The following is a 115,343-nucleotide window of genomic DNA, read 5'->3' on the forward strand; positions in this document are numbered from 1 at the left end:
CAAAGCAATGCATTCGAACATAACTGGTGATTATAATTTGGCAAAAGAACATTATGAAAAAGCCGAAATTAAATTAAAACAAATCCCAGATCAACTTGAACAAGCAGAATTTTATTTTAAACTTTCTACCTTCAGTTGCCATAACCAACAATATGTTTTAGCACTTAAACAGGTTTCTAAGGCAAAAGAAATTTTTTCTAAATACAATGGTTATGAATTAAACATTGGTTACTGTAATAATCTTTATGGATTAGCATGTATACATTTGAAAGAATATGAATTAGCAGAAGAATGTCTTATCTCTGCATTGGATATATTCCAAAAACAAAACGAAGAACAAGCAACCTTATACGTTCGACATAACTTAGGTTTTATGTATGCAAATCAAAACCTTTCAGAATTAGCAATTCGCTATTTATCCGAAGTAACTGAAAAAATGCCAGCAAACTATAGAGCGATTTTAATTGAAGCATGCGAACATGCAAAAATTAATAATAAAGAAAAAGCATTAGAACTTTTAAAAACAGGTTTAGAAATCAGTTTAAAATTAAAAAATGAGGAATACCAACATCGCTTTAATATCTTACTAACGATAAACAATGAGGTTTCTGGAGAACAATTAGAATCAATAATACTAGCAGGAATGCTCTATTTTGAAAAAGAAAACCTATACGAGTACATTAATGAATATAATGAAAAATTAGCAGTGAAATTTTATCATGAAGGCAATCATTTAAAGGCAAGTAAATACTTCTATCTAAGTTCAAATGCAAGAGAAAAAATTCATGATAAGGGGGCGTTAAAATGAAAAAAGTAATAATTAGTTTAACGGGAATTATGACTGCACTAACATTAACATTTGGTGTACTGGATTCTAAAGATACACATGAAACAATTTATACTGTAAAACAAATGTCGGATGGTCATACTGGTGGTTAATAGGTTGAATTAAAAGGGTGGTTGTAAAATAGATAACCACCCTTTTTTATTTTCATACTTCTTTAAAATCTTTAATTAAATAATTTATTTCGCTTAAAATATCTTTTAAAGTTCATTTAAAACATTTTTATTATGTAAAAGAAGGGCAAAGCCCCACCGAACGAAGTGAGGTAATGAGCCGAAGGCGAATCAAAGAGCGTTAGTGAGGTAATGAGCCGAAGGCGAATCAAAGAGCGTTAGTGACCTTCCTTTTATACTATCTATTCTTTTTACTATCTATTTTCTATACCTATCACTTTTTGTCCATTTTTGAGACACTTTTTGTCCGAAAATGTCACCTTATTTCTCATTTTCGGACAAAAAGTGATATCCCATCGCATTTTAAACAAGTAATTTAATATTCCAAAATGTCCAAGAGGGTATCCTTAATTGCAATTTGGTACTTTTGAGACATGATAAATCTCATTGTTATCAAGGGGTTTGAGGATTCTCTAATTTGCCAACTTTATATATATTAAAACGAATTACGAAAACGAAAATCAAAAAGATTCACGACTCAAAAAAACGCCCTCCTAAATTTTGAAGTGAACCCGAATAGTGGTACATGAAAAAGGATGGATATTCCAATCGGACCATTATGGAGCAGTTTGGAATTAAAAATGTTTCCCAAATTAAGACGTGGATGAAGTGGTATCGTACCGGTCAAACGTACCGTTTTCAACAACCTGTAGGAAAACAATATTCTTATGGAAAAGGGCCAAAAGAGTTAAATGAATTGGAACAGCTACGGTTAGAAAATAAACAGTTAAAAACAAAATTACTGATATGGGGAAAGTATCTGGAAATCGAAAGGAATTAAACCCGGAAACTGTAGTTACTTTATGGACCGATTTCAAAACAAAACTAACGGTAAAAGAATTATGTAATGTATTAGAATTACCCTGGTCTACATTTTATCGTTGGTTACAACGAACAGTGGACCTAAGAGATGAGATAGAAGAGAAAATAAAGGATGTTTGTCTTCGGCATAAATTACGATATGGGTACCGAAGAGTGACCGCAACTCTTCGGAAAATGGGGCTGTGTGTATGGAATAGTAGCAACGGTTCTTTTCTTCCCATAAGTCATAATTGTCCTATTTCTCATGTCAATATCAGGCCACTTTAAATTAACTAATTCTTCTCTCCTAAGCCCTGTAGAAATCAATAGGACTATTACCATTTGATGTCTCATTAAAACATAATTTGTCCCTTTATAATGCCCTCTATCAAAGTGTTCAAGAACACTCTTTACTTACTCATCTGTTAAAACATCTGTTATGGTATCTTCTTTACTAAATTTTATTTTTTTGAATGGGTTTTCTTCGACTATCCCTTCTTCTAGGTACTTAAAATACACCTTTAATGTTCGATTCTTTTCATTTATTGTAGATATACTATTTTTCAACTCATGCTTACAATAAATGAAAAACTCTTTTGCAACTTTTGACGTAACTTTATCAGTGTCAAATATCCCTTTATTTACACAAAAGGACTCAAATCTTTTCAAAATTTCTTTATAAGATTTCAAAGTATGTTTACTTAAATTACGTAATTCCCTATCATCTAAAAATTCTTGCATTACAATTTTATACAACAAAAAACCTCACCCTTTCTTCCTTTTGGAAAAAAGAATGAGGTTTATTTATTGGGCTAATATTTAATAACTTGTTCTAAGCGAACCAATTATGTTTTAGCCCTTCAAATGCCTTTATACTATGAATTACGCGGTGGACGTTTTCCGAAGTATTGGTAGTAATCTGTACGGATAAATCCGTTAAACAGTTTACGCTTCTTCGACGCATCTTTTCCATAACACTTCTCAAATGCTTCGTAGCTTGTTAATACATACGCTGACCATGTATCTAACGGGCGGAATACTTGTCCCATTTCTTTATACAGTTGTTCAACGAGTGCTTTTTCACTTAAACGTTCTCCGTATGGAGGATTCGTTACAACGTAGCCATAATCCTCTTTTGTTGTGAAATCTTTTACTTGCATTTGTTTAAATGTAATTAAATCGCCTAAGCCCACTTCTTCTGCGTTATCTTGAGCAACTCGAATCATACGATGATCAATATCTGATCCAATGATTTGTAATCGTTGATCATAATTCGCTAAATCTTCAGCTTCTTGACGAGCTTCACGCCAGTTTTGTTTACCTACCCAGCCCCACTCGTCAGATGCGAAACCACGGTTAAATCCTGGTGCAATGTTTTGTCCAATTAATGCTGCTTCAATCGGAATTGTACCTGATCCACAGAATGGATCAACAAATGGACGATCTGGCTTCCAGTTTGTTAATTTAATTAAAGACGCAGCTAATGTTTCTTTTAACGGAGCTTCCCCTTGATCCATACGGTATCCACGTTTATGAAGCCCAACACCGCTCGCATCAATTGTTAATGTTGCAATATCCTTGAGCATTGCAATCTCGATACGGAATAACGGACCATCTTCTTCAAACCAAGTTGTACGTTTATATGTTGTTTTTAATTTTTCAACGACAGCTTTTTTAACGATACGTTGGCAATCCGAAACACTGAATAATTCAGATTTTAAAGATTTACCGATAACAGGGAATTCACCATTCTCTGGAATATAATCTCCCCAGTTTAATGCTTTTGTTTTTTCAAATAGCTCATCAAATGTCGTTGCTTTAAATTCGCCAACTTTAATTTTTACACGGTCCGCAGTACGTAACCATAAGTTCGTACGACAAATCGCCTTTTCATCTGCTTCAAATGTTACTTTGCTGTTTTCTACTTGACATTCATAACCAAGATCGCGAACTTCTCGGGCAACTAACGCTTCAATACCCATTGCCGCTGTTGCAATTAAAGTAACTTTTCCCATTTGCATTCACCTCTTATGTATATTCAAACAATAATTAATAGCAATTGGTCCTATTAATTATTACATTTTACGAAAAATTTTCTCATTAACCATTTTAACTCATACTTTATAACTTCATACAAATAAAAAGCCCTCCTCTAACAAAGGAGAGCTGAGTTATTTCATAGTTGGTTCATAACGTTCTGTAAGCCATGTTCTGTTCCTTTGTACTACAAACGGCCCACGCCTCGTACTCCGGTGGCAATCATCTATCTACAGGTTATAAAACCTGTCCTTTCCCGTCGTTCATTTCCTTGGAAAAGATTCCCCTACCATTATTTGGGTTTCTCGCTCGTGGGGTTTACCTCGTTCCACTCCTATCATTTCTTCAAGGACTTCGTCACTGTGGCACTTTAAAGGTAGTCAAACCATATCCGAAAGGACTTAGGTTTTTTCCCTGCCGTTAAACCAGCCTTACAGCCAGAATACCCTAGCTTATGAATTGGCTAGGCACGAACACTACAGCCATCTCAGGCCGTGCGAGCATGGACTTTCCTCTACAACGTTGGCGTTGCAGCGATTACCCAAACGTTATGACATCCATTAGTATAGTGGAAACAAAAAGATTTTGCAACGTTTTTTTCTATGTAAAATGCTTAAACCTTTTCCCACCTTACATCATTCGTATAACTTACTTCCAAATACAGCTTTTTCTAAGTTAGATAAGCGTTTTAAAATATCCGTATTCGTGTTGTTATAAACCGGTTGTGCAACTGGTGTTTGTACAGGTTGTTGTGGAACTTGCGTTACTGCTAGTTTTTGTTCCTCTAATTCACGCTTTAAACGAGCATTTTGTTGCTTTAATTGCTCAAACTCTTTGTGGAAAGCTTCATAGTCTTTAATGATCATATCAAGAAACTTGTCTACTTCTTCTTGCTGATAACCTCTCATACCTGTTTTAAATTCTTTTTCTAAAATATCTTTCGCTGTTAATTTAATTTTATCCGAAATCATTTTCTTCACCTCAAATTTTTACCAAAACTTTCATTAACTAAATTTTTTCAGAAACAATGCTTTTTGTCAATCATATATACGAGTACTATATTACATATTACTCTGCATTATTCCACTGTTCCTCTTCTATTATATCTTGTAAATCAGAAAAAAGAATGAAATAACTGTGATAATTTTCTATTTCTCCTTTTTTCTTTGCTGATTCTACAATATATTTGGGACTTCCTGGTTTTTCTTCATCGTATACCGCTAAAAGCGCATCACTTTTTTCAATAAAAAATTGATTTTTTAATTTAAATTGCTCTGGGCTTTCATACTTCCGTTTCGTGATACTATCAACATGGTCTGCTTGAGAAAGAATAAATTCGTAATATTCACGATTATCTTCTTTCCAATTTTCTTCTTGTTCTAAAAACGGAGTGAATACCGCTAATTTTAAATCAGGATATTCTACTTGCATTTCAAAAACAACTTCAGCAGCCCATAATTCTACACCTAATTGGCCGCTTATTATAACCCATTCTAAACCATCTTCTACAAAAGTGATTAATTTACGGTGTAATGCTTTCTTTATACACTCCACTCCTGGATGATCATTTTTAAATATTCCAAGTTCAAATGGCTTATATCCTGTTACTGCAATAACTTTCATATCAACACTCCAATTACAAAAAAAGAACTAGCATTCCGCTAGTTCTAACATATCATTTACTTTTTAAATATTCCACCAACGTTTGGTCCGATATTTGGACCTACTGGTGATACATTGTTTGGTAAAAACGGTGATACATTTGGTCCTGGTCCAAACGGTGATACATTCGGTCCTGGCCCAAATGGAGATATTTGATGACCGTGGTGATGATGATGATGATGATGACCATGGCCACACGGTCCACATCCGCCACCGAATCCTGGGTCGATTGGGTCCACAACATTTACATTTGAATTTGTTTGCGGGAAGAAGTTTTGGTTTTTAATTTGTTGATGATGTACATGTGTTGTATGTGTTGGGAAAATGTGTGGCACCACCGTTGTTGAAAAAGAGTGTGTTACGCATTGTTTCGTCGGATGAATGACAGGAGCAGTCGTACAAATAGGTCCTGTAGGCTTATGCCCTCCAAAGCAAGGATGACAATGATGCATAGTTTTTTCTCTCCTCTCTCGTTAAAAAAATCTGATTACACTTTACAGTATGAGAAAAGAGAGAAAGCCGTTTGTTATATATACCCATTTATTACAAGGAAATTTGTCTAGTCCTTTATTTCATTTACATTGTTTTTATAGACAATCCTTCAACATCACTTACCAAAAAAGCCTCCAACTTGCTTTACAATACCTGTCACTTGATTCATCGCATTCATCATTTGTCCAGCTGTATTCATCATTTTATTTACATCATAGTTACCATCTGATGTTTTAAATTGAGAAACAAAACTAGAAAACTGACTTGGCTGTTGTTGCTTTTGCTTACCCTGCGTCGGGTACGGTTGTTTTGGTGGATAAAACATCGCTTGTTGATTAGCATACGGAGATGGTGGTGGCATATAATATTGCGAATTCATATAAGGCTGCTGCTGTGGTTGATTCATGTATGGTTGCTGAGCTTGTGATTGTTGAGCTTGATTCACATAAGGTTGCTGCTGTTGTGGTTGTTGAGCTTGATTCACATAAGGTTGCTGCTGCTGTTGTGGTTGTTGAGCTTGATTCACATAAGGTTGCTGCTGCTGTTGTGGTTGTTGAGCTTGATTCATAAAGGACACTTCAAACGGTTGATAATAATTTTGATTTCCATAATAAGGCTCGAAAGGATACATATTATACCGTAAATATGTATCCGTATTATATTGGTACATATTTTGCTGTGCATATGGATTCGTTTGCTGATATAAGTTAGGTTGTTGAAACATGCATTCTCTCCTCCTTCACATAAGTTTCTACATATATAATATGTACCTATAAAATAATATGTGTGATGGAGTATCTGTCTATTTTTGTCGGAAGTTTAAATTTTTAAAAAATTAAAAAAGAAAACCCTTCCATGCTATGATAATGAAGAAGAAGATTCTCATGGGGGAGGAATCAACATGGTATTAGGGGATTTAAAACAAGCGTTTTCTCAAAAAAAGGGGTATTGCACAGAGAATGCAAATGAATTATTAGACTTTGCGAGACATTGGTATCTCGAAGGAAAAATATGCATATCAGATTATCGAACATTAATAAAAGAATTAGAAATAAACGGCGCAACAAAACCTACAACAATGACAGAAGCATAAAAATAACAAGAGGGCTCTCCCTCTTGTTATTTACATTGCTCAACTATATTTTGCAAAGTATACGAAATGGCTTGGTGTGTTTCAAAGAATCGTTTACCTTTACCTTTATTTACAAAGCATTGCAACACATTCGTTTGTAAATTATCATATACTTGATCAATTTGCTGTACATGTATATATTTTGGCTTTTCTTCTTTAATCCACTTATAAGCTAATTCTTTCCACTTCTTTAATTCCTCATCTACCATATCTACAAACGGTTTCATATCCTTATAAAAGTCGTATTCGGTTAGTTCTCTCTTTTTTACATTCGCTTCATTATTATACTGCATGAGTTTTTCTGAAGACTGTATTAATGCTTCATTCTTCATTTCTTTCCCACCTTATTATGCACTCACTACGACGTTTTGAAATGTCTTTACCCAATTCCCTTTCTCTTCGTGATGCACTAATTTATTTTCCATATGTTCAATATGCATTTCTGTTATTTCTATCTTATTGCATATTTTTTCACTCGCATCCTTTAATGCATGATTCATTCTAATCCCTATATTCATTTCCAGCAAATCGAGAGAACTTAACATTTGATCCATTTTTTTCATTACATCTTCCTTCTGAACCATCGCCATATACAAAACGCCTCCTTCTTTGCTTTTCCTTTGTCATGTAATTTCGCCGAATGATTCACCACTCCTGCCCACATGACAAAACTAGTTGTTATTCGTCAAAGAAATCATTTCGTATGTCATTTATAGAAATGGTAACAATACAAAAAGGAGGTGTATTACAATGGCAAAGAACAAAAATGAAAAAAAGAAAAACCAAAACAAACAACAAAATAAACCCGAGACTGGCAATCCAAAGCTAGATGGTCCAAACTTCCCTGCTACATAAAGCGAGACTTTATTACGAACAGTTAAATTTCAAGTCACCCTTAATCTCCTACTAGCATTACGTTTTGAGATTAAAGTTGTAGCACACATAGCAGGATTGTTTCAAATTAAGAAGTCCCGTCTTCAAAATGGAAGACGGGACTTCTTTTTTATTATATCATGAACTCATCCATCCTTTTAGCAAAACGATTTGCGATAGATAGCCTATAGATTTGTTCTCTCTTTCTTCTATACCATTCTGTTATATTAACTTCCCCTTTAGGTTCTTCAGGTACAAATAGCACATTCATTTTCATATTTGCACAAAACCAATCTCTCATTTTTATTTCTTCATGTAAAATAACAGGATAAATTTCTCTAAGTGTTGGCGTATAAGACTTTCGAGTTTCCTTTGCGTAAACTTCATAATCTTCTCTAGACCCAGTATGTGTAGTTTGCAATGCAAACTTATAAAACGAACCATTATAAATTGGATGAAACAATAACCATGCTAATTTTTTTCCTAGTTCTATGCGCTGTTGTAACGTTTCAAATTGATAAACCGAAAATCCATACATTCTCCCTTCAATTGTTGGGAAGATAACTGCACTAATATGAAGTCTTTCTTGTACTTTAAAAAGTGCAGTATGGAATACATGTTTTTTAAAATATGTGTTCTCAATGACTGGTTTTTGAATTTTATTTTGTTCATTTATAATAAGCGCTGTCATAAGCCTATTCATATCTCTTCTTTCCCAGAAAAGTAACCATTCTTTTTCCATAAAAATTGATACGTTGAAATATTGCAACAAATGAAAGAGAGGTGCACGTCTCTTCTTACTTTCCTCATACAATAATAGCTGAGGAAATGCATCTAAAAAAATAATCCAATTAGCCTGTTCGTACAGAATAAATAAATGTTTTTTTACCGTTCTAGGTAAAACAGTAGCATAATATCTCCCTTCTAAATCAGTCATATTCCAGCCCGCATTTCTCGAAACCATACTCGCTAAAAAGGCCCACCTGATTTCACTATTTCTTAAATAATATTCTTGATAAGATTGTGTCCGAGAAATATTGTCCACATTAGCTATTTCTGTTTTCTTTTTAATATTGTGAATGATTGCTTTTTCTTCCTCTGTACAAAAATTTTTTTCTCGATTTTGTTTCATTTTCATATAATCATTCCATGTAAACATAAATAAGTCATCATACCTTTCATCAAAAAGGTCACATCTTTTTTCATTTTTTGATATAATCACCTTTGTAAGTAATTCTTAGCAAGTTGGGGGTGGACACACTATGACCATTCGTTACCCAAATGGAAAAAGGTATAATCAAGCTTCACAACCTCAAAAAACACCTATAAAAACACATACTTATAGTAATAGAGGTATGTCCCTTGAAGAGGAATTGAATGAAACAAATCAATATTACTTAACCCATAATATTGCATGTGTACATAAAAAGCCTACACCTCTTCAAATTGTAAAAGTAGATTACCCCGCTCGAAGTGCTGCAGTGGTAAAAGAAGCGTATTTTAAACAACCTTCTACAACAGATTACAACGGTGTATACAAAGGGAAATACATCGATTTTGAAGCAAAGGAAACAAAAAATAAAACTAGTTTCCCACTTCAAAACTTCCACCTTCATCAAATTGAACATATGAAGCAAGTGGTTGCTCATAATGGAATTGCATTTGTTATTATTAAATTTACACTTTTTGATGAATTTTATTTACTAGATGCAAAACATATTATTGCATTTTGGAATCGTCAAAATACTGGTGGACGCAAGTCGATTACGAAAGAAGAAATAGAAGAGCATGGATCCTTATTATCATGCGGTTATCACCCTCGGATTGACTATATCCGTGTACTAGACATGGTTTATTTTTCGTGATAGAGTCATCACTAAGGCTCTTTTTTCGACTTTTGGGGGAGAGAATGAAAGGTAGGAGAAAGTATAATGTCAGATAATTATCGTTCTCGTACAGAACGAAATCATGTGAAAAATCAAGAGAAAAAAACACATAAAGAAGAAAAACCAAAGAAAAAAGGCTCCTTTTTCAAGAAATTTCTTATAGGTTGTCTACTTCTTGGTATCGTTGGTCTTGTAGCCGGCGTTTCCGCTTTCTTTGTTATGGTAAAGGATGCTCCAAAATTAGACAAAGCCAAACTTGTTAATCCTTTATCAACAAAGTTTCTTGATAAAAACGGGAATTTCTTCTATGAATACGGTGCTGAAAAACGAACACACGTTACTTATGATCAAATTCCAAAAGTAGTTGAAAATGCATTCCTTGCAACTGAGGATTCGCGTTTCTATGATCATAATGGAATTGATTTTAAACGAACTACAAAAGCAGTTATGGAAAATGTCACTGGTGGTTTCGGTTCCCAAGGTGGTAGTACGATTACACAGCAAGTCGTTAAAAACTACTTTCTAACGATGGACAAAACTGCTAAAAGAAAAGTACAAGAATGGTACTTATCTTACAAATTAGAGCAACAATACTCTAAACATGAGATTTTAGAAATGTACTTAAATAAGATTAATTTAGGTAACCGTTCATACGGTATTGCGACAGCAGCGCAAAAATATTATGGTAAAGATTTAAAAGACTTGCAATTACATGAAGCTGCTATGCTCGCTGGTTTACCCCAAGGTCCAAACATTTATGATCCAACAAAAAAGGAAAATGTTGAACGAGCAACAAATCGTCGTAATGTCGTATTATCATTAATGAATCGACATGGTTATATAACAAAAGAAGAAATGAATAACGCCGTTAAGATCCCAGTAACTGAGGGCCTTCAACCGTCTTCAGAAGTAACTGAGATGAAGTATCAAGCATTTTTAGATGCGGTTGTAAAAGAAGTTGAAAAAGAATATCCTGATGTAAATATCGGTTCAGATGGTTTAACGATTCATACAACACTTGATCAAGATGCTCAAGATTACGCTGAAAAAATTATGGATGGTAATCTTATTAAGTATCCAAACGATCAATTCCAAGGATCATTCGTATTTATGGATACACAATCTGGAGAAGTTCGAGCAATTGGTGCTGGACGTAAAGAAAATAAGTCCACTTTCAAAGGTCATAATATGGCAACTGATTTAAAACGCCAAGTTGGTTCAACAATGAAACCAATTTTCGACTACGGTCCAGCGATTGAGAATCTTCAATGGTCTACTTACCATCAATTAAATGACTCTGAATATACTTATTCGGATGGCACAAAGATTAAAAATGCTACAGGGAGTTTTAAAGGTGACGTTTCACTTCGTGAAGCATTGAAGAAGTCATTAAATATCCCGGCTTTAAAGACAGCTCAAACAGTTGGACTTAATAAATCAAAAGAGTTTGCTGAAGGTTTAGGCATGACATTTGAAAATGGAGTACATGAATCTACTGCAATTGGTAGTAACGATAGTTCTCCATTAGCAGTAGCAGGTGCATATGCAACCTTCGGTAATAGTGGTAACTATAATAAACCACACTTCGTAAAAGAAGTAACCTTCCCGGACGGGAAAAAGAAAAGCTTTAAACCGAAAGAACAACGCGCTATGCAAGACTATACAGCTTACATGGTAACTGACGTTCTTCGTGACGTAGTAAAACCTGGTTCTGGTGGTACAGGACCAACAGCATATGTTTCAGGTGTTGACGTAGCGGGTAAAACTGGAACGCAAAACTTTGATGCAAAAGATTTAAAGAAATACGGCATTCCAGCTGATGCAAACAGGGATAGCTGGTTCGCTGGATATACACCACAATATACGATGGCTGTATGGACTGGTTACGTAAAGAATGGTCCAGAAAACTACATTAGTGATCGTTATACTAAAATTGCACAGCAAATGTTCCAAGTAATGATGAGCAAATTCGCTACAGATAAATCACGCTTTGAACGTCCTTCTTCTGTACAAGAAATAAACGGAGAGTTATACGTAAAAGGTGCGAAAAAAGATGCAATTAAACAAATTAAAGTAGATGCCCCTAGTGGTCTGAATGTCACTTTTGATGGCGCTAGCACAGTTACACTAAACTGGTCTGGACCAGCAGAAGTTGATGCATATGCAGCCAGCTATAAAGCAACTGACGGTTCAAGTGGTAGCCTATCAATAAGTGGTACGACAGCTACTCTTGGTGGTATTAAACCAGGTGTTACTTACAGCTTCTCTGTAGTAGCGAAAAAAGGTACTGGCACAAGCCCAACAGTTGGTGCATCCTTCACTGCGCCTGGCGGAACTCCAGATGCAAAAAAAGCTGAAGAAGAGGCTAAGAAAAAGGCCGATGAAGAAGCTAAGAAAAAAGCTGATGAGGAAGCCCAGAAAAAGGCTAATGAAGATAAAGTAAAACAAGACGAAGCTAAGAAAAAGGCTGAAGAAGAGGCTAAGAAACAACAAGAACAACAGCAAGAACAACAACGTAAACAGCAAGAAGAAGCTCAAAAGAAAGCTGATGAGGAAGCTAGAAGGAAAGCTGAAGAAGAAGCTAAGAAAAAAGCTGAAGAAGAAGCTAAGAAGAAAGCTGAAGAAGAGGCCAAGAAAAAAGCTGAAGAAGAGGCTAAGAAACAACAAGAACAGCAACACCAAAATACCGGAGGAGATACACCTCACGCAGACGGTGCTGTTGTTACAACAGAGTCCTAATATACAAAAAAAGAAGTCCGTTTCTCTTAACGAGAAGCGGACTTCTTTTTTGTTATCATTTTCTTTACATACAGCTTTTCTATTTCGATATACAACTGCGCTAATTGAATATAAGAATGATAATTACTCGGTTTCTTTATAATGAATGAATATCTTTCCATAAAATTAACAGGTTGCACTTTTAATTTATTCGTATTTATTTGCATTTCATTCAAACTATGAACAGGTTGTTCATTTAGCCAATAGACAACCGATAACAAGTGAGCTGCAAAAAGAATCATTGGTCCCTCAGCCTCTTGCTTATTTCTATTTCGAAACAGTATAGCAATGTCTTCATGCTTATTTTTCCATACATTCAACATCGCTGGAATGCTGTTTTCAATTTCCTTCCACGGCTCATACTGTCTTTCAATATCAAATATAAAGTAAGTATTTTGTATTATCTCTTCAAAAGAATTGTCTGTATGATACTTAATTAAATTTACACTTTCTTTAAAAAATGGTAAACAGTGAAATTCTTTCGGTATTTCTATAACTCGCTCCATCCTTTATTTCACCTTCATTCGCTTCTTTCCTTCACGACATACTTCTAACAGTCTGCACTCCTCACATTGCGGTCGTTGTGCTTTACAGTGATAACGTCCAAAGAAAATCATACGATGATGTGTAACTCCCCACTCATCCATCGGTACTTTCTTCATTAATGTTTTTTCTACTTCTAACACCGAATCTTTCCATCTACAAATCGCTAACCGTTTACTCACTCTTTCTACATGCGTATCAACAGCAATTGCCGGGATGCCATACGCTACCGAAACAACTACATTTGCTGTTTTTCTCCCTACTCCTGGTAATTTCGTCAACTCGTCACGGTCTTCTGGAACTTTTCCATTGTAATCATCCAGCAACATCTGACACAATTTTTGAATGTTTTTTGCTTTATTTCTATACAACCCAATAGAACGTATATCTTGTTGTAACTCTTCCAAAGATACACTTAAATAATCTTCTGGTGTTTTATATTTTTGAAATAAATTTTTCGTCACTTTATTTACAAGTGCATCTGTACATTGTGCAGATAGTGCCACCGCGATTACTAATTCAAAAGGATTCTCATGAATTAATTCACAATGTGCTTCTGGATACATATCCGCCATTGTGTCTAAACAATAGCGAATTTGCGTTTTATTTAACATATACTTCCTCCTATATTACTGCTCCAACCAATTATAAAAAGGCACTTTTCCAGTAAATTTCGTCTCTTGTTTTGTCATTTGTTGTGCTCTTTGTTGATTCGCTCTAAATTTTTGACCTTGATTTTGAGCCTGATCTACCGTTTTAATTCCATTCTTTTTCCACTCAAATAAAATACGATCAATATATCGGAAATTTAGTTTTCCACTCATTACAGCTTCTCTAAGAGCCGCTTGAATTAAATTTGGATGATGTTGATCTTGGTCCTCCCACATTCCTAACGTTTCACATTCGAACGGCGAAAGTGGTCTTCCAAATTCTTTTTCAAATACTGTATATAAATTTACTTGCAGCTGTTTTTTTTCTTTTTGCTCTTCCTCTATTGATTCATCCATTAAGAAATGTAATATTTTTTCCCATAACGGTTGTAAAGAATAACTTTCGCACATCATCGCTTCTGATCTTTGTCCACCTTCTAGTGATAAAAACCCTTTTTGAATCAACGTCTGAATTACTTCCATACATTTCATTTCCGTTATCGTCATCCGTTCAGAAATCTCTGATGGAGTCGGAAACGAATTACCTGATTCTAAAAATGTGTGTACATGAAGTACGACCATAAATTCCGTCTCATTTAAACCTAATTTTTTATAATGCATCATAAGTAATTTTGGAATTGCAATGCTTCCCTGCTCAAACCACTGTAACATCATTTTCTTTTTCATCACCAAACACCTCGCTCTCTAGTATAACACACCTTTAGCTATTTCTTTTTGCCACAATTCGTCAAAAAAACCTCCCTATTAATGGGGAGGTTTTTTATATTACATGAATGAAATATAAAATTAAGCTTGCACTTTACTTTTCATAAATGTATGGATGCGCTCTAATGCTTTCTCTACTTGTTCAAGAGATGTCGCATATGATAAACGAACATTATTTGGAGCACCAAATCCTGTACCTGGTACAAGAGCCACTTTTTCCTCTTCTAATAGAGCTTTTGCCCAATCATCAACTGTTGCATATCCTGATAAAGCTACAGCTTCTTTTACGTTAGGGAATAAGTAAAATGCCCCTTGCGGTTTAATACAAGTAAAGCCAGGGATTTGAATTAATTTATCATAAATGATGTTTAATCTCTCTTCAAAGGCTTGACGCATTGTTTCCACAGGTTCTTGTGAGCCTGCATATGCCGCAATTGCGCCGTATTGAGCGATTGAAGTAGGGTTTGACGTACTATGACTCGCTAAATTCGTCATTGCTTTAATAAGCTGCTTATTTCCTGCAGCATATCCAATACGCCATCCTGTCATAGAATGAGATTTAGATACACCATTAATAATAAGTGTTTGTTCTTTTAATGCATTAGAAAGCTGGGCAATTGAAGTATATTCTACGCCACCATAAATTAATTTTTCATAAATTTCATCAGAAACAATTAAAATATCATGTTCTAAACATACTTCTCCAAGCTGTTGTAATTCTTCTTTGCTATAAATCATTCCTGTTGGATTGCTCGGTGAATTAATAATAACTGCTTTCGTTTTCTCTGTAATTGCCTCACGCAGCTGCTTTGCTGTAATTTTGTACTCATTGTCTTCTAAACCTTCTACATAAACCGGCTTACCGCCAGCAAGCTTTACTTGCTCTGGATAGCTTACCCAGTAAGGAGTTGGGATGATAACTTCATCTCCCTCATCAAGTAATACTTGGAATAATGTATACAATGCATGCTTTGCACCATTACATACAATAATTTCAGATGGATCATACGCAATACCTTGATCGCGAGTAAATTTCTTCACAATTTCTTGTTTTAACGATTGTAATCCACCTGTTGGTGTATACTTCGTATGCCCTTCTAACATCGCTTTATGTGCAGCATCCATAATATGCTCTGGTGTATTAAAGTCAGGTTCCCCTGCCCCTAATGCAATTACATCATGACCCTCTGCTTTTAATGCTTGTGCCTTTGCTGTAATTTCTAAAGTTGAAGACGGTGTTAAAGCAGCTACTCGCTTTGCTAATTTCATTTGTAGTTCCCCCTACATCTATTTTTCAATGCTATATCGTCTTAAAAATTTTCCATCTTTAAATTCAAGATAGTAATAACTATAACGATTGTCATCATCAATATATGTAACTTCCCATAGTGGTACATCATTTTCAAAGCCTAATTTCACTTTCATAATCTCTTTCGGCTTACTTTTTGATTCCTTACTTTCATTGCCGACTTGCTCTATTGTTCTTTGTATAGCCTCTTTTTCAGAAATACCTTCGCTCTTTTTCCTTACTACAGTATCCCCTTTTTTCTCAGGCACCCAAACGATAAGTTGTTCTCCCTTTTCATCTGTACCTTGCACGACTATATATGCAGATTTTCCGTTGTAATAATCAACAGATTTCACCTTTGTAAGCTTTGCTTTTTCTTTAGCAATTTCTACAAATTTCGACTCTTTTGGAATTTTCTTTCCCATCGCTTTATTATAAACATACGCCCCATATATTCCGCTAGCAACGATAACAATAATGATTGCAAAGATCCACTTTTTCATTGTATCACTACGTTCTGTAAATCGTAAATACAGCTGTTTCTTTATCTTTTTCGTCTAATGCTAGTCCGAACATGAGGTCCTGCTCTTTTAACGTACGATTTAAACTATCAACAATTTTATACAAATCCGACGAATATTTAATACGCGTCGTTGATAGTACTTCGATTTTCTTCTCCATGAAAAAACTCCTCCGTTACACAAAAATTTCTAATTATAGAAGAACGCAATGCGGTTACAATAAGAGTACATTCTTTACAACCCCTGCTTCATCACCCATCTATTATAGCAGGACATGTACAGCAAAAAAAGGTTTCAAGTCGAAAACCAACACATTTTGTATACAAGAAGTAAGAAAAATAAAATTCCTCCTACCCACATTTTTTACGCCTGAAGTTTATAAGTACTTCAGGCGTATTTTTCTTCCATTTTTATTCATTTGGTGGTTCTTCTAATTGTACTAACAATTCTTCTAATGGCCCTTCATAAAGAGGTACGTTAGGAATCGATTGTAGAAATCGTTTTCCATAGGAAGAACTCGTCAAACGACGATCTAACACTACTACCGTTCCTGTATCTGTATTCGTTCGAATTAAGCGGCCGAATCCTTGTTTGAAACGTAATATTGCTTGTGGAAGCGCTAATTTAGCAAATACATCTTCACCTTGATTTTTTAGCCACTCACCTTTCGCTTCCATCATCGGCTGATGAGGAGGTGTAAATGGTAGACGGACTATAACAAGACAACTTAAGGCATCTCCTGGAATATCTATTCCTTCCCAGAAACTGCTCGTCCCTAATAAAATTGATTTGTCGAATTCTTGAAACTTTCGAATTAAGCGGCTTCGACTTCTATTATTCACACTTTGGGTCAGTAATAAATACCCCTCTAATTCATCATTATTTTTTAAATTCGCATACGCTTCTTTTAACATTTCATACGAAGTGAATAAAACGAGCATTCTGCCTTTTGTGGCTTTCGCTATCTTTGCAATATGTTCCGATACAGATTCAATATATCGCTCATTACTTACTTGCTTAATAAAAGGTACATCCGTTGACACCATTAATTTCATCTGTTCATCATAACGAAATGGCGACGGAACCTTTAAAGTATTTGGAGCGAAATCATGTAAACCAAGTTCCTCTTTTATATAATCAAACGTATCGTTAACTGTTAGTGTTGCGGATGTAAAAATAACACTCTTTTTTTCTGTTAAAAATTCATCAGCAAATCTTTCACCAATATGAACAGGCTGTGCATATAGAACTGTTGAATGAATCGTCCCTTTCGTTTCAGTCTCCATCCAAGTTACATACGAATTCTTTTCTAATACGAGTAACTGTAATGATTCTGCCATCTTTCTCAGCAACTCAATTAAATGCATAAATTCACCTGTTACAACATGCATCTCCCATTCTAACTTACTTTGCAATATATCCACTTGCTTCTCAAGAGCAGTTACTACCCTTCTTAATTCATATATAAAACGATTTGTTAATTCGACGATACTATCCCACAACTTACCTTTTTCTAGTTCTGCGTTATACCTATAGATGAGCGGCATATTATTCGTTCCTTGCTCTTGCTTTGTTTGTTTAAATATAAAAGTACGTAACATTTGGAAGAGTTCATCCGCATCAAACTTAAGTTCCTTCAAACTATAACTTATCATACGGAAAGTTGAACGAGATGCTTGCTCTGATTTTTTCATCATTTTATATACTTTGGAGAGTACATCTTCTGTTTCTAGTGTCCCAAGACGAGATATAACCAATTGAAAATACATACAAGAGAACTGTTCACCCAATGTTCTACTCGCGGCTTCTTCAATATGGTGAGCTTCATCAAAAATAATATGTTCGCATGAAGCAAACAACGGTTCTTCACTTGAAAAATCTTGAAATAATAACGCATGATTTGTAATAACGATATCTGCAAATAAAGCTTTATTCTTCGCTCGCTGGTAAAAACAACGACTAAACCAATTACTTTGCATACCGCCTGGACTATACGCATCGCTACAAATACGATTCCAAAGTAACTTTCCGCCCTCAGGAATATTTAATTCGTCTCGATCACCTGTTTCAGTTTGCAATAGCCAAACTAAAATCTTCGCCTTTGTAAGTGCCATATCATAATTTTTTTCTTCCTCTTGCAAAGCATACTCAAATTTATGTAAGCATAAATAATGCTTTCTTCCTTTTAGAAGAGCTGCCTCAAATGAAAATGGCATTATTTTTTGTAATAACGGAATTTCTTTTTCTAATATTTGTTGTTGGAGTTGTACCGTTTGTGTACTTATAATGACAGGTTCTTCTTTTCTCTTTGCAAAATAAAGACTAGGAAGCAAATAAGCGAGAGTCTTTCCTGTTCCTGTACCGGCTTCAATTAGTGAAAAACGAGAATCTCTTAACGCCGTATATATCTCTTTCATCATCAGTTGTTGACTTTCTCTTCTTTCAAACTTTGGCATATGTGATTCCAATTTATCCATCGTTTTATTCAAGAAAGCATCAAACTTTGATGAACACGTTTCTCCAAGGTTTAAGGAATAGTTCCGCTTTTTCAGCGCAATATTTCGATGTATTTCATACTCCGCTATATCTTCTTTACCGTGCATTACTTTCTTTAAAATATTTTCAGAAAGCACATCAGCTATATCGCTTTGGAACACATCACTTAATTCATAAAGCGATTGCAACGTGACAAGTGGTAACTTTTCAATTTCATTTAAAAATTGTAAAAATAATTCCGCTGTTGCAAGAGCATCACTATCCGCACGATGTGGTTGATCGTGCTCTAGTTCATGCTTTTTAGCTAAATCACGTAATTTATAACTATCGGCTGTCGGCAAAAGAATTTGAGCCAATTCAACCGTGTCGATTTTCGGACAATGTATTTCTGTATATCCAGCTTGCCTTAATTCTTCATTTAAAAAATTCCAATCAAAGTGAACATTATGCGCAACGAAAGCCGCACCTTGTAATAGCTCAACAATCATCGGGGCTACATCTTGAAATAACGGGGCTTGTTTTACAAGACTTTCATCAATCCCTGTTAATTCTGTAATAAATGGTGGGATCTCTCTCTTTGGATTAACAAAAGACGAAAAAATCTCCAATATCTCTCCATCTTCTACTACAACAGCTGCAATTTGGGTAATTTTATCCTTCCCATCTTTCCAGGAGTTCCCTGTCGTCTCTAAATCAACAACGACATAACGCTTACTCATATATGTAACACCTCAATTTCTTACCTTTCAAACAACAATAATTTATATAATGTTACTATACCACGTTTTATCTCATCTTAATGAAAAGATGCACAAAAAAGCTATCTCCGCAATGGAGATAGCCTTTCTACTTATAATATCGTACCCGCTTTTTCAGCACCTAACATTTCAATAATTTGATTATTATCGTCTAGTACTGCAATTTTTGGTTCTTGTGTATGAATCTCTTCTTCCGTAACTAGCCCATAACAAATAATAATTACTTTGTCCCCTGGTTGTACAAGTCTTGCCGCCGCACCGTTTAAACAAACAACACCACTACCGCGTTCCCCTTTAATAACGTATGTCTCTAAGCGAGCACCATTATTATTATTTACAATTTGGACTTTTTCGTTTTCTACAATATTTACTGCATCCATTAAGTCTTCATCAATTGTAATACTACCTACATAATTTAAATTTGCCTCCGTTACAGTTGCACGATGTAACTTTGCTCTCATCATTGTGCGAAACATAGATGCTCCCCCTTATTTAACCGTTAATGTTATATTGTCAATTAATCTTACATTTTCAAACTTAACTGCAATAGCTAAAATGATTCTTCCTTCGACTTTCTCTACCATTGTTAATGACGGATATGCATATAAATCCGCATAATCTACAGTGCCTTTCGTATGCGTCTCAATATAATCTTTCACAAGATTTGTAATGATTTCCGGATTACGTTCACCTGCCTCAATTCTTTCTTTCGCTATACATAGGCTGCGGTATAAATGAAGAGCTTCTTCACGTTCATCTTGTGATAGGTACACGTTACGAGAACTTTTCGCTAAACCATCTTCTTCCCTTACAATATCAACTGGTACGATTGTAACTGGAATATTGAAATCAGTTACAAATCCTTCAATTACTGCAACTTGTTGAGCATCTTTCATACCGAAATAAGCACGCGTTGGCACCGTAATATTAAATAGTTTCATCAGTACAGTTGCAACACCAGCGAAATGACCAGGTCTTTGTTGACCGCATAATACGTCCGTGCGCTTCACAACTTCTACTGTTGTTGTTTGTTCTGCTGGATACATTTCTTCTACACTCGGATAAAATAAATAATCTACACCGTTTTCTTTTGCTACATTTTCATCTCTATCAATATCACGAGGATATCGATCTAAATCTTCATTTGGGCCGAATTGTAGCGGGTTTACAAATACACTTAAAACTACAATTTCATTTTCTTCTCTTGCCTTACGTAATAAAGTAGCATGGCCTTCATGTAAATAACCCATTGTTGGAACAAAACCAATACTCTTTCCACTTGCACGAAGTTCGCTTGTAATTTGCTGCATCTCTTGCACTGTAGTTACGATTTTCATTATTGTTTTCCTCCGTATAACGCTAAGCATTCTTCCTCTTTCATTGTGAACGAATGTTTTTCTTCAGGAAATTGCCTTGTCTTTACTTCAGTAACATATTGTGAAATCCCACGCACAATCTCCTCTTGAACAGACGTATATTGCTTCACAAATTTCGGAACACGATTTACGCCGTATGAGATAAGATCATGATAAACAAGCACTTGCCCATCTACTTTTTGTCCTGCACCAATCCCAATTGTTGGTATTGTTAGTTGCTCTGAAATAAGTTCTGCTAACTGCATTGGTACACATTCTAACACAAGCGCTATTGCACCAGCTTCTTCACATTTCTTTGCATCTTCTATTAATTTTTTTGCACTCTCCGCATCTTTTCCTTGCACTTTATATCCACCCAACACTCCTACCGATTGAGGGGTTAAACCTAAATGCGCTACAACAGGAATTCCTGCGTTCGTCAAATATTGAATCGTCGATATAACTTCTCCAGCACCTTCTACCTTCAGTGCGTGTGCCCCGCTCTCTTGAACGATGCGACGTGCATTCACCATCGTTTCTTGTAATGATACGTGATACGACATAAATGGCATATCAGTTACAATAAACGTCTCTTTCGCTCCACGGCGTACAGCTTTCGTATGATGAATCATATCCTCTACTGTTACAGGTACTGTTGAATCGTATCCGAGTACAACCATTCCAAGAGAATCTCCAACTAGAATCATATCAACTTCAGCTTCTTCTGCTAATTTAGCAGATGGATAATCATACGCCGTTAGCATTGTAATCGGCTCACCTTGCTCTTTCATCTTCAAAAAATCTGTTTTTGTTTTCAAAAACTACTCCTCCTTTATGCAGGAGAGAGGAGATGGCCGAAATCATATAAAAAACCCCTCTGACCATAAAAGGGCAGAAGGGTTGTGTGTTAGTCGGCATTATTCATCCCTCTGTCCCAGTCCGTTATTGGATCAAGGCAGAATCCAAGTTATTATTTTTCGTATGACTTCGAATCATGGTGCAGTTCGCTCTGATACTGCCCACATTCGAACTAATTATAGCAAACTACAAAAAGGAATTACTACATTTTTTTGAAAAAATAATTTTTTATTCTTATTACGGTATATGAAATTTAACACGAGAGTATATATGCTATACAGTTTTTATGGAGAATTCTATCCTGAAAAGATACATGTTTTTTCAACGCATGCTAAAAAAGTCCAAGTTAATTTTTTCTGTAATCCATTTAACTGTATAGTATAACTCTTAAACTAATGATGCAGGTTAATTGAGGAAAGTACTTAACAAAGGAGAATTGCAGATGTCTATGAACAGGTGGTTATTTCGATTCAGCAGTTTGCTTGTAATGATTGTATGGTGGATGTCTTTAGGATCCTCCCATGTATTTGCCTCAGTTACTGTCGTAACACCCCCCACCGATTTAACGAAAGTGATTGAGGTTGAACTAAATGATGATTACTTTAATCCAAATGTTATCACGATTCCGCTTGCAGGATCAACAACATTACTATTGAAAAATAAAGGTAAAAACGAGCACACCTTTACAGTGAAAAAACTCGGCATTGACGTCGTAATCGAGTCAGGAAAAGAAAAGAATATTACCGTGAAACCTAAAAATACTGGTACATATGAATTAATATGTCGATACCATCTTCTTAAAGGAATGGCAGGCAAAGTAATCGTCAAATAACATGCCCTGCCAATTAGGCGGAAGATATTTTGAAATGAACTTTAAATATGAAAAAAATTTATTATCATGTTACAAATTCAACTCAAAACTATTGAAATAAAAAGAAGTTCCAAAAGAGGAACTTCTTTTACTTAATTTCAATATCTGCAGAATGAATATGATGTACTTTCCCCTCATGATCCTCCAGAAGTAATACACCATCCTCTGTGATTCCTTTTGCTAACCCCGTAATTGTCTCTCTCATCGTTCGAGCGGTAATTTCTTTCCCGATGCTCACAGCGTAACTTTCCCAAAGAATTTTAATGACAGAGAAACCATTTTGTAAATACTCTTCATATAATTTTTCTAGTTGTAAATAGATTTGTTGCATAAGTTCTGCACGAACAATCGGCTTACCTGATTCAATCGCTAATGAAGTAGCAATGTGCTGAATTTCTTCATCAAAATGTTCTTGCTTTTGATTCGCATTAATACCGATGCCCATAATGACAGCATTAATTTTATCAGGATCCGCTTGCATTTCTGTTAATATACCTACAGCCTTTTTACCTTGAATTAAAATATCATTTGGCCATTTTATTCCTACGTTTACACCCGTGCATTTTTCAATTGCCTGTGCAACACTAACGGCCGCTAACAAAGTAAGTTGCGGTGCATGATGAACTGGGATTGATGGGCGTAAAATAATACTCATCCAAATCCCTGTTCCTTTTGGTGAATGCCATTTTCTGCTTAAACGACCTCTTCCCGCTGTTTGTTCTTCTGCTACAACGACTGTTCCTTCTTCTGCACCTTCATAAGCAAGTTTTGCTGCAATGTGCTGCGTTGATTCAACAGTTTCTTCAAAATACACTGTTCTACCAATCCGCTTCGTTTGTAGCCCTAACTGAATTTCATTAGCGGTCACTTTGTCTGGCTTACTTGCAATTCGGTAACCTAATCGACGCACAGCTTCAAGTTCATATCCCTCACTCCGCAGATCCTCCATATGTTTCCACACAGCAGTTCTTGAACAACCAAGTTTATCACTAATTGTTTGGCCGGATACAAACTCGCCATCCGCTTCAGAAAAAACTTGCAATAACTGCTTTCTTATAGTAGATTGCATCCTTGTAGCCACTCCCTTATACGCTCTTTCTCATTAACTACGTTTCCTTGTACGATTGCTTCTTCGATTTTCTGAAGCATCTCAGCAACCCACGGACCAGGCTTTTTGTTTGCCCAGTTTAATAAATCATTACCAGTCACATTCATTTCTTGACGCTCCTGGATTGGCAATGCATGAAACATTGATTGTACTCGTTCAACAGATGTAGGGTCATAGCGTTCAATCATCGCTTCATATACTCTCTCTGCCATTTCAGCGATATGAATTCCCGTTTTATAAAGAAGGACTGTATCCCAATCCTTCTCCTTTCTAGTACGGATTGTCAATAAAACTGCAACAATATCTTTTATTTTTTTATTCGAAAACTTCCATTGACGTAAAAAGACAGATGGATGTTCTTCTCCGATACAATATAAGAAAAATACCCACGCCTCAATATCCGTTTCGAAAGAATCCCATTTATACTGCGTAGCTTTTAACAGTCTCTCTTCTGACATTTGTAAATATGGCAAATGAGAAAATAGCTTCGTCTCTACTAATTCTTTGAGACCTTTCACACAATATGTACCAGTTAACAGTTTCTCAAACTCTACTGTAATACGCTCAATTGCTATATGTTCTAGCAAATGCCCATACGTTTCAATCGCTTGCTTCGTTTTCATTTCTAATGAAAAACCTAACGTGCTTACAAACCGAATACCACGCATCATTCGCAGGGCATCTTCTTGAAAACGATCCGCAGCATTTCCAACTGTCACAATTTCTCTCTGTTGAATGGCTTCCTGTCCAGCAAATAAATCGACCATTTTGCCTTCTTCTGTCATAGCAATTGCATTCATCGTGAAATCACGACGTTTTAAATCCTCTTCTAATGAACGAACAAATTGAACACTACTAGGTCTTCGAAAATCTTCATATTCGCTTTCTGTTCGAAAAGTAGTTACCTCATAGGGCTCACCATTTTCTACAACAATTACAGTTCCATGCTCAAGACCAACAGGAACATTTCTTGGGAATATAGCCATCACTTCTTCTGGTAGAGCAGATGTCGCAATATCAATATCTCCAATCGGCCTATCGATAATAAGATCTCGTACGCTCCCACCAACAAAGTAAGCCTCATGTCCTTGTTGCTTTAATGTCTCAATAATAGAACTAGCTTTTTTAAATCTTTCCATTTTTGTCATCCCTTAGTACGTCATAGTAAATCGTTTCATATTGTGAAACAATTTTTTCTGAGCGAAATTGCTCATAAACACTTTCTCTTGCTCGTTCTCCCATATTACGGTGAAGTTCCTCGTCCTTTAATAGCTGAATAGCTTGATTTGCCACTCCTGTTGTATCGCCAACTTCACATAAATATCCTGTTTCCCCGTGTTGAATAACCTCTGGAATACCTCCAACCCGTGTTCCGATACAAGGTACACCACACGCCATTGCTTCTAATAAAACAAGACCAAAACTTTCCTTCTCTGATAGAAGCAACATTAAATCACTCATCGCAAGTAGTTCTGCAACATTATCTTGCTTCCCTAGGAATAAAACGCGATCTTCAATATGTAAATTCTTCACTATCTGTAAAATCGTACAGAATTCTGGTCCGTCTCCAACAAGAAGCAACTTCGCATCTACTTCTTTAACAATTTTAGCAAATGCCTGAACAACATCCTGCACACGTTTCACTTTACGGAAATTCGAAATATGAATAAGTACTTTTTCACTCTCACTTATACCATATTCTTTCTTTAATTGAGACATATTACGCTTGAAATATACACGTTCGTCTATAAAGTTATATACCGTTTGAATTTCTTTACTTGGTTTTACAAGCTCATGTGTTTCGTTAATTAATGAATGCGAGACAGCAGTAACAACATCCGATTGCTCAATACCAAAACGAATTAAATTATTTAACGAAGGGTCGGAACCTAACACAGTAATATCTGTTCCATGTAAGGTTGTAACAATTTTAATACGCTCTCCGATCATTTGTTTTGCTAAATATGCACAAATTGCATGTGGTATTGCGTAATGCACATGTAAAATGTCTAAGTTTTCTCTTTGTGCAACCTCGGCCATTTTACTTGCTAACGCTAAATCGTATGGTGGATATTGAAATACAGAGTATTGATTTACCGTCACTTCATGAAAATAAATGTTTGGATATACTTTATTTAACCGGAATGGTAAACCCGATGTAATAAAGTGAATTTCATGCCCACGTTCCGCCAATTGCTTTCCTAATTCTGTTCCAACAACTCCAGAACCACCTACAGAAGGATAACATGTAATACCTATTTTTAATTTCATTTACATCCCCCTAATAAATCAGCATGTAATAAAACCGGTTTCTTACTCATAAATCCCTCGGCATACAAGACTCCAACTTCTTTTCCAAACATCTTCTCACGAGCAATCACAGTTTCAACGTAACCTTCTGTTAACGGTGTCTTAACACCATCACTCCCTGTTGAAAACTGACTTTCATACGCTTCTAATGCTTCCACCTTTATAGAGAGGTACTCACTTATATCTATACAAAAATTCGGTTTATGAAAACCATTAATCATATAATTATAAAAAGACTCCACACGATGTGGTGAAAGTTCCGGCATATATTTACGGATTCCTGCTGAAAAAATAGCCTCTTCCACAAGCTTTGCACAATTTGCATGATCTGGATGGCGATCTTCATAGTACGGCGCAAAAACTAGTTTTGGTTTATATGTACGGATCACCTTGACAATTTCACGTATATACTCTTCTTTCATATACAAACCACGGTCTGGCATCGCTAAATTCAGCCTCGTTTTTACTCCCATTATACGAGCTGCGACCTTCGCTTCTTCTTTTCTCAACTCTATCGTTCCATTTGAAGAAAGATCAGCTTCTGTTAAATCACAAATACCTACTTCATACCCTTGCTTTGTATATTTAGCGATGGTACCAGCCATGCCGATTTCAACATCATCGGCATGAGCACCAAACGCTAATATATGTAATCCACTCATAATTGTTCCCCTCATTTTCTTAACTTACGATAATCTAAATCTCCTCGCTCTAATGCGTGCATTAACATTTCAGCACTTGCCATATTCGTTGCAAGTGGAATCGCATATACATCACATAAACGAAGTAATGCATTCACATCCGGTTCATGCGGCTGTGCTGTTAATGGATCGCGGAAGAAAATCACCATATCTAAATCGTTCTTTGCAATCATTGCACCAATTTCTTGATCTCCACCAAGAGGGCCAGATTGATATCTTGTTACAACTAATCCAGTCGCTTCCATAATGCGAAGCCCTGTCGTTCCTGTTGCAAATAATTCATGTTGTTCAAAAATTGGTTTATATGCGTATGCAAACGAAACCATATCATTTTTCTTTTTGTCATGTGCGATTAAGGCAATTTTCATCCGTTGTCTCCCCTTTAGTCGATAATATTTTCTAAACCGTACACAAGATGATCAAGGTTCATTACTGTCTCAATTGATAGTTTTACACCTGACATAAATGATGCACGATTGAATGAATCATGACGAACTGTTAACATTTGTCCATCTCCACCAAACATTACTTCTTGGTGTGCAATAAGCCCTGGCAAACGTACACTATGAATGTGAATACCGTCTACATTTGCACCTCGTGCACCTGCTAGTTGCTCTACTTCATTTGGATGACCTTGCTGCTTTGATTCACGATTTTGGCGAATTAACTCTACCGTTTTTACAGCTGTACCAGATGGTGCGTCTAATTTTTGATCATGATGTAATTCAATTACCTCAACATCTTGGAAATATTTCGCTGCCATTTGTGAGAATTTCATCATAAGAACTGCACCAATTGCAAAGTTTGGAGCAATAATTGTTCCTACTGCTTTTTCTTTTGCATTCTCTGTTAAACGTGTCAATTCTTCTTCTGTAAATCCAGTTGTACCAATAACCGAACGAAGTCCACGCTCAACTGCAAGTGTAACGTGTTGTTTCCCCACTTCTGGTGTTGTTAAATCTAACAACACATCTGCTTCTACTTCATCTAAACAAGTATGTAAATCAGCGTAAATCGGCGCATGTAATGCTGGCATGCCAGGTAAATCAGAAATCTTCTCACCACCATGCTTATAATCCACTGCTGCTACTAAATTAAAATGTTCCGTTCTTTCCATAAGAAGGACTGCTTCATGTCCCATACGTCCTCTTGGTCCGGCGATAATTACTTTAATTTCTTTCATTATTCTTTCTCTCCCTCATCAATACGTGTCCAGCGATCTTTATCACGTGTATTAAATTTATTCATTACAATGTTATGTGCTGTCTCTAAATCAATATTTAAACTATTTGCCATACAAATCATAACAAATAATACATCTCCAAGCTCTTCTTCAATACTTCTTTCTTTTTCAGTTGTTTTCTTCGGTTTCTCACCATAATAATGATTTACCTCTCTTGCAAGCTCTCCCATTTCTTCCGTTAAACGAGCCATCATTGCAAGCGGACTGAAATAACCTTCTTTAAACTGACCAATATATGCATCTACTTCTTTCTGCATATCTTTCATCGTTTTTGCTTCCATACTATTCACCTCTAATCCTTCCTCTTTCATGTTAGCCAATTCATCGCGATTTGACAAATATTATTCCCCGCCAAACACCTATTTGCGACCCATTTTTGGATAGACTATAATAAAGTGAAACTTCTTTTGTGATTTTTTTGCAAAAGATTAGTTGAACTAATCGGGTTCCTACGGCTGGTTTGCCTTTCTTCAGAGGTTTATCTCCTACCAGCCGTTGGTACGGGGTAAAGTGAAACTTCTTTTGCGATTTTTGCAAAAGATCAGCCCACACCAATCGGGTTCCTACGGCTGGTTTGCCCCTCTTCTTTGCTTCATCTCCTATCAGCCTTTAGAGCGGGATAAAGTGAAACTTTCTTTTGCACTTTTCACAAAAAATCAGCCCACATCAATCAGGTTCTTACTATTTTCACTAGCAACTAGAAATTACTTATTATTATGTTTTACCGTTTCAGCGGAGCAATGCAATCATTACATAATTAGGGGGATTTCTATATGACATCAAAATTGAAGATGCGAAATATTATTTTTATTTTAATTGGTTCCGCTATATTTTCTTTCGGTATTGTCAATATCAATATTGAAAACCACCTTGCAGAGGGTGGGTTTACTGGTATTACACTATTATTGTATTTTTTATTTAAGTTTGATCCTTCCTACTCAAACTTAATTTTAAATATCCCTATATTTTTTATTGGCTGGAGGTTACTTGGCAGAACGACATTTTTATATACATTAATTGGAACCTTTAGCGTATCTTTATTTCTATGGATTTTCCAGCGTTACGAAGTACTCAACTTACATTTAAACTTGCAAAATGATATGACACTCGCAGCTTTATTCGCCGGGGCATTTATCGGTATCGGCCTTGGAATAATATTTAAATATGGCGGGACTACTGGCGGTGTAGATATTATCGCACGACTAGCGCACAAATATGTTGGCTGGAGTATGGGGAAAACAATGTTTATGTTTGATGCTGTCGTTATCGTCGTCTCTATTCTTACCTATTTATCATACCGTGAGGGCATGTATACGCTAGTTGCTGTTTTTATCGGTGCTAAAGTCATTGATTTTATGCAAGAAGGAGCTTATGCTGCCAAAGGAGCGACTATTATCTCAGAGAAAAACGATGAAATTGCTGCCAAAATTTTATCTGAAATGGAGCGCGGAGCAACCTTTTTAAAAGCTGTTGGATCGTATACAAAAGTGGAACGTAATGTATTGTATTGCGTTGTTGCTAAAAATGAAATCGTGAAATTAAAGAATATCATTACTTCTGTAGATCCTCATGCTTTTGTCGCTGTAAGTGATGTACATGATGTAGTTGGTGAAGGGTTTACGTTAGATGAAAATAAAAACCCTTTACATAATTAAATATAACTAGAAAAGCGCCTTAGCTTTTCTAGTTTTTTATTACAAGTCTTTTAAGCTTCTCAAAATCCTCATGAATAAGCTCCAATAAACTCCGATTATAAAAAATGGAAGCTGGATGAAAAGTCGGAAAAACATGATATTCTTTCTCTGACCATGTAAACTCTGCACTTTGCATATCCTTTAATTTTTGAATGGGCTGTTTTAATAATTGCCCGTGTACATCTGTGATTTTTTTATTTTTTCCTGTTAAACGTTGAAGACCGATATTTCCAAGCGTGACGATAAGCTTCGGATGTATTTTCTCTAATTCATAATCTAACAAAGGCGCATGGGCAACTATTTCTCCCTGATTTGGCGTTCTATTATACTTTTTTTGTATGATTTCACCATTTCGTTCTTTTTTCTCTCGCCATTTATAAGGTCTACTCCGAACAGCGCTCGTAATATATACTTCTTCCCTTGTAACGTGGATACGCTCTAAAAAAACCATTAATTGTTTTCCCGCCCTCCCGCTAAACGGAATCCCATTATGAATTTCTGTTTCACCAGGTGCTTCTCCTAACAACATAAATTTGGGATTTTCAGGACCTTGTCCACTTAAAAAACCTTCTAGTTGATAAGGAGCACTACGCTCTTGTACTTGTTTTACTAAATGGTCTGGATATTTCATTTCCCCCACCACCTTTCCGCATTACTTCTATTATTTCTATTTGCAATACATTATATAATTCAATCCACACAACAAAAAAAGACTATCAAAATTGATAGTCTTTAGTCGTCGCTACGCTGCATACCAGTATACATTAATACGAGACGTAATAATTCAAATACCGCTACAGCTGCAGCTGCTACATATGTTAATGCTGCCGCATTTAATACTTTACGAGCTTGCCCATATTCATCTGTTGATACAATACCTAACGCTTCAATTTGTTGCATTGCGCGCTTTGACGCATCAAACTCAACTGGCAATGTAACGAGCTGGAACACAACACCTGCTGCCATTAAAATGATACCTAATAACAATAGTTTTGACATTGTCGCAAATATACCAATCATAATAAATACCCATGATATATTCGATCCAAAATTAGCCACAGGAACTAACGAATGACGAATACGCATAAAGTTATAATCTTGTGCATCTTGAATTGCGTGTCCTACTTCGTGTGCTGCAACTGCTGTACCAGCAACTGAATGTCCATAATAGTTATCTGTTGATAATCGAACCGTCTTAGCGGTTGGATCATAATGGTCTGATAAATGACCTGGTGTTTCTTCTACAGCTACGTTGTATAATCCATTTTCATCTAAAATTTTTCGAGCCACTTCCGCTCCTGTCATACCTGATGTTGAATAAACTTGTGAATACTTGCTATAGGCACTACGTACTCTTGACTGTGCATACAACGGTATGATCATTATGATCGCGAAGTAAATTAAATAAAACATCATGAACCTCCATTGAAGTTTTAATTATAGTACTTCTCATTCTATTTTCTTCTGCCACTATTGTCAATGAATAAACCTTACAATCCATATCTTTATTTATTGCATTATCTATTTTTAGAATGTACATTACTTTTTCTTTTTTCTCTCTCTCCTTTATACTTTCTCCATCCAACATAAGTTAATGTGAATAAAATAAGTCCCCCAGTAATTGTCATAAACCAAATGAGAGAGGGTGCAATTTCATCTTTTTTTACTGTGTGAAATATCTTTTGCAAATCCCCTTTAATAATCCCTAATTGCATTTGGCCGCCTTTCGTTTTTAACATAACGTTACGAAATTCATCTAAATAAGATAAATGAACATTTACACGCTGGACCTCGTTTTCTGGCAAAGCAATCATTAAGCTTGGATAAATAATATTGAATTCATTTAAAAACGTATTTAACGTTTGTTGAAACTGCCCAGCATCTTCTTTTTCCATCGCTTTTTCCATTTGAGAAAAGGCATCCATTACTTTCCTTTCTCTTTCCATCCAAAGTGGTTGATATTTCGATACTTGTGCATCAACAGCAAGTTGTAATGCCAGCACATTATCAATTTTAGCTTGCTTACCTAAACCTTCTTCAGAGAGCGATTGTTGCGCCTTATCGTAAGCTAAAGAAATAACTCTAACTTGATCTGGTGTTACTTCCTGCTTCTTTTCATTCCCCTTTATTAAAAACTGCTCCGAGAAATGTTGTAATACTTGTACCGCTTTTTCATCTTCATTACGCTTCACTAACTGTAACGAGTCGTCTAACAACCCTGTTAGCTCATTCCACTCTTCAGCATATATACGTAACGGAAACATTATAATTAGAAATGCTATCAATCCAATTAATGTTCTCTTCATCCCGGTCCCCCCTTAACTACTAGTACAAAATATGTTAATTTGGACAAGAATAGAACAGAACTAGACCGAAAAATATATTATCGTTTTACAAAGAAAAAAATTCTCTTTAAGCAGAGAATTTTTTCTGTGACATCCTTTTCTTTTTTACGAGATATCTATATAAGCTGTAACAAAGTATACTCCCACCTAAAATGAATAATAAAATAGCACACGCAGCATGCATAAAGAACTCTTCTGGTAACATTAATATAATTGGATCCTTTTCAGGATCAAAAACCCAATAATCATTACTAAATAAAAGTTTATGGAATAATACAAAACTCTTTTCAAAATTAATAGCAATTGGTAACATAAGCGCTATCGGAAAAATGATTGTTAAAATCGATCCGTGCAGTAAAAACTTTTCATTTTTCTTTTTTAATAAATAAATTCCGCCTATCACTGCAATCATAATTGTCGCATACATCACATATTGAATCTTTACTAAAATATTTTTAACATCTACAAAATGAATACGGCCATTTGTGGACATATCTAATGTGGGCAAATGTAATGCTCCGTCATAAAACGGGGATAAATATGTAATAAGCACATCGTAATTTCTTTTAATTTCATCCTTCGTCATATCCGCTAAATCAGGAATATTTAAAAAATCAATTTCAAAATAATACAACCATTTTCCATATACAACTGCCGTTGTTGCGAGTGCAAAAATAGAAAATGCTATGCTATATGAAACAACTAAAGTAATCAATCGATCCAATATTTTTGTACCACTCTTATTTTTCTCCATGTTCTCCCCCTAAATGTTCTAACCATCATAAAGAAAATTGTTTTCTTTGCTCACGTAAGCAACAATAATATGTAATACATAGTACAGCAATACTTAACCAAAACGTAAAATAACCAATTTCCTCTACAAACAAATGCATAATTCCATATCGCGGCATTTGCCAAAATAAATAATCAATTGCATCGTTATGCAACGTCCACACAGCTGCTACTATAAAATGCCATTTTTTTATACGATAGAATGGAGCATATAAAAATCCTTGTATTGCCATCGCGAAGTGCGAAAGCATTAACATGTAGCCCATAAGGCCTATAGGCCCTTTTACGTAAATCATAATCGCGTTTACAACAACAGCCCAAATACCATATTTTATTAAAGTTACAATCGCTAACGCTTCTATTAATCCCCAGTTTCTCTTTGCCAAAAAAGCAATTAAAACAAAGACAAAAAAGAGAGTCGCCATAGGACTATCTGGTACAAACGGCCAAAATATAGGTGACGTTTCTTTCAATTGATTTCCGTACCATATAAATCCATAAATTGTACCTAATAAGTTAACAATTAATAAAAATAATAATACCGAGCGTTGTCTTAACATTGCATACAAGTACACCAATCCGTATGTCCAACACCTTTCAAGCAAAGTAATTCATTCACTAAATCCTACTCTATTATAACAAACTTCATCCAACTAAATAAAAAAGCTGACTACAAATTTTGTAGTCAGCTTTTTTATTATTTTTTATTATACTTTGCAACGAATTCCGAAAGCTTCTTCAGTTCCTCATCCGTACCTTTAAATACACCTTTAGGCATTGAACCTTTTCCCTCTTTCGCAATTTTAGCAATTTCTTCTGGCTTTAAAGTTAAGTTTTGCAGTGCCGGTGCTGCTGCCCCGCCTTGTAAATTGTCACCATGACATGTTAAACAAGTATTTTTTTGCATTAATTTATAGCCATCATCATTTTTATCAACTGGCGCTGTTTTTACAATTGCTCCTTGTTTTTTTGCAGCTTCCCAGTCGTGGTGTGCTACAGATTCCCAAGTTAAAAAGATAATCGATGCAATTGCTAAAAGCATAAATCCAGTTGCCACAGGACGCTTCAATGGACGTCTTTCTGGACCTCGATCAAGAAATGGAGCTAACAGTAATGCTCCAAACGCAATCCCTGGCATAATAAATGCTCCAATTACAGTAAATGAACCGGAAGCATACGAATACTTTAATAACTGATACAAGAATAAGAAATACCAATCTGGAAGTGGTATATATCCAGCATCTGTTGGGTCCGCCATTCTCTCAAGCGGCGACGGATGCGCCACTGTTAAACATAAATAACCGATTAAAAAAACTGCACCAACCATCCATTCTTTTAACAAGAAGTTCGGCCAAAATGCTTCTGTTTTCCCTGGGTATTCAGAATAGTCTTTTGGAATATTTGGTTTCCGAGCTACTGGTACCCGAGAATCTCCTACAAACTTCATCCCTTTGCCGCGATGCATAATCTCCCTCCTTTAGTTCTTTCCCCTTTAATTTAGCAATCTCTTATAGTGGACCGGAAATACCTTGTTTGCGAATCATGATGAAGTGGAAGGCCATTAAACCTAGAAGTGCTGCTGGTAAGAAGAAGACGTGAATAGCAAAGAAGCGAGTTAATGTTTGAGCGCCAACAATTTCGGAATGACCAGCGAGTAATGTTTTAATATAAGGACCAATGAGCGGTGTTTGCTCTGCAATTTGAATCCCTACTTTTGTAGCAAATAAAGCTTTCATATCCCACGGTAATAAATATCCGGTAAAACCAAGACCTAACATAACAAAGAAAATAAGAACACCAACAATCCAGTTTAACTCACGGGGCTTTTTATACGCACCTTGGAAGAAAACTCTGAGTGTATGTAAAAACATCATTACAATTACGAGACTAGCACCCCAGTGGTGCATACCACGAACAATTTGCCCATAAGCAACTTCATTTTGTAAATAGTAAACTGATTCCCAAGCATTTTTAATATCAGGCACATAATACATCGTCAAAAACATTCCAGATAAAATTTGAATTACAGTAACGAAAAAGGTAAGTCCTCCAAAGCAATAGACGAATGCAGAAAAGTGATGTGCCGGGTTTACATGTTCAGGTACTTCATGATCAGCGATATCACGCCATATTGGTGTAATATCTAATCTTTCATCCACCCAATCATAAATTTTATTTAACATCTACTTTGCACCCCCTCTTGGCTTCGCTTTTCCTAGATACAGCGTTCCATCTTTCACTTTAGACTCGTACACATCAAGCGGAGCAAGGGGTGGCGTACCTTTAATGTTAATCCCATCTTTTGTATAACGACCCCCGTGACATGGGCAAAAGAATTGATTCGGATGTGCTTTGTCCGAATTCCAGTTAACTGTACATCCTAAATGTTTACATACTGGAGAGAACGCAACAATGTCTCCGCTTTCATCTTTATGAACCCAAGCTGATTTTGGTTCTTCAGACTTGTACCAACCATCAACCTGCTTCACTTTAAAATCGAAACGCTTCGGCTCTGTTGTAATATCCTTTACTTGCGCAACAGCAACCATATCCGTTCCCGCTTCTTTTCTTAACACCGGATCAAGCGCAAATCGCGTCATCGGCATTAAAATACCGGCAGCCATAAAGCCTCCTACCCCTGTGAGTGTGTAATTTAAAAATTGTCTTCTTGACACGCGATGTTCTTTCTCGCTCACGAAAATTTCCCCCCTCTATCAGAAATTGTCCCCTCGTGATAAATTATATAAAAAATAAAAACTAGGACACTATCATGATATAATACGCTCATGCACAGGTCAATATCATACTACTCATAATAATAAGAACTTTCTGTTTATTATGAGTTTCCCCATTTCTCTTCCAACATCACCATTATATTTTTTATATGTGCATGAATAACTTCTCTTTTTGCTTGATCACTAAATTGTTCTAATGCTAATGAAGGAAACCAAAACAAATCTCCCTGTAACTCTTGCATATCCTCTTTCCATGAAAAATCACTTGTAACATAAGCAATATGCTTAAAACCTTCACTTCGTAAATGATTTGTCCATTCTTGCAAACGACCTTTTTCATTCTTTTGACTTTCTACCAAATACGTAAACGCAGGCAGTAAAAGCACTCTTCCCTTATACTCTCTTTCCAATTCCGTGCTCAACAATTCGATAAATTCACCTTGTTCTACAACCATTTTCATTTCTTTTGCTGCCGAAATTGATAACAGCGGTATTACTCCTGTATCAACATACTCTCTTGCTTGCTCAAACTGTTCCACATCTTTTACAATCCACTTCAAATTTCTTCCCTCCTTCACTTACAAATGACAGAACTTTCACTTTATATATATTAAACCATACTAAAAGAGGTAAAAAAAGAAAAACTACCCAATATAGGTAGTTTTTCTTGATGAAAGTCTGAAATTTGTAAAAATTTATTAATCCAAATAAATTCTATAAAGTTTTTAACTCTGCCGTTAATCTATGAAACGCTTCCTTATCTTGCTTATCTAACGCTTCATCAATTTGTTTCAAAAGGCGTTCTCTCCTAAACGAAAATACACTTTCTTCCAAAAACCTTTCTGCAAGTAAACGATCTTTTTCATTTACTTCAATATGCTTTGGTAGATATGGGTTTTCTTCTAATACAGCTACATAATTCGCATTTTGAAACGATGATTTAAAGTTGAGTTGAATATAAATATCCTCATCTCGATTTAAACGAATATCATGAAACGATTTTTCAGCATCTGTTGTCATAACATTTTGTTTAAAAAAGTGAAACGGTGTGTCTTTCACACAATTCGCTGACATCACTAAGCCACGCGGACAATATTTTGCATGCTCTACGAAGTGAACTTTATGCATCAATTGGTCGTGACTCATTAAATAATTCAGAATCCATACACATTCACGCTGTTTCAGTTGGTAATTATTCAAAAACCATTTTACAAAATCCTTCTTCTCGTTTACAGAAACAGGGGTATTCATAGCAATTAAGTCCCTCCTCTGTCTTTCTCTTTTCTTTTTAGATTCAAGAAGCGGCATTCAGTTTCCTTCCAACTTATGAAAAATCCTCTAAATTATATAACAACTCTTCAATATGAATTTGTGTCGGGTCTAGTTGTAATAACTGGGTAAATACTTCTTTCGCCTCTTTTCGTTTTCCTTCTTCCAATAAGAAATAACCGTACTCTTCTAAGAAGTCTGGATGATTCTTAAAAGAAGTATATGCACTTTCATAGTGTTTTAATGCATCCGAATACATTTCTAATTGTTTTTTTGCATACGCAAGATCCCAAAGTAGTTGTGTATCTGGTTCTCCACTATCAATAGCACGCTCTACAATTGCAATTAACTCTTCGTACTTTTCTTGTTCTTTTAAGATATATGCATATTTTAATGTTGCACCTAAATGCCCTGGATCTAACTCAAGCGCTTTTTGAAGAACTTCCTCTGCTTCTACTATTTTTCCTAATTTCGCCGCAATGTTCGCTAACTCTACATAAAATGGAACTGAAAGCTCATCTACTTTAATTCCTTCATGAAGCGTTTCATAGCTTTCTTGAAGCATTCCTTCTTTTTCATAGCTTTTCGCTAAATACATGTACAGTGATGCGTACTCAGGGTCTAATTCTTTTAATTCTTGCCAAGCACCAATTGCTCTCTGATATTCTTCACCTTGGTATAATGTGAAGGCATATCCAAATAATGAGTGAATATCTTTTTGTTCCTCTAGGCCTGCTTCATAATAAGAAATCGCTTCTTCCCAGTTTCCGATCGCACTTAACGTTTCTGCGAGGCGAAGTGCGATCACAACACCACCCATTACTTTATGTTCCGCTAATAGCGATTCATAATAAGTAATTGCCTTTTGTTCTTCACCTTTACTACTATATAATTCTGCTAACCCAAACGTAATAACAGGTTCATCAGGCATCATTTCTTTCGCCTTTAATAGTTTTTGCTCTGCTACATCATCAAAACCTTGCATTTGGAATAAATCTGCAACAAGTAATAACGATTGAACATATAAATCGTCATTTTCTGGAATATCATGAAGCACTTCAATCGCTTCATCTTCTTTATCTAGATCAATATATAATTCTGCTAAAAATACAGTGAATTCACTTTCTTCTGGATACAGTAAACGTAAGTCTTCAGTAATTGCTAATGCCTCATCTGTAAATCCAAGTGTATGATAGTAACGAGCGATATCATACTTCTCTTCATCATTCGCAATTTTTAATTGTTCTTTTAATAATTGTAATCCTTTTTCTGCTTCACCATTTTCAATATATGAAACAGCTTGTTCAAACTTTTGCATAAACGTCTCCTTTAATTCTAAAAAATATTCTCTTCTGTTCATTTATCATAAGCAACTCACTGTTAGAACGCAACCTTTAGAATGAGCATGCTTCTTCTTATACTTCTTCCTACAGAGTAGTTAATTGTTCAAAAGGTTCGGATATGACACCGATACCTTATCATCATCTTCTATTGTACCGCTTTCTTTTATGACCGTGCAAATAACTTCTCTCACTAATTATCAAGCCATACAAACCGTGGTTTACAGAATAACTTAATTAGCAGTCTTCAACCTTTATTTTGAATGCGATAAAAAAGGCTCCTATAATAGGAGCCTTCACAATCTCTTAAGAATATGTTTCTTCTTTCTGTACTTGCTCATTTACAAGCTCTTTCAGTAACTCTATAATTTCATCATTTTCTTCCTTCAAACCGACAGTAATACGAATACCATCATCGATACCAAATGCAGCACCAGAACGAACGATATATCCTTTTTTCATTAATCGTTCGAAAGCTTCATTACCTGGTATACCGAGTTTTAAGAAAATGAAATTTGTTTGAGATGGATAATAGAATACGTTATATTCTTTACAAAATGCATAATACTGATTTAAACCTTCAGCATTCTTTTGCACACAATCTTGTAAAAAAGCTTGATCTTCTAATGCAGCGAGTGCTACAGATTGGGCTACAGTTGATGTATTGAATGGTAACCTAGCTACTTCTAGCTGTCCAATTAACTTCGCATCCCCAATCGCATATCCGATACGAAAAGCAGCTAAACCATATGCTTTTGAAAACGTGCGTAAAACCATAAGATTTTCATACTTTTCAAGAAGTGGTAATGTTTGCGGATAGTCTTCTGCTTCCGCGTATTCATAATATGCTTCGTCCATAATAACGAGAGCCGACTTAGGAACTGATTCTAAAAATGAAAGTAATTTTTGTTTCTCAACATATGTACCTGTTGGATTATTCGGATTACAAATCCATACAATTTTCGTTTTCTCATCTACTTGCTCTAGCATTGCATCTAAATCGTGAATACCATCTTTAAGTGATACTTCACGAACTTCTGCTCCTTCAATAACAGCATGGTGATGATATTGTGAAAACGTAGGATTCGCCATTACAACGTTTGTTCCTTCATGTAGTAACGCTCGGCTAATCATTTGAATGACTTCATCTAATCCACTACCAAATAGTAGTTGTTCTGCTTTTACACCTAAATGTTCCGCTATTTTTGTCCGAAGTTCAAAGGCATATCCATCTGGATAAAGGGCATATTGGCTCGCTAAAGAAGTTAATGCTTCTGTCACACGTGCTGAGCAACCGAATGGATTTTCGTTGGATGCTAATTTAACAATTTTTGATAAACCATATTCTCGTTTTACTTCTTCAATGTTTTTCCCAGGCACATACGCTCTCAAAGTTAACAATTGCTCTTTCACTCTCATTTTTCTTCCCCCAGTCATTTCATTCAATTTGATTACAATACGGTTATAGCCCCTTACTGTAATCTTTTGTCATAACCGTCACTATTACGAGAATACCTCTAAATGAGCACTTCACAGCACTTCGCTATCATTTTAAACCATATCTTTTTGAAATGCCTCTAACGCAATATGAACAGTCTCATCTGAAATAGATACGACATTCACTACCCCATATTCCTGCATAAGCACCATATGAATTGCTCCTGCATTTGCTTTCTTATCTTGTTTCATCAATTGAACGAGGCGCTCTACATTCAAATCTCCTGGCATTTTTGGATAGCCGTATTTCAAGAACCACTGCTTCATATCTTCATAAGCAAGATCAACCTTGTACACTTGCTCACTTAAAAATATGGCGAATAACATTCCAACCGCTACACCGTCACCGTGAGTAATATTTCCATACCCTAGCTCTTTTTCAAGAGCATGTCCTAACGTATGTCCAAAATTCAAATGAGCACGTACACCCTTCTCTGTTTCATCTTGTGACACAACATTTGCCTTTACAGGAATCGCCTTCGTTAATATATGGATTAACTTCTCATCATGAAGATCCGCTAATGTTTGCACTTCTTCTTTTAACCAATGGTATAGCTCCACATCACCGATAAGAGCATGCTTTATCACCTCTGCATAACCTGAACGCCACTCTTTTTCAGGAAGAGACTGTAAAAACGGTGTATGATATACAACTGCTTCTGGCTGATGGAATGCACCAATCATATTTTTACCTAACGGATGGTTAATCGCTACTTTCCCACCCACTGCGCTATCGTGCGCTAATAAAGTTGTCGGAACCTGCACAAAGCGAATACCACGCATAAACGATGCAGCAACAAAACCAGCTAAATCTCCAATCATTCCGCCTCCAAGTGCAAGAATTAAAGAATTTCTATCTAATTTATTTTCAAGAGCTGACGTATGAGCCGCATAGAAATTTTCGAAAGACTTCTCTTTTTCGCCACTTGGTACAACAAACGAAAACACGTGCTGCTCTACTTGTAATGCATCGATAACTGTCTGTAAATGTAGTGATGCAACAGCTTCATCTGAAATAATCATTACGTTAGATACCGCTGGCTGCATATTCTGAACGATCGTTGTTAAGTTTGACAACACTTCTTTACCAACATGTACATCATATTCTTTTGATTTCGTTTGAATATGTATGTTTCCCATTAAAATCCCCTCGCATATTCATTATATTTCTCAATATTTTCACGAATTAGTTCCATACGATCTAATCCGAATTGTTCTATTAAAGCTGTCGCTAATTCCCAAGCCACAACCGCTTCTGCAACGACACTAGCTGCTGGCACTGCACAACTATCTGAACGTTCAATGCTCGCTGTAAAAGGCTCTTTCGTATCAATATCTACACTTTGAAGAGGTTTATAAAGTGTAGGTATCGGTTTCATCACACCGCGCACAACAATTGGCATTCCAGTCGTCATACCGCCTTCTAATCCACCTGCATTATTTGTTCTTCGTGTATATCCATGCTCCTCATTCCACAGAATTTCATCATGAACTTCACTTCCTGGTCTATGCGCTGCTTCAAAACCAATTCCAATCTCGACACCTTTAAAAGCATTAATACTCATAATTGCAGCTGCTAATTTCGCATCCAGTTTTCGATCATAATGCACGTAGCTACCTACTCCAATTGGCATCCCTTCCACAATTACTTCAACGATTCCACCAATTGAATCACCATTTGCTTTCGCATCATCAATCGCTTTCATCATTTGGTTACCAGCTTCGTCATCTAAGCAACGTACAGGAGATGCTTCGGTAATACTCTTTAATTCTTCAATTGAACTATACGTAATCTCCTTAGCTTGTACACCGCCAATTTCAATTACATGGCCCGCTACTTTAATACCAAGTTCTGCTAACACCTTTTTAGCAACCGCACCAGCAGCAACACGCACCGTCGTTTCGCGCGCTGACGAACGTTCCAGTACATTCCTCATATCTCTATGACCATATTTAATCGCACCATTTAAATCAGCATGCCCAGGCCTTGGTTTTGTCACTTTCCTTTTCATCTCTTTTTCTTCTTGCTCAGTTAAAGGCTCCGCCCCCATAATTTTTGTCCAGTGTGCAAAATCACGATTTTCAACAACAAGTGCAATAGGGGAACCTAATGTTTCTCCATGTCTAACACCACTTAAAATTTGCACTTGATCCGTTTCAATTTGCATGCGTCTACCGCGCCCATATCCCTTTTGCCTTCTAGCTAACTCTTCGTTTATATCATCTGCTACTAAAGACAATCCTGCCGGAACACCTTCTATAATCGTTGTAAGTTGTGGACCATGAGATTCACCAGCTGTAATATATCGCATACGTTATTCCTCTTTTCGTATATGTATTTATCTCACTATATTAACTTTTATCATTCTAAAAATATTAAAGAAATTATATCATAAATCGACCATTTTCTTATTCTATATTTCCGATAGTCCTAATTTAAATATCAACATATCATAACAGTTCAAACTTCGTAACTAACTGAAAATAAAAAAAGTGCAAGAAGAATACCCCTATTCTCCTTGCACTTTTTACTATTATCACAGTGATTAAAGCGTTTACAAATTATTTCAAAATAATTAGTAAATCCATTCATTCATTAATTTTGAGTAGTCAACTAATTCTTCTTCTTTAAAGAAAATAGCAATCTCGCGCTCTGCGCTTTCTAAAGAATCAGAACCATGGATAATGTTTTTCGCAACAGTTACACCGAAATCTCCACGAATTGTTCCAGGAGCTGCTTCATGTGGTCTTGTTTTCCCCATCATGTTACGAGCTGTATCTACTACACCTTCACCTTGCCATACCATTGCGAATACAGGTCCAGATGTAATAAAGTCTACTAACTCACCAAAGAAAGGTTTTTCCTTATGCTCAGCGTAGTGTTGTCCAGCAATTTCTGGAGTGACTTGCATTAATTTTGCACCAACTAATTGAAAGCCTTTTTTCTCAAAACGAGCTACAATTTCCCCAATGAAGGCACGTTGTACACCGTCTGGTTTTACCATTAGAAATGTTTTTTCCATAAAAAATCTCTCCACTTCTGAATTATGTATGTAATTGTATATCCCCACACACATATTATCACCCTTATCACAATTGTGCAATAGTTTTGAAATAGAGAGATTATTTTATTTTTTAGAATAAACCTTAAAATTTTCGTTTTCCAATATACTTTGCAACATTTTGTAATGCGTACTTTGCTTTTCCACGTGGGAGTGGTTTTATTATTTCTAAAGCTTTATGTAAATAACGTTCACTAAACGCAAATGCTTGATCAATTGCTGTACTATTTTTTACAGCATCAATAATTTCTTGCATTTCACTTGCTGTTGAATTTTCATGTACAGATGTGATTTTCTGACGAAGTACGGGATCTTCCATCGCATATAAAGCAGGAAGTGTAATATTCCCTTGTAGTAAATCCCCACCAGCAGGTTTTCCAAGTTTCTCTTCTGTAGAAACGAAGTCTAAAATGTCATCAATAATTTGATAAGACATTCCTACAAAATACCCATACCAAAATAGACGATTTACCGTATCACGATTAGCACCAGCAGCAATCGCTCCCAATTGACAACTCGCGGCAATTAATAATGCTGTTTTTCGCTTTATTCTTCTTAAATACGTTCTTAAATTTTGGTCATAATTGTATTTATCTTTAATTTGTTCAATTTCACCTTTACAGACTTCTAAAATAGTATGTGATAACGCTTGATGTGCCTCTGGAATTTCGATATTGGTTATACATTCAAGAGACTTAGCGAACAGATAGTCCCCTGTATACATCGCAATACGATCTCCCCATTTCGCATTCACAGTCGCACTGCCGCGTCGTAAAAATGCAGCATCAATAACATCATCGTGAACAAGAGAAGCCATATGAATAAGTTCTAACGCAACAGCAACATGCTTAATCGCATCTAACTTATAATCTCCAAATTTCCCTGCAAGCAACACAAATACAGGACGAATTCGTTTCCCACCAGCTTCAATAAGCTGTAATGCTGCCTCTTCTACTAATGGCTGTTCAGAAGCGACTGTCTTTTTTAATTCTTTTTCTATCACATTAATATCCGATCGTAAAAAAGAGTACATAAGTTGTAACTTCATATTGTTCACCTTAACCTAAAACTTCTTTTTTCTATTTTGATTCTGGTTTAATTCCTAAATGCATTGCTGCTACCCCAAAAGTAAATGGTTTCACTTGCACACGTTCAAGTCCAGCTTGCTCAAACATTTGAGCCAATTCTTTCATCCCTGGGAACGTACTAGCAGATTCTTGAAGCCATGAATATTCTTTATAACTTTTCGCAAACATCTTTCCAAATAACGGCATGATATATTTAAAGTATAAAATATACCCTTGTCGAAAACCAATCATTGTTGGTTGAGATGTTTCTAAACAGATTACTTTTCCACCTGGTTTTACTACACGCGTCATTTCTTTTAATACGTGCATATAATCCGGTACGTTACGTAAACCAAACCCAATCGTCACATAATCAAACGTATTATCTTCAAACGGAAGTTCCATTGCATTCCCATGTAGAAGTTCTACTTGTTTTAATTGTAACGCCTCTACCTTTTGCTTACCAACAGATAACATATTTTCACTGAAGTCTAAGCCAACAACCTTTCCTTGCTCACCTACGGCTCCAGCTAGCGCAATTGTCCAATCTGCGGTTCCACAGCATACATCAAGCGCTTGACTGCCTGGTTGTACATCCATAATTCGCATCGTTTCTTTCCGCCACGCTTTATGTCTTTGAAAACTAATTACAGAATTCATCACATCGTATTTATCAGAAATCTTTTCAAATACGTCATGTACTCTTTCTTCTTTTGATTGTTGCATGCTCGTACCTTCTTCCAATGTAAAATTGCTTATGTCTTCTATTTATTCCTTAACACAGAATTTATTTCATTTATGTCTGTGTGATTTTCTAAAAATTGTTTTTCTTTCTTTCTCAATTCCTTCATCCAACCATTAATCACTACTTCTGCTTTATCCCCTAAAGCATCTTGCATAGCTTGAAAAACAGGTGAATGTTGCTTATCAGCATACAATTGAATTTCTTTTTGAAGGCGATTTCCACCTAATACGTATGTGATAAATGGCTTCCAATGTGATAACTGAAAATGATCACATGTTTTTTGAAGGAGCGCAGACTCAATCGTTGCTATGCTTTTCATTATGTCATCCGTCGTTTCATGCGCTTTTTGGTATAACATAATTTTGTGTTCATTTATCTCTTTAATTCCTTCAGCAAGTGCACGAATTAAAACAATATCACGATTCATAGACAATAAATAATAATATAGTCCACTATAGTAATCGCCTGCAAGTACTGTTAATTGACGACATTTATGGAATTCAATCTCTTCCTCGCCTGCTTTATTTGATACCCTTTCATGCGTATCAAGCGCAATTTGTACAAGCATAATTGTTACTACGTAATGCTCAATTTGTTCTATATGTAAGTTTGCACTCTTTAAAGCACCATATAACAATGCTATCTTTTCTTCATCAATAAATGGTTCTTCAATATAGTTTATAAAATAAGGATGGCGTAATTTCTCCATCAATTTTTCTTTTATACCCGCATACCCTCCGTAGATGTCACACACAAAAAATCACCCTTGTTTTCTAATTCATAAAACTTATTATAACACATACACTCTATTTTCTATAACCAAAACTTGGCTACACCTACCATTCATGTAAGCAATCTTTCTAATCTCACTCTGTCTAGTTAAAACTATATCATTTATTTACTAAAAAAAAAAAGAAAAGCAGTTTCCCGCTTTTCTTTACTTCGTTTTAATAAACGATAAAATTTCACTGCGCGCTGCAGCATCATTTTCAAGCACACCACGCACTGCTGTCGTTACTGTTTTCGCACCTGGTTTTTTCACACCACGCATCGTCATACACATATGTTCTGCTTCTACTACTACCATTACACCATGAGGCTCTAGTACTTCCATAATAGAGTTCGCTACTGTTGATGTAATACGTTCTTGCAGTTGTGGGCGACGTGCAATTGTATCTACGGTACGAGCTAATTTACTTAACCCTGTTACCTTTCCACCTTGCGGAATATATGCAACGTGAGCAACTCCATAGAATGGTACTAAATGATGCTCACACATCGAATAAAATGGTATATCTTTTACTAGTACAAGCTCTTCGTGATCTTCTCCGAATACTTTATGCAAATGCTCTTTCGGATCTTCATGCATACCTGAGAACACTTCTGCGTACATTTTTGCAACACGCTTTGGTGTATCAAGTACTCCCTCACGATTTGGGTCATCCCCAATCGCCTCTAAAATAAGGCGTACTGCATGTTCAATTTGTTCTAAATTAACTTTTGCCATCCGCTAGCCCTCCCGAAAACCTAAAAGTGATACGAACACATTCTAGCATATTTATGTTTTTAAAAGCAAAAAGAAGAGTTCCCAAAAAGGAAACTCTTCTTCCCTGTTAATATGTAAGGATTATTTAACCGCATCTTTTAACGCTTTACCAGGTTTGAATGCAGGTACTTTACTTGCAGCGATTTCAATCTCCTCACCTGTTTGTGGGTTACGACCTTTACGAGCCGCACGCTCACGAACTTCGAAGTTACCGAATCCGATCAGTTGTACTTTATCACCTTGTTTTAAAGCTTCTAAGATAGAATCAAAAACAGCGTCTACTGCTTTTGTTGCGTCCTTTTTAGAAAGGGAACTTGCTTCTGCAACAGCATTGATTAAATCTGTCTTGTTCATGCCATTCACCTCCTCCCAAAGATAAGACTGTATAATGATCATAAAATGAGTCTTACTTTCATTTGTAGGCAATTTTTGCAAATTCTATACTACAAAGATGTAGATAAATCATTATCAACGCCTATATTATACGATTCTCCTTTATAATTCAATATTTTTAAGGAAATTGTTACTCTTAAAATGTGAAAATCTGATGAAACTTGACAATTTACAACAATGTATTAGATAATGACTGTTTATTTTTCTATTTTATAATCAAAAAAAACAAAAAATCCCTCTACAATGAGAGGGATTTTTTCTTATAGTATAATCGCAATTAATCCGCCAGATCCTTCATTAATAATTCTTTCTAGCGTTTCTTTTAATTTATATCTAGCATTTTCTGGCATTAAAGATAATTTCGCCTGAATTCCTTCTCGAACAATCGAGCTAAGTGAACGTCCAAATATATCAGAATTCCAAATTGATAACGGGTCATCTTCAAAATCTTGCATTAAATAACGAACTAATTCTTCACTTTGCTTTTCAGTACCAATAATCGGCTCAAACGTTGACTCTACATCTACTTTAATCATATGAATAGATGGCGCTACCGCTTTTAACTTCACACCAAACCTTGAACCGTGACGAATAATTTCTGGCTCATCTAAGCTCATATCCGCTAATGCAGGTGCTGCTACACCATATCCTGTTTGCTTAACCATACGCAGTGCATCCGCCACTTGATCGTACTCTATTTTCGCATGAGATAAATCGAGCATAAGCTTTAACAAATGATCTTTCCCTCGAATTTCTACTCCTACTACTTCTTTTAAAATCTGATCATATAATTCATCTGGCGCATATAAATCAATCTCCGCCACACCTTGCCCCATATCAATGCCAGCTAGGCTCGCTCGATCAATAAATTCATATTGACTAAACTGCCAAACAACGCGATCCACATCACGAAGACGTTTTATATCCTTCACAGTTTCTTGAACTGCTTCTTGATAACTTTGACGCAACCAATGCCCTTCATTTAGCACCATTACCCAACTCGGAAGGTTCACATTCACTTCTAATACAGGGAATTCAAATAGCGCTTCACGAAGTACATTATATACATCTGTTTCTCTTAAACTCTCCACACTCATTGCAATAACCGGGATATCATATTCTTCTGATAAACTTTGGCGTAATTGCTCTGTATCTGGATGATACGGCTGTACCGTATTAATTATCATAATGAAAGGTTTTCCTACTTCTTTCAACTCATTTACAACGCGTTCTTCTGCCTCTATATAATCTCTTCTTGGAATTTCACCAATTGTTCCATCTGTTGTAATTACAACACCAATTGTTGAATGTTCTTGAATTACTTTACGCGTGCCGATTTCTGCAGCTTCATGGAATGGAATAGGTTCTTCATACCAAGGGGTATTAATCATACGCGGGCCATTCTCATCTTCATAGCCCTTCGCTCCAGGAACCGTATATCCAACACAATCTACTAATCGAATATTCACTTCAAGTCCTTCATCTACTTCGATAGAAACCGCTTGGTTTGGAACAAACTTCGGTTCCGTCGTCATAATTGTACGACCAGCAGCACTTTGAGGCAATTCATCCTGCGCTCTTTGACGGTCAGACTCATTCTCAATATTTGGAATAACTACAAGTTCCATAAATTTTTTAATGAATGTTGATTTCCCTGTTCGAACAGCTCCTACAACTCCAAAATAAATATCACCGCCTGTTCGTTCTGCAATATCTTTAAAAATATCTACCTTTTCCAAGTGATTCCCTCCCTCAAAATTTTTGGGAATAATTCCGCGTTTATAGTCAACTAATACCTTCTCTAACGTTGCCTATAATATCTGATATAATATAATGGTATTCTAGAAGTTCGGACAATATATCATATAATTTTGTCCAATTTCATATGACTATTAAAAAATATCTTTTGTTTGCATCGTAAGTTGTATAACATAAAAAACCTTTCTTCTAGAACTTATTCACTAAAAGAAAGGTTCATGACTTATCATTTTAAAAAAATTGGTTCTCCGTCCTTTACTGTGTACGGTAAAGAATAAGCTGGTACAAACGGGGAACCTTTCGAAAGTATATTTCGAATATCTTCTCCCTCTGTAAACTGCCCTTCATTTTTTTTCAAAGCGTCATATAGGTCGATTCTATAATCAACAAAAACTTCTCCTTTTTCATTAATTACAAAAGGAAGTCCTTTACCAGAATATGGACTTGTCACTTGTGGCACATCTTTATATCCTAGTTTTTTGAAATCCAATTCATATACACCATCTGAAATTACTTTTTTAAAAGGTGGATATTGATGTTCATCACGATACATCCTAAGCTTTAAAGATAGTTCCTGAATTTGTTCAGCCATCCTAACATCAATTAACTTTACTGTCGGATTTGTTTCAACGTCTATTAATACGTATTGATATACTCCTCCACTTTCATACGCATTCCCTGGCGCTTCTTGTATGTAACGCGGGGCAATCTGTTGAAAATCGATTGGATACTTTTGATAAATAGGTGTACTCATATCCCTCGTCTTAATTGGCAATATCCCATCATTTTGCTCCTTAAATGTCACAACAGCTTTTTGAACAACCTGTAGCTGATCTTCATAAGGAACCGCATTTTGCTTCATATTTTCTTTCGGATACAGACACCCCGTTAAAAGGCTCGTACAACAAAATATTAAAATAATATGGAATTTTTTCACTAGCATCACCTTTTCATACTAATCTAATTTGCTCCGTATGTAGTATTTTCGAGACCATTCCATTTACTGCTGTACAGGTCCACTAAATACAACAAGAAAAATAACAATTCCTGACACAATCATAAGGGTGTACGCTACTAACGCTGTAATCCCTTTCAAAAATTTATTCTTTATTCTATGTCTACTTAATAAAATAAAACTTACTGCAAAAAACATAAATCCAATTGCCCCTAAAGCCAGCCACATTTTCATAAGCCCTTCTGACATATACACACCCCTTTTTATTAATCTATTTTTATACTATTTTAACAAATTAAAATCTTTAAACAAATACAAAAAGAACATTTTACTACAAATCGCGAGTATGTAACTTTAATCAATAGGTTTTCCAGCATTTCTCACCAATCTAGGCAAAAATAAAACCGAAGCGATTGTATCTCTCGCTTCGGTTGACCAAATATGCCCAAAACAGCTCTATTCCCATTCTTTCATGGCTATCATATGCAATCTCCAAACTCTTTGTTTCTCATAATTTATTTTTTAAACATTTTGCTTAACGAACCAAAATCTGTTGGCATATTATTATTAATAATCGCTTTTACAATTTGATCCTCTTGCTCTTTCGGCACTTCACGTCCCGCCATAAGAGCCACTTGATGAATTAATTGACGAAGTACAGTTTCATCACGTAAATTCGCATTTTGCACGGATGATGCTAATTTAAAAATATCCTCTTTATTTACTTTCGCTTCCTTCTCAATATTATTAAAAATATTATTATCCATTCTTTTCACCCTCTCCTCAAGTTACTCTTCATCCTATGCAAAAATGAAAAAATGGTGAAAAGACCCAAAAAATAAAAAAGCGACAGAAATACAAATGTACTTCTGTCGCTTTTCTTTACAGTAAATCAGGTATAGCTTCCACTTCATGTTTTCGAACACGTCCCATCAATGAGCCTACTGCATCTTTTACGTTATTCCCATTGAACAGCACGTCATATAAAGCAGCTGTAATCGGCATTTCAACTTCCATTTTCTCTGCCAATTCATGAGCAGCTTTCGTTGTTCTTACACCTTCCACAACCATACCCATGCTTTCTAACACTTCTTCTAAAGAGTGTCCTTTTCCAAGCATATTTCCAGCGCGCCAATTTCGGCTATGAACACTTGTACAAGTTACAATTAAGTCTCCCATACCAGTTAGACCAGCAAACGTTAACGGATTCCCGCCCATTTTTCTTCCTAAACGAGCAATCTCTGTTAAACCACGTGTCATCAATGCCGCCTTTGCATTATCACCTAATCCAAGACCATCAGTTATACCAGCAGCTAATGCGATAATATTTTTTAACGCACCACCAAGTTCAACTCCAACGATATCTGGATTTGTGTATACACGAAAATAACTATTCATAAATAAATCTTGTACTTCCTCAGCCGCTTCCATACGCTTTGCTGCAGACGTAACTGTTGTCGCTTGTCGTAAACCGACTTCTTCAGCATGACTCGGTCCAGACAGTACAACAACATCTTTAATTAAGTGCTCTGGAATTTCTTCCTCAATCACTTCCGAAATACGTTTTGACGTACCAGGTTCAATTCCTTTGCTCGCATGAATCCAAGTAATTGGTTCAGTAACAATTTCTTTCATCTCTTGTAATACATCTCTGTACGCTTTCGTTGGTACTACTAGCAGTACTGTATTTACATCTACTAATGCTTCTTCTAAAGAAGAGTAGGCTACGATTGTGCTTGGCAATGTAATGCCTGGGAGATATCGACTATTCTCATGTTTCGTATTAATTTCATCCATAAGTTCTGGGCGATTTCCCCAAATACGTACATCATGTCCATTGTCAGCTAATACCATCGCTAACGCTGTTCCCCAGCTACCTGCTCCTACTACTGTGATTTTTGTCATAAAATCACATCCTCTCCATTAGTCTCTTGCTCTAGCGATAATGTGAATCGGCGTTCCTACGAAGCCAAATGATTCACGTAAGCGATTCTTTAAGAAACGCTCATATGAGAAGTGCAATAATTCTGGATCGTTTACAAACACAACAAATGTCGGTGGTTTTACCGCAACTTGTGTTGCATAGAAAATTTTCAGACGGCTACCATTATGAGTTGGCGTCGGATTCATCGCTACCGCATCCATAATTACATCGTTTAATACGTTCGTTTGAATACGGATACTATGACTTTCATTTACCTCATCGATAACCGGTATTAATGTTTGTGTACGTTTTCTCGTTTTTGCAGATAAGAAAACAATTGGTGCGTATTCTAAGAATTGGAAATGAGCACGGATATTTTCTTCAAATGCTTTCATTGTTTTTTCGTCTTTTTTCACTGCATCCCATTTATTTACAACGATAACAACAGCTCGCCCTGAATCATGAGCATATCCAGCGATTTTTTTATCTTGCTCAATAATTCCTTCTTCACCATCTAAAACGACTAAAACAACGTCAGAACGTTCAATCGCTCTTAGCGCACGAAGTACACTATATTTTTCTGTACTTTCATACACTTTTCCTTTTTTACGCATACCAGCTGTATCAATAATTACATAATCTTTTCCATCTTTACTATATGGTGTATCGACAGCATCACGAGTTGTTCCTGCTACATTACTAACAATTACACGCTCTTGACCAAGAAGAGCATTTACAAGTGATGATTTCCCTACGTTTGGACGTCCAATTAAAGAGAAACGAATTGTGTCTTCATCATATCCGTCTTCTTCAATCTTTGGAAAATGTTGTGCAGCTTCGTCTAGTAAGTCACCTAACCCTAATCCGTGTGTACCTGAAATTGGGAATGGTTCGCCAAATCCTAATGCATAAAAGTCATAAATGTCACTGCGCATTTCCGGATTGTCCACTTTATTTACTGCAAGTACAACCGGTTTATTTGAACGATATAAAATTTTTGCAACTTCTTCATCAGCTGCTGTTACACCGTCACGACCGTTTGTCATAAAAATGATAACATCCGCTTCATCAATTGCTACTTCAGCTTGTTGACGAATTTGTGTCAAAAACGGCTCGTCTCCAATATCAATTCCGCCCGTATCAATAATATTAAATTCATGATTTAACCATTCTCCAGCGCTATAAATACGATCGCGCGTTACACCTGGAATATCTTCTACGATTGAAACTCTTTCTCCAACAATTCTATTGAAAATAGTAGATTTCCCTACGTTCGGGCGACCTACTATCGCTATTACTGGTTTCGGCATATACTTTCATCCTTTCAACTTGCTTCTGTTTATTATGTAAAAAACCCTTCTTTGTGCAAGAAGGGATTTGCATTCCAGAATATTTCTCAACGTATCAAAACACCTCACATTATAACACACGTTGCTAATGTTTCACAATAATATATACATTCTCTTGTAAGCGATGTGCAATACCATCTAAAATTGCTTCTAAATTATTTGCAACAAATTCTAGTTCCTCCGTCGATTCGCAAACGAATAAAGGAGCACCACCTGCAAATTTTTCTGGAGTCGTTGTTATAACTGCCAGAATAACACTTTCTAACATCATCTCTTATCTCCCCTTCCTTTTGGGGCTTCCGATGACATATGGACAGCACTTTCTAACGTTGGTACATTTCCTATGACACCTATCGCTTTCTCTGCATCTTGATCTTGCGGCAGGACAAAAATCCCAACCCTGCCATCCTCTAAATCACGCTTTGCTAACGGTACAAGCGCTGGTGTACCAGAATCTCTATAAATCCCTAACGCTACTGAAACATCGTGTAAAATAGCTTGTCGTTGCCCTAAATTTGAGATTGTAACCATCGCATCAATTGATTTCGGCTTTAAAATAAAACCCATACCATATTTCATAATTTCTTCTTGTCTTGCTGGCAATCCAATATTCATAATGTAAATATTGTCAATATAAAGCCCTGCTCCTTCAAAACGAAGCGGAACGTGCTCAATTTCAACAAGATCATGTAGCCTTTTACCAGACATTAATTTTTTCGCGATAAAAAATGCGATTATAGCCATAATTACTCCTGCAATCCATGAACGGAATCCTATATACGCAAACGTCGTTGCAAACGACGTTAACATTGCCAAATAATTGCGACTTTCAAAAACCAATGCAATTCCTTCAATGTATGTATTTCCACGCGGTACGAGCTCATACCCATCTAATTGTTGAAGCGTATTTCTTTCCATATTACGTACATCACGAAATTGTGTCGCTGCTAATGTAAGAAATGTAATGGCAGAAAAATCTTTTTTCAAAATAGACGGGATTGCAATCGCTCCTAAAGCAGCTGCAATTAACCCCATTGCAATATGAATAATTTTCCCATGTAGCCTCGTCGGATATTGCCGCGTATCCGTCCGAAGCATTAGCACCCTTGTAACTGTCCCCGCTATTACGCCGCATAAAATGGCTGGTGTATATTCAGTCATGTATTACCCTCGCCTTTCTTTTACGTGTTTTTCTCTTAAACCGTTCCATGTATACTGATGCTTTTGCAATCCAAAACAATATTGCCATGAATAATGTAGAAATGGCGACGATATCAAAAAATGCTAAACTACCGTAATCATATGGAAAATTCAATTTCCTAAAAATAAATGTCACTAGCAGCTCTCCTTGTAACATCCCTACATATAGAGAACATAATCGTAATATGCGATCCCCATGCAATAACACCGATGCATACACAAGAGCACTACTTAGCAGAAACACTCTATCCACCACAATCCAAATCGGATCATATATTTCTAACAGATGAAAACTTGTATATAACATTGCAATAATAAGTGCCGAAAGTAAGCTATACAATTTTTTCCAGACGGAATATAGCGTGATCCCTATAAAAGAAATAATACAAAGTAAAAGAGCATTTACTGATACCACGAATGAGGCAATCGTTACATGTAACGGAGAGCAAATTATAAAAATCAGTATACAAGCGCCTAACTTCCATCGGATAGGGTCCTTTTTCATAAAAAAGGTTACAATGATCCACCCTATCCAAGCTACAAAATAAAAAGTACTTCCATCCATCAACTTCACCTCCTATGTTTTCCATTATGGGAACTTTTTATGAAAGTTAATCCACTTTATTTACGCATAGTTTTTTCTTATAACAGCAACACTTTTAACAAGGAGGTGTTATTCATTATGGGTAAAGATCGCCAAGAACGAAAACTACGAGAATCACGCCGCGTTGAATCCGATCGTGATCAATCACTACAATATCCAGGTGCAACTGGACTTGATACACCAGAACAGGCTCGAAAACAAAACCAGCACTAATTAATACAAAAAGACGGTTTCTATATTGTACGAAACCGTCTTTTACATAATCAGTTTAATGATTTCTATTTATATCGAAATAATATTTCGCATACTATATCCTCCCATTACTTCTTTTTACCTTCACCTATTCCCATTAAAAATTAAGTTCTCTCCAGTAATTCGACAACACACCATCTACATTTTTCAACCCTTTTTCAATTACAATTTTTACGAAATGATATTTTTATATAATACTAATTCCATTCTCCACTTTATATTACGAAAAAGAATAGAACAAAAAAAAATCAACCGAATGGTTGATTTTTTATCTCCTACTATAATGCGCAGTATCAATACCACGCTGCATTAACCAATGATATGTTTCACCCTTTACAACAAGAGGTACAGATTGCAACTCTTCTATCGTCTTCGCACCAAGAGCTGTCATTATAAATTTCAAATCTGTATGTAGAAGCTCAATTTCATCTACTAACTTCTCGATACCATCTTGCATTAAAATACGTAAAAAATAACCAGCAAACGCAGTTGTATTCGCCCCTAATGCGATTGCTTTCGCTACGTCAAGCGCTGTTTGTATACCCCCAGATGCAATAAAAGAGAGGTTATTATTTGTAGAGGTTGCTTCAATAATCGAGGTTGCTGTTTGTATGCCCCAGTTATTAAAATAAGAAAGCATTCGCTGTCTTCTTTCGTTTTCAACAGCAGCAAAATTCGTACCACCTTGCCCACCAATATCAATTGCTGTTACACCTACGTTCACTAACTGTTGCATTGTTTCCTTACTCATCCCAAATCCAACTTCTTTTACAATGATAGGAACTTTACTATTTAAAACAATTTTCTCAATGCGCTGAAGTACTCCAGTAAAATCACGGTCTCCTTCTGGCATCGTTAACTCTTGTATGACATTTAAATGAATTTGTAATGCATTCGCTTCAATCATATCAACGGCGCGCTCTGCCTGCTCGATAGTTGCCTCACTACCTAAATTAGCAAAGAAAATACCATTTGGGTTTACCTTTCTAATCACCTTATAAGAAGCAGCTTCACTTTCATCTTTTAACGCCGCCATTTGCGAACCTACAGCCATAGCAAGGTTATGATGTTTCGCTACATATGCTAATTGCTCATTAATATGTAACGTTTTCTCTCCTCCACCACCAGTCATCGCATTGATAAAAATCGGCGAACTTAGTGAAAGTTCGCCGATTTTTGTTTCACATGTTATTGTGTCATAATTTGAATTTGGCAAGCTTTGATGCACAAAATCAATATCATGAAAGCCATGCGTACGAGACTGACCAGTAGAAAGAGCGTATTCAATATGATCTAATTTACGTTTTGCCCTTACCACTTGTACCCCTCATTATTTCTTTAATTTTTTCAGTTGTTCACCAATAATATCACTTAATTGGAAAGTAGCAGAATCAGCATTTGGCTCATACTGACTATAATCTTCAGTTACATTATTTTCCTCAAGCGCTTCTTTTATACTTAAAGAAATACGTTTCTCTGCTACGTGAACTTCAAGTACTTTCACTTTTACTTCTTGTCCCATTTCCAATACTTCATTCGGATTTTTCACGTGACGATTTGCAATTTGAGATACGTGTACAAGCCCTTCAACGCCCGGTAAAATCTCAACGAATGCACCAAATGTAACAAGGCGTTTTACTACTCCCTCACGAATATCTCCAGCTTTTATTTCGCCAGCAACGTTTTCCCAAGGTCCTGGTTGAGCTGCTTTAATTGATAAAGAAATACGTTGTGTATCAGCATCAACAGATAACACCTTTACCTTAACCTTTTGACCTTGCTCTAACACTTCAGAAGGTTGCTCTACACGTTCGTGTGAAATTTGTGAAATGTGAACTAAACCGTCCACTCCACCAACGTTAACGAATGCGCCAAAGTCAGTTAATCGTTGTACTGTCCCTTCAACAACGTCCCCTTCTTTTAATGAAGAAATTGCTTCTTTTTTCTTAGAATCTAGTTCTAATTCTACTACCGCTTTATGCGAAAGGATTACACGATTTTTTTCACGGTCTAATTCAACAATTTTCACCGCTAATGTTTTACCTTTATAGTCAGTAAAGTCTTCTACATAATGTACTTCTACAAGTGAAGCTGGAATAAAACCGCGAACACCAAGGTCCACAACTAATCCGCCATTCACAATATCTTTTACAGTAACATCAAATACATGACCAGAAGTAAATTTCTCTTGTAGTTCTACCCATGCTTTTTCTGCATCAACAGCACGTTTAGATAAGACAAGATCATCTTCTTCTAATTTAATAATTTTCAACTCTAGTGTTTGATCTAATTCTACAACATCGCTTGCTTTTTCAATATGAACGTTAGCTAATTCACTAATTGGAATTACGCCATCTGTTTTGTATCCAACATTTACAAGCACTTGTTTCTCTTCAACCTTCGTTACAGAACCTGTAACAACGTCACCAACTTGTAATTCTTTTGAATCCATAACTTCTTCATTCATTTTCTCTACCATGGAAATACCTCCCTACAGAATTGACAAAGCATTTTTTATGTATATACGAAATGAAAACAAAGTTTTCATTTGCATGTTTAAGAATTTCTCATCACATACTCTTTTTCAATAACATTCACAAGAAAATATATTAAACCTATATAAATAGTATACAGCAAAACCAGCTTGAAAAAAGTATGTTTTGAAATATAATAGCGAATATATTCTGACAGTTTTATTCCTCTTTAACTAACTTCTTACAAATCAGCTCATTTGTCAAGGAAAGAGACTCACAATTCACGTATCCTTTACATTTCTATTTAAACAAAAAAAGAAAGAGGACTATCCCCTTTCTTTATTTCGCAAACACTCCAGAAACAATGCTCATAATTTTTTGGACAACTTCTTCAATTGATAAAGAAGTCGTATCTAATTCCAATGCATCATCAGCCTTTTTTAGTGGAGAAACTTCACGTTCTGAATCTAATTTATCACGCTGAGCAATTTCTTCTTTTAGCTGCTCTAAATTAGAATCGAAACCTTTATTTAAATTTTCTAAATGTCTTCTTTCCGCTCTTTCTTCAACAGAAGCAAGCATAAAGATTTTCACTTCAGCATCCGGTAATACATGTGTACCAATATCACGGCCGTCCATTACAACGCCGCCTTTTTTCGCTAACTCTTGCTGACGACGTACCATTTCTTCACGAACAAGGCGATGTTTCGCTACAATAGATACTCGATTCGTCACATCAGGTGTACGAATTACTTCAGAAACATCTTGTCCATTTAAAAATACAAGCTGTGTATTTTCTCCTTGCTGAAACTCAATATTTACATTCTTTACAACTTCCATTAACTGCTCTTCATTTTCAATGTCTACTTTTTGTTCAAGGGCTGCATATGTAAGCGTACGGTACATTGCGCCTGTATCAATATAAACGTAAGAAAGTTCCTTCGCAACAACTTTTGCCACTGTACTTTTCCCAGCAGCTGCTGGACCATCTATAGCAATTGAAATTCGTTTATCCATTGTAACACCTCATTTTTTCACTTATAAAACAAAACGAAAAGCAGGTGTTCACCCTGCTTCTTCTCATTTGCTTCACGTCATTAAATCCTCAATTATTGTAGCATAATCCTTCATAGAAGAAAATGAAAACTACCTATTCACCTGCAAGATTTCCACTTTGTTTTTTACCATGACACCCTCATAATAAACAATTTTAGATAAATATTTCACTGATGACTTATGTATAAATAACAATTGCACAACAGAAAGACAAATGAATTGCATTATTAATATACGAATAAAAATTCTCTCCATCTTTTTCACCGGAATTCTTCCCTCCTATACTATATTTGCACATTTCGTTTCATGATTTTATACATCGTACATATAGCAGTTAATTTTATTGTCATTTTCGAGGCATACTTTTATACATTTCCATTGTCGAATTTACTCAAAACATGTTATGTTCTAAATGTATTTTTTTACTTGAAAGGGGTATAAGCATTGAAAAGAATCCTAGTTTTACACACAGGTGGAACAATTGCAATGGAGGAAGATAAAGAAACTGGGGTCGTACAACCAGGTGAAAAAAATCCTCTTTTAAAATTCATTCCTGATTTAGAAGGCGATGTTGATTTAATCGTTGAAGATGTGTTCCACCTACCATCTCCTCATATGACACCGAGCGAAATGTTACAATTACAAGTCATCATTGATGAAAGAGTAAAACAAGACAACATTCATGGCGTAGTCATTACGCATGGCACGGATACATTAGAAGAAACAGCTTATTTCTTAGATTTAACAGTACAAGCAACTATTCCGATCGTAGTGACAGGTGCAATGCGCTCTAGCAATGAGTTAGGTGCTGATGGTCTATATAACTTCTTATCAGCTGTAAAAGTTGCTAGTTGTGATGAAGCTGCAGAAAAAGGTGTTTTAGTCGTATTAAACGACGAAATTCATTGCGCTACAAATGTAACGAAAACACATACAAGTAATGTTGCAACATTCCAAAGCCCACAATACGGACCAATTGGAATGGTAACAAAACGCGGCGTTGTCTTCCATCACGCTTTAGTACATCACGAAACATATACGATAAACAAAGTGTCTAAAAATGTAGTTGTTCTAAAAGCATATGCTGGCATGGATGATACATTATTAGCAGCAATCGAAAATCTTCCTGTAGACGGCATTGTTATCGAAGCTCTTGGACAAGGTAATCTCCCTCCAAGAACACTACCTAGTCTAGAAAGATTATTAAATAGAGGTATTCCTGTCGTATTAGTTTCTCGCTGTTTCAACGGTATCGTTCAAGACGTATATTCGTATGAAGGTGGCGGTAAACACTTAAAAGATATGGGCATTGTATTCACATACGGCTTAAATGCACAAAAAGCACGCATTAAATTACTTGTTGCATTAGAGAATACAAATTCTCATGAATCCATTCAAAATATGTTTATGCACGAATAAAAAGGAGCTGTCGAGGTTTTCCCGACAGCTCCTTTTTATTTTTCTCTTGATGCAATGGTTTGCGCAATCGCATCTCCATGAAATCTTCCGTTCTCGATAAATATTTCATTTGCATTATTTCCAGCAGCAATGACACCTGCAATGAAAATATTTTCAGCATTCGTTTCCATTCTATCCTCTGTATAAATTGGACGTCCTGTTTCTTCATCAATCTGAACACCCATCTTCGTTAAGAAGCTATGATCAGGATGATAACCAGTCATCGCAAATACAAAATCGTTTTTGATTGTAAGAGCTTCACCATCAACTGTAAACGTTAATGTATGCTCAGTAATTTCTTTCACATGAGCCCCAAAATGCATTTGAATTGTACCATTTCGTACTAACGCCTCAAATTCCGGCAAAATCCAAGGCTTTATGCTTGGTGAATACTCACTTCCACGATACAGTACCGTTACACGTGCACCAGATTTAACAAGTTCTAACGCGGCATCTACACTCGAGTTTTTCCCACCTATAACTACTACATCTCGATCAAAATAAGGATGCCCCTCTTTAAAATAGTGAGCTACTTTCTTCAATTCCTCACCTGGAACATTCATATAATTTGGATTATCATAATATCCAGTTGCTACAACAATATATTTCGCTATATATATTTCCTTACTTCCGTCACGCTTTGTCGTCTCAACCTGAAAAGCTTCTCCATCTTTTTGAACTTTCTCCACTCGCTCAAAAGCATTTACACGTACAGATTTACGTCTTACTACTTCACGATAATACGCAAGCGCTTGATTTCGAACTGGCTTACGATTTTCTGTAATAAAAGCTACATCACCAATTTCTAATTTTTCACTAGAAGAGAAAAATGTTTGATGAGTTGGATAATTATAAATGGCATTTACAATGTTTCCTTTTTCAATTACTAACGGATTTATCCCTACCTTTTGCAACGAAATTGCAGCCGCTAATCCGCACGGACCGCCTCCGATTATAATAACTGTTTCTTTCTGCATACTCGTCCACTCCTAGTCTTCTACCAATACACTATTTATAAAAACAAGAAAAAACCTACTTACAGCAGTAGGCACCTATCTTTATTGTATTCATTTTTCATATATTTGTCATCTAAACGAAACGTACATCCGATAGACATCTGCTAAAAACTGCTGAAATTTAATACCTTGTTTCCCTAATACATTCTCAGGATCAATCTTTCTAGCTGGATCAAGCGTTTTATGTGACACGATATCTTTTTTCGGATTTAAGCCAAAGTTTTGGCATAAATACGCATGATACCATGTAAAACGATTATATGCTTCCCAAAAGTTAACATCACCACCATAACAAAGTTCCACTCCAATGGCCGCCTTATTCGCGTCATAGCCATATAAGTCATTATCCGTCGGCACACCATATCGAACATGATACGCAACTTCATTTATAGGAATAATCTCCAATATTGTTTTATCATCTATAAATGTATGCGCCGAAGCTTTCGGTTGTAATTCATTAAAGTAATCTCGATTCCCTATCGCATTGCTTCCAGGATTCCCCGTATCATGGCTTACAATAAATCTCACTTTAGTCAGAGGAATCCCCGGTCGTGAACTTCCATATCCAATATAGTTGCGCTCTATAGGAAACATCGCCATTGCTACCAACTCCCGCTCTAGAAGATTACCTTACTTCCTTATATATGTATTCGGTAGCAATGTCCTTATCGCATATTTCTTACGCGAAGAGAAAATCGAAAATATTTGAAGTGAACACCATAAACAACAAGATACTTACAGCCACTCCATAAAAACCGTAAAACCAAACACAATCTTCTTTCGTATCTAAACCGAAAAATTTATTTACCGATTGTAATAATGTGCCACGCTTGCTTTGTTTGTTTCGTAATACTTCCACTCGCTCTACAACATCTGCTGGCATCATAAATCTTTGGTCTACTGTCATTTTCATCATTTATCTCTCCTTAAAATCATTTCCGTTTTGTTTATCTAAGGAGAGTATAGCACGTTTGTTCGTATAGAACAAGCGTTCTTTTTATTTTTATTTTATTTTTCAGCAAGCCAAGTAAAAATCGAGATTACAACGGCAATAATCGGCCCTACTACAACCACACCAAATACCAAAAACAGTAACCCTTCCCCGAACATCCGAACGGTACTTATTTTTCGAGCTTTCATCGTTCTTGCAAGTTCTCCCTCTAACCTCTTAACCTTCTCTTCTAATTGTTCTACTCGTTCCAGCATTTCATTCTCCATATACAACACCTCATTTAATACTTCAACAAAAAAACGTGATTCCCTCGAAAGGAAATCACGTTTTCTCAAGATATAATATTTTATACCCAACCTCTGAAGCGGCTTGCTTCAGCCATTTTACGAACACCAACCATGTACGCCGCTAAGCGCATGTTCACTTTACGAACTTGTGCTGTTTCATAAATAGAATCAAATGATCTTACCATTACTTTTTCTAAACGTTGTTCTACTTCTTCTTCAGTCCAGTAGTAACCTTGGTTGTTTTGTACCCACTCAAAGTAAGATACTGTTACACCACCAGCACTTGCTAACACGTCTGGAACAAGCAAAATTCCGCGATCTGTTAAAATTTTAGTCGCTTCTAATGTTGTTGGACCATTTGCAGCTTCAACAACGATTTTCGCTTTAATATCATTAGCATTTTCTTCTGTAATTTGGTTCTCAATTGCAGCTGGTACTAAAATATCGCAATCAAGTTCTAACAATTCTTTGTTTGAAATTGTATTGTTAAATAGCTTTGTTACTGTACCGAAGCTATCACGACGGTCTAATAAATAATCAATATCTAATCCGTTTGGATCATGTAACGCGCCGTAAGCATCTGAGATTGCAATAACTTTCGCACCTGCATCATGCATAAATTTAGCTAAGAAGCTACCAGCATTACCGAATCCTTGAACAACAACGCGTGCACCCTTAATATCAATGCCACGTTTTTTAGCAGCTTCGCGAATACAAATTGTTACACCTTTCGCTGTTGCTGTTTCACGTCCATGTGATCCACCTAATACAAGCGGTTTACCTGTAATAAATCCTGGTGAATTAAATTCATCAATACGGCTATACTCATCCATCATCCACGCCATAATTTGAGAGTTTGTGAATACATCTGGAGCTGGAATATCTTTCGTCGGACCTACGATTTGGCTAATTGCTCGTACATAACCGCGGCTTAATCTTTCTAACTCACGGAATGACATTTCACGTGGATCACAGATAATTCCACCCTTACCTCCACCATATGGTAAATCAACAATACCACATTTTAAACTCATCCAGATTGAAAGTGCTTTCACTTCATTTTCTGTTACATTCGGATGGAAGCGAATTCCACCTTTCGTTGGACCAACAGCATCATTATGTTGCGCACGATATCCTGTAAATATTTTAACAGTCCCGTCATCCATACGAACTGGTATTTTCACTGTCATCATACGAATTGGTTCTTTTAATAATTCATATACTTCGTTTGGATAACCCAATTTTTCTAACGCTTCACTAATAACAATTTGTGTTGAATTCAATAGTTCAAAATGTTGTTCCCTTTGTTGTTGTGTTTTTGTTTGAGTTCCCTTTTCGGCTACCATAGTAAGTAAACCCCCTGTAATTTCACTTGTTTAGTAAACCTTCATTGCCTAGTATACACCCTTAAATTTGGAATGCAATAGAAAACGCTAACAAATATATACAAACTATTTTCTGTTGCAAGCGTTTTCACTATTATTATAGTCCTTTTATTACTTTTAGAAAAGTAAAATACTTAAATATTTAAATATTTTTTATTTTCATCAACCACCCTCCCATAAAACTGCATATTTTATTTTCAAAAAGTATGTTCGAGTATTTACAATCATCCCTTCCCTTCTCCAAATAAAAACAAAACCTCAGCTATGTTGTATTAGCTGAGGTTTTGTTTTTTCACAAAGTAATTGTGTATTTGTTCTATCGCGTTAACATCCATTAATTCTTTACCGTACTCCATGATGCGATAAATGGTTGCTGTAGACGGATTACCGTATTCCGCTAAAATAGCTATAAAATCCGCCTTTAACAATTGAATTTGTTCCTCTTCTTCCACCCAAAGATAGAAGCGCTCATCCCACGTATATAGCTTTCCGCCAGTTACACCAAGGTTATATAAGCGATTCGACAGGTTAATTACGTCATCTAGCGTAGCAAACTCATATAATATATGCTCACTTTCATCTAGAGTCACTTGCATTTCAATAAACTCGTCACGGAACTCATCATCTGTATCCATTTCTTGATTTTCTTTCGTTACAATTACAACCATCCCTTGTGCTTGTAGAGAAAACACTTCAACTGCAATCGGACCATCTGCTTCAAACCCTAATTCCTTATTTGCTTCTTGCATCATATCACGAAATAATTGCTGTACTTTCGGTGCATTTCTCCATAAATCTTCTTTCGTTAATCCTCGTTCAGATAAATCATCAAATGTTAGAAAAATTTTTATCTTATTGTAATTTAATCGTTCCAGCCTCATCTCATACCCTCCCTACGTAACCAATGCATCTAATTTTTATTATATGAAATAGAAAATAGATGGTTCTTTTCGAACAACTATTCCGACATTTTTAACCATCCATCCCATTCTTCTTTCGTATCACCAATTAAGATTGTTTCAATGTCCAACTGGTTTAGAACGCCTAGCTTTCCGATAAATCCAACAGAAAGAGATTCCCTTTTTTCTTGTAATAAATTTATAAAGTTCATCGTCTTTTTCATTTCTTGTTCGTCAGCAAAAGATATAAATACATATTTCGGCTGTATTTCCTCTACCGCTGATAACATACCATCTTCAGCTAAGCTTGTCCTAATATATATCGCCTCATATCCTTTTAAGCGTAAATAAGTTGAAAAAATAAATCCTTTCAATGCATCCTTTTCTAACACAATAACTTTGTGTAAAGAGGAAAACATTGAGGCATTGTGATACACCATCCCTAGACGCGTTTGTAAAAATGATAGTGCATATTGAAATTGCACCATTGAAATCTCATTATTATTTTTTGACGTTAATAATTTGTCTGTCACTCGAAGAACGATACTGGCAACAACCTTTTCTGTTGAATATATACTAAAAGCTTCGTTTAATAATGCAGCAATTGTAATTTCATCAAATTTTAACAAAGCTTGTAGCAAATCGTCCACTAAAACAACTTCTTTATCGAAATGTATCTCTTTTTGAACTGTACTCTGCAAACGATTCTCTTCTAATAACTGAACTGCTTGTCCAATCATCATACCGGAAGAAACTTTTTCCATTAACCATTTTAAAATTTGAATATGCTCTTCTGTATATAAGCGATGCCCAGCTTGATTCCGCTTTGGGGCAATAATTTGATATCGTCTTTCCCATGCACGAAGCGTACTCGGCTGAACTCCAATTATATTCGAAACGGCTTTTATATTATATTTCCCACTAAGAGTTGGCATCATTTCCCTCCGCACAATGTAATGATATGTGTTTGAGCAGGTGCTCGGAAACGAAGTGGTATCAATGTTGTTCCATACCCATTACTAACAAAGAGAATCGTATTCAAATGGTTATATACGCCACCTTTTAAATATTTTTTAGATGGGAATAATCGGATTTGTCCTCCATGCGTATGGCCACTTAACACAAGTGAAATCTGTTCATTTCCAGACATTTTTTTTATTATATCAGGGTTGTGACTAACTAGGATACGAAAACCATCTTCTTTACAATCCGCCAATGCCAAATCTAGACGATCACGGTGCAATCCAACATCATCTATACCGAGCAAACAAATTTTCTCTCCTAATTCAGACTCAAATACCACTCTTGTATTATCTAAAACTTTTACGTTATTTTCTAATAATAACGCATCTAATTCATGATATTCTATCTCATAATCATTGTTTCCCCACACAAAATATACAGGACCTATCTCTCTTAACTTTTGAATATTCGCAGAGATTTTTGATAAAGAGACACCTTTCTCTGCTAAATCTCCTCCGATAATTACGAGATCTACTTTTCCTTTTACTTGTTCAATTAACAAATTCGAAATGACCCTTCTATGAATATCAGAAATAAAAAACACATTTACTTTTTGAAAACTTTTCGGAAATTCTTTAAATACTAAAGTATGTTCCAACACCGTATTACGCATCGCTTCTTTATACATCACAAAAAGTAATAAAATCCCCATGCCTATGAGAGTACTGAATAATATAATCCATATCATATTTTTGACTCCCTCCTCATAAAGATAATCCTAGGCTTTTATAACAAACTGTGCTCGCTTAACTCGCTAGCTTTCTTGCTTTGTGGACTTATCTTTTATCGGAATTTTTAATTCTTGACCTGCACTCACTTCATCTTCCTGCAAGTTATTATACTTTTTAATTACTTCAATTCCATTTCCATCTGAAAAATATTGCTTCGCTATACTTTCTAAAGTTTCTCCCTCTTTCACAGTATGCGTTATTACTTTTTCAGAATGTTTCTGCGACTCAGATTTAGCTGAATCAAAGAAGATTACTTCAAACGCACTTTTTCCAGCATTATTACTATCACCCTTCACCTGAATATATTTATCCGTGTACCACAAAATACTAATCGGCAGAAGAATGAATAGAAATGTTAAAACCCGGACGAAAATGTGATTTATTTTAAACTTTTGTTTTTTCTCTTTATTTCTATGAATTTCACTACGCGGCGGTAAACTTTCTTTTTCTTCCACTCGCTCAACTTCTAATTCCTCTTCAAAATCAGGAATTCGTTTCCTCATGTTGTTCACCACCACCTTCCATTTATTTTCTTAATTGGAGTCCCATTATAAAATCAACAAGAAAGTGTGCAAAGATTGTTATAAACAAATTTCCTGTCCATTCAAATACATAACCAAAGACAAAACTAATAAAACAGACGAAACAAAATAAAAATGGCTTTGTTATATAACGAATATGTAACACTGCAAATACGAAGCTCGCAATTACAATTCCAAAATGAGTCTGTACTACACCTCTAAATAAAAATTCTTCTGCAAAACCAATCAAGAACGTAATAACGAGTAAGTGTAGAACGGACATTCCTCGAAACATCTTATCGTTAATACCACCATCATCAAACCATGACTCCGGAAACACTCGCATTGCAACATAATCTAATAACACAATACCAATCGCTAACAAACCACCTATAATAAGTATAGATACTGGTTCCCATTTCCATAAATTAAAGACTTCTTTTACATCTTGAAATAATATATATGCCAGTAAACAGCCAATACCGATAATAATTAACTGTGTTATATATAGATTCAGCCTTATTTCCTGCGGACTCATATCTTCAACATTATGCCTTTGAATGTTCATCATTCCTCCATCTTTTCTAGGCCGAAAAGCTTTTGTAACTCTGTTTCCCAATTATAGTCGAAATCCGATTGTTGCGCTCGTCTTTTTTTATAATCTTCTTTGGTAATACCGCAATAATCGCAGCAATTAATTAACTCTTGCTCTTTCCTATAACCGAACTGTTGCAGCACATATTCACGTCTACACCCTTTAACTTGTATCCATGACTTCATATTTTCTAGCTCACTATATTTATTACGCAACCTTATTTCTACTTCAGCTATTAATCGGTTCATGATTTCATCTGACAAACCTTCTAATAATAATCTTCGTTGTTGTATAATTCCAACCTGTTCGAGATGATAACGAACGAAACGCCAATATTGCTCATTAAATCTTGCTGCATTATAACAAATTTCTTCTACATCTTCTATTGGTAATTCCTTCGTTTGAAATATTCTTTCTTGTAGTAAAGAAAATAAAAATTTTATTTGTGACTTACTTGGCAATTCATCCTCAATGATTGAAATTGGTAAATCATGATCCAACGGACTACATAATAAAATAGCTATACTCGGTTCGCCATCTCTTCCAGCTCTTCCGATTTCTTGTAAGTAAGAGGCTATATTAGTTGGATAATGAAAATGAATAATATATCGCGTATTCGCCTTATTTACCCCCATACCAAATGCACTTGTGCATATTACAAGTTGCAATTGATCGTTCATAAACTGCTGTTGAATTAACATACGCTCTTCATGTTCCATACCACCATGATAAAAAGCTACACCAGTAACACCTTTCCCTCTCAAGTATTCCGTTAACCTTTCTGTCCACGCTCTACTTGAGCAATATACAATCCCCGGCCCTTGTAAATACATCACCTGCTCTAAAAGCGCCTCTTTCTTTTCTTCTATCGTCTCTACAAATTGCACATCCATTGCAATATTAGGACGATCAATAGAGTATACATGTTCCGCGGCACCCTTTAAATTTAAACTATCTGCGATATCCTGCAGTACCCCTTTTGTCGCTGTGGCTGTCAATGCTAATACTGTAGGAGAACCAATATTTTCAATAACTACATTTAGTTTTTTATAGTCCGGTCTAAAATCATAACCCCATTGAGAAATACAATGAGCCTCATCAACAACAAATAATGAAATATGAATTTTCTTCAATTCCCTAATTAATAACTCCGACTGCAACATCTCTGGTGAAACAAAAATAAATTTATATGAAGATAATTTTTTCATCGCTTCTCTTTTTTCATTTAATGTCCGAAAACTATTAAATGCTATCACTCGGTTTTTCACAACATACTTTAATTGTGTCACTTGATCTTCCATTAAAGATAATAACGGTGATACAACAAGCACTGTTCCTTCTCGCATAAGCCCCGGAAACTGATAGCACATAGATTTCCCTCTTCCAGTCGGAAGCATTGCTATCACATCTTTTCCTTCTAATAAATCTGTAATTACTCCTTTTTGACCTGGACGAAATTCAGAATATCCAAACCACTTATATAAATATTCTTCAAGTTTCATTTACACCCTCCATCCGCGCTAATACAAGACGAACTTCAAAATAAGAGATATCTTCTCCAACCGCTTGTTTCAAAACACGTAACTTCCGCGTTTGCAATGCTTCAATTACTTTTATTACTTTGTCTATCTTTTCTTTTTCCATAAACATTTCAATAGAAAAATCTTTTTCTCGCAAAGCAATTTCAACAAAATGATCTTCTATCGTTGCAACCTTTAAATTCCGAATCGTCGCTATTTCTTCTAAAGAACGTCCTTGTCTCCAAAAATTATATGTTTTTTTCGTGGATAAACTAAATAATTCAGCTCTCTCATTTGGATAAGATATAATTTCAGCTAATAGTGGAAATTCATTTTCTTTATCACGAACTTCTTGTATAAAGAAATGTATTGTACCCCAAAATAAAAAATACACCCTGAATATATCTTGTTTCGTAATTTCTGCTAATTGTTGCAATGTACAACCAATGCGTTCATAACCCGTTAATCGATATGTTACAATCGTCGCTTCTATCGCGTTACTCTTTTCTAAAAGATTATGTACTTCCGTCCATAGTTTTCTCGCCAACTCACTTCTCTTATATGGCCTTCCTGTTAGAAAACGTTTCACCCACATCATTATTTCTGTATCTTGCTGAATTGGAATAAATCTCGTATTATTCTGTTGTAAATTTGATATGGTTTGAATAATTAATGATAATCTTTTCCAAAATGTTTCACCTAATTCACCATAATGTAAACCATGCAAATGCGCCGGAAAAGCATAAACTTCCTCCCATTTATGTAACTGCATTTTACCCGTAGGTGTTAACACATATGTATTTTCATGTATTTCTTGAATAAAATCCGCTTGCAACAACTTTGCAACTTCACCATCATAGTCATTTCTATTTAATGATTTATATATTCCGAACAAAAAAGAAATTCGGAACATATTTCCATCTTGTAAAGTTTGCGAAGAACGTTTGCCCTTTAGTAAATAATAAATAGAAGAAACGGTTCTTTCACCATTCAATTGTTTTAAACAATGCAACAAAGTATATTGTATTTGCATGACCGCTTCCACCTTCCAATCTTAACTTCATTCTTTTCAGTACAATTACACTATCTACTGTCGCTCATTAAACTTATCATATAAGAACTATATACTTGTATATATTCTATTGTATCAAACGAAATCATATTTACGTATTTTGAAAATCTTATGACATAATTCAAAAATAAGTTGACACTCTAATTGATAAGCATTATCATTATAATTTTATGTTGAAAAGTTTTACAAACCGTTTTACAATAAGGTTATAATTTTTATGGCGAGCTTTTCACATACATATTATCAGGAGGGAAAAAAGATGGCAAAATATACAATCGTTGATAAAGATACTTGTATTGCATGTGGTGCTTGTGGCGCTGCTGCACCAGACATTTATGACTATGATGATGAAGGTATTGCATTTGTAACATTAGATGATAACCAAGGTATCGTTGAAATTCCAGATGTATTAATTGAAGATATGATGGATGCATTCGAAGGCTGTCCAACTGACTCAATTAAAGTTGCTGACGAATCATTCGACGGAGACGCTTTAAAATTCGAATAGTCTTTTATTAACTTCAAAAAACGCCCCTCCTATTGATGAGGGGCGTTTTTTGTATCTAAATTTTATTTTCCTTAATAAAAAACCATTAGTAGTTTCACACTACTAATGGTTTTAGTATATATTATGCATTTTTCATTTTTGCAAACACCCATACTTTCAGGCGTGAGAATAATGCTACAAATACAATTGTTACAACAATCCCTTTAATTAAATTAAATGGTAAGATTGCCGTTACAACCGTTGTTTTTATAGCTTCGCTAGACATAGCTGGTGAATTTAAAAACCAAGTGTACGCCGGGAATATGATGATGTAGTTTAATACACTCATAATAAGTGCCATTGTAATTGTCCCTAGCATTAATCCTGTAGTTAAACTCTTCACAGTACGATACTTTCTAAATAAGAAAGCTGCTGGCCCAATAAATAAACATCCTGCAATAAAGTTTGCAATTTCTCCAACTGGTACTCCCGTTAAACTTCCTTGAATCCCGTAATGTAAAATGTTCTTTATCGCCTCTACAATCACTCCTGCTACTGGTCCAAAGATAATTGCCGCAATTAGAGCTGGTACATCACTAAAATCAATTTTCAAAAATGGCGGAAGCCCTGGGAACGGGAAATCCAACATCATTAGTAAATATGCAATACTACTTAGCATCGCTACACTCACCATCTGCACTACACTGTTTTTTTGTTTCATCTTTCTCTCTCCTTTTCCATCGATCATCTCATGGAAAGTGGAAAGGTTCTGCTATGCCTATTTTTTCATAGAACGAAAAAACCCTTTGTGTTTTACACAAAGGGAGAATTTAAGGCACATCAAACAGACGTTCAAATCCATATCTTTTTTGAACGCTTGAACCTCCATCTTCTCCCATCCAGACTATACTGTCGGCTTTGGAATCACACCAAATCCTGCCTTAACGGCTCGCGGGCTTAGAACAAAATCATAAATAGTTCATCACCGCCGGTCGGGATTTTCACCCTGCCCCGAAGATAGACCGATATTCTATTTTCCCCTTCATTATACAACAACCTCATAACATTGTGAACTAAAAAATTGTAACTTATTTAAAATTAGTTATTTATTTTTCGTAACAACAAATAAATTGCGAGATATTTTACAATACAATCCATATTTTTTATTATTCGGCATTTCTCTTTTGAATTACCTAGTCATATATAATTAAAAGTGATAAGATATTGAATTGTTAAGATAAGAACATTTTCTGAGTTATGGAGGAAATGTCATGAAAAAAGACAAGAGACATTCTATTCGAGAAGCAATGAAAAAAAACTTAAGAAAAGAATACTTTTACTTAAAAAAAGAATTACTTTTCTACTGCCCAATTGATTTAGGCACATTCTCAAACGAGACATACTATGCTACTTTCGATGAAGATGGCATCAGTATTTATCAGTATGATAAAAAAACAGAAAGTAAATTAAAATTGTGTGAGCGTCATCCGTGGAAGAGTTGGAATAAAGTGAAGATTGATCACTATTTGACAACTTCTCAATTTATTTTTCAGGGTGAGCGAAATTGGATCTTATCTCTTTTTCAAAAAGGAAAAGAAGCTCAAAAAATTATTGAAGAGCATACATCTTTACAAACAGAAGTTGTTTCCCGCTCTTTCTTAAAAAAACTTCCTGGTTTTCGTTCTAATACACCACTGAATAAATACATTGGTAGTATTTGTTACACTGCACTTATTGCATTTTTATTAAAATGGATGATTCCATTTCAAGCACCACAAATCGCCCTGTATTCTATCTCGATTGGTTGTATGCTTCTTGGCCTACTTTGTTTGACAATCGGTTTAATTGAACCGACTATCGTACTGTTTCGAACAAAAGAGAAAACAAGAACAAAAGTTTTTTACTTATATAGCTATTTAGCTATTTCTGGATTTATATGTGTCTTTATTTTTTGGTAAAAGAAGCCGTCCCAAAATAAATTTTGGGACGGTTTTCTTTTAGATATAGATGCTCTGATTCACTCAATAGTTCTAGCAAAAGCGCCCATATAATTTCATTTACATTGAATCTTATTTAAGAAGAACATAAATTTGTTCAAAGTTTAATTTTTGAAGCGTTTCCTTTACTTAACATATAATTGTTGATTAGGATAAATTAGCTCTTGCTGCAATCCATTTTTTTCTTTAATTTCCTTAAGTGTCATACTAAATTTCCGTGCAATACTAACTAAAGTATCCCCTTTTTGTACGACATATAATGACGAAGAAACAACTTCATTTCTTTGTTCACTTAAAACAAGCAATGGGTTCATCGCATTCTTTTTCGCCATCGTCCATCTTCCTTGATGAAGTTCTAGATGTAAGTGCGCACCTCGCGATTCTCCCGTGTTCCCTACTTCTCCAATTTTTTCTCCTTTGGAAATATAATCTCCTTGATCCACATATCTCTTATTTAAATGTGCATATACAGCCTCATATTCTCCGTGTTTAATAAATACAACATTTCCATAACTACTTGAATAATAAGACCTCGTTACCTTACCATCTTGGATAGCTGCCACAGGCGTTCCAATCGGCGCAGCTACATCAATACCATAGTGTTTTCCATGCCTTGTCCCAAAATAATCACTTATCTGACCTTCAACAGGCCATGTCCATCGATTTTCTTCTGCATAAACATGTAATTGAGATACAAACAGTATACTCAATAACATGACACCGCATTTTAAAACTTTCATATACATCCTCCGTTTTCTAATTACCACCATACCTTCTCTATTTTGGTATATTACAGAAAAAAGTATACAAAAAAAGAAAGTGAATTACTCCACTTCCTTCTCTTTCTTATCACGAAAAACTACTGCACTACGGTTATACTCCACATCTTTCACTTGTAATCGGGCATTTATTACTCGAGCTATCGCAAACAAATAATCAGATAATCTATTTACATACTTTAATACAACTTCATTTATTTTCACTTCTTTTTGCAATGATACTATAGAGCGTTCTGCTCTCCTTACAACAGTACGTGCAATATGAATAGTAGCCGCTGCCTCGCTACCACCTGGCAAAATAAAGCGTTCTAGTGGCGGGGCTTCTTCTATATATAAATCAATCTTTCTTTCTAAACTTTCAACCATCACAATTGTCACTTTATAAGGAATTTTTTGTTCCACTATTGCCAAGTCTCCTCCGCAATCAAATAGTTCATGTTGAATATTTTCGAGCTCATTGTAAATATCTATAAAAGCCCCGCCTTGAAGCTTAGTCATTGCATATCCAATATGAGAATTTGCCTCGTCTATTGTTCCATACGCTTCCACACGGATATCATCTTTATCAACCCTGCCACCTATTACACTTGTCGTTCCTTTATCTCCTGTTTTTGTATATAATTTCATTTCTTCACAGCACCTCTCTTGTTATTCTTTATTCGAGCAACATAGAAAAAAGTTCTACCATTCTTTATTTAATTGAGTTTACAAAAAAATAAAAAACAGCAGAACTTTATTCATTATCAACTTTAAAAACGCATATCTAAATTATACGATTCGGTAAATATACAGAGAATGTAGTTCCTTCTCCAACAACACTTGATACAGAAATTTTACCATCATGGCCTTGAACAATATTTTTCGCAATCGCAAGCCCGAGTCCTGTTCCACCCTTTTTCCCACGTGTTCTTGCTTTATCAGCTTTATAGAAACGATCAAATAAAAATGGAATATCTTCTTCTGGAATGCCTGCACCCGAATCTTGTACTTCAAAAATAAGACCGTTATTTTTCGTATCAATTACAAGCGTTACATGTCCGCCTGCATTCGTATGACGTATTGCGTTATCAATTAAATTCGTCAATACTTGTTCCATACGATCTGCATCAAACGGGTATTGTTCAATTGGACCTTTGAAATCAACCGTTAACGCGACCTCTTTATCCTTTGCAATCCCTTGGAATTTACGACCAATTTTTTCAACAAACGGATGTATATCCACTTCACCAATATGTAACTCTACATGACCGCTTTCCATACGAGCTAAATCTAACAATTCATTTACAAGTTTACCTAAACGAACAGATTCATCATAAATAATTTGAACAAACTCATCTATTTCCTCTTTCGTTTGCACAATATCATCTAAAATCGCTTCACTATACCCTTGCAGCATGACCATTGGTGTACGAAGTTCATGTGATACATTCGCAATAAAATCTTGACGCATCTTTTCAAGACGACGCTCTTCCGTCATATCTCGCAGCACTGCTACAGCTCCACGAATTTTCGTTTGATTGTAAAGCGGCGTCATAAGAACTACATAGTTTCCTTTTTGTAAATTAATTTCAACAACTTGTTGTTGTTCGCTTTCTACAACGAGATGGAATAATTCCACAAGTTCAGAAGGTAGTTTTTTACTGAGCTCTATCTCTTTTTCTTCTTGCCAAACTTGTAAGAAATGTTCGGCCGGCGGATTGATTACAACGACTTCACCTTCTTGATTTAACGTAATAACCCCATCTGCCATACTACTCAAAATACTTGCTAACTGCTCTTTTTCTTGTTGCAAGGCGTTCATATTAAACTTCAACTGTTTTCCCATTTGATTTAAGGCCGTTGCAAGCTCACCAATCTCATCCTGAGATACCATAGGAGCCTTTGCATCAAACTTCCCACGTGACACTTCAAAAGCAACCTCACGCATTTTACGAAGCGGTGCTGTAATCCGAGTAGATAAGAAGAACGCAAAGAAAGTTGTTAATATAATCGCAATTCCAGCCGATAAGAAAATAAAATCAGTTGTTCTTTCCATACCTTGTATCGGTACTTGTAAAGATTCATATACGAACACTGCACTTTGATTTTTTGATTGCACTGGTTTTCCGACGATCATAATATCATTTTCGGTGTTTTTATTCTTCCTACTATTAGACGCTTTTCTAATATTATTCTTAATTTCTTTTTTGTCTGTAAACACAGCCGCTAATTCTTTATCTTCTTTTAAGTCATCCATTGTAAGAGTGACTAACCCTTCTTGTTTCGGTGAAGAAGAGATTTCTTTACCATCTTCTACAATAATAATCCTTGAAAGTGGGTCAGAGAATTTGTAAGCGATATTCTCAATCGTTTTTACATCGGCACCTTCTTCAATTAACTCTGAAACACTTGTTGCAACTTTTTGAAGCCTAGCTTCACTCATATCAACATAATACGTTCTAAAAAACTGTGAAAGTAAAATCGCAACAAATCCAAGAACAAACGAAACGAGAAGTAATATGGTCATCCATAACTTCCCTACTACACTTCTCCAAAGCATCAGTCGTTCACAACCTCAAATTTGTAACCTACACCCCAAACAGTAACGATCATTTTCGCTGCATCTGGTGATTTTTTGCTTAACTTCTCACGTAAACGCTTTACATGTGTATCAACTGTACGTAAATCTCCGAAGAATTCATATTGCCATACTTCTTTTAACAGTTGCTCACGATCGAATACTTTATCAGGAGCTTTCGCTAAAAATAATAGTAACTCATATTCTTTCGGCGTTAAGTTTACTTCATTACCATCTGCAGTAACACGGTGTGCATCGTTATCAATTGTTAAGTGCGGGAATACAGTAACATCTTTTGTCGTTGTATCTTGTGTAAAGAATGTTGTTGGTACAGCACGACGTAATACCGCTTTCACACGTAGTACGACCTCACGTGGACTAAATGGCTTTACAATATAATCATCTGTTCCAACTTCAAATCCTTGTACTCTATTTACTTCTTCACCTTTTGCTGTCAGCATAATAATTGGTGTCGCTTTCTTCTCACGAACCCCTTTACATACTTCAATGCCATCTTTACCAGGCATCATAAGATCTAATAAGATTAAATCGTAATCATTTTGCAACGCCATTTCTAAAGCTGTATCACCATTATCCGCTTCTTCAATCGTATATTGTTCTCTTTCTAAGTACATTTTCAATAAACGACGAATACGATCCTCATCATCTACAATTAAAATTCTTGATTCATTTTCCATCTCTACCCGCTGCGCACTCTCACCTCAGCGGTTCACACCTACCCTTCTTTAACTATTATGTTGCGCTATTCTCGTTTATTTAAGCAATCTTCTAAATGTTTCACTTCCCATATTATGCTTCACAAGAATAATAAATTTTGTTCAATTTTTTTCCAAAACTATGTATTTTTTTTGAACAGCATATAATGTCCTCGACATCATTTTACAAAATCAACCGCTACTTTGTCATGTTTTTCTCAAAAAAGAAGAAAAGTTGACAAAAATAAAATAGGAAAGTGACATGCACTCCCCTATTTTATTTCTCTATGCATATGAATGTAAACCGGCAATAATTAAGTTTACTACAATAAAGTTAAACATAATGATTGCAAAACCAATTACTGCAAGCCAAGCTGACTTCTCTCCATGCCATCCTTTTGATAGGCGTAAATGTAATACTGCCGCATAAAAGAGCCAAGTGATAAGTGCCCAAACCTCTTTTGGATCCCAGCCCCAAAAACGTGTCCACGCTATTTGTGCCCAAATCATCGCAAAAATTAATGCACCTAATGTGAACACTGGGAATCCAATTGCAATAGATCGATATCCGATTTCATCTAGTAAATCACTATTCGTATTCTTTACTAACGGCTGAAGTGCCGCCGATACTCGCTTCCGTAAAACAAGTCTTAATACAATATACAGTAATGTTCCAACTAACACTGACCAAATAACAGTATTTAATTTTTTCGCATTTACAATCGCTGGAACTTCAACTGCCGGTTCTAATTTATTTTCTGTCAGTAACTTCCCTTCGTGCGGTCCAACTAAAGCCGGAAGATTGTATTTCATTTCCACTTGTTGTTCATTTTTATCAATCCATTGAAACTTCGCTTCATATTTCATACTAGAAAATACCGTTGTTACTCCAATAAATCCAACTGTACAAACAAGTGTAAATACTACCGTCTCTAGCCAAAATGTACGTTTACTTCTCGTCGATTGATCTACATTTTTCAATAAATACATAACACCTGTAATAAAACTAATCGCTAAAATGGCTTGTCCTGCTGCTGCCGTCGTCACGTGAATATGTAACCAATTACTTTTTAAAGATGGAATAAGCGGAGATATTTCCCTCGGAAACATACTTGCATAGGCAATTAATAAAAGCGCAACTGGTAATGCAAATAGTCCGATTATGCTTACACGGTACATAAAATACATGACAATAAATGCTCCTACAAGCATCATGCCGAAAAATGTACCAAATTCAAAAAAGTTACTAACTGGCGCATGTCCTGATGCAATCCACCTTGTAACAAAATATACTGTTTGTGCAATAAATCCTAAAATTGTAATCGTTATTCCTACATTTGCCCATTTATGACCCTTTTCTTTAATTGCTCCCCCGAAAAATAGAGTGGCAATTAAATATAAAATAAATGCGGTAAAGAGAAAGTTACTACTTATTTGCACCATATCGTTTCCCCACCTTAACTAATTTTTTTATCAATTACTTTATCATTTGGCTGTGGAATTGCTGTACCTTCTAGTACTCTTTCAATATCTTTCTTTAAACCGAACCAATTTTTATTTGTATGCCCTGCAATCCACCATTCATCATTAACACGTTGTATCCAAATACGGCGATGATTCCAATACATACCTTGAATGACACCAACCATAAATATAAATCCTCCAATGCCGAGAATCCAAAGCGTTAAATCTTTTCTTACAGTAAGTGCTGTGGCATTTTGCATTTCAACACCTGCAAACGACATTTTATATTTGTTGTTTCCATCTGGTTCTATATTTTGCTGAATACCAACAAAACTCACTTCACCATCTGGTGTTTCAGGTGTAAACATTTTAAATACAAATGCAGGATTGTTTGGTAATTTCGTTTTTGTATTTGGTTTTCCATTCTCATCAAAATAAAAATCAGGAAAATAGCTTAATAGTTCTAGAGAATAACCATTTCCTAAATCATATTTTTCCTTAGGATTCGTTAAATCTACTTTAATTGGTCCCCACTTTTGATTATTTTCTTTATTTTGCAAGTTAAAGGACATACTTTTAAATTCACTTTCTTTATAAGAAACTTGATACACTGCAAATTGATCAAATTTCAGTGGTTCATTCACTCGAATTTCCGCTTCTTTTACTTTTTCTAATTTCGGTTTTTGTCCTGCTATATTTTCTCCTACTGCTTTATATAATACGGCATTCGTTTGGAAGTTTTTCGCAATCATTTTATCGCCTACACGATCAATCGCTTCATCAAAAACTTCCTTGTCCTTACTTTTATCATAAACTTCTTTTATAAATTTCTCGTTTTTTAAGTAGTATTGTCCATCCGTCCCTGGTATTTCTTTCGTTTCACCGTCACGTAACCAAAGTGCTTCGTCTACGTACATACTCGGTAAAAAACGAAGCATCGCACCGAATAAAAAGATAATAAGACCGATATGATTTACATATGGACCCCAACGCGAGAAGCGTCCCTTTTCTGCTAAAACGTTTCCGTCTTCCACTTTCACGTTATAGTTTCTTTTCTTTAAATTCTCTTGCACTCTTTCCAGGTCACCTTCTTGCGGTGTACCAGTCCCATATAATCTCTGTCTCTTTAAAAAACTAGGATGTCTTTTTACGCCTTGCTTTTTTAAAGCTTTATAAAGTGGAATAACGCGGTCTAAACTACATATCACAAGTGAAATACCGATAGAAGCAATCAAAATCATATACCACCATGAACCGTATAAATTATTAAACCCTAATTGATAGTATAATTGTCCTAAAAATCCATATTCTTGTTTATAATATTCAGCTGGTGCAATACCTGGAGTTATGTACATTTCTTGCGGAAATATAGTTCCTATCGCTGATGCAGCTAAAGTTATTACGATTAGCCATACACCTACTTTTACAGAAGAGAAAAAGCTCCAAATTTTATCGACTATCGTTTTTGTCTGCGTGAGAGATCTCCGTGCACTCCCCTCATAGCGCATATCCAATAGTTTTGCATTTTCATTGCTTTCAAATGGTTTCCCGCAAGCTTCACAAAAAACGGTTCCTATCGGATTAACATGTCCACATTCACATTTAATTTCTTTCAACACTCTCACCGCCCCTGTATCTATATGTACTATTGTATATTCTAACCTCAAGTTACCGCAATACTCAGAATTTTTAAACCAGAGGCACTATAAACACGCACCCCTTATGTAAAGGCTTTCTTTATTACGGAGTAATTTTCTTTAAATACCCTTCTAACTGTTCTTTCGTTTGTTCCCCTATAATTTGCTCCACTACTTTTCCATCTTTATCAATCAAAAAGCTTGTCGGTAAAGGACCTACTCCATATGTTCCTATAATCTTTTGTCCTTTATCAATGGCAACTGGGAATTTCAAACCATATTGGTTCACAAAGTTCTTTACTGCAATATCCGTTTCATCTGCATCTAACGCTATGATTTCAACGCCTTTTTCTTTATACTTTGGATATAATTCATTCATATAAGGCATTTCTTTTTCACAAGGTTTACACCACGTGCCCCAAAAGTTTAAAAATACACCTTTTCCCTTTAAATCTTTTAGTTCAATTTTCTTTCCTTCTAAATCCGTCACAATAAAGTTAGGTGCTTCTTTTCCGATTTGCATTTTCTCTTTATTAGCAAAGAATCCTTGATAAAGGGTAAATCCTACAGCACCACATAAAATGAGTAGAATAATAACGCGAAATAATAAGCGATTTTTCTTCATATTACCTCTCCTCTCCTCGGTAAATGTTATGTATTATCTTCTGTAAATGTTGTATTGAATAAATCACCAGCAGAGCACTCCACTGGTGAATTTTTAACTCTATAGCTTATCTTGGCTTTGTAGAAGCAAGCGCGCGTAATTGTTTCACCTCATGTGGTGTCAATTCTCTCGCATCACCAGGTCGCAGGCTTCCTACTTCTAAGAAAGCATAACGTTCACGTTTTAATTTCACTACTTTACAGTCTAACGCTTCAAACATACGACGTACTTGACGATTACGTCCTTCATGAATTGTTAATTGTACAATAGCCATCTCTTTACGCTTGTCCCAAGAAATAATTTTCACACGTGCTGGTGCTGTTTTACCGTCTTCTAACGTAACACCGCGTTCTAACATGCGAATTTTCTCACCTGTTAATGGCCCTTTTATTTTTGCAACATATGTTTTTTCAACTTTATATCTAGGATGCATTAATACGTTTGCGAAGTCCCCATCGTTTGTCATTAATAATACGCCAGACGTATCATAATCTAAGCGTCCGATTGGGAATAAACGTTGTGTAATTTCCGGGAAAAAGTCCGTTACAACACTTCTTCCTTTATCGTCTGATACACTTGAAATTACGCCAGTTGGTTTATATAGTAAAAAATAAACAGGTTCTTCTTTTTCAAGAGGGATATTATTTACTTCTACTTTATCTTGAGGAGTTACTTTTGTCCCTAACTCTTTCACTATTTTTCCATTAACTTTCACTTTTCCTTGCTGAATTAATTCCTCAGCCTTTCTTCTCGATGCAATACCTGCTTGCGCAATCACTTTTTGTAATCGTTCCATTTCTTTTTTTCACCTCGAATTTATCTTACCTTACATTAGAAAGACTTGGCAACCGCATACGCTTTACGGCTATTCGCTTCATCTTACTTAAACAACATAGCGATGATAATAAACATATAAAGGTCAAATCATGTTTTTACCCTTTATTATTGTCCATATTTTTCATATTTCTCACAATAAAAGTTCATCATTTTGTCAAAAATACCACATAAAAAAACCACTATTAAGCTACACCTTAATAGTGGTCGTATACGTATTATAAGCGAAATAGCGTAAAAAATGAATAGTATTACTGAAACAATAAAGAAACGAACACAATTGAGCATATAATCCCGATTAAATCTGCAAAAAGTCCTACTTTTAGTGCATCCCCCATTTTTCTAATCCCAACCGCTCCAAAATATACAGTTAAAATATAGAAAGTCGTATCTGTGCTCCCTTGCATCGTAGAAGCCAATCTCCCAATAAACGAATCTGGCCCATATGTTGCAATTAAATCGGTCGTAATACTTAAACCAGCAGAGCCTGAAATAGGGCGTATAAGTGCTAAGGGTACAATTTCTGCTGGAACATGGATCAAATCTAACATTGGCTTCATTACCGATATCATTGCATCTAACGCACCTGAAGACCGGAATATAGAAATAGACACAAGCATTCCAACCATAAACGGTAAGATGGAAATTGCAATTTGAATCCCTTCTTTTCCTCCCTCAACGAACGATTCATACGTCGGCACTTTCTTTATTGTGCCATATAAAAGGATAAAACCAATTACACAAGGGATTACCCATAAGGAAATTGTATTTACAATGCTCATTTTTTCCGCCCCTTTCTACTCCTTCTTCGGTAAAAATAGCGGTCAATCCAAATTGCCCCAATCATAGAAAGTACTTGTGCAATAAATGTTACCCCAACAATTTCAGTAGGATTCGCTGATTCATACGTCATTCGAATGGAAATGACTGTCGTAGGAATTAATGTAATAGCTGATGTATTTAATGCTAGAAACGTCACCATAGAACGGCTCGCCGAATCCTTTCCTCCATTTAACTCTTTCAGTTGTTCCATCGCTTTAATACCAAGAGGGGTCGCTGCATTACCTAGACCAAAAAAGTTTGCCATCATATTTGATAGAATAAATCCCATAGACGGATGATCCTTTGGTATTTCTGGAAACAACCTTTTTACTATCGGCATAAAAAGTGTAACTAATTTTTTTAACAATCCGGCTTCCTCTGCAATTTTCATTAAACCGAGCCAAAATACTAAAACACTAATAAGTCCTATACAAATCGTTACCGCATCTTTTGCTCCGTCAAATACAGCTTTATTCACTTCTTCCATCGTTCCATTTATCATGGCGTATACAATCCCAATGACAGCCATCGCTACCCATACGAGATTAACCATCGTTCCCAACACCTATCATGTAAGAAAAAATTTCTTTCACATTATTCCAGTAAAGTCCCGTTGTAGCTACTAACTTTCGTTTACTATAAAATAAATTCCGTTCTCCAACTTTTTCATTACCAACATAAATGTCTGTCTTTCCAACCTTTACTCCATCCGTAAGTTTTGTACTTTTATCGAGTTCAACTTTTAATACTACGTTCTTTTTTTCTTCTTCAGTTAACGGTACCGAAAAACTATTTTTCGTATAAACATGGTTAGCATACTTCTTTTCATTTATTTCAGCAATTGCTCCTTGTCCTAAAACTTTCGTTTGTTTGAAACGGTCAAAACCTTTATCAAACAAATTCATATGATCATCCCAATCACTAGAGGCACTCAAAGTTACGACAATTAAATCTAGTCCACCTTTTGATGCCGTTGTAACAAGCGTTCGCCCAGCTTTCTTCGTAAAGCCTGTTTTTCCCCCTGTTGCAAATTCATAATAAGACGTTACCAGCTTATGTTTATTTTTCCACGGGTAATCCCAAGAATCTGATTTATATGTTTTGGTTCCAAAGATTTTCTTAAATGTCTCGTTTCCCATTGCATATTTCGTTAATAATGCCATATCGTAAGCCGACGAATAATGTGATCCATCTCCATCTAAGCCATGAGGGTTTGAGAAGTGCGTATCTTTCATTCCAATTTCTTTCGCTTTTTGATTCATTAAATATACGAATCCATCTATACTCCCACCCACACTTTCAGCAATTACTTGCGCTGCGTCATTACCAGATCTAAGCATGAGTCCGTATACTAAATCTTCTAACTTCACTTTTTGTCCAGGCTTTAAATAGATTGCCGATCCTTCCACCCTCACCGCTTCATTACTAACTGATACCATTTCTTTCATCTTCCCTGATTCAGCAGCTAATAAGGCGGTCATAATTTTTGTTATACTAGCAATTTTTTGAGGCTCATGTTCTGCCTTTCCGTATAATACACGACCAGACTGTTGCTCCATTAATACAGCATTTCGAGCACTAACATTGCTGTTTATCTTTGCATATGTAGGAATCGGCATAACGCTTGCATACATCATAAGAAGCGTAATGATTACACAAATTCGTCTCATATTTCCCCCCACGTCCTTTTGGCACTTTTTGTACAAGTGTATGCTTGGCCTTTTAAAATATGAACGAAATCTTCCTTCTACTTCCATTAAAAAAGACGCAGAGAATTTGCGTCTAATATGGTGTCCATTCAATTTGTTTCGCAGTTTCAAACCTTTTTTCTACATCAGGCCAATTTACAACATTCCACCAGTTTTTAATATATTCATCTTTTCGATTTTGGTATTGTAAATAATACGCATGTTCCCAGACATCTAGTACAAGGAGCGGTATCGTATCCCATTGTGTAAATAATTGATGAAGTGTACTTTGCAAAATTTCTAACCTTCCAGACCGGGGTACCCAAACGAGAATTGCCCAGCCTGAACCTTCTACTTTAGAGGCTGCTTCTGTAAAATGTTTTTGGAAACGTAAAAAGCTCCCAAAATCTTGTTCAATTTGTTGTGAAAAAGTTCCTCTTGGACTTCCACCACCGTCTTTTTTCATGTTATTCCAAAATATCGTGTGTAAGTAATGACCTGACCCATGAAAAGCCGCTTCCCTTTCCCAATGCTTAATTAAATCAAATTTATTTGTTTTTCTCGCTTCTTCCATCATCTTCTCTGCTTTATTTAATCCTTCCACGTAACTCCGATGATGTTTATCATGATGTAACATCATAATTTCTTTAGAAATATACGGTTCTAACGCATTATATGGATAAGGTAATGGCGGGAGTGTATGTCCTCCAATTGGGACAGCTCGTTCACTATCCCCTCTTTCATATAATTCATATTCCTCTTCTTCTTGCATAAATACTTCCTGCAAGTGATGCTGAATATGTTCTACATCATCGCTTATTTCATACATAAACTCTGCATCTGTTTCATACTCATGCTCTTTCATACGCTCTAATAACGTCTGAATTTTATAAGCAAGCATATGGACATCATACACTTCCATTGCGCGACTATCTAATACGTGAAGAACACTTTCACACCAATTTTCTACTTCATGAAAGTAATCTGTAAATACACCTTGCTGATTCATGTTGCACCTCCCTAATGCTATCCACTTAACTATATTCAATGAAAATCCCTTATATAACTGTACAAAAGGAAAAGAAGCTAAGTCACCTTAGCTTCTTTTCCTCAATCAATATTTGTGTAACATCTTTGTCTGATAATCCGTCTCATAATATTCTAGTTCTTCACGCATCAATTGAAATTTACCTTCTAAACTCTTCATCACTTGCTCTAAAGATGCAGGTGGTGTTTGTTGAAAAACGATAGAATTTTTCCCTGTATATGCAGACCGACTATTTTCATACCAATGATCACTCTTCGGTGAAAAAAACTCTGCAATTACTTGATGGTAAATCTTATATAAAATTTTTTCAGCTGCTGTTTTTCGAAATGGCTGGCTATTCAACAAAACAAAACATGCATCCTGTCCTTCTTCGCAAAAAACGAGAAGTCGTCTCATTGATGCTAATAACCCTTTATAATATCGCTCATTCCCTGCTGGTGTTTCCTCTAATAAAGAAGGTAACGTATGATAATTTACATAATTGGTTATTAAATTAATAGCATCTTCTAAAAATATAGAAACTTGTTCTGTTTGATTTTCAACCATAAAATTAGACATTTTTTCTCTCTCCTTTGCCATTTCACGCTATTTCTACTCTTTTATTTTTATGTAATTCAGCCAATATTTCTTGTACTTTCGACACCGTTCCCTCATCAAAATATTGTTGAAATTCTTCCATATTATTTAAATACAAACGTTTTTGCGCACGAAGCTCCTTATCTTTCATTAAACAACATATCGCTACAATATCGCGCAAATATATGTTTTGTTCTTCTACTTTATACACTGGATTTCCTTCAAAAGGAGTAATTTCTTGTAAAACTTCTTCAAAATATCGAACGTATAAAACCGAAAAAGTTTTCTCTTTACCATTTAATATATATGTCACTTCAGATCTGTTAAAAAAATCTTCTGATGTATTAGGTTTCTCTTTTTCTAACTCATATCCTACGTAACCTTTTATAATCATATACTCCCCCCTCAACCTTCTTTCACCTTATTCTAACTTAATTTTCTGATAAACAAAATATTCTTTTAAATATACCTATATAAAAAATAGCTCCCCTATACAGGAAATTACCTTTTTATTTTTCTTGAAGTTTGTCATAATAATATTATTGTCTCAGTTTTCTTATACAAGGAGAGTTGTATTTATGTCGTTTTCATGGAAACGTTTCTTACAAATCGGGAAAATTATCTTCCCATTTGTTGTATTAACAATTGTATTCTTTCAAGCAAAAAAAGAATTAGCGGGCATTTCTTTTTTAGAAGCGATTGATACAATTAAAAACATTCCAACTGGAGGAGTCTTTTTAGCAATTACACTTGGTGCATTCGCTGTATCAACAATGTTCTTTTATGACTATGTTATGCTTCGTTACTTAAAAGCTGACATTCCTGTCCAAAAGATTTTCCGTATCTCGTGGATTGCTAATACTTTAAATGGATTTATCGGGTTTGGTGGTCTTGTTGGAGCCGGCGTACGCACAATGCTTTATCGTCCATATATAAAAGAAAATGGAAAACTTATTAAAAGTATCGCTTGGATGACAACTGCCTTTATTAATGGATTAGCCATTCTTTCATTTCTTGGTCTTATCGGAATATTAGACACGAGATTTATTTTGCATGAAAAACCATGGCTATGGCCTGTTCTTATCTTCTTCGCTCTTTTCGTCCCTATATATATCGGATTTTCTAAATTAAAAAATAGAAAAGCGACGCAAACAGAGGAACAAGAAGAAGAGGAGAAAAACCCAACTGTTTTATACTCATTAGTTTCATTAGTCGAATGGGTATCTGCTGGTATTGTTATGTACGTCATATTACTATTATTTGGCATTGAAATCGAATTCCAAAAGTTTTTAGGCGTATATGTTATTGCTGCTTTAGCTGGTGTCGTTAGTCTTGTTCCTGGTGGCCTTGGATCATTTGATCTTGTCTTCTTAACTGGGCTTGGGCAATACGGCATCGATACAGGTGTTTTACTCCCTGCTATGTTATTATATCGTCTCGTCTATTACATCTTGCCCTTCTGCCTTGGTCTCATTTTTGCAGCTTTTGAAATGACAGGAGTAGCCATTAAAAAGTTTGAAGATAAACCTTTTATTGCGCCTGCATTAGAGACAACTGGTGTTATATGGACTTTGCAGCGTGACTTTCTAGGAAAGTTAGGTTCTTGGGCATCTGCTGCTTTAACAGTATTTGCTGGCTTAATGGTTATTTTATCAACCATTCTACCGACAAGTATAAATCGGGCACACGCCTTACATATTCTAGCTCCAAAACATCTTATTCAATTTTCTTTTAGCTTATCGCTAACATTCGGTATTCTCCTCCTCATTCTTTCGCGGGGGATATATTACGGAACAAAACGTTCTTATTATATGACGATTGTATCTTTAATTGGAGCGGCTATTTTTAACACACTAAAAGGAATTGATGTCGAAGAAACTTTTATTTTATTAATCGTACTCGCTGTATTGTATATGCTTCGTAAAAGGTTTGTACGTGAGAAAATGGAAGTCTCACTTTCCGATATCGTAAAAGTTTTTATATTCCTACTTGTAACGTTATATTTATATAAAAACTTAGGTATTTTATTTGCAGGTGCAAAAGAAGCTTTCAAACCTGATTTTGTCGTTCGTAATATTACACAAGTAAAACGAAGTGCATTAGCAGCTGCCTTTTTTGTTCCTACTTTTTTACTAATTGGTTCACTCATTGCAAATCGTTATCGAAATGAATTTCCCGGGCAACCAGCTAATGATAAACGATTACAAAACTTCTTAGATGAACATGGTGGAAATGTACTTAGTCATTTAGGTTTTTTAGGAGATAAACAGTTCTTTTTCAGTAGTGATGGAAAAGCACTCATTCTCTTCTCAATAACTGGAAAACGACTTATTGTACTGGGTGATCCAATTGGGGACCCTTCCTCCTATCGTACTGTATTGCAAGAGTTTTTAGCTGAGGCTGATCGATTTGGATACATTTGTGTATTCTATCAAATTGAAAGTAAATGGATGAGTTTATACCACGATTTTGGTTATAACTTCTTTAAGCTTGGTGAAGAAGCTGTTGTTGATTTAAATACCTTTACAATAACAGGAAAGAAACGCGCTGGCATGCGAGCTACTTTCAACCGTTTTGAAAGAGAAGGCTATACATTCTCTATTCATGAGCCACCTTTCTCCGACGAATTATATGAAGAGTTAAGAAAAGTTTCAGATGCATGGCTTGGTGGAAAAAAAGAGAAAGGTTTTTCACTCGGATACTTCGATCGTGAATATATTAGTCGCGCTCCTATCGCAACATTATCTGATGCGGATGGAAAAATTATTGCATTCACAACATTCATGCCTGTATATCAAAACGGATCATTATCTGTCGATTTAATGCGATATTATCCAGATGCGCCTAGCGGCATTATGGACGCAATTTTCATCCACTTATTCCAGTGGGCAAAAGAAAATGAATACCACTCCTTTAATATCGGTATGGCACCACTTTCAAATGTTGGTTTATCCACACAGTCTTTCTGGTCTGAACGAGTGGCTGCTGCAATCTTTAATAACGTTCGTTATACGTATAGTTTCAGCGGATTACGACATTTTAAAGAAAAATATAAACCAGCATGGAGCGGTAAATATTTAGCATTTAGGAAGAATCATTCTTTACCAATTACAATGCTCTCTGTAACAAAATTAATAGGAAAAAGAAAAAACAGCTAAATTCTTAGCTGTTTTTTCTTTTTTGAACTTGTACAATAAATTCTTTTTCATACTTCTTACCATTTATATAGAAATTCCCCCACATTTTATACGTGCCCTCGGCAGGAAATGTAATTCGGTATTGTAATTGCTCATCCGTATCTACAGGCATAGCGTATAAAAAATTCTCCTTCGTTTCATCCACTATATAGAGTGACTCTACTTCTCCTCTCTCTGAATGCAATTTCAATTTTTCACCCTTTTTCGCTTGAAACTGAAATGTTAACGTAACTGGTTCATTCGGATGTAATGCGCCAAATAAAAGAGAAACTTCATACTCTCCTATTTTTTTTGTAAGTACACTGTCGATTGGAAATTTCACTTTTTTCTTATTGTTCTCCTCTTTCGTTCTACCAAAATTCTTCCTAGCGAATGACTCTACGGACTTATTTTTGTCTTCGTATAAAAATATTGTATATTCTTCGTCTTTTGCTATTTTGGAAGATAACTTATATGACCCGTTCCCTGCAAATGTGGGTTTAATTTGTTGTATGTTTTTTAACTGTCCATCTACAATCACTGCCCGCATTTGATCATTTACACCACGAATTTCATTATTCTTGTTGTTTAACAACTGAAATACAATATCTACTTTCTCATTTCCCTTTCCATTTGAAACATCCCACTTTACTTCCTGAACATCTCCTACAGTCTCTTCGTTTTCTTGATATTTTTTTATGTAAAATCCTCCTGCCACAATAAGTACTAACGCAATAAGCCCAATGACAAGATTTTTCAAAACATCACCTACCATTTTTATTGTCTCTATTCATACAAAACTTCTTAAGATATATATTCTAGATTATGATTTATGAAATCCTCCTATTTTGCACATATTACAAATAATAAAAAGATTTTAATTGAAAGGATTCGTAGTGTATAATGCAAATGATATTGATTTCTATCAATACATTATAAGGAGGACTTTTTTATGAGTGTACATATCGAAGCAAAACAAGGCGAAATCGCTGAATCTATTCTATTACCTGGTGATCCATTACGTGCAAAATATATCGCTGAAACATTTCTAGAGGACGTTACTTGCTATAATAATGTGCGTGGTATGTTAGGTTTCACTGGAACTTATAAAGGAAAACGTGTATCTGTTCAAGGTACAGGTATGGGTGTTCCTTCTATTTCTATTTATGTAAACGAATTAATCCAAAGCTACGGAGTTAAAAATTTAATTCGCGTTGGAACTTGCGGTGCAATTCAAAAAGATGTAAAAGTTCGTGATGTTATTATCGCAATGACGGCTTGTACTGATTCTAATATGAACCGTTTAACATTCCCAGGATTTGATTTTGCACCAGCTGCAAACTTTGACCTTTTAAAGAAAGCTTATGATGCTGGAACTGAAAAAGGATTACACGTTCGTGTCGGTAACGTTTTAACAGCAGATGTGTTTTATCGTGAAAGCATGGACATAGTTAAAAAACTTGGAGATTACGGTGTATTAGCAGTAGAAATGGAAACAACTGCTCTTTACACATTAGCAGCGAAATACGGTGTAAATGCATTATCTGTATTAACAGTTAGCGATCACATCTTCACTGGCGAAGAAACAACATCTGAAGAGCGTCAAACTACATTTAACGAAATGATTGAAATCGCTTTAGATGCAGCAATTCAACAATAATACACTAAAGAACTTGTCATACGTCTGGCGAGTTCTTTTTATGTGACTTTTTATAAATAACTACTTTATAAAGAGACAGATTTCTCCCCTCTACTTTCTTGTAACGTTTGTTATAATGAAGTGAAACTTTAATCAGTGGAGGTTTTTTCCATCCCCCACTGATTATTAGTTGAACCAATCGGATTTAACGGGATAAAGAAATCATTTACAGTATTTCTCATAAGAGGTGACGCAGTGAAAAACAGAAGTATTGTCTTTAAACTATTTTTATTAACATCCACTTTATTTACAATCATATTCCTACTTTTTTTCCTAGGACAATCTCTATTTTTAGAGAAATTTTATATTAATAAGAAAGTAAAAACAGTCCAAACTGCTTTTGAAAAATTCGTAGATAATTATGATAAAAGTGATAAAAGTTATGAGCAGGTTAGAAAACTAAAACAAGAATTTCATGATAAAACAAATGCCGATATGCAGTTTTTGGATTCTAACGGTATTATTAAAAGTGATAACAATTACTATATCGATGTATTTAATCCCAATAATAATAAACAGTATTCCATTCCACTCAACAATCTTTTAACACCAGAAGAATATAATAAATTCGAAAATTTAGGTTTAAAAAAAGATGTAATAATCAATGTTGATGGAGTCGTACAAGAGAATAATATAATCACACCACAAAAATTAGGAACGAATTATAATCAATGGCAGAACGAACATTTCTATTCGGATTTTCAGTCAATTAATGGTAACCCTTCTAAGAACAGACTTGCAAGCCGATACAAATCTACAACTCGAATCGTCTTTACAGGTGTTATAACTAAGTTACAGCTCCCATCCAAAGCGGAGGTTCGTCTTGCAAATGATATTGAAACATTACAAGCCGTTCAATATTTTGCAGATATGATTAGAGAGGGAACTTCTAACTCGAACCAATTAAGTACTTTCATATTAGATGGCGGAGAAAATATAAAAAATAGTATCTTTGTAAAACCGATTATAGAAAATGGAAGGATTACAGAATACGCTTTTGCGATAGCATCTTTGCAGCCTGTTAATGAAGCGATGCTCGTTTTAAAAGATTATTATGTCTATGCCTTAATCATCGTGTTTCTCGTAATTATTTTGTTATCCTTCTACTACTCAAAAATCATTGTTAAGCCATTAATTAAAATAAATCGTGTTACAAAAAAAATGGCTAATTTTGATTTCAGCGAGAAATTACCTGTTACAGCTGACGATGAAATTGGCGGGCTTTCTGGCAGTATCAATACATTATCTGTAAATTTAAAAGATCGAATCGATCGATTAAATGTTGCTAATACAAAGTTACAACAAGATATTGAACGTGAACGTCAATTAGAAAAAACAAGAAAAGAATTCATTTCTGGCGTATCACACGAATTAAAAACACCGCTAAGTGTAATTAGAAGTTTTGCAGAAGGAATTAAAGATGGTGTTAGTAAGGATACTTCGTATTATACTGATGTTATTTTAGAAGAAACAGAAAATATGAACAGGCTGATTGTTGAAATGTTAGAATTAGCAAAGTTGGAATCTGGTACTTACAAACTAGATATGACGACGTTCTCAATCGGTGAATTAACGCAACAAGTCTACACAAAATTATTATTTAGCATGGAAGAAAAACATTTACAAGTGAACATCGATGCAGACCCTTCTATACTTGTTAAAGCAAATCGCAGTCGCATTGAGCAAGTAGTTGTGAACTTACTAAGTAATGCAATCCGTTATACGCCAGAGGGAGAAAAAATACAAGTCTCCATTATAGAAGCAGAAGATACCGTAAAAGTCGAAATCGAGAATACAGGAAACCCTATCCCTGAAGAAAGTCTTGAAAAAATTTGGGATCGCTTCTATCGTCTAGATGCATCACGTAGCCGTCACACTGGAGGTACCGGTCTCGGATTATCTATTGTAAAAAACATTTTAGACCTCCATCATGCCGAATACGGTGTGTATAATACGACTAACAGTGTTGTATTCTATTTCAATTTACAAAAAGTAAAAGAAGTCAAATAATTTGTCTTAATTTCACTAGGAGTTCACATGAAATTCACACTCTCCCTTTATAGTAAGAAACAAGTTAATCCTTTCCTTTACACATATAAAAGAGGAGAGTGCGTGAAATGAAACAAGCAGGACAACCTATTCAAAATGAAAAACAATTAGAAACTATCAAAAATATACTTTTACAATCTTCGAAACGTGATGGCTTATTATTCGTATTAGCTGTAAATTCTGGCTTAAAAGTAAGTGAAATCTTACAATTAAAAGTTAGTGATGTAATCGATGAAAATGAAAATGTTCGCCATTCCATTTTATTTTACAATGAAAAAGTGAAGAAACATAAATGGTTTGCTGTAAATGAAGACTTACAGCACGCAATCGAAGACTACATGAAAGAACGTAAAACTTGGAAACGTAATGAACCATTGTTAAAATCTCAAAAAGGAACAAAATCTATTACGAGACAACATGCATGGTACATTTTAAACAAAGCTGCAAAAGAAGTTGGATTAGAAGGGATTAGCTCACATACACTTCGAAAAACTTGGGGTTATTGTGCATACAAATCAGGTGTTGATATTGCATTTTTACAACACTTCTTTGATCACAGTACTCCATCAAAAACTTTAAAGTATATCGGTATTGCTTAATAACTCTTATACATAAAAAAGGTTACCATTTGAAAATTTGGTAACCTTTTTTATATTTCATATTCTCTTTTCTTGTCTCTCCTATATTGTAGTGGTACTCTAATAATAAGGGGGAGAAATTATGAACACACTTACAATTGAATTACCAAAAGAAACGGCTGAAAAACTTGATTTATTAAAACAAGCTTATGAAAAGAAAACAGGTGCTTCTATCTCTGAGAGCACTCTCGTTCAAACACTTATCTCAAAAGAATTTATCCAGGCGATAACTCCTTTTGATTTACAACAATTCGTCAACGGAAAAGAACAGCATTAATGCTGTTCTTTTTTTATCTCTATTTAAAATATACAAAGTTTTTTATATATTTTTAGAAAAACCATTGACAATGATAATGATAACCATTATCATTTATTATGAAGCCAACAATTGATGAATCAACCAAACGCTCAGTAACATTGTTACCCCTCTTTTTCATATAGAAAGGCACTGTACATTCCCCCTGTTTGTACAGTGCCTTTCTTGTTTATTATCATTCAAAAAAATTTAATTGCTCCGGCTTCGGCTCACCATATGTAATGTTCATCATTTTCATAAGCTGTTTCGCATTATCTGCTGCATCCCCACCTGAATTGTTGTTAAACAGTACGTATATATCCTTTGTTTTCTTTTTTAATTGCTCTAATCGTTCAACCCATTCTTCCAGTTCTTTATTGTTGTAGCGATATAAACAGCGAACTGCTCTCCAGTTTTCCCCTTTATCAAGCCAACCATGAACATTTCGACCGTGAAAACGTATTAATGCCATGTCTGAATTCGTAACCTCTAACACGAGTGGCACAGAACCTATCCCAGCCTGTGGTTCATCACAAATTGTATGAATCCATTTCTCTTGTTCTAGAAACTGTAACGTCCTATCTCTCATTTCTGGATAAAACCATGTTTGATTTCGAAATTCTATTGCACATGGTAAACCTTCCATTTTTTCTTTCGTATATCGAAGAAAATCTACATTTTTCTTTTTACAATCAAACCATGGTGGATATTGAAATAAAATCGTTTTTAATTTACCAGCTTCAATTAAAGGAAGAATAGATTGTTTATATACATCAAACATCTCATCGAACGTAGAAAAAGGAATTTCACCTTTCATATGTCCTGTCATTCCTTGATATGCTTTTACGATAAAAGAAAAATCTTTCGGTGTTTCCATTGCCCATTTTGTATAGTTTCGTGCAGGTTGCATCGCATAAAATGAGCTATCCACTTCTACTATAGGAAAATACTCGCTGTATGTTCGTAATTTATTTCTATTTTCATAGGGATTTATGTATAAAGAATCATGATCTCCCCATCCTGTCACTCCAATAAACAGCACATATACCCCTCCCTTTTTAACTTCATCTTCTATTCACTTTCCAAACACTTTGCATTATGTAGCCTTTTCTTTAAGAGTATCCTTATAAAAATATGATATACTATATGGAAGAATTTTTAAAATGAGGGGTTATTTATTTATGCTTCCAAACGATGCTACTGTATCTCATGAAAAACGAATTGAAGAACTAGAAAATAAAGTACGTTTTTATGAAGAACTTGTGAATCAATTACCACATCATTTCACATACAAAAATCCACATATTGGTTTACGAATAAAGAAAACTAGAACAACCCATTCCATTCAAGAAATACCAAAAGAGAATAAAGAGGCTCATTTTCAACTTACTTGTGATTCATTATTTTTATTTGAACAACTCGAAAAACACTTTGTACATATTTTTGATGCCTTTTCACATCATGTAACCTTTGTCGATAATAAAGGGAATATTACTTTATGTAATCAAGTTGCTGCAGATGATTTCGGTGTAATACGAAATGATATTATCGGAAAACCGATTCAACAATTACTAAACTTGCCGGAAGAAAAAATTAAAGCGATTGAAACATTAAAAACGGGAACAGAAATATATAATGAAGAAGTTTTAGACAAAAACTATGGCATTATAAATAACCGAATTATTCGTGATTATAACGGGGAGATTTTTAGAGTTATTAGTGTCTTTCATTATTTAAATACAGAACGTGATGCAGAGAAGTTTTCGTTAGCAGGCCGAATCGCAGCTGGAATTGCACACGAAGTACGAAATCCTCTTACAACAGTACGAGGATACTTACAATTTTTACAAGAAAGTGTTTCTCCATCTAATAAAGAACTATTTAAAAATTTACTTATTCCTGAATTAGATCGAGCAAATAGTATCATTACAAAATTTTTATCTCTTTCAAAAACACGTGAATTTAAAAGAGAACCCTTTCCCATTAATACATTTTTACGTGAGTATATTCAACAGTTACTAGCTAGCGAAGTCTTTTTACATAACATTTCAATTGATTATAATTTTTCTACCGAATTAGATGATATATTAGTTCATATTGATCGTCATGAACTTGTGCAAGTTTTTTTAAACTTATTCCAGAACGCTGTAGATGCTCAAGGAGAAAAAAAACTTTCTATCCAAATCACTAGTTACCGCCTAGATAATTTTGTTCGTATTACTTTCACTGATAATGGGACTGGTATTCCACCAGCGATTCAAGACTATATCTTTGATCCATTCTTCTCAACAAAAGATTCCGGCACAGGTTTGGGCTTGTCAGTAACGAAAAAAATTATTCAAAATCATAACGGTACATTAAAAATGACTAGTAATGAAGATGGTACTACTTTTACTATTTCAATTCCAATCTTACCTAAAACAGCCCTTGAAAGATTAAATCAATACAAATAAAATCAAATCCACGAACTGCATGTCAATTGTTACATCCTTCCACAATTGACATGCAGTTTTTATGTTGAACTTTTCTTCTTTACATTATATAAAACCTTCTCTATATTTTACTTATTTTTTGCTAGCTGGGCCGATTTCTTATTTTTTTAGAAATGGTAGTTTGTCCATCACGAATTTAGTATAAATTTCATTTTAATATATAGTAATGACTAATGATTCTATGAAAGAAAAGAATGAAAAGATGAACAATAAAAATAAAGGAAAAGTATTTTATGGTAATGATTGTTGCGAAGTAAGAGCATGTAGCCATATTAACATCCCTAAGTCAGAACTCACAGAATTTGTTAGACTTCTTCAAACTCTTGGTCAAGCTATTCTAGTTCAATATGGATCTGGTTGCCTAGGCGGAGGAACTACGGGGACTACTGGTGCTCAAGGGGCTCAACAAGGACCTGCGGGCGATACAACTGCGACACTATCTGTCTTCCGAATTTACTAACCACAATTTCCGAAAATATTTTGGGAGGACTAAGCACATTTATAAGTAATAGATGTGATTTTGATTGACTATTAAATCTCTCTTTTAATAAAAAGGAGCACTTGTTTGGGAGGATAAGTGCTCCTTCTTTACGTTTCTTTACCTCAAATTTACTCTATCTTAATCCTCATTTTGTATGATAAATAATGAAGTCAAAGATATGAAAGAGGGATGAAAAATGAGAGTTATGTCACCGATACGCATTTGGATTGCTCTTATGATATGCATTATTTTATGTGTAGGATTTTTTTTAACTCTAAAATATTCCACTATTTCAAAAGCAGAGAGAAAAACAGTTCCATACACACTTTTGTATACGAAACAAAACAACATCCTTTATTCCAATTCCACAAATAATGAAAAAAAAGTTATAAAAGGAATGCTTATTACGGAAGCTCCTAGTTACGAAACTCTACTTCAAATTGCTGAAACGATTAAAAATCAATATACAAATAAAGGAATTGATGAAATCACGCTGTCTATCCATAATGAAAATAATGGTAGTTATGAAGAAGAATTACCATACGAACCGATTAGTAAAGGAACAATAATCATCACATACGATTCCCAATCCTTTGGCAGTACGAACATTACTCTTAATGAATAGTAGCATTTACCTCACAAATTATGAGCAAACTTTATTTTTCACATGAGAAAGAGGCGAATAACGAAATTCGCCTCTTTTTTTACCATAATGATGGAATCCACTCTTTCACTTTATTAAACCACTCTTGCTGTTCTTTTTTCCTTTGTTGTTCTTCTTCTTGCCTTTTCTTTTCTTCTTCTTTTCTTCGCTTTTCTTCTTCAATTGTTTGCAATTGTTTTTTATAGTCCGCTTCAGATATTAACGACAATTGGAACGCTTTTTGGGCTGGGTTTGCATTTGCTTTTTTCATGATATCCCGGAACATCGTCGTTGTAATTTGACTACCACCTGGAACATAATGCTCGCTATCTGTTTTGTCATATCCTACCCAAATCGCACCTACTAAATCTGGTGTGTATCCTACAAACCACGAGTCCTTTGCCCCTACGCTCGGACCATTTACAAGTTGAGTAGTCCCTGTCTTTCCTGCTGTATCAACATTAGTAACTTTCGCCTTTTCGCCCGTTCCCTTTTCTACAACACCTTTTAATAAATACGTCATCTTTTGAGCAATTTTCTCACTCGTCACTCGTGTCTCTTTCTTATACCATTTCCCTATTATTTCTCCTTCAGCATTTTGAACTTCTCTAATTGCATGAGCCTCTACTTGAACCCCATCATTAGCAAATGTACTATATGCTTGGGCCATTACAAATGGTGATGTCCCTACATGCATCCCACCTAAAGCAATTGGATACGTACGGTCTTCTGGTACTAATGGAATACCAAATCGCTCTAAAGATTTCAATCCTTTATCTAATCCTATTTGTTCTAATAGCCACACAGCGGAAACATTATACGACTTTGCTACCGCTTCATACATTGTCACATTACCATGAAAAGCCTGATCACTATTTTTCGGTTCATATTCTTTAATATGAAATGGTTCATCCTTTAATATATCGTATACTTCATACCCTTGTTCTAAAGCGGGTACATATACAGCTAGAGGCTTTAACGTTGAACCTGGTTGTCTTTTTAATTGCGTAGCATGATTAAATTGTAAAAACTGATATGGTCCTCTACCACCAACTAAAGCTGGAACACCGCCTGTTTTGGGATTTATAAGGACTACACCCGTTTGCATAAGTTGATCTGAGCCACTATCTTTGAAATAACTATCATTATTCACAACATCTTCTACAGCTTGTTGTTTTTTCGGGTCAAGCTCTGTATAAATACGATAACCACCCGCTAAAATTTCATTTTGTGTTAATTCGTACTTTTCCATCGCTTCTCTAACAATATAGTCTACATATTGAGAGTATTTTCCCTTGTATTTATCATCAACGCCACGTTTTAACACAAGTCCGCTCTCTTTTTCTTTATTATACTGTTCGTCAGAAATATACCCTTGCTCTTTCATTAAACTTAATACGACATTACGTCTTTCAATTGACTTGTTAAAGTTTTTATAAGGTGAATACGCAGATGGTGCTTTAATCAAGCCCGCAATCGTTGCAGCTTCTGAAATTGTTAAATCTTTTACATCTTTATCAAAATAAGATTTAGCTGCCCTTTTTATACCCCAAGCACCTTCACCAAAATAAATTTGGTTCATATACATTTCAATGATTTCATCTTTCGTATACGTGCGCTCTATTTTTTTCGTTAAAAAATATTCCTTTATTTTTCGGGAGTATGTGCGGTCTTGTGTCAGAAATACATTTTTCGCAAGTTGTTGTGTTATTGTACTTCCCCCTGCTACAACTTCTCCTGCTGTAATATTTTTAAAAACCGCACTTATAATTCCACTATAATAAATACCATGATGGTTAAAAAATTCCTTATCTTCTACTGCAACAATTGCCTGAACCATAATATCAGGAATATCTTTTCTTTTAACGCCTTCTGTTTTCGAGGAAGCTAATTTAGTTGCGACCTCATTATTTGCATCATAAATTAAAGTCGGTTGTGGAACAGCTTGTTTTAATTCAGATATGTCTTGAATGGAAATTATTATATTTACAGCAATAAATAGAGTAACGAATACACTTCCCAATACAATTAATGAATTACGAAGTTTCTTCCTCTTATTGAACCACTCAAGCATTTTTTTAAAATGAGTGTTCTTCAATTTCATTCGTTCACTTCCTTCATTTATTTACACTCTTCTTTTTAAAAGGAAGAATATACCGCCTTTTAAATTTATTATAATAACGTAGTCATTCCTATAGTGTAAAGCTTTTCTTTTACATTCATACTTTTTGCAAGAAAAGGACATTCTACAAGTAAGATATTCACTATTGGATATTAATATTATTAATAGAACAACGAGAGTTATGTTAAGTTTTTGTAAACTTTTCGATAAAATGTTTTAAAAAACGACAGTTTTTTGTTAGAATTGATTAGCCAATATATTTTACATATATTACTTTTGTGGGGGTAACAATAATGGTCTTTAAATCAAAAAAAGATAAATTTTCTGAAATGTTAATGAATGTTTCCGAAAATTTAAAAGAAGGCGCGCAGTTTTTCGTGGAGTATAAAATTAAAAATGCTAGCGATTTAAAAGAGTTTTCTATGCGCATGAAAGAGTATGAGTCAAAAGGTGACTCATTTATTCACGAAATCATTATGGAGTTAAACAAAGCGTTTATCACTCCGATTGAGCGTGAGGACATCCTACAACTTGCAATGAGTATGGATGATGTATTAGACGGATTAGATCACAGTGCTGGTCTGTTCGAAATGTATTCTATTACAGAAGCAGATGAATACATGATTAAATTCGTAGAAGCAATTAATCAATGTGCGATTGAGATTGCAAACTCTGTTGAATTAATGTCTAACAAAAAATTAGTCGACATTCGTACAAATGCGATTAAGATTAAGGATTATGAATCACAGTGTGATGATATTCGCCGTCATGCGATTAAGAACTTATTCTCTCGTGAAAAAGATCCGATTAAGATTATTCAATTTAAAGAGATTTACGAAGAGCTTGAAGAAGTAGCTGATAGCTGTCAAAGCGTTGCAAACGTATTAGAAACAATTATTATGAAGAACGCGTAAGGAGTTTGATCATGGATACACTCTTGATACTGACCGTTTTAGTAGTCATTTGCGCTTTAGCTTTTGACTTTATCAATGGATTTCACGATACAGCAAACGCTATTGCAACGGCTGTTTCAACGAAAGCTCTAAAGCCTAGACATGCCATTATTATGGCGGCTATTATGAACTTTTTAGGCGCAATGACATTTACAGGTGTAGCAAAAACGATTACAAAAGATATCGTTGATCCATTCGCCTTACAAAATGGTTCTCTTGTAATTTTAGCTGCTTTGCTTGCGGCAATAGCTTGGAACTTAATTACTTGGTACTACGGTATTCCAAGTAGTTCTTCGCATGCAATTATCGGCTCAATCGCAGGTGCAGCAATTGCGGCCGCTGGGATTAGCTCGCTAAATCTTAAAGGATTTATTAAAATTATTGAAGCTTTAATCATTTCACCGATTATCGCTTTCGTTATTGGTTATACCGTATACAGTATTTTTAAAGTAGTATTTAAAAACTTTAACTTAACAAAAACGAATAAGAACTTCCGTATATTCCAGATTTTCACTGCAGCATTACAAGCCTACACACACGGTACGAATGATGCACAAAAAGCAATGGGAATCATTACGATGGCTCTTATGGCTAATAACTATCATACTTCTAGCGATATCCCGTTCTGGGTACAATTATCTTGTGCTATCGCAATGGGGCTTGGTACTTCTGTCGGCGGATGGAAAATTATTAAAACTGTCGGTGGACAAATTATGAAAATTCGTCCTGTAAATGGTGTAGCTGCCGATTTATCATCATCACTTGTTATTTTCGGTGCAACATTCATTCACTTACCGGTTAGTACGACGCACGTTATCTCTTCTTCTATTTTAGGGGTTGGTGCTTCTCACCGTGTGAAAGGGGTAAAATGGGGAACTGCAAAACGCATGTTAATTACATGGGTTATTACACTTCCTATTTCAGCTTCTTTAGCTGCTCTGTTTTACTACCTATTACATTTTGTTTTCTAATCAAAAGTCGTCTTCCTTATTTTTCTAGGAAGACGACTTTTTTGTGAACAAGCCTATTTCTCATTAAAAAGCGTGTATAATAATTGGTGGATAAGTTATTTAGAGGAGTTGGCAATTTTGGAATACATCATGTTACTTTTCATCGGACTAATCGCCGGAACAGTCGGCAGCCTAGTTGGGCTTGGAGGCGGAATTATTATTGTTCCGTTATTAATTGGATTACACAGTTTATCACCACAACTTGCAGTAGGGACTTCTATGGTAACAGTCGTTTTCACAGGACTATCTTCCACCCTTACTTACATGAAGCATAAGCGAGTAGATTATAAAAGTGGACTTATTTTATTTATCGGAAGCGGCCCTGGTGGTATTATCGGATCATGGGCAAATAAACTTTTAAACCAAGACACATTTTCTTTATACTTTGGGATTTTCCTTATATTCGTCTCAATTCTACTTATGCTTCGAGACAAATTAAAACCTCTTTCCCTCTCAAATACGTCTGTAATTAAGCGTTCTTTTACAGATAATGATGGAAATACTGTACACTACCAATTCCCACCGTTTCTTGCTATCTTTATCGCCTTTATAGTTGGGTTTATATCTGGATTATTTGGAATTGGTGGCGGTGCCTTACTTGTTCCAGCAATGATGCTTCTTTTTGCATTCCCAGCACATATTGCAGTAGCAACTTCAATGTTCATCGTATTTCTATCAGCAATTGTAAGTTCTGCAACTCACATCTCACTTGGAAATGTCAGCTGGATTTATGCATTAATCCTGATTCCGGGTGCATGGATTGGCGGAAAAATCGGGGCTTACATTAATACAAAACTAAGTGGTAACGCCGTAATTAATTTATTACGTATTACGTTGATTATTCTTGGAACTAGATTAATCATTATTTCCCTTTTATAACGTATTCTTTTTAGAATGCGTTTTTCTTATACACATGAATATAAAAATCCTCCGAGGAGAACAAATAAAATTAAACAAACACATAATAACATATAATTTGAAATATGTACTTTCTTCAAGTTGACCACTCCTATAACTGCGACTGTTATCTTTATGATAGCGAAAAAATAGTTCACTTGCAGTTACAGAGTGCTAACAATGCAAAATCAATTATTACAAATTTTATCCTTATATTTCATTTCTTTGTATATTCTATCGATTTAATAAAAAAAGATGTCATATTGACATCTTTTTTAATGAAGAAGTGACCACCCCATGAAGTCTTCATGTACTTGGCACGCCCTCTTATCGTTTCGATCATATAATTCAGCATAGCTATCTGTTTCTTCATCATAAGCCATCGTATAAATAATTTGGCCGTCTACTTCAACGGATAAAACGACTCCACCTTTCATCTCTTCTACATGAATGATAGCATTCGCCGGAATTCTCATATCCGTCATTCTCATCGCATCTAACAATATACTAAACCCCCTACAGCGTATTCATTGCTAGTACTATTACACACTAAATAGTATACTACTGTAATAGCATACATTTCGTCAATGAAATTGCTGTTGAAATAGCATATTGTCTATATACATATACGCTAAAATAGAAGAAATAGAAACATATTAATGGGGGGCTAACATTGATTCTACACAAAGGAGATGTACTATTCCGTCAAGGCGAGGACGGTCCTTTATACTTTATAAAAACAGGCTTATTAAAAGTAGTTCGGCTAGAAGAAAACGGAACACCATTTTTATTCAACATTATCGTTCCAGGTGAAACGATACCTCATCATTCTTTAATTTCACCGAAAGAATATCACGGTACAGCTATCGCTTTAATAAAAACAGAAGTGGAACCGATCACTAGTAGTGAATGGTATGAGAGACTTCAAGCAAATCCCGAATCGTATGCTAACATTGCTATGCAATTGCAATCTAAATTAAGAATGATGCAACAACGAATTGATCAATTGACAACCGTCTCTCCGAAAGAACGTCTTCATCGTTTACAAGAATGGTTCACCCTATATTTAGGTGACATTCCTATATATGAAATATTAACACAAACCGAAATTGGCCAACTGATAGGTATACGCCGTGAAACAGTAAACCGTTTATTACGAGAACAAATAAAAAACGAGGTAAAATAAATACCTCGTTTTTTTGCTTATTGTAAGCTTGTTGCTGGGCCGAAAAATTCATAATGAATATGCTCTTGTTTCACACTTAAATCAGTTAGTGCAGCATTTATATGCTTCATAAATGCTACTGGACCACAGAAATAGAACTCTGCTTCAGTTGTCGGAATAATAGTTTTTAACCATTCACTTTCAATGAAACCTTCTTTATCAAAGTTCTTCATTGCTAAATCTTTTTCAGTCGGTGCAGAATAACAAGTATATGCTTTAACTTGTTCATATTCATTTTCTACTGCCTTAACGTGTTCTTTCATTGCATGTGTATTACTATTTATTGCTGCATGAACAAAATATACATTACGTTTTGAATCTTGTTCAATTAACGTATTTAACATACTCATCATCGGTGTAATCCCTACTCCACCACTAATTAGTACAACTGGTAATGTTGAATCCATATTTAACACGAAATCTCCCGCTGGTGCACTTACTGATAAAACATCTCCTTCTTTTACATGTTCATGTAAGTAATTAGACACTTTACCGTCTGGTGTATCTACACCTTTTTCTTTTTTTACACTAATACGATAATATTCTTTCCCAGGAGCATTGGATAAACTGTATTGACGGTTATGTGTATATGTCTCACCTTCAATATTGATTTGAATCGTTACATATTGACCTGGGATGAATGAAGAAACTTTCCCTCCATCTTCAGGTTTCAAATAAAATGACGTAATAACATCGCTTTCCTTCACTTTTTTTACAATCACAAAGTTGCGGAAGTCTTTCCATCCACCTTCTTTATGTGCAGCTTCTTCATACATCTCTGCTTCAATGCTAATGAATGCATCAGCAATGACACCATATGCTTCTCCCCATGCATTTAAAACTTCATCAGGTGCACCTGCGACCTCTTTAATGGCACGTAGTAAACATGTACCTACAATCGGATAATGCTCAGCTTTAATCCCTAAACTTCTATGCTTATGACCAATTTGTTTTACAACTGGAATAATTGCTTCTAAATTATCAATGTACGTTGCAGCTGCATAAACAGCATTCGCTAACGCTTGTTGTTGTCTTCCCTTTTTCTGATTCGTATGGTTGAAAATATTCAACAACTCCGGATGTTCCGAAAATAAAATTTGATAGAATCTCGTTGTAATTTCAACACCTTTTTCTTGTAATAATGGTACTGTTGACTTTACGATTTCAATTGTTTTTGCACTTAACATTGTATCCCACTCCTCTATTTCCTTAACTGTTTTTAGTTTAACTGAATCTTATAATGCAGATTGTGATTTTAATCACTATTAACACGGTGTTTTTGTGAATAATATATGAACATTGCATTTACAAAAGAAAATAAGCTAACTAGAATTCTAGCTAGCTTATTATTTTGTTTGTATAGCTTGTTCGATTACTTTTATATCTTTCCCATCGCCAAACTCCGTATACCCCCAGATATTCGTTTCACCTCTATATTTATTTACGATAATATCCAAGTCATGATATACACGGTGGGCATACACTACATACTCAATATTTTGAAGTTCCACACCTTTTTTTACAATTTCATAGCTTCTATTTACATCGCGTTTTATTTTTTCATTCTTTATTTCCGTATGTATATTTTTTAAAGATTGTTCTTGTTGTTGAAACCATTGCTTAAATTGATTCCAATCCCCATCTGTATAATTCTCTGCTTTACCATAATTTAAGAAATTATTATAGCTTTCATGTGTCATTCGAATAAAATCTAGCACTTTTGTCTCTTCTTGCACATCTTCTATTTGAGCTATTGTATTTACCTCAGCAGGCTTATTCGCATAATGTAACAGCACTTTCATAAGACTATAACTCGCAATGATTATCACGATAATAATACCTAATACATTTAACAATTTCTTCATACACAGAACTCCTTCTCTACTAAAAATATTACAACGTATGACTATACTTGTAACATTCTCTCGTAGAAATATAATTCCTGTATTAATTCTTCCTATCATTTCGACAATATTTTTCTATACATTTCTCGTTGGCAAATGTTCTTGTAAAACAATATATCCTTCATAAGCTGTGTAACCGAGTATAACCATTAATCCGATATAACAAGCAAATACTGTCCATTTCGTTTTCGCATCCACTTTATAATAGTTTTCTTGTTGTTCCTTTTCTGTTTTCCATTCATTTAATTTTCTTTCTGACGCTTCAAATGCTTCCCTTATGTAAATTGTATACTCATCTTTTTCATCTTCATATGGAACATAATCTAACGGTTCGAACTTCGGTAAAAGATACTCTAACACTTCCATTTTTTGAAGTTCACCTATTTGTAACTCTTTTTCCCGTTCTCTTTGTCTTAATGCATTCATCTCATGATGCATCACGTATATAGTCCGATGTACAGCACCCGTTTCTTTTAATTCCTCTTCAAGCCTAGTAACATATTCTTTCATCCCATCAATTTTATGCCCTAATTCCTTAATCGGCTCATCTCTCTTTATTACTCTATATAACTCCATACAACCGATAATAACAATAAATCCTCCCAAAATACTTTTAAAGTAAATTGAATAGCCAAGTAATAAAATAAGGCCTGCTCCCCAAATTTTAGTACTGACAACTGAAATAATTCGCCCACCATCTAGCGGCGAAACGGGAATTAAATTAAAGAAATTAATCATACTTCCAAGCAAAATAACAAGCGCCCAAAATGGCTCTTTCGTCATTATATAAAGCGGTATCGCTGGTAAAAATGACAGAAGTCCGAAAAGCGGACCCATATAGGCAATGTAAGCTTCATCTTTCGCATTTTTCGGCATCTCTTTCATTCCAATAAGAGCCCCCATAAATGGAATAAAGATTGCTGGCGATGTTGGGATCCCCTTTCTTTTCGCAGCCCATAAATGGCCCATTTCATGAACAAACAACAAATAAATGAGCGCTACTCCAAATTTCCAACCATATAGAACTGCGTATGCGCCAAGCGATAGAAACATACTAAATACCGTTGAAAACTTTGCTAATTTAAAAATTGCAAATACCCACTTTAACTTAGACAGTAAAAATAGACCTATCGCAACAATAATTCCCCATAATCCTTTTTTATTATTTTTCATATTCCTCTCCTTTATCTCTCATTAATGAATCATATCATTCATCAAAGCTTGTTCTTTTCTCTATTATGACATATTTTTTTCTATTGTTAGAAATAATGTTTATATAATCCATTTTCAGCCAAAAATATAAATAAAAGGAGGTGTACACAAATGAATTTACAATCTCTTATAATAGGTGCTCTATCGTTTTTAGCTTCAACTCTTATTTTTTATACCGTTAGTTACGTATTATTATTAGATTTGTTGCCCAATCACGTATTTATTGCCCTTGTCATCCTTTCCGCTCTTATGATTTCTTTTCTTATTACACGAAAATCAATGAATGAGCCATCTACAAAAGCAAAGTAATAGAGAGGGGTGCTTTCCCCTCTCTATTATCATTTCCTAGGAAAGGTCATATAGATTTGACGAGTTTACATTCATTCCAATCCGTAAGGGCTAATTAAAGTCTCACTTTATCTTTGAAAATTCATTTTTTCACCATAATCTTTAACAATCTGAATTATATTTTGAAACACACCTATTTTTTCTTTTTCACTGTTTAATATTTTTAAATCATAATTTTCGTAATATGTTTCTAATGATTTTAATTGTGATTCTGAAGCGCTTTTTATCGGAACAGTAGCATGTAATTCATATTGCTTATACCCTTCCTTTACTTTTTCACCTAAAATCATTTCACTCTCTTTTGCTCCAATTAATTTTTGAACTTTTTCTGGAAAATTGAGTTGCAAATAATATTCTTGCCCCTTCACTAACTTATTGTATAGTGATTGTGAAATCGTATACCGTACCGTATAATTCACGTTTTGATCGCCTGTTTTAATATGAAACGCGGTAATCTGCAAATCTTTTTTTGTTACTTCCGTTAAAGGGCTTACCTGCATCTCATCTTCTTTTTGTTCTGAGACATTTGGAAATATATCCAAAAGCTTTTCCGTATCTTTTTCATTCAACATATACATAGCTTTCTTATATTGCACCCATCCTCGTCTATCTTCTCCCCTTAACCATGCATAATAAGTTTCTTTTTTCCCATCTCTACTAATTTGTATTTCATATTCAGGTTCACCGAAGCTTCCTGTTATTTCTTGTTTCTCAGCATTATTCAAAATGTCTATTACTAACTTCGCTTCTGATTCCTGCAACTTTTTCTCTTTATGTTTTTTTTGTATAACGGTTACCCCTATTGTTTCTTTCACTTCATTCACCGTCTCTTCTACTTTTTTTGTTTCTTTTTTCGGCTCAACTTGACCACAAGCTGCTAGTAACATAACAAACAACAACACCAATACATATTTCCCTTTCAAATTAATCCTCCTCTTACGATAAGAAATCCTTATAATCTTCATACATAAAACAAAAACGTGACATCCTATTAAATACGCTATACTAATCATTGAAAGGAGGTCTTTATCATGTCCATTAATTTTCATGATGAAAATAATAAGTACACATATGCAACAAGAAACGCTCATATTTCTTGGGCTGAAATGGTAAAAAACATTACAGAAATACAAAACAAGCAAATAATTGATATCGGCTGTGGTGGTGGGATTTATACGAAAGAACTCGCTCTTATGGGAGCCAAAAATGTTGTGGGACTTGATTTTTCAAAAGAAATATTACACGCTGCAAAAGAAAATTGTAACAACTTTTCAAACATTTCATTCATCCACGGTGATGCACATAATATCCCATACCCTAATGAAACATTCGACATAGTTATTTCGCGTGCAGTTATTCATCATTTACAAGAAATTCCTACATTTTTACGTGAAGCTTCTCGTATATTAAATAAAAACGGTGTACTTATTTTACAAGATCGAACAATTGAAGATTGTACAATTCCAGGAAGTCCCGAACACATTCGCGGATATTTTTTCTCTCTATTTCCAAAACTTATTGAAATAGAGTCAAAAAGACGTCCAAAAACCAACACTATACAGACAGAATTACAAAAACATTCTCTTCATGTACTTCCCGCACAAACACAATGGGAAATACGAAAAATACATGATTCTGTAGAAGCATTATTGCAAGATTTATCTCCTCGAACAGGTCGATCTATTCTATATGAGTTAACAGATGATGAACTTTCTCAACTTCTACAACATATACAGACCGCATTACAAAACGTCTCTCCTATTATTGAAAGAGATCGATGGACAATTTGGAGCGCCATGAAGTTGTAAGGAAGGAAGCCTCACAAAATAATGTGAGGCTTCCTTTCTTTCATAATCTAATTTTGCAACACTCTTGATATCCTCCACTTCTGGCCTGTGCACTTCCACACTTCGGACATACTAAATATCTAGACTGATTTGTCAATAAACTACCTTTTTGAAAGAGTAAAACTTCTGCTTGTTTAAACGAACGCGAATAATATAACCACATAAAACCAATTATAGCAATAATGCCAAATAATACTCCCATCGCAAGCATTTCAGTCACCTCTTTTGGTTTGTTCTTTCCAGCAAGTGGATTGTTGTATTATTCTCTGTAAATTCAAACAATCCCTTCTTTACTCCTATAAATATCAACTTTCTCTATAAATTTTACAATTCTCCGCAAATTTTTACTCCTATTTTACAATTCATTATTCCTTTTGCAACAACGAATATCACTTTCGATATTTCCGTATATAAATATATCTTTCAAAAAACATATTGACTTTCTAAAAAAAACATGCAACAATACTGTCAGAATACTTGAATAAAAATTCATTGACGAGAACGAGTACGTTATAGAACTGTTCCCCAGAGAGTTGGCGATTTGCTGAAAGCCAACGTTCAGTGCGTAACCGAAAATCATCTCCGAGAAGTAGAACCGAATGTTACAGTAAGTTCTTACCGGCCGTCCCCCGTTACAAGGAACACGTATCATGTTGTACGTTGCAAAGCCGTATACATATAGATTTATTTCTACATGTGTAAATTAGGGTGGTATCGCGGGTAAATATAACTCGTCCCTTTCTTTAGGGACGAGTTTTTTGTGTTCTTACAAATGAATGAAAAAGGAGGAAAAACAATGAACACTGTATCAAAAAAACATATTTTTTTCACGGGTCTTATGCTATTTTCTTTATTTTTTGGGGCAGGTAATTTAATTTTCCCTCCCATGCTTGGACAAAACGCAGGTGAAAACTTTTGGCCAGCAATGATTGGATTTTTACTAACAGGAGTTGGCTTACCACTACTTACTGTTATCGCAATTTCTCTATCAGGAAATGGAATGCAGCAACTTGCAAGTCATGTCCATCCATTATTCGGAATTTTCTTTACAGTAGTTGTATACATTGCTATCGGTCCATCCATGGGCATCCCACGTGTTGCAAATGTCGCTTATGAAATGGGGGTTAGTTCTTTCTTGCCAGAAACAATCCGCTCTAGCAGCCTAGTGCTATTTGTATATACAATCATCTTCTTTACTATCGTATTTTGGCTGAGTTTGAATCCATCTAAACTTGTTGATCGTATTGGAAATGTATTAACACCTATTTTATTACTCTCTATTTTCTTATTGTTTGTTAAAAGTGTATTTACACCACTTGGGCAATCAGGACCAGCAATGCAAGAGTATCAAACTTCTCCAATCTTCAAAGGCTTTATGGAAGGCTACTTAACAATGGACACTATTTCAGCACTTGCATTCGGAATTATCGTTGTAAATGCAATTCGCTCTAAAGGTGTGAATGATCGTAAGTCCATTGCCATCGCCACAGCAAAAGCAGGGCTTATTGCCGCTACAGGGCTCGTACTTGTATACGGTGCACTCGGCTGGCTTGGGGCAACTAGCGTCTCGCTCGGATATGCAAAAAATGGCGGACAGCTACTTACTGTTATCGTACAACAATTATTCGGTCCATACGGTTTGCTCCTATTATCTCTTATCGTTACACTCGCTTGTTTAACGACATGCGTTGGACTCGTATCTGCGTGCAGCCAATATTTTTCAACATTATTGACTACATTTTCATACAAAACGTTCGCGAGTATCATTTGCGCATTAGGATTACTAGTTGCCAACTTAGGTTTAACGAAAATTATCGCAATCTCTGTTCCAATTCTACTTGTTGTGTATCCAATTGCGATTGTACTCGTACTACTATCATTACTTCATAAATACTTCGGTGGATATCGCTCTGTTTATGTAGGTGCTTTAATTGGAGCAGCTGTAGTGAGCGTATTTGATGGATTAAAACAAGGTGGTATTTCAGTTTCATTTATCACACCATATTTTGAATTTATCCCTTTATATAATGAAGGAATCGGCTGGCTAATACCAGCATTAGTAGGAGCTCTTATTGGTCTTGCAATGGCTAAGTTAAGCGGTACGAAAAAAGTTCCATTAGTAACCGAATCTCACGAAGTAAAAGCCTCCTAAAAAAACTCCCAAAAGGGAGTTTTTTTTACATTTGATACGCAGCATGATTAAAACTGCTTATTTTATAAGCCTTCGTATAATATTCAATATTCGTATCAACTGTTTCTACCTTGACAACATCATAGCGCTCTTCTTGCTTTACTAAAAATAAATAGTATTCCTCTGTTGCCTCAATAATCGCAATTTTATCTGTTTCAACATTATATTGTTCACAAAGCGCTTGTAATGCGTTCACATAATCCCCTAATTTTTTAGACTTATCCATTCCGAATATAGTTTGAACTAACATATACATTCTCCCCTTTATATGTACTGTTAACACCTCAATGATAACGCTTACATTATTTGTCGTCAATAAAAACATTCAATTGTTTTAACGCCAAATCTATATTGCATCGAGCCAATAATCAGCGAGGAATTCCCCGCCAATTAAAGTTTTACTTTATCCCGCATTAACTGCCCGTAAAAGTCCGATTGGTGAGGGCTGATAATCAGTGGGAGAGGAACAACCTCCCCACTGATTAAAGTTTCACTTTATCACTTCGTTAATTGATGCCTAAATGCATAAATAACCGCCTGAGTACGGTCACTTACATTCAATTTATTTAATATATTACTCACATGTGTCTTTACCGTTTTCAGTGCAATAAATAACTCGTCCGCAATCTCTTGATTACTTTTTCCCTCTGCAATTAATAACAAAATCTCAAACTCTCTTTCCGTTAAATCATCATGCAAAGGTTGCTCTTTCTTTTGACGCATACGGGACATCATTTTCCCGGTAACTTTCGGCTCTAATACTGTTTCTCCATCATAAGTAGCTCGTACAGCATCAGCAATATCACTTGCTCTTGATGTTTTTAATAAGTAACTGGTCGCCCCAGCCTCAATAACAGGATACAATTTTTCGTCATCTAAAAAGCTTGTTACAACTACAATTTTTGCTTCTGGCCATTCTTGAATAATAGCACGTGTTGCTTCGACACCATCCATCTCATCCATAACAAGGTCCATTAAAATAATATCCGGCCTTAATTGCAATGCTAATTCTGATCCTTTTCTTCCATTCTCAGCTTCCCCTACTACTTCAATATCTGGCTGTGTAGATAAATATGCCGATACACCCATACGAACCATTTCATGATCATCGACAAGCAATACTTTTATCATACTTCTCCCCCTCTCTCAATCATAATCGGTACTTTTACTTCTATTTGTGTACCTTTGGCCGGGAAACTAAGTACCTTAAGTGTCCCACCAATTTCATGAACACGCTCTTGCATCGATCTTAGGCCATATGAACCAGCCTTATTAACCCCTACTTCAAACCCAACGCCGTCATCAATGATTTTTAAAATCGCATATTGATCAATTTTTCGAAGGCGCACTTCTGTTTTCTTTGCCTTCGCGTGTCGCAACGTGTTTGATAGCGCTTCTTGCACAATACGGAATAAATGATCTTCTACACCTTTTTTTAATTCTATTGGCTCAATAAGCCATTCAATTTTCATATGTTGTTTTCGCGATAATTCCGTTAATAATTCCTCTATACCTTCTGTCAGTTTCTTACCTTCCAATTGTACAGGACGTAAATGAAGGAGCAATGCTCTCATTTCTGATTGAGCATTTACAACCATATTTTCAACAAGTTGCAATTGTTTTTTTGTCACCTCTGGAAATTCAGTTATTTGTTCATTAATCGCTGACATCATCATCGACATTGCGAAAAGCTGCTGACTTACTGAATCATGCAACTCCCTTGCTAAACGATGCCTTTCTTGAGAAATCGCTTCTTGTCTCATCTCTTCATTCCAATGAGCTCGTTCATTCGTTACTTTTTGAAAGAGTCCAGCTTGCTCCTCTAATCGACGAGCCAGAACGATTACTTTTCGTTCCACTTCATGAAATTCATCATCTGCAGTAAACGAAACATCGCTCGGAAAATTCCCTCGCTCTACTTCAAATAGAAACGTATTTAATCCTTGTATACGCTGCTCTATATAATAACCGATTGCATATCCTACAATTCCCCCGATAAGTAAACTTGTAGTCATAATAAACAAGCCAATTGGAACAGAAGCGATGGATTCCTTCCATAATAAATCATACACTTGTTGCTCGCTTTTCCATACATATACAATTGTACAAATGAGTGCGATACTAACAGAGGACAACATAGAATAACGAATATACATCCACGAAATATTTTTTTGTTTCTTCATTATACTTTCCTCACTTCCGTGTCGCCTACGACAAGCGAAGAAATAATTTTAATACGACGAGGAGCCTCTTTATACTGCTCTGTTCTAAATGTAACATTGCGGTTAAACCCTGTCTCTTCATGACCTGGCAAGAGCACACGTCCGACAATAACAGAATGATTTAAAGAAAGTTCAATATCATATGGCACATATAAACGAATATTACCAACGACACCCCGAATAACAATTACCGTTTCCCCTTCTGGAATCATAGCAGTTGTTAAATCTATTTCCACATCACAAGCACCATATTGAACATTAATATCCTCAAGTTCATAAATATGATCCATCATTCGTACATTGCCTACAAACATATTTTTCAAATATGTTTCTGTACGATATATTTGCTTCTCTTCGTCTATAATCCCTTTTTCTTTAATTTCAACCTTCATTGCTTTTTGCTGATGTCCTTGTTGAATCAATTGATAACCAATTAAAGCTAAACAAGCAAATACGACAAGAACAAATGCTGCTGATGAAAATAAGAAAAATAAAAATACGATACCACCAACAAATAAAAATACATTTCCCCGTACATAACGATTCTTTTTACGATAATGCCTTCCAAACATAAGCATAATAAATGCAAAAATTAGACCACCTGGTTCAAAATGTCCAAGTATCATATCAAGAAAAAGACCGAATCCAAATATGATGAGGAGCATCCCCATTAATTGTGTCTTTGAAAAATGTTTCTTCATTTCAGCTCCCCCCTTCTTGTCACATATACATAGAAGAAAAGGCATTGCTTTCCAACACCTTTTCTCCTATCACTATATCATAAGCCTGTTTTATAATATACTACTATTATTTTGTTAACTCTTTCGTTAACGATACATCATTCTTTTCTTTCATTTCACGCTCAAGTTTTGCAATTTTCATATCAAACGTGTCACGCTCATGCTCTTCATTCATACGAGTTTCTAAGTCACGAATATGATCTTCAATCTCTTCAAATCGTAAGAACGGATTATTTTCATCCATTTTATGCATCGCAGTATTCATACGACGATTTGCATGTGCCATATTTTCACGTGCCATTAGTTCCATGCGCTTTGCGTGCATTTCTTTTAATTTATTTTTCATTTCAGAAAGACGACGCTCTAACTCATCAATTTGCTCTACAACACCTGCATACATTTCTTCTAATCGAGTTACTTGCCCTTCATAATAAGCTACCTCTTCTAACGCACGTTCGTGCAATTGTAATTCGTCTGCTTCTTGAGCAATGATAGCTTGCTTTGATCTTTTATTAACGAAATAACGTGCTTGCTCAAGCTCACGAGCAAAATTAGATTTTAATGTTTTATGACGCTCAATTAACTTCTCAATTTTTGTTATTTCACGCTCACTATCACGTAAATATTGGTTTAACATCGCAATTGGATTTTTTCTTTCCTTCTCATCTAACACGTTATGAAAATCAGCTAAAATTGCATCGCGTACACGTCCGAATAAAGATTGTTTCATTATAAATCTTCCTCTCTTCTACTTTATTTATAATTTGATTTATTGTTTTAGTTTTTCATTAATTTGTTCCACTCATCTTCAAAGTTACTATATGGTTTAGAACTTTCTGGAGCAGATTCAACAACTACATCTTTTTCTTTTTTCCACTCACGGTATCCGTAGTATAAAACCACTAAAGCAGCGATACCGATTAATGCTGGCGAATGAGAAAGTGCAATGGATAAACCGATTAAACCAACAATACCCCAAGCTAACTTTCCAAAAAATGATTTAGCTCGCACAAATGATTTATAGCTCCAATATACAACTCCTGCTCCGATTGCGAATCCTACAATACCAGCAAGACTACCAAGAGCAATTAAAGCCAAAATACCGGCTGCGATAAACGCTAGAAATTGTTTCATCTTGTGCTTGCCTCCCTTCGATTTGATACTCTTATCTTAACTATTTTTTCATCTTTCCATAACGAGCTTAAGAACCGTTTTTAACTCAGACTTAAGACCGAGTCATATTCAGCCCTTTACGCAAAAAAACGTGCAGAGTCTATTCTCTGCACGTTTTTTAATTACTAACATTCATATTAAATTAAGCTGTTTTATGATACTCTTTTTTCTCAGCTACTTTCGAAAACCTTGGAAACCCAATTAAAATAGAAACAATCCCACATACTCCAACTAAGATTGGATAAAATGCATATGGCAACAATTCAACCGGAGATAACGCTGCAAATCCTGCTGCCGTTAACATTTGGGCACCGTACGGAATTAATCCTTGCACACAACATGAGAAAAGATCTAATACACTCGCTGATTTACGAGGATCTATTTCATATTGATCTGCAATATTTTTTGCAAGCGGGCCTGTAAAGATAATTGAAATCGTATTATTCGCTGTACACATATTCGTCATACTCACTAAACCAGCAATACCAAATTCCGCTCCTTTTTTCGAACGAATATTACGTGTTAATACATTCATTAAATATTGAATACCACCATTATATTGGATTAATTCAACCATACCGCCAATTAATATAGCAAGTAATACTAACTCCATCATACCGCCCATTCCAGTCGTTACACTTTTAAAGAAACTTTCTAACGTGTAACTTCCATCTATAAGGCCGATAACACCAGATAGTACAGTTCCACCAGTTAATACAATAAGTACATTCCAGCCAAGTAGCGCTGTAATAAGTACTCCTGCGTACGGTAAAATCTTTATCCAATCAAAGCTATGTGCTTTAATCTGCGTGTCACTTCCTGAAGTAACTATTACTAATAGTACAATTGTAATAATAGCCGCTGGTAACACAATTAAAAAGTTCGTTTTAAACTTATCTTTCATTTCTGTTCCTTGTGAACGAACAGCTGCGATTGTTGTATCTGAAATAAATGATAAATTATCACCAAACATCGCTCCGCCAACAACAGTAGCCATTGCAAGCGCAATTGAGATATCAGTTTGACCACTAATACCTACAGCAATCGGCGCTAATGCTGCAATTGTTCCCATTGAAGTTCCCATCGCTAATGAAATAAATGCACCAATAACAAAGATTCCAGCTACGATAAATCC

General features: G+C 35.3%; 130 protein-coding genes, 1 other RNA gene, 1 pseudogene, 1 riboswitch and 1 other annotated feature (1 of these 134 running past the window's edge). Of the genes and pseudogenes, 28 read left to right on the plus strand and 104 right to left on the minus strand.

Translation table 11 applies throughout. From position 1 onward, the window contains the following. The 3 genes and pseudogenes from BLT20_RS00005 to BLT20_RS00010 form a co-directional block, all read left to right on the plus strand. On the plus strand, positions 1–808 hold an 808-nt coding region (locus BLT20_RS00005), incomplete at its 5' end, for a tetratricopeptide repeat protein (protein ID WP_090782782.1). Continuing rightward, positions 805–939, plus strand: a complete 135-nt coding sequence (locus tag BLT20_RS30860) for a hypothetical protein (protein ID WP_013141855.1) — start codon at positions 805–807, stop codon at positions 937–939. The genes BLT20_RS00005 and BLT20_RS30860, both read left to right, overlap by 4 nt. Before the next feature lie 604 nt (positions 940–1,543). Then, a pseudogene (locus BLT20_RS00010) lies at positions 1,544–2,028 on the plus strand (IS3 family transposase); the annotation flags it as partial. Here BLT20_RS00010 and BLT20_RS00015 read toward each other — a convergent pair. The 8 genes from BLT20_RS00015 to BLT20_RS00050 form a co-directional block, all read right to left on the minus strand. Continuing rightward, a complete protein-coding gene (locus BLT20_RS00015; protein WP_073339350.1) occupies positions 1,972–2,172 on the minus strand; it encodes a tyrosine-type recombinase/integrase in 201 nt (66 codons plus the stop codon). The pseudogene BLT20_RS00010 and the gene BLT20_RS00015 sit on opposite strands and share 57 nt — an antisense overlap. Before the next feature lie 60 nt (positions 2,173–2,232). Beyond that, on the minus strand, positions 2,233–2,559 hold the full coding sequence (locus BLT20_RS00020) for a tyrosine-type recombinase/integrase (protein WP_002023720.1): 327 nt from the start codon (positions 2,557–2,559) through the stop codon (positions 2,233–2,235). 134 nt (positions 2,560–2,693) lie between these two features. Next, positions 2,694–3,833 (minus strand): THUMP domain-containing class I SAM-dependent RNA methyltransferase, encoded by a 1,140-nt coding sequence (locus BLT20_RS00025; RefSeq protein WP_000521224.1) that lies wholly within the window; start codon positions 3,831–3,833, stop codon positions 2,694–2,696. Between the two features lie 180 nt (positions 3,834–4,013). Beyond that, positions 4,014–4,404: RNase P RNA component class B (gene rnpB, locus BLT20_RS00030), an RNA gene on the minus strand. Between the two features lie 86 nt (positions 4,405–4,490). Further along, positions 4,491–4,826 (minus strand): cell division regulator GpsB, encoded by a 336-nt coding sequence (gene gpsB, locus BLT20_RS00035; protein WP_000622431.1) that lies wholly within the window; start codon positions 4,824–4,826, stop codon positions 4,491–4,493. Between the two features lie 97 nt (positions 4,827–4,923). Next, a complete protein-coding gene (locus BLT20_RS00040; protein ID WP_000862908.1) occupies positions 4,924–5,478 on the minus strand; it encodes an SLOG family protein in 555 nt (184 codons plus the stop codon). Positions 5,479–5,534: 56 nt separating this feature from the next. Beyond that, positions 5,535–5,969 (minus strand): CotD family spore coat protein, encoded by a 435-nt coding sequence (locus BLT20_RS00045; RefSeq protein ID WP_000546273.1) that lies wholly within the window; start codon positions 5,967–5,969, stop codon positions 5,535–5,537. A gap of 155 nt (positions 5,970–6,124) precedes the next feature. Further along, on the minus strand, positions 6,125–6,733 hold the full coding sequence (locus BLT20_RS00050) for a YppG family protein (protein WP_000487612.1): 609 nt from the start codon (positions 6,731–6,733) through the stop codon (positions 6,125–6,127). 177 nt (positions 6,734–6,910) lie between these two features. On the opposite strand from BLT20_RS00050, the gene BLT20_RS00055 reads away from it, so the two are divergent. Further along, a complete protein-coding gene (locus BLT20_RS00055; protein ID WP_000242652.1) occupies positions 6,911–7,102 on the plus strand; it encodes a YppF family protein in 192 nt (63 codons plus the stop codon). 26 nt (positions 7,103–7,128) lie between these two features. Here BLT20_RS00055 and BLT20_RS00060 read toward each other — a convergent pair whose 3' ends face one another. Then, the gene (locus BLT20_RS00060) at positions 7,129–7,473 is read right to left on the minus strand and encodes a YppE family protein (protein WP_000786939.1); all 345 of its coding nucleotides are present in this window, start codon (positions 7,471–7,473) and stop codon (positions 7,129–7,131) included. Between the two features lie 15 nt (positions 7,474–7,488). Next, a complete protein-coding gene (locus BLT20_RS00065) occupies positions 7,489–7,731 on the minus strand; it encodes a hypothetical protein (protein ID WP_001252036.1) in 243 nt (80 codons plus the stop codon). Between the two features lie 85 nt (positions 7,732–7,816). On the opposite strand from BLT20_RS00065, the gene BLT20_RS31260 reads away from it, so the two are divergent. Then, on the plus strand, positions 7,817–7,996 hold the full coding sequence (locus BLT20_RS31260; RefSeq protein ID WP_001987054.1) for a hypothetical protein: 180 nt from the start codon (positions 7,817–7,819) through the stop codon (positions 7,994–7,996). Positions 7,997–8,147: 151 nt separating this feature from the next. Here the strand turns inward: BLT20_RS31260 and BLT20_RS00075 are convergent, their stop codons facing one another. Then, on the minus strand, positions 8,148–9,173 hold the full coding sequence (locus BLT20_RS00075) for a DUF2515 domain-containing protein (protein WP_000495660.1): 1,026 nt from the start codon (positions 9,171–9,173) through the stop codon (positions 8,148–8,150). A gap of 103 nt (positions 9,174–9,276) precedes the next feature. On the opposite strand from BLT20_RS00075, the gene recU reads away from it, so the two are divergent. Both recU and BLT20_RS00085 read left to right on the plus strand, forming a co-directional pair. Next, entirely contained in the window at positions 9,277–9,879 is a 603-nt protein-coding gene (gene recU, locus BLT20_RS00080) for a Holliday junction resolvase RecU (protein WP_000155598.1), read from the plus strand. A 66-nt stretch (positions 9,880–9,945) separates the two neighbouring features. Continuing rightward, the gene (locus BLT20_RS00085; RefSeq protein ID WP_073339348.1) at positions 9,946–12,639 is read left to right on the plus strand and encodes a PBP1A family penicillin-binding protein; all 2,694 of its coding nucleotides are present in this window, start codon (positions 9,946–9,948) and stop codon (positions 12,637–12,639) included. A 26-nt stretch (positions 12,640–12,665) separates the two neighbouring features. Here the strand turns inward: BLT20_RS00085 and BLT20_RS00090 are convergent, their stop codons facing one another. The 10 genes from BLT20_RS00090 to panB form a co-directional block, all read right to left on the minus strand. Further along, a complete protein-coding gene (locus BLT20_RS00090; protein WP_000442650.1) occupies positions 12,666–13,184 on the minus strand; it encodes a YpoC family protein in 519 nt (172 codons plus the stop codon). A 3-nt stretch (positions 13,185–13,187) separates the two neighbouring features. Further along, positions 13,188–13,835, minus strand: coding sequence for an endonuclease III (gene nth, locus BLT20_RS00095; protein ID WP_000933030.1), 648 nt, complete (start codon positions 13,833–13,835; stop codon positions 13,188–13,190). Positions 13,836–13,850: 15 nt separating this feature from the next. Further along, a complete protein-coding gene (gene dnaD / locus BLT20_RS00100; protein WP_000728552.1) occupies positions 13,851–14,558 on the minus strand; it encodes a DNA replication protein DnaD in 708 nt (235 codons plus the stop codon). Between the two features lie 120 nt (positions 14,559–14,678). Then, positions 14,679–15,866, minus strand: coding sequence for an aspartate transaminase AspB (gene aspB / locus BLT20_RS00105; RefSeq protein WP_000761560.1), 1,188 nt, complete (start codon positions 15,864–15,866; stop codon positions 14,679–14,681). Between the two features lie 18 nt (positions 15,867–15,884). After that, a complete protein-coding gene (locus tag BLT20_RS00110; protein ID WP_000758739.1) occupies positions 15,885–16,388 on the minus strand; it encodes a cell wall elongation regulator TseB-like domain-containing protein in 504 nt (167 codons plus the stop codon). A 7-nt stretch (positions 16,389–16,395) separates the two neighbouring features. Then, a complete protein-coding gene (locus tag BLT20_RS00115) occupies positions 16,396–16,566 on the minus strand; it encodes a YpmA family protein (protein WP_000412179.1) in 171 nt (56 codons plus the stop codon). A 250-nt stretch (positions 16,567–16,816) separates the two neighbouring features. Then, positions 16,817–19,621: an ATP-dependent DNA helicase DinG gene (dinG, locus tag BLT20_RS00120; protein WP_000044956.1), complete on the minus strand. Its 2,805-nt coding sequence runs from the start codon at positions 19,619–19,621 to the stop codon at positions 16,817–16,819. A 131-nt stretch (positions 19,622–19,752) separates the two neighbouring features. Further along, entirely contained in the window at positions 19,753–20,136 is a 384-nt protein-coding gene (gene panD / locus BLT20_RS00125) for an aspartate 1-decarboxylase (protein ID WP_000490184.1), read from the minus strand. Positions 20,137–20,148: 12 nt separating this feature from the next. Further along, on the minus strand, positions 20,149–20,997 hold the full coding sequence (panC, locus tag BLT20_RS00130) for a pantoate--beta-alanine ligase (protein WP_000707025.1): 849 nt from the start codon (positions 20,995–20,997) through the stop codon (positions 20,149–20,151). Further along, positions 20,997–21,833: a 3-methyl-2-oxobutanoate hydroxymethyltransferase gene (panB, locus tag BLT20_RS00135; protein ID WP_000851108.1), complete on the minus strand. Its 837-nt coding sequence runs from the start codon at positions 21,831–21,833 to the stop codon at positions 20,997–20,999. Before panB ends, panC begins: the two co-directional genes overlap by 1 nt. Before the next feature lie 482 nt (positions 21,834–22,315). On the opposite strand from panB, the gene BLT20_RS00145 reads away from it, so the two are divergent. Then, complete coding sequence (locus BLT20_RS00145; RefSeq protein WP_000062387.1) at positions 22,316–22,705, plus strand: cupredoxin domain-containing protein; 390 nt, start codon at positions 22,316–22,318, stop codon at positions 22,703–22,705. A 127-nt stretch (positions 22,706–22,832) separates the two neighbouring features. On the opposite strand, the gene BLT20_RS00150 is transcribed toward BLT20_RS00145, so the two are convergent. The 7 genes from BLT20_RS00150 to BLT20_RS00180 are packed head-to-tail and all read right to left on the minus strand — an operon-like array spanning position 22,833 to position 28,387. Further along, positions 22,833–23,813, minus strand: coding sequence for a biotin--[acetyl-CoA-carboxylase] ligase (locus tag BLT20_RS00150; protein ID WP_001192063.1), 981 nt, complete (start codon positions 23,811–23,813; stop codon positions 22,833–22,835). Further along, positions 23,798–24,991, minus strand: coding sequence for a CCA tRNA nucleotidyltransferase (locus tag BLT20_RS00155; protein ID WP_073339346.1), 1,194 nt, complete (start codon positions 24,989–24,991; stop codon positions 23,798–23,800). Before BLT20_RS00155 ends, BLT20_RS00150 begins: the two co-directional genes overlap by 16 nt. Further along, positions 24,978–26,123 carry an N-acetyl-alpha-D-glucosaminyl L-malate synthase BshA gene (gene bshA / locus BLT20_RS00160; RefSeq protein ID WP_000768305.1) on the minus strand — a complete coding sequence of 382 codons (1,146 nt, stop codon included), beginning with the start codon at positions 26,121–26,123 and terminating at the stop codon, positions 24,978–24,980. The genes BLT20_RS00155 and bshA overlap by 14 nt, the downstream gene beginning before the upstream one ends. Further along, entirely contained in the window at positions 26,120–26,824 is a 705-nt protein-coding gene (gene bshB1, locus BLT20_RS00165) for a bacillithiol biosynthesis deacetylase BshB1 (protein WP_000015673.1), read from the minus strand. The genes bshA and bshB1 overlap by 4 nt, the downstream gene beginning before the upstream one ends. A gap of 11 nt (positions 26,825–26,835) precedes the next feature. Then, a complete protein-coding gene (mgsA, locus tag BLT20_RS00170) occupies positions 26,836–27,231 on the minus strand; it encodes a methylglyoxal synthase (protein WP_000684765.1) in 396 nt (131 codons plus the stop codon). A gap of 14 nt (positions 27,232–27,245) precedes the next feature. After that, positions 27,246–28,046: a dihydrodipicolinate reductase gene (gene dapB / locus BLT20_RS00175; RefSeq protein WP_000658813.1), complete on the minus strand. Its 801-nt coding sequence runs from the start codon at positions 28,044–28,046 to the stop codon at positions 27,246–27,248. Beyond that, entirely contained in the window at positions 28,046–28,387 is a 342-nt protein-coding gene (locus tag BLT20_RS00180) for a nucleotide pyrophosphohydrolase (RefSeq protein ID WP_002108639.1), read from the minus strand. Before BLT20_RS00180 ends, dapB begins: the two co-directional genes overlap by 1 nt. Positions 28,388–28,879: 492 nt before the next feature. Between BLT20_RS00180 and BLT20_RS00190 the strand changes: the two genes are divergently transcribed. Then, positions 28,880–29,761 carry a YitT family protein gene (locus tag BLT20_RS00190; protein WP_000202121.1) on the plus strand — a complete coding sequence of 294 codons (882 nt, stop codon included), beginning with the start codon at positions 28,880–28,882 and terminating at the stop codon, positions 29,759–29,761. 28 nt (positions 29,762–29,789) lie between these two features. On the opposite strand, the gene BLT20_RS00195 is transcribed toward BLT20_RS00190, so the two are convergent. The 29 genes from BLT20_RS00195 to BLT20_RS00335 all read right to left on the minus strand — a co-directional run bounded on the left by BLT20_RS00195 (position 29,790) and on the right by BLT20_RS00335 (position 54,342). Continuing rightward, entirely contained in the window at positions 29,790–30,431 is a 642-nt protein-coding gene (locus BLT20_RS00195) for a uracil-DNA glycosylase (protein WP_000876873.1), read from the minus strand. A 101-nt stretch (positions 30,432–30,532) separates the two neighbouring features. Further along, entirely contained in the window at positions 30,533–31,216 is a 684-nt protein-coding gene (locus tag BLT20_RS00200; RefSeq protein WP_011109966.1) for a zinc metallopeptidase, read from the minus strand. Positions 31,217–31,317: 101 nt separating this feature from the next. Next, positions 31,318–32,106 carry a sporulation protein YpjB gene (gene ypjB / locus BLT20_RS00205; protein WP_000831584.1) on the minus strand — a complete coding sequence of 263 codons (789 nt, stop codon included), beginning with the start codon at positions 32,104–32,106 and terminating at the stop codon, positions 31,318–31,320. Between the two features lie 106 nt (positions 32,107–32,212). Next, entirely contained in the window at positions 32,213–32,899 is a 687-nt protein-coding gene (locus tag BLT20_RS00210; protein WP_000414378.1) for a lipoprotein intramolecular transacylase Lit, read from the minus strand. A gap of 25 nt (positions 32,900–32,924) precedes the next feature. Continuing rightward, positions 32,925–33,515 carry a lipoprotein heptaprenylglyceryl N-acetyltransferase LhaT gene (locus BLT20_RS00215; protein WP_025709269.1) on the minus strand — a complete coding sequence of 197 codons (591 nt, stop codon included), beginning with the start codon at positions 33,513–33,515 and terminating at the stop codon, positions 32,925–32,927. Between the two features lie 119 nt (positions 33,516–33,634). Continuing rightward, complete coding sequence (gene qcrC, locus BLT20_RS00220; RefSeq protein ID WP_000554603.1) at positions 33,635–34,402, minus strand: menaquinol-cytochrome c reductase cytochrome b/c subunit; 768 nt, start codon at positions 34,400–34,402, stop codon at positions 33,635–33,637. 43 nt (positions 34,403–34,445) lie between these two features. Then, the gene (gene qcrB / locus BLT20_RS00225) at positions 34,446–35,120 is read right to left on the minus strand and encodes a menaquinol-cytochrome c reductase cytochrome b subunit (protein ID WP_000932700.1); all 675 of its coding nucleotides are present in this window, start codon (positions 35,118–35,120) and stop codon (positions 34,446–34,448) included. Continuing rightward, the gene (qcrA, locus tag BLT20_RS00230; RefSeq protein WP_001290418.1) at positions 35,121–35,633 is read right to left on the minus strand and encodes a menaquinol-cytochrome c reductase iron-sulfur subunit; all 513 of its coding nucleotides are present in this window, start codon (positions 35,631–35,633) and stop codon (positions 35,121–35,123) included. Positions 35,634–35,773: 140 nt separating this feature from the next. Further along, complete coding sequence (locus tag BLT20_RS00235; RefSeq protein ID WP_000871313.1) at positions 35,774–36,232, minus strand: YpiF family protein; 459 nt, start codon at positions 36,230–36,232, stop codon at positions 35,774–35,776. A 154-nt stretch (positions 36,233–36,386) separates the two neighbouring features. Then, positions 36,387–36,923, minus strand: a complete 537-nt coding sequence (locus BLT20_RS00240) for a ReoY family proteolytic degradation factor (RefSeq protein WP_001095925.1) — start codon at positions 36,921–36,923, stop codon at positions 36,387–36,389. A gap of 73 nt (positions 36,924–36,996) precedes the next feature. Further along, positions 36,997–38,259, minus strand: coding sequence for a tetratricopeptide repeat protein (locus BLT20_RS00245; protein ID WP_001168671.1), 1,263 nt, complete (start codon positions 38,257–38,259; stop codon positions 36,997–36,999). A 328-nt stretch (positions 38,260–38,587) separates the two neighbouring features. Next, a complete protein-coding gene (gene hisC, locus BLT20_RS00250; RefSeq protein ID WP_001264019.1) occupies positions 38,588–39,700 on the minus strand; it encodes a histidinol-phosphate transaminase in 1,113 nt (370 codons plus the stop codon). 132 nt (positions 39,701–39,832) lie between these two features. Then, the gene (gene aroB, locus BLT20_RS00255) at positions 39,833–40,918 is read right to left on the minus strand and encodes a 3-dehydroquinate synthase (RefSeq protein WP_000526819.1); all 1,086 of its coding nucleotides are present in this window, start codon (positions 40,916–40,918) and stop codon (positions 39,833–39,835) included. Continuing rightward, positions 40,918–42,090: a chorismate synthase gene (gene aroC / locus BLT20_RS00260; protein WP_001269385.1), complete on the minus strand. Its 1,173-nt coding sequence runs from the start codon at positions 42,088–42,090 to the stop codon at positions 40,918–40,920. The genes aroB and aroC overlap by 1 nt, the downstream gene beginning before the upstream one ends. A 264-nt stretch (positions 42,091–42,354) precedes the next feature. Further along, complete coding sequence (gene ndk / locus BLT20_RS00265) at positions 42,355–42,801, minus strand: nucleoside-diphosphate kinase (protein ID WP_000415883.1); 447 nt, start codon at positions 42,799–42,801, stop codon at positions 42,355–42,357. 124 nt (positions 42,802–42,925) lie between these two features. Beyond that, positions 42,926–43,888, minus strand: a complete 963-nt coding sequence (hepT, locus tag BLT20_RS00270; protein WP_000776077.1) for a heptaprenyl diphosphate synthase component II — start codon at positions 43,886–43,888, stop codon at positions 42,926–42,928. Between the two features lie 31 nt (positions 43,889–43,919). Beyond that, positions 43,920–44,633, minus strand: a complete 714-nt coding sequence (gene menG / locus BLT20_RS00275; protein WP_001187674.1) for a 2-heptaprenyl-1,4-naphthoquinone methyltransferase — start codon at positions 44,631–44,633, stop codon at positions 43,920–43,922. Between the two features lie 38 nt (positions 44,634–44,671). Beyond that, positions 44,672–45,406 (minus strand): heptaprenyl diphosphate synthase component 1, encoded by a 735-nt coding sequence (locus tag BLT20_RS00280; RefSeq protein WP_000332844.1) that lies wholly within the window; start codon positions 45,404–45,406, stop codon positions 44,672–44,674. 183 nt (positions 45,407–45,589) lie between these two features. Further along, positions 45,590–46,159, minus strand: coding sequence for a GTP cyclohydrolase I FolE (gene folE / locus BLT20_RS00285; protein WP_001151482.1), 570 nt, complete (start codon positions 46,157–46,159; stop codon positions 45,590–45,592). Between the two features lie 120 nt (positions 46,160–46,279). After that, positions 46,280–46,552, minus strand: coding sequence for an HU family DNA-binding protein (locus BLT20_RS00290; RefSeq protein ID WP_001043860.1), 273 nt, complete (start codon positions 46,550–46,552; stop codon positions 46,280–46,282). A gap of 299 nt (positions 46,553–46,851) precedes the next feature. Further along, positions 46,852–48,330: a stage IV sporulation protein A gene (gene spoIVA, locus BLT20_RS00295; RefSeq protein WP_000416519.1), complete on the minus strand. Its 1,479-nt coding sequence runs from the start codon at positions 48,328–48,330 to the stop codon at positions 46,852–46,854. 245 nt (positions 48,331–48,575) lie between these two features. After that, on the minus strand, positions 48,576–49,286 hold the full coding sequence (locus tag BLT20_RS00300; RefSeq protein WP_000713408.1) for a hypothetical protein: 711 nt from the start codon (positions 49,284–49,286) through the stop codon (positions 48,576–48,578). A gap of 63 nt (positions 49,287–49,349) precedes the next feature. Further along, positions 49,350–49,553, minus strand: coding sequence for a DUF2768 domain-containing protein (locus tag BLT20_RS00305; protein ID WP_001289008.1), 204 nt, complete (start codon positions 49,551–49,553; stop codon positions 49,350–49,352). Positions 49,554–49,819: 266 nt separating this feature from the next. Then, positions 49,820–50,071 (minus strand): stage VI sporulation protein F, encoded by a 252-nt coding sequence (locus BLT20_RS00310; RefSeq protein ID WP_000369754.1) that lies wholly within the window; start codon positions 50,069–50,071, stop codon positions 49,820–49,822. A gap of 115 nt (positions 50,072–50,186) precedes the next feature. Further along, entirely contained in the window at positions 50,187–51,209 is a 1,023-nt protein-coding gene (locus BLT20_RS00315; RefSeq protein ID WP_000161763.1) for an NAD(P)H-dependent glycerol-3-phosphate dehydrogenase, read from the minus strand. A gap of 18 nt (positions 51,210–51,227) precedes the next feature. Beyond that, complete coding sequence (gene engA / locus BLT20_RS00320; protein ID WP_001125893.1) at positions 51,228–52,538, minus strand: ribosome biogenesis GTPase Der; 1,311 nt, start codon at positions 52,536–52,538, stop codon at positions 51,228–51,230. A 124-nt stretch (positions 52,539–52,662) separates the two neighbouring features. Continuing rightward, on the minus strand, positions 52,663–52,848 hold the full coding sequence (locus BLT20_RS00325) for a capping complex subunit for YIEGIA (RefSeq protein ID WP_000979059.1): 186 nt from the start codon (positions 52,846–52,848) through the stop codon (positions 52,663–52,665). Further along, the gene (locus BLT20_RS00330; protein WP_000141596.1) at positions 52,845–53,738 is read right to left on the minus strand and encodes a YIEGIA family protein; all 894 of its coding nucleotides are present in this window, start codon (positions 53,736–53,738) and stop codon (positions 52,845–52,847) included. Before BLT20_RS00330 ends, BLT20_RS00325 begins: the two co-directional genes overlap by 4 nt. Beyond that, positions 53,731–54,342 (minus strand): YphA family membrane protein, encoded by a 612-nt coding sequence (locus BLT20_RS00335; protein WP_000349103.1) that lies wholly within the window; start codon positions 54,340–54,342, stop codon positions 53,731–53,733. Before BLT20_RS00335 ends, BLT20_RS00330 begins: the two co-directional genes overlap by 8 nt. 117 nt (positions 54,343–54,459) lie before the next feature. Between BLT20_RS00335 and BLT20_RS30015 the strand changes: the two genes are divergently transcribed. Next, a complete protein-coding gene (locus BLT20_RS30015; RefSeq protein WP_000513900.1) occupies positions 54,460–54,594 on the plus strand; it encodes a YpzI family protein in 135 nt (44 codons plus the stop codon). Positions 54,595–54,901: 307 nt separating this feature from the next. On the opposite strand, the gene BLT20_RS00345 is transcribed toward BLT20_RS30015, so the two are convergent. The 4 genes from BLT20_RS00345 to BLT20_RS30375 all read right to left on the minus strand — a co-directional run bounded on the left by BLT20_RS00345 (position 54,902) and on the right by BLT20_RS30375 (position 58,427). Then, positions 54,902–55,951: a type 2 isopentenyl-diphosphate Delta-isomerase gene (locus BLT20_RS00345; RefSeq protein WP_000251036.1), complete on the minus strand. Its 1,050-nt coding sequence runs from the start codon at positions 55,949–55,951 to the stop codon at positions 54,902–54,904. Positions 55,952–55,963: 12 nt separating this feature from the next. Further along, the gene (gene rpsA, locus BLT20_RS00350) at positions 55,964–57,112 is read right to left on the minus strand and encodes a 30S ribosomal protein S1 (protein WP_000229559.1); all 1,149 of its coding nucleotides are present in this window, start codon (positions 57,110–57,112) and stop codon (positions 55,964–55,966) included. 334 nt (positions 57,113–57,446) lie between these two features. Further along, positions 57,447–58,124, minus strand: coding sequence for a (d)CMP kinase (gene cmk, locus BLT20_RS00355; protein WP_000361252.1), 678 nt, complete (start codon positions 58,122–58,124; stop codon positions 57,447–57,449). Positions 58,125–58,253: 129 nt separating this feature from the next. Then, a complete protein-coding gene (locus BLT20_RS30375; RefSeq protein WP_000738059.1) occupies positions 58,254–58,427 on the minus strand; it encodes a YpfB family protein in 174 nt (57 codons plus the stop codon). 180 nt (positions 58,428–58,607) lie between these two features. Here BLT20_RS30375 and ansA point away from each other — a divergent pair, with 180 nt between their 5' ends. After that, positions 58,608–59,582, plus strand: coding sequence for an asparaginase (ansA, locus tag BLT20_RS00365; RefSeq protein WP_000822010.1), 975 nt, complete (start codon positions 58,608–58,610; stop codon positions 59,580–59,582). A gap of 35 nt (positions 59,583–59,617) precedes the next feature. Here the strand turns inward: ansA and BLT20_RS00370 are convergent, their stop codons facing one another. The 12 genes from BLT20_RS00370 to BLT20_RS00425 all read right to left on the minus strand — a co-directional run bounded on the left by BLT20_RS00370 (position 59,618) and on the right by BLT20_RS00425 (position 69,583). Further along, a complete protein-coding gene (locus BLT20_RS00370) occupies positions 59,618–60,598 on the minus strand; it encodes a YpdA family putative bacillithiol disulfide reductase (protein ID WP_001168522.1) in 981 nt (326 codons plus the stop codon). A gap of 108 nt (positions 60,599–60,706) precedes the next feature. Continuing rightward, positions 60,707–61,237, minus strand: coding sequence for a peptidoglycan recognition protein family protein (locus BLT20_RS00375; protein ID WP_001240655.1), 531 nt, complete (start codon positions 61,235–61,237; stop codon positions 60,707–60,709). Positions 61,238–61,316: 79 nt separating this feature from the next. Continuing rightward, the gene (locus BLT20_RS00380; protein WP_001983018.1) at positions 61,317–61,553 is read right to left on the minus strand and encodes a DUF3961 domain-containing protein; all 237 of its coding nucleotides are present in this window, start codon (positions 61,551–61,553) and stop codon (positions 61,317–61,319) included. A 92-nt stretch (positions 61,554–61,645) separates the two neighbouring features. Next, a complete protein-coding gene (locus BLT20_RS00385) occupies positions 61,646–61,855 on the minus strand; it encodes a hypothetical protein (RefSeq protein ID WP_000426763.1) in 210 nt (69 codons plus the stop codon). Positions 61,856–61,935: 80 nt separating this feature from the next. After that, positions 61,936–63,222: an NAD-specific glutamate dehydrogenase gene (gene gudB / locus BLT20_RS00390; protein WP_000225173.1), complete on the minus strand. Its 1,287-nt coding sequence runs from the start codon at positions 63,220–63,222 to the stop codon at positions 61,936–61,938. Positions 63,223–63,533: 311 nt separating this feature from the next. Further along, entirely contained in the window at positions 63,534–64,142 is a 609-nt protein-coding gene (locus BLT20_RS00395; protein ID WP_001235402.1) for a genetic competence negative regulator, read from the minus strand. Positions 64,143–64,219: 77 nt separating this feature from the next. Continuing rightward, positions 64,220–65,095 (minus strand): MerR family transcriptional regulator, encoded by an 876-nt coding sequence (locus BLT20_RS00400; RefSeq protein WP_001142718.1) that lies wholly within the window; start codon positions 65,093–65,095, stop codon positions 64,220–64,222. Further along, on the minus strand, positions 65,095–65,871 hold the full coding sequence (locus tag BLT20_RS00405) for a metallophosphoesterase (RefSeq protein ID WP_000637791.1): 777 nt from the start codon (positions 65,869–65,871) through the stop codon (positions 65,095–65,097). Before BLT20_RS00405 ends, BLT20_RS00400 begins: the two co-directional genes overlap by 1 nt. 66 nt (positions 65,872–65,937) lie before the next feature. After that, the gene (locus BLT20_RS00410; RefSeq protein ID WP_001231553.1) at positions 65,938–66,417 is read right to left on the minus strand and encodes a LysM peptidoglycan-binding domain-containing protein; all 480 of its coding nucleotides are present in this window, start codon (positions 66,415–66,417) and stop codon (positions 65,938–65,940) included. Between the two features lie 22 nt (positions 66,418–66,439). Further along, positions 66,440–67,003: a CPBP family intramembrane glutamic endopeptidase gene (locus BLT20_RS00415; protein ID WP_001025780.1), complete on the minus strand. Its 564-nt coding sequence runs from the start codon at positions 67,001–67,003 to the stop codon at positions 66,440–66,442. Then, positions 67,003–68,532, minus strand: a complete 1,530-nt coding sequence (gene recQ / locus BLT20_RS00420; RefSeq protein ID WP_000762973.1) for an ATP-dependent DNA helicase RecQ — start codon at positions 68,530–68,532, stop codon at positions 67,003–67,005. Before recQ ends, BLT20_RS00415 begins: the two co-directional genes overlap by 1 nt. Beyond that, positions 68,522–69,583, minus strand: coding sequence for a YpbB family protein (locus BLT20_RS00425; RefSeq protein ID WP_001167004.1), 1,062 nt, complete (start codon positions 69,581–69,583; stop codon positions 68,522–68,524). The genes recQ and BLT20_RS00425 overlap by 11 nt, the downstream gene beginning before the upstream one ends. Before the next feature lie 298 nt (positions 69,584–69,881). Here BLT20_RS00425 and BLT20_RS00430 point away from each other — a divergent pair, with 298 nt between their 5' ends. Then, the gene (locus BLT20_RS00430; protein ID WP_001151993.1) at positions 69,882–70,130 is read left to right on the plus strand and encodes a ferredoxin; all 249 of its coding nucleotides are present in this window, start codon (positions 69,882–69,884) and stop codon (positions 70,128–70,130) included. A gap of 121 nt (positions 70,131–70,251) precedes the next feature. Here BLT20_RS00430 and BLT20_RS00435 read toward each other — a convergent pair whose 3' ends face one another. Continuing rightward, positions 70,252–70,830 (minus strand): ECF transporter S component, encoded by a 579-nt coding sequence (locus tag BLT20_RS00435; protein WP_000810855.1) that lies wholly within the window; start codon positions 70,828–70,830, stop codon positions 70,252–70,254. Positions 70,831–70,992: 162 nt separating this feature from the next. Further along, a riboswitch (FMN riboswitch) is annotated at positions 70,993–71,132 on the minus strand. A gap of 248 nt (positions 71,133–71,380) precedes the next feature. Here BLT20_RS00435 and BLT20_RS00440 point away from each other — a divergent pair. Next, positions 71,381–72,067 (plus strand): hypothetical protein, encoded by a 687-nt coding sequence (locus BLT20_RS00440; protein ID WP_000710837.1) that lies wholly within the window; start codon positions 71,381–71,383, stop codon positions 72,065–72,067. A gap of 164 nt (positions 72,068–72,231) precedes the next feature. Here the strand turns inward: BLT20_RS00440 and BLT20_RS00445 are convergent, their stop codons facing one another. From BLT20_RS00445 to BLT20_RS00510, 14 genes are all read right to left on the minus strand, one after another. Beyond that, positions 72,232–72,846 carry a peptidoglycan DD-metalloendopeptidase family protein gene (locus BLT20_RS00445; protein ID WP_000866117.1) on the minus strand — a complete coding sequence of 205 codons (615 nt, stop codon included), beginning with the start codon at positions 72,844–72,846 and terminating at the stop codon, positions 72,232–72,234. Between the two features lie 84 nt (positions 72,847–72,930). After that, complete coding sequence (locus BLT20_RS00450; protein ID WP_000781269.1) at positions 72,931–73,512, minus strand: cob(I)yrinic acid a,c-diamide adenosyltransferase; 582 nt, start codon at positions 73,510–73,512, stop codon at positions 72,931–72,933. Between the two features lie 136 nt (positions 73,513–73,648). Next, a complete protein-coding gene (gene resE / locus BLT20_RS00455) occupies positions 73,649–75,424 on the minus strand; it encodes a sensor histidine kinase ResE (protein WP_000964677.1) in 1,776 nt (591 codons plus the stop codon). Further along, positions 75,424–76,140, minus strand: coding sequence for a DNA-binding response regulator ResD (gene resD, locus BLT20_RS00460; RefSeq protein WP_000426861.1), 717 nt, complete (start codon positions 76,138–76,140; stop codon positions 75,424–75,426). The genes resE and resD overlap by 1 nt, the downstream gene beginning before the upstream one ends. Positions 76,141–76,443: 303 nt before the next feature. Continuing rightward, complete coding sequence (gene resC, locus BLT20_RS00465) at positions 76,444–77,601, minus strand: cytochrome c biogenesis protein ResC (RefSeq protein WP_000250083.1); 1,158 nt, start codon at positions 77,599–77,601, stop codon at positions 76,444–76,446. Positions 77,602–77,615: 14 nt separating this feature from the next. Beyond that, entirely contained in the window at positions 77,616–79,241 is a 1,626-nt protein-coding gene (gene resB / locus BLT20_RS00470) for a cytochrome c biogenesis protein ResB (RefSeq protein ID WP_000910524.1), read from the minus strand. A 121-nt stretch (positions 79,242–79,362) separates the two neighbouring features. Further along, positions 79,363–79,884: a thiol-disulfide oxidoreductase ResA gene (gene resA, locus BLT20_RS00475; RefSeq protein WP_000742192.1), complete on the minus strand. Its 522-nt coding sequence runs from the start codon at positions 79,882–79,884 to the stop codon at positions 79,363–79,365. Between the two features lie 106 nt (positions 79,885–79,990). Continuing rightward, positions 79,991–80,719 carry a 23S rRNA pseudouridine(2605) synthase RluB gene (rluB, locus tag BLT20_RS00480; RefSeq protein ID WP_000440556.1) on the minus strand — a complete coding sequence of 243 codons (729 nt, stop codon included), beginning with the start codon at positions 80,717–80,719 and terminating at the stop codon, positions 79,991–79,993. 289 nt (positions 80,720–81,008) lie between these two features. Next, positions 81,009–81,539: a spore maturation protein SpmB gene (gene spmB / locus BLT20_RS00485; protein ID WP_000029514.1), complete on the minus strand. Its 531-nt coding sequence runs from the start codon at positions 81,537–81,539 to the stop codon at positions 81,009–81,011. Beyond that, positions 81,536–82,132: a spore maturation protein SpmA gene (gene spmA, locus BLT20_RS00490; protein WP_000247811.1), complete on the minus strand. Its 597-nt coding sequence runs from the start codon at positions 82,130–82,132 to the stop codon at positions 81,536–81,538. Before spmA ends, spmB begins: the two co-directional genes overlap by 4 nt. Further along, complete coding sequence (locus tag BLT20_RS00495; RefSeq protein ID WP_001252635.1) at positions 82,125–83,249, minus strand: D-alanyl-D-alanine carboxypeptidase family protein; 1,125 nt, start codon at positions 83,247–83,249, stop codon at positions 82,125–82,127. The genes spmA and BLT20_RS00495 overlap by 8 nt, the downstream gene beginning before the upstream one ends. A gap of 112 nt (positions 83,250–83,361) precedes the next feature. Further along, a complete protein-coding gene (locus BLT20_RS00500; RefSeq protein ID WP_001075741.1) occupies positions 83,362–84,276 on the minus strand; it encodes a superoxide dismutase in 915 nt (304 codons plus the stop codon). Between the two features lie 105 nt (positions 84,277–84,381). Beyond that, complete coding sequence (locus BLT20_RS00505; RefSeq protein ID WP_000064519.1) at positions 84,382–84,873, minus strand: YpuI family protein; 492 nt, start codon at positions 84,871–84,873, stop codon at positions 84,382–84,384. Positions 84,874–84,895: 22 nt separating this feature from the next. Next, on the minus strand, positions 84,896–85,285 hold the full coding sequence (locus BLT20_RS00510; protein ID WP_000584367.1) for a hypothetical protein: 390 nt from the start codon (positions 85,283–85,285) through the stop codon (positions 84,896–84,898). Between the two features lie 184 nt (positions 85,286–85,469). Between BLT20_RS00510 and mprF the strand changes: the two genes are divergently transcribed. Further along, positions 85,470–88,049: a bifunctional lysylphosphatidylglycerol flippase/synthetase MprF gene (gene mprF, locus BLT20_RS00515; protein WP_000010848.1), complete on the plus strand. Its 2,580-nt coding sequence runs from the start codon at positions 85,470–85,472 to the stop codon at positions 88,047–88,049. 4 nt (positions 88,050–88,053) lie between these two features. Here mprF and BLT20_RS00520 read toward each other — a convergent pair whose 3' ends face one another. After that, positions 88,054–88,842 carry a hypothetical protein gene (locus tag BLT20_RS00520; RefSeq protein WP_000232610.1) on the minus strand — a complete coding sequence of 263 codons (789 nt, stop codon included), beginning with the start codon at positions 88,840–88,842 and terminating at the stop codon, positions 88,054–88,056. Between the two features lie 177 nt (positions 88,843–89,019). Here BLT20_RS00520 and deoD point away from each other — a divergent pair, with 177 nt between their 5' ends. The 4 genes from deoD (at position 89,020) to BLT20_RS00540 (ending at position 92,730) form a co-directional block, all read left to right on the plus strand. Beyond that, a complete protein-coding gene (gene deoD / locus BLT20_RS00525) occupies positions 89,020–89,727 on the plus strand; it encodes a purine-nucleoside phosphorylase (protein ID WP_000110703.1) in 708 nt (235 codons plus the stop codon). 234 nt (positions 89,728–89,961) lie between these two features. Beyond that, on the plus strand, positions 89,962–91,776 hold the full coding sequence (locus BLT20_RS00530; protein WP_000797516.1) for a sensor histidine kinase: 1,815 nt from the start codon (positions 89,962–89,964) through the stop codon (positions 91,774–91,776). A 107-nt stretch (positions 91,777–91,883) separates the two neighbouring features. Further along, positions 91,884–92,414 (plus strand): tyrosine-type recombinase/integrase, encoded by a 531-nt coding sequence (locus tag BLT20_RS00535; protein ID WP_000806236.1) that lies wholly within the window; start codon positions 91,884–91,886, stop codon positions 92,412–92,414. Between the two features lie 121 nt (positions 92,415–92,535). After that, entirely contained in the window at positions 92,536–92,730 is a 195-nt protein-coding gene (locus tag BLT20_RS00540) for a DUF3924 domain-containing protein (RefSeq protein WP_001094860.1), read from the plus strand. Between the two features lie 214 nt (positions 92,731–92,944). Here BLT20_RS00540 and BLT20_RS00545 read toward each other — a convergent pair whose 3' ends face one another. Beyond that, positions 92,945–93,790 (minus strand): DUF72 domain-containing protein, encoded by an 846-nt coding sequence (locus BLT20_RS00545; RefSeq protein WP_000897361.1) that lies wholly within the window; start codon positions 93,788–93,790, stop codon positions 92,945–92,947. 139 nt (positions 93,791–93,929) lie between these two features. On the opposite strand from BLT20_RS00545, the gene BLT20_RS00550 reads away from it, so the two are divergent. The 3 genes from BLT20_RS00550 to BLT20_RS00560 all read left to right on the plus strand — a co-directional run bounded on the left by BLT20_RS00550 (position 93,930) and on the right by BLT20_RS00560 (position 96,346). Beyond that, positions 93,930–95,201 (plus strand): ATP-binding protein, encoded by a 1,272-nt coding sequence (locus BLT20_RS00550; protein WP_000937244.1) that lies wholly within the window; start codon positions 93,930–93,932, stop codon positions 95,199–95,201. A gap of 220 nt (positions 95,202–95,421) precedes the next feature. Then, positions 95,422–95,700 (plus strand): hypothetical protein, encoded by a 279-nt coding sequence (locus BLT20_RS00555; protein ID WP_002023636.1) that lies wholly within the window; start codon positions 95,422–95,424, stop codon positions 95,698–95,700. A gap of 217 nt (positions 95,701–95,917) precedes the next feature. Then, positions 95,918–96,346 (plus strand): hypothetical protein, encoded by a 429-nt coding sequence (locus BLT20_RS00560; protein ID WP_001265585.1) that lies wholly within the window; start codon positions 95,918–95,920, stop codon positions 96,344–96,346. 79 nt (positions 96,347–96,425) lie between these two features. Here the strand turns inward: BLT20_RS00560 and BLT20_RS00565 are convergent, their stop codons facing one another. Continuing rightward, positions 96,426–98,468: a transglycosylase domain-containing protein gene (locus BLT20_RS00565; protein WP_000769241.1), complete on the minus strand. Its 2,043-nt coding sequence runs from the start codon at positions 98,466–98,468 to the stop codon at positions 96,426–96,428. 311 nt (positions 98,469–98,779) lie between these two features. On the opposite strand from BLT20_RS00565, the gene BLT20_RS00570 reads away from it, so the two are divergent. From BLT20_RS00570 to BLT20_RS00580, 3 genes are all read left to right on the plus strand, one after another. After that, the gene (locus BLT20_RS00570; RefSeq protein WP_000231449.1) at positions 98,780–99,400 is read left to right on the plus strand and encodes a DUF47 domain-containing protein; all 621 of its coding nucleotides are present in this window, start codon (positions 98,780–98,782) and stop codon (positions 99,398–99,400) included. A gap of 11 nt (positions 99,401–99,411) precedes the next feature. Next, a complete protein-coding gene (locus BLT20_RS00575) occupies positions 99,412–100,410 on the plus strand; it encodes an inorganic phosphate transporter (protein WP_000380273.1) in 999 nt (332 codons plus the stop codon). Positions 100,411–100,527: 117 nt separating this feature from the next. After that, positions 100,528–101,328 (plus strand): sulfite exporter TauE/SafE family protein, encoded by an 801-nt coding sequence (locus tag BLT20_RS00580; protein WP_000455766.1) that lies wholly within the window; start codon positions 100,528–100,530, stop codon positions 101,326–101,328. Between the two features lie 293 nt (positions 101,329–101,621). Here the strand turns inward: BLT20_RS00580 and BLT20_RS00590 are convergent, their stop codons facing one another. Beyond that, on the minus strand, positions 101,622–101,849 hold the full coding sequence (locus BLT20_RS00590; protein WP_000883009.1) for a hypothetical protein: 228 nt from the start codon (positions 101,847–101,849) through the stop codon (positions 101,622–101,624). 170 nt (positions 101,850–102,019) lie between these two features. Here BLT20_RS00590 and BLT20_RS00595 point away from each other — a divergent pair, with 170 nt between their 5' ends. Further along, positions 102,020–102,532, plus strand: a complete 513-nt coding sequence (locus BLT20_RS00595) for a Crp/Fnr family transcriptional regulator (RefSeq protein WP_000600589.1) — start codon at positions 102,020–102,022, stop codon at positions 102,530–102,532. Between the two features lie 17 nt (positions 102,533–102,549). Here the strand turns inward: BLT20_RS00595 and hmpA are convergent, their stop codons facing one another. The 3 genes from hmpA to BLT20_RS00610 form a co-directional block, all read right to left on the minus strand. After that, positions 102,550–103,758, minus strand: a complete 1,209-nt coding sequence (gene hmpA / locus BLT20_RS00600) for an NO-inducible flavohemoprotein (RefSeq protein WP_000947338.1) — start codon at positions 103,756–103,758, stop codon at positions 102,550–102,552. Positions 103,759–103,917: 159 nt separating this feature from the next. After that, positions 103,918–104,436 (minus strand): hypothetical protein, encoded by a 519-nt coding sequence (locus tag BLT20_RS00605; protein ID WP_000735223.1) that lies wholly within the window; start codon positions 104,434–104,436, stop codon positions 103,918–103,920. 114 nt (positions 104,437–104,550) lie between these two features. Beyond that, a complete protein-coding gene (locus tag BLT20_RS00610) occupies positions 104,551–105,648 on the minus strand; it encodes a site-2 protease family protein (protein WP_000794492.1) in 1,098 nt (365 codons plus the stop codon). A gap of 150 nt (positions 105,649–105,798) precedes the next feature. On the opposite strand from BLT20_RS00610, the gene BLT20_RS00615 reads away from it, so the two are divergent. Continuing rightward, positions 105,799–105,996: a hypothetical protein gene (locus BLT20_RS00615; RefSeq protein WP_001053357.1), complete on the plus strand. Its 198-nt coding sequence runs from the start codon at positions 105,799–105,801 to the stop codon at positions 105,994–105,996. Positions 105,997–106,103: 107 nt separating this feature from the next. Here BLT20_RS00615 and BLT20_RS00620 read toward each other — a convergent pair whose 3' ends face one another. Beyond that, positions 106,104–106,958: a YhfM domain-containing protein gene (locus BLT20_RS00620; protein ID WP_000677068.1), complete on the minus strand. Its 855-nt coding sequence runs from the start codon at positions 106,956–106,958 to the stop codon at positions 106,104–106,106. Positions 106,959–107,066: 108 nt separating this feature from the next. On the opposite strand from BLT20_RS00620, the gene BLT20_RS00625 reads away from it, so the two are divergent. Beyond that, complete coding sequence (locus BLT20_RS00625; RefSeq protein WP_000026275.1) at positions 107,067–107,843, plus strand: class I SAM-dependent methyltransferase; 777 nt, start codon at positions 107,067–107,069, stop codon at positions 107,841–107,843. Between the two features lie 40 nt (positions 107,844–107,883). Here the strand turns inward: BLT20_RS00625 and BLT20_RS00630 are convergent, their stop codons facing one another. Then, entirely contained in the window at positions 107,884–108,093 is a 210-nt protein-coding gene (locus BLT20_RS00630) for a hypothetical protein (protein ID WP_000880630.1), read from the minus strand. Positions 108,094–108,365: 272 nt separating this feature from the next. Beyond that, positions 108,366–108,624: a binding site (T-box leader), on the plus strand. 54 nt (positions 108,625–108,678) lie between these two features. On the opposite strand from BLT20_RS00630, the gene brnQ reads away from it, so the two are divergent. Beyond that, entirely contained in the window at positions 108,679–110,034 is a 1,356-nt protein-coding gene (gene brnQ / locus BLT20_RS00635) for a branched-chain amino acid transport system II carrier protein BrnQ3 (RefSeq protein ID WP_001099176.1), read from the plus strand. Between the two features lie 25 nt (positions 110,035–110,059). Here the strand turns inward: brnQ and BLT20_RS00640 are convergent, their stop codons facing one another. From BLT20_RS00640 to BLT20_RS00670, 7 genes are all read right to left on the minus strand, one after another. Then, a complete protein-coding gene (locus BLT20_RS00640) occupies positions 110,060–110,398 on the minus strand; it encodes a DUF3922 domain-containing protein (RefSeq protein ID WP_002025529.1) in 339 nt (112 codons plus the stop codon). Between the two features lie 173 nt (positions 110,399–110,571). Beyond that, positions 110,572–111,204, minus strand: a complete 633-nt coding sequence (locus BLT20_RS00645; RefSeq protein WP_000598707.1) for a response regulator — start codon at positions 111,202–111,204, stop codon at positions 110,572–110,574. After that, entirely contained in the window at positions 111,201–112,256 is a 1,056-nt protein-coding gene (locus BLT20_RS00650; RefSeq protein ID WP_000744329.1) for a sensor histidine kinase, read from the minus strand. The genes BLT20_RS00645 and BLT20_RS00650 overlap by 4 nt, the downstream gene beginning before the upstream one ends. Further along, complete coding sequence (liaF, locus tag BLT20_RS00655; RefSeq protein ID WP_000716095.1) at positions 112,256–112,996, minus strand: cell wall-active antibiotics response protein LiaF; 741 nt, start codon at positions 112,994–112,996, stop codon at positions 112,256–112,258. The genes BLT20_RS00650 and liaF overlap by 1 nt, the downstream gene beginning before the upstream one ends. Positions 112,997–113,102: 106 nt before the next feature. Then, the gene (locus tag BLT20_RS00660; RefSeq protein WP_000814124.1) at positions 113,103–113,765 is read right to left on the minus strand and encodes a PspA/IM30 family protein; all 663 of its coding nucleotides are present in this window, start codon (positions 113,763–113,765) and stop codon (positions 113,103–113,105) included. Positions 113,766–113,812: 47 nt separating this feature from the next. Further along, positions 113,813–114,169 (minus strand): lmo0954 family membrane protein, encoded by a 357-nt coding sequence (locus tag BLT20_RS00665; protein WP_000808640.1) that lies wholly within the window; start codon positions 114,167–114,169, stop codon positions 113,813–113,815. Between the two features lie 181 nt (positions 114,170–114,350). After that, positions 114,351–115,343, minus strand: partial view of a Na+/H+ antiporter NhaC family protein gene (locus BLT20_RS00670; RefSeq protein ID WP_000665496.1) — the 3' portion only. It continues 324 nt past the right edge of the window; 993 of the gene's 1,317 nt are visible here — the last part of the coding sequence; its start codon lies beyond the right edge, outside the window; the stop codon is at positions 114,351–114,353.

Source organism: Bacillus sp. cl96, assembly GCF_900100505.1.
In the GTDB taxonomy this organism is placed as follows: Bacteria; Bacillota; Bacilli; order Bacillales; family Bacillaceae_G; genus Bacillus_A; species Bacillus_A cereus.

What these genes read in the sequence shown, in the direction of transcription:
- BLT20_RS00370 (WP_001168522.1), bottom strand. Translation starts at nt 60,598, where the DNA reads ATGCAGAAAGAAACAGTTATTATAATCGGAGGCGGTCCGTGCGGATTA.
- BLT20_RS00305 (WP_001289008.1), bottom strand. Translation starts at nt 49,553, where the DNA reads ATGTCAGAAGGGCTTATGAAAATGTGGCTGGCTTTAGGGGCAATTGGA.
- BLT20_RS00090 (WP_000442650.1), bottom strand. Translation starts at nt 13,184, where the DNA reads ATGGAGCGAGTTATAGAAATACCGAAAGAATTTCACTGTTTACCATTT.
- deoD (WP_000110703.1), top strand. Translation starts at nt 89,020, where the DNA reads ATGAGTGTACATATCGAAGCAAAACAAGGCGAAATCGCTGAATCTATT.
- BLT20_RS00410 (WP_001231553.1), bottom strand. Translation starts at nt 66,417, where the DNA reads ATGAGGAAACGAATTCCTGATTTTGAAGAGGAATTAGAAGTTGAGCGA.
- BLT20_RS00550 (WP_000937244.1), top strand. Translation starts at nt 93,930, where the DNA reads ATGCTTCCAAACGATGCTACTGTATCTCATGAAAAACGAATTGAAGAA.
- rluB (WP_000440556.1), bottom strand. Translation starts at nt 80,719, where the DNA reads ATGGAACGATTACAAAAAGTGATTGCGCAAGCAGGTATTGCATCGAGA.
- BLT20_RS00240 (WP_001095925.1), bottom strand. Translation starts at nt 36,923, where the DNA reads ATGAATACCCCTGTTTCTGTAAACGAGAAGAAGGATTTTGTAAAATGG.
- BLT20_RS30860 (WP_013141855.1), top strand. Translation starts at nt 805, where the DNA reads ATGAAAAAAGTAATAATTAGTTTAACGGGAATTATGACTGCACTAACA.
- BLT20_RS00045 (WP_000546273.1), bottom strand. Translation starts at nt 5,969, where the DNA reads ATGCATCATTGTCATCCTTGCTTTGGAGGGCATAAGCCTACAGGACCT.
- mprF (WP_000010848.1), top strand. Translation starts at nt 85,470, where the DNA reads ATGTCGTTTTCATGGAAACGTTTCTTACAAATCGGGAAAATTATCTTC.
- BLT20_RS00155 (WP_073339346.1), bottom strand. Translation starts at nt 24,991, where the DNA reads ATGGAAAGATTTAAAAAAGCTAGTTCTATTATTGAGACATTAAAGCAA.
- BLT20_RS00195 (WP_000876873.1), bottom strand. Translation starts at nt 30,431, where the DNA reads ATGAAATATCCAGACCATTTAGTAAAACAAGTACAAGAGCGTAGTGCT.
- BLT20_RS00330 (WP_000141596.1), bottom strand. Translation starts at nt 53,738, where the DNA reads ATGACTGAATATACACCAGCCATTTTATGCGGCGTAATAGCGGGGACA.
- BLT20_RS00085 (WP_073339348.1), top strand. Translation starts at nt 9,946, where the DNA reads ATGTCAGATAATTATCGTTCTCGTACAGAACGAAATCATGTGAAAAAT.
- hisC (WP_001264019.1), bottom strand. Translation starts at nt 39,700, where the DNA reads ATGAGAGTGAAAGAGCAATTGTTAACTTTGAGAGCGTATGTGCCTGGG.
- BLT20_RS00075 (WP_000495660.1), bottom strand. Translation starts at nt 9,173, where the DNA reads ATGTTTACATGGAATGATTATATGAAAATGAAACAAAATCGAGAAAAA.
- resA (WP_000742192.1), bottom strand. Translation starts at nt 79,884, where the DNA reads ATGAAGAAAAATCGCTTATTATTTCGCGTTATTATTCTACTCATTTTA.
- BLT20_RS00555 (WP_002023636.1), top strand. Translation starts at nt 95,422, where the DNA reads ATGAAAGAAAAGAATGAAAAGATGAACAATAAAAATAAAGGAAAAGTA.
- qcrB (WP_000932700.1), bottom strand. Translation starts at nt 35,120, where the DNA reads ATGTTAAATAAAATTTATGATTGGGTGGATGAAAGATTAGATATTACA.
- BLT20_RS00660 (WP_000814124.1), bottom strand. Translation starts at nt 113,765, where the DNA reads ATGAAACAATCTTTATTCGGACGTGTACGCGATGCAATTTTAGCTGAT.
- resE (WP_000964677.1), bottom strand. Translation starts at nt 75,424, where the DNA reads ATGCTTTGGAGAAGTGTAGTAGGGAAGTTATGGATGACCATATTACTT.
- BLT20_RS00495 (WP_001252635.1), bottom strand. Translation starts at nt 83,249, where the DNA reads ATGAGACGAATTTGTGTAATCATTACGCTTCTTATGATGTATGCAAGC.
- BLT20_RS00445 (WP_000866117.1), bottom strand. Translation starts at nt 72,846, where the DNA reads ATGAAAGTTTTAAAATGCGGTGTCATGTTATTGAGTATACTGTTTGTA.
- BLT20_RS00325 (WP_000979059.1), bottom strand. Translation starts at nt 52,848, where the DNA reads ATGATGTTAGAAAGTGTTATTCTGGCAGTTATAACAACGACTCCAGAA.
- BLT20_RS00310 (WP_000369754.1), bottom strand. Translation starts at nt 50,071, where the DNA reads ATGGATAATAATATTTTTAATAATATTGAGAAGGAAGCGAAAGTAAAT.
- nth (WP_000933030.1), bottom strand. Translation starts at nt 13,835, where the DNA reads ATGTTAAATAAAACGCAAATTCGCTATTGTTTAGACACAATGGCGGAT.
- BLT20_RS00065 (WP_001252036.1), bottom strand. Translation starts at nt 7,731, where the DNA reads ATGGCGATGGTTCAGAAGGAAGATGTAATGAAAAAAATGGATCAAATG.
- BLT20_RS00575 (WP_000380273.1), top strand. Translation starts at nt 99,412, where the DNA reads ATGGATACACTCTTGATACTGACCGTTTTAGTAGTCATTTGCGCTTTA.
- BLT20_RS00440 (WP_000710837.1), top strand. Translation starts at nt 71,381, where the DNA reads ATGAAAAAAGACAAGAGACATTCTATTCGAGAAGCAATGAAAAAAAAC.
- BLT20_RS00385 (WP_000426763.1), bottom strand. Translation starts at nt 61,855, where the DNA reads ATGGAGAATGAAATGCTGGAACGAGTAGAACAATTAGAAGAGAAGGTT.
- BLT20_RS00565 (WP_000769241.1), bottom strand. Translation starts at nt 98,468, where the DNA reads ATGAAATTGAAGAACACTCATTTTAAAAAAATGCTTGAGTGGTTCAAT.
- BLT20_RS00435 (WP_000810855.1), bottom strand. Translation starts at nt 70,830, where the DNA reads ATGAAACAAAAAAACAGTGTAGTGCAGATGGTGAGTGTAGCGATGCTA.
- BLT20_RS00245 (WP_001168671.1), bottom strand. Translation starts at nt 38,259, where the DNA reads ATGCAAAAGTTTGAACAAGCTGTTTCATATATTGAAAATGGTGAAGCA.
- BLT20_RS00015 (WP_073339350.1), bottom strand. Translation starts at nt 2,172, where the DNA reads ATGAGACATCAAATGGTAATAGTCCTATTGATTTCTACAGGGCTTAGG.
- BLT20_RS00570 (WP_000231449.1), top strand. Translation starts at nt 98,780, where the DNA reads ATGGTCTTTAAATCAAAAAAAGATAAATTTTCTGAAATGTTAATGAAT.
- BLT20_RS00060 (WP_000786939.1), bottom strand. Translation starts at nt 7,473, where the DNA reads ATGAAGAATGAAGCATTAATACAGTCTTCAGAAAAACTCATGCAGTAT.
- brnQ (WP_001099176.1), top strand. Translation starts at nt 108,679, where the DNA reads ATGAACACTGTATCAAAAAAACATATTTTTTTCACGGGTCTTATGCTA.
- cmk (WP_000361252.1), bottom strand. Translation starts at nt 58,124, where the DNA reads ATGGATAAACGAATTTCAATTGCTATAGATGGTCCAGCAGCTGCTGGG.
- hmpA (WP_000947338.1), bottom strand. Translation starts at nt 103,758, where the DNA reads ATGTTAAGTGCAAAAACAATTGAAATCGTAAAGTCAACAGTACCATTA.
- BLT20_RS00115 (WP_000412179.1), bottom strand. Translation starts at nt 16,566, where the DNA reads ATGGAGAAGAAAATCGAAGTACTATCAACGACGCGTATTAAATATTCG.
- resD (WP_000426861.1), bottom strand. Translation starts at nt 76,140, where the DNA reads ATGGAAAATGAATCAAGAATTTTAATTGTAGATGATGAGGATCGTATT.
- BLT20_RS00375 (WP_001240655.1), bottom strand. Translation starts at nt 61,237, where the DNA reads ATGGCGATGTTTCCTATAGAGCGCAACTATATTGGATATGGAAGTTCA.
- BLT20_RS00315 (WP_000161763.1), bottom strand. Translation starts at nt 51,209, where the DNA reads ATGACAAAAATCACAGTAGTAGGAGCAGGTAGCTGGGGAACAGCGTTA.
- gudB (WP_000225173.1), bottom strand. Translation starts at nt 63,222, where the DNA reads ATGGTAGCCGAAAAGGGAACTCAAACAAAAACACAACAACAAAGGGAA.
- recQ (WP_000762973.1), bottom strand. Translation starts at nt 68,532, where the DNA reads ATGAAACTTGAAGAATATTTATATAAGTGGTTTGGATATTCTGAATTT.
- BLT20_RS00150 (WP_001192063.1), bottom strand. Translation starts at nt 23,813, where the DNA reads ATGCAATCTACTATAAGAAAGCAGTTATTGCAAGTTTTTTCTGAAGCG.
- BLT20_RS00290 (WP_001043860.1), bottom strand. Translation starts at nt 46,552, where the DNA reads ATGAACAAGACAGATTTAATCAATGCTGTTGCAGAAGCAAGTTCCCTT.
- resC (WP_000250083.1), bottom strand. Translation starts at nt 77,601, where the DNA reads ATGGTGCAAATAAGTAGTAACTTTCTCTTTACCGCATTTATTTTATAT.
- BLT20_RS00645 (WP_000598707.1), bottom strand. Translation starts at nt 111,204, where the DNA reads ATGATAAAAGTATTGCTTGTCGATGATCATGAAATGGTTCGTATGGGT.
- spmB (WP_000029514.1), bottom strand. Translation starts at nt 81,539, where the DNA reads ATGAGCATTGTAAATACAATTTCCTTATGGGTAATCCCTTGTGTAATT.
- dinG (WP_000044956.1), bottom strand. Translation starts at nt 19,621, where the DNA reads ATGAGTAAGCGTTATGTCGTTGTTGATTTAGAGACGACAGGGAACTCC.
- ndk (WP_000415883.1), bottom strand. Translation starts at nt 42,801, where the DNA reads ATGGAAAAAACATTTCTAATGGTAAAACCAGACGGTGTACAACGTGCC.
- liaF (WP_000716095.1), bottom strand. Translation starts at nt 112,996, where the DNA reads ATGAAGAAACATTTTTCAAAGACACAATTAATGGGGATGCTCCTCATC.
- BLT20_RS00180 (WP_002108639.1), bottom strand. Translation starts at nt 28,387, where the DNA reads ATGGAAGCAAAAACGATGAAAGATATGCAGAAAGAAGTAGATGCATAT.
- spmA (WP_000247811.1), bottom strand. Translation starts at nt 82,132, where the DNA reads ATGGTTAATCTCGTATGGGTAGCGATGGCTGTCATTGGGATTGTATAC.
- BLT20_RS00425 (WP_001167004.1), bottom strand. Translation starts at nt 69,583, where the DNA reads ATGCAAATACAATATACTTTGTTGCATTGTTTAAAACAATTGAATGGT.
- BLT20_RS00610 (WP_000794492.1), bottom strand. Translation starts at nt 105,648, where the DNA reads ATGAAAAATAATAAAAAAGGATTATGGGGAATTATTGTTGCGATAGGT.
- BLT20_RS00400 (WP_001142718.1), bottom strand. Translation starts at nt 65,095, where the DNA reads ATGCCAACTCTTAGTGGGAAATATAATATAAAAGCCGTTTCGAATATA.
- BLT20_RS00510 (WP_000584367.1), bottom strand. Translation starts at nt 85,285, where the DNA reads ATGATTATAAAAGGTTACGTAGGATATGAGTTAGAAAAAGAGAAACCT.
- BLT20_RS00630 (WP_000880630.1), bottom strand. Translation starts at nt 108,093, where the DNA reads ATGCTTGCGATGGGAGTATTATTTGGCATTATTGCTATAATTGGTTTT.
- aroB (WP_000526819.1), bottom strand. Translation starts at nt 40,918, where the DNA reads ATGGGAAACATACATATTCAAACGAAATCAAAAGAATATGATGTACAT.
- BLT20_RS00520 (WP_000232610.1), bottom strand. Translation starts at nt 88,842, where the DNA reads ATGGTAGGTGATGTTTTGAAAAATCTTGTCATTGGGCTTATTGCGTTA.
- BLT20_RS00405 (WP_000637791.1), bottom strand. Translation starts at nt 65,871, where the DNA reads ATGATATGGATTATATTATTCAGTACTCTCATAGGCATGGGGATTTTA.
- mgsA (WP_000684765.1), bottom strand. Translation starts at nt 27,231, where the DNA reads ATGAAAATTGCCTTAATCGCACATGACAAAAAGAAAAATGATATGGTT.
- aroC (WP_001269385.1), bottom strand. Translation starts at nt 42,090, where the DNA reads ATGCGATATATTACAGCTGGTGAATCTCATGGTCCACAACTTACAACG.
- BLT20_RS00020 (WP_002023720.1), bottom strand. Translation starts at nt 2,559, where the DNA reads ATGCAAGAATTTTTAGATGATAGGGAATTACGTAATTTAAGTAAACAT.
- BLT20_RS00055 (WP_000242652.1), top strand. Translation starts at nt 6,911, where the DNA reads ATGGTATTAGGGGATTTAAAACAAGCGTTTTCTCAAAAAAAGGGGTAT.
- qcrC (WP_000554603.1), bottom strand. Translation starts at nt 34,402, where the DNA reads ATGCATCGCGGCAAAGGGATGAAGTTTGTAGGAGATTCTCGGGTACCA.
- dnaD (WP_000728552.1), bottom strand. Translation starts at nt 14,558, where the DNA reads ATGAAAAAGAAAATGATGTTACAGTGGTTTGAGCAGGGAAGCATTGCA.
- dapB (WP_000658813.1), bottom strand. Translation starts at nt 28,046, where the DNA reads ATGAAAGAAATTAAAGTAATTATCGCCGGACCAAGAGGACGTATGGGA.
- BLT20_RS00605 (WP_000735223.1), bottom strand. Translation starts at nt 104,436, where the DNA reads ATGAAGAAATTGTTAAATGTATTAGGTATTATTATCGTGATAATCATT.
- bshB1 (WP_000015673.1), bottom strand. Translation starts at nt 26,824, where the DNA reads ATGAGTGGATTACATATATTAGCGTTTGGTGCTCATGCCGATGATGTT.
- BLT20_RS00540 (WP_001094860.1), top strand. Translation starts at nt 92,536, where the DNA reads ATGAACACACTTACAATTGAATTACCAAAAGAAACGGCTGAAAAACTT.
- BLT20_RS00050 (WP_000487612.1), bottom strand. Translation starts at nt 6,733, where the DNA reads ATGTTTCAACAACCTAACTTATATCAGCAAACGAATCCATATGCACAG.
- hepT (WP_000776077.1), bottom strand. Translation starts at nt 43,888, where the DNA reads ATGAAGTTACAACTTATGTACTCTTTTTTACGATCGGATATTAATGTG.
- BLT20_RS00615 (WP_001053357.1), top strand. Translation starts at nt 105,799, where the DNA reads ATGAATTTACAATCTCTTATAATAGGTGCTCTATCGTTTTTAGCTTCA.
- bshA (WP_000768305.1), bottom strand. Translation starts at nt 26,123, where the DNA reads ATGAAATTAAAAATAGGTATTACATGTTATCCTTCTGTAGGTGGTTCT.
- BLT20_RS00625 (WP_000026275.1), top strand. Translation starts at nt 107,067, where the DNA reads ATGTCCATTAATTTTCATGATGAAAATAATAAGTACACATATGCAACA.
- BLT20_RS00415 (WP_001025780.1), bottom strand. Translation starts at nt 67,003, where the DNA reads ATGAACATTCAAAGGCATAATGTTGAAGATATGAGTCCGCAGGAAATA.
- BLT20_RS00640 (WP_002025529.1), bottom strand. Translation starts at nt 110,398, where the DNA reads ATGTTTTTATTGACGACAAATAATGTAAGCGTTATCATTGAGGTGTTA.
- BLT20_RS00560 (WP_001265585.1), top strand. Translation starts at nt 95,918, where the DNA reads ATGAGAGTTATGTCACCGATACGCATTTGGATTGCTCTTATGATATGC.
- ypjB (WP_000831584.1), bottom strand. Translation starts at nt 32,106, where the DNA reads ATGAAGAGAACATTAATTGGATTGATAGCATTTCTAATTATAATGTTT.
- panD (WP_000490184.1), bottom strand. Translation starts at nt 20,136, where the DNA reads ATGTTTCGCACAATGATGAGAGCAAAGTTACATCGTGCAACTGTAACG.
- BLT20_RS00665 (WP_000808640.1), bottom strand. Translation starts at nt 114,169, where the DNA reads ATGAAACAATTTCTAGCGTTTATCGCAGCCGGTATTTTGGCTTTAATT.
- BLT20_RS00500 (WP_001075741.1), bottom strand. Translation starts at nt 84,276, where the DNA reads ATGAATCAGCAAGGTGTATTTACAGATTACTTTCATGAAGTAGAAAAT.
- BLT20_RS00430 (WP_001151993.1), top strand. Translation starts at nt 69,882, where the DNA reads ATGGCAAAATATACAATCGTTGATAAAGATACTTGTATTGCATGTGGT.
- engA (WP_001125893.1), bottom strand. Translation starts at nt 52,538, where the DNA reads ATGCCGAAACCAGTAATAGCGATAGTAGGTCGCCCGAACGTAGGGAAA.
- BLT20_RS00380 (WP_001983018.1), bottom strand. Translation starts at nt 61,553, where the DNA reads ATGATGAAAATGACAGTAGACCAAAGATTTATGATGCCAGCAGATGTT.
- BLT20_RS00040 (WP_000862908.1), bottom strand. Translation starts at nt 5,478, where the DNA reads ATGAAAGTTATTGCAGTAACAGGATATAAGCCATTTGAACTTGGAATA.
- BLT20_RS00450 (WP_000781269.1), bottom strand. Translation starts at nt 73,512, where the DNA reads ATGAAATTATATACAAAAACAGGAGATAAAGGAACGACAAGTGTAATA.
- BLT20_RS00505 (WP_000064519.1), bottom strand. Translation starts at nt 84,873, where the DNA reads ATGTCTAATTTTATGGTTGAAAATCAAACAGAACAAGTTTCTATATTT.
- recU (WP_000155598.1), top strand. Translation starts at nt 9,277, where the DNA reads ATGACCATTCGTTACCCAAATGGAAAAAGGTATAATCAAGCTTCACAA.
- BLT20_RS00210 (WP_000414378.1), bottom strand. Translation starts at nt 32,899, where the DNA reads ATGGAGAAAAATAAGAGTGGTACAAAAATATTGGATCGATTGATTACT.
- BLT20_RS00535 (WP_000806236.1), top strand. Translation starts at nt 91,884, where the DNA reads ATGAAACAAGCAGGACAACCTATTCAAAATGAAAAACAATTAGAAACT.
- BLT20_RS00145 (WP_000062387.1), top strand. Translation starts at nt 22,316, where the DNA reads ATGTCTATGAACAGGTGGTTATTTCGATTCAGCAGTTTGCTTGTAATG.
- aspB (WP_000761560.1), bottom strand. Translation starts at nt 15,866, where the DNA reads ATGAAATTAGCAAAGCGAGTAGCTGCTTTAACACCGTCTTCAACTTTA.
- gpsB (WP_000622431.1), bottom strand. Translation starts at nt 4,826, where the DNA reads ATGATTTCGGATAAAATTAAATTAACAGCGAAAGATATTTTAGAAAAA.
- BLT20_RS30015 (WP_000513900.1), top strand. Translation starts at nt 54,460, where the DNA reads ATGGGTAAAGATCGCCAAGAACGAAAACTACGAGAATCACGCCGCGTT.
- BLT20_RS00200 (WP_011109966.1), bottom strand. Translation starts at nt 31,216, where the DNA reads ATGATGTTTTATTTAATTTACTTCGCGATCATAATGATCATACCGTTG.
- panC (WP_000707025.1), bottom strand. Translation starts at nt 20,997, where the DNA reads ATGAAAATCGTAACTACAGTGCAAGAGATGCAGCAAATTACAAGCGAA.
- BLT20_RS00025 (WP_000521224.1), bottom strand. Translation starts at nt 3,833, where the DNA reads ATGGGAAAAGTTACTTTAATTGCAACAGCGGCAATGGGTATTGAAGCG.
- BLT20_RS00110 (WP_000758739.1), bottom strand. Translation starts at nt 16,388, where the DNA reads ATGAAAAAGTGGATCTTTGCAATCATTATTGTTATCGTTGCTAGCGGA.
- BLT20_RS00395 (WP_001235402.1), bottom strand. Translation starts at nt 64,142, where the DNA reads ATGAGGCTGGAACGATTAAATTACAATAAGATAAAAATTTTTCTAACA.
- BLT20_RS00650 (WP_000744329.1), bottom strand. Translation starts at nt 112,256, where the DNA reads ATGAAGAAACAAAAAAATATTTCGTGGATGTATATTCGTTATTCTATG.
- BLT20_RS00190 (WP_000202121.1), top strand. Translation starts at nt 28,880, where the DNA reads ATGACATCAAAATTGAAGATGCGAAATATTATTTTTATTTTAATTGGT.
- rpsA (WP_000229559.1), bottom strand. Translation starts at nt 57,112, where the DNA reads ATGGTAGAGAAAATGAATGAAGAAGTTATGGATTCAAAAGAATTACAA.
- menG (WP_001187674.1), bottom strand. Translation starts at nt 44,633, where the DNA reads ATGCAACAATCAAAAGAAGAAAGAGTACATGACGTATTTGAAAAGATT.
- BLT20_RS00335 (WP_000349103.1), bottom strand. Translation starts at nt 54,342, where the DNA reads ATGGATGGAAGTACTTTTTATTTTGTAGCTTGGATAGGGTGGATCATT.
- folE (WP_001151482.1), bottom strand. Translation starts at nt 46,159, where the DNA reads ATGGCAAAAGTTAATTTAGAACAAATTGAACATGCAGTACGCCTTATT.